This is a genomic window from Citrobacter sp. HN-141 (assembly GCF_033341895.1).
Taxonomy (GTDB): domain Bacteria; phylum Pseudomonadota; class Gammaproteobacteria; order Enterobacterales; family Enterobacteriaceae; genus Citrobacter.
The window spans coordinates 56298-171640 of record NZ_JAWPBF010000010.1 but is presented as its reverse complement, the minus strand read 5'-3'; the positions used below and the strand labels follow the sequence as shown (position 1 = coordinate 171640).

General features: G+C 51.3%; 108 protein-coding genes, 1 tRNA gene, 1 other RNA gene and 1 pseudogene (2 of these 111 cut by a window edge). 59 read left to right on the top strand and 52 right to left on the bottom strand.

Annotation, left to right across the window (positions count from 1 at the left end; genetic code table 11):
* The 3 genes in view from ubiH to RYZ59_RS14285 are tightly spaced (at most 24 nt apart) and all read right to left on the bottom strand, a layout consistent with a single transcriptional unit that may run on beyond the window.
* On the bottom strand, positions 1-642 hold the 5' portion of the coding sequence (gene ubiH, locus RYZ59_RS14295) for a 2-octaprenyl-6-methoxyphenyl hydroxylase (RefSeq protein WP_318048574.1). The gene continues 537 nt to the left of window position 1, outside the view; only the first 642 of its 1179 coding nucleotides appear in the window; the start codon lies at positions 640-642; its stop codon lies off the left edge, out of view.
* On the bottom strand, positions 639-1964 hold the full coding sequence (gene pepP, locus RYZ59_RS14290) for a Xaa-Pro aminopeptidase (protein ID WP_318048575.1): 1326 nt from the start codon (positions 1962-1964) through the stop codon (positions 639-641). The genes ubiH and pepP overlap by 4 nt, the downstream gene beginning before the upstream one ends.
* A 24-nt stretch (positions 1965-1988) precedes the next feature.
* Complete coding sequence (locus tag RYZ59_RS14285) at positions 1989-2567, bottom strand: YecA family protein (RefSeq protein WP_003026978.1); 579 nt, start codon at positions 2565-2567, stop codon at positions 1989-1991.
* A gap of 166 nt (positions 2568-2733) precedes the next feature.
* Here RYZ59_RS14285 and zapA point away from each other — a divergent pair, with 166 nt between their 5' ends.
* From zapA to RYZ59_RS14270, 3 genes are all read left to right on the top strand, one after another.
* The gene (gene zapA / locus RYZ59_RS14280; protein WP_318048576.1) at positions 2734-3063 is read left to right on the top strand and encodes a cell division protein ZapA; all 330 of its coding nucleotides are present in this window, start codon (positions 2734-2736) and stop codon (positions 3061-3063) included.
* Between the two features lie 41 nt (positions 3064-3104).
* Positions 3105-3288, top strand: a non-coding RNA gene (ssrS, locus tag RYZ59_RS14275) — 6S RNA.
* Between the two features lie 19 nt (positions 3289-3307).
* Positions 3308-3904 (top strand): 5-formyltetrahydrofolate cyclo-ligase, encoded by a 597-nt coding sequence (locus RYZ59_RS14270; protein ID WP_318048577.1) that lies wholly within the window; start codon positions 3308-3310, stop codon positions 3902-3904.
* 381 nt (positions 3905-4285) lie between these two features.
* On the opposite strand, the gene serA is transcribed toward RYZ59_RS14270, so the two are convergent.
* Together serA and rpiA are read right to left on the bottom strand one after the other, a co-directional pair.
* A complete protein-coding gene (gene serA / locus RYZ59_RS14265; RefSeq protein ID WP_137382644.1) occupies positions 4286-5518 on the bottom strand; it encodes a phosphoglycerate dehydrogenase in 1233 nt (410 codons plus the stop codon).
* A 270-nt stretch (positions 5519-5788) separates the two neighbouring features.
* Positions 5789-6448: a ribose-5-phosphate isomerase RpiA gene (gene rpiA / locus RYZ59_RS14260; protein WP_318048578.1), complete on the bottom strand. Its 660-nt coding sequence runs from the start codon at positions 6446-6448 to the stop codon at positions 5789-5791.
* 170 nt (positions 6449-6618) lie between these two features.
* On the opposite strand from rpiA, the gene argP reads away from it, so the two are divergent.
* From argP to RYZ59_RS14235, 5 genes are all read left to right on the top strand, one after another.
* Positions 6619-7512, top strand: a complete 894-nt coding sequence (argP, locus tag RYZ59_RS14255; RefSeq protein ID WP_137382643.1) for a DNA-binding transcriptional regulator ArgP — start codon at positions 6619-6621, stop codon at positions 7510-7512.
* Positions 7513-7745: 233 nt separating this feature from the next.
* Positions 7746-9890 carry a methylmalonyl-CoA mutase gene (gene scpA / locus RYZ59_RS14250; RefSeq protein WP_318048580.1) on the top strand — a complete coding sequence of 715 codons (2145 nt, stop codon included), beginning with the start codon at positions 7746-7748 and terminating at the stop codon, positions 9888-9890.
* Positions 9883-10878: a methylmalonyl Co-A mutase-associated GTPase MeaB gene (gene meaB, locus RYZ59_RS14245; RefSeq protein WP_318048581.1), complete on the top strand. Its 996-nt coding sequence runs from the start codon at positions 9883-9885 to the stop codon at positions 10876-10878. The genes scpA and meaB overlap by 8 nt, the downstream gene beginning before the upstream one ends.
* Before the next feature lie 10 nt (positions 10879-10888).
* Positions 10889-11674, top strand: coding sequence for a methylmalonyl-CoA decarboxylase (gene scpB, locus RYZ59_RS14240; protein ID WP_202037811.1), 786 nt, complete (start codon positions 10889-10891; stop codon positions 11672-11674).
* Between the two features lie 25 nt (positions 11675-11699).
* Complete coding sequence (locus tag RYZ59_RS14235; RefSeq protein WP_318048582.1) at positions 11700-13166, top strand: acetyl-CoA hydrolase/transferase family protein; 1467 nt, start codon at positions 11700-11702, stop codon at positions 13164-13166.
* On the opposite strand, the gene srsR is transcribed toward RYZ59_RS14235, so the two are convergent.
* The 7 genes from srsR to epd all read right to left on the bottom strand — a co-directional run bounded on the left by srsR (position 13163) and on the right by epd (position 20304).
* Positions 13163-14059 carry a LysR family transcriptional regulator SrsR gene (gene srsR, locus RYZ59_RS14230; RefSeq protein WP_202037809.1) on the bottom strand — a complete coding sequence of 299 codons (897 nt, stop codon included), beginning with the start codon at positions 14057-14059 and terminating at the stop codon, positions 13163-13165. The genes RYZ59_RS14235 and srsR overlap by 4 nt on opposite strands.
* 121 nt (positions 14060-14180) lie before the next feature.
* Positions 14181-14927 (bottom strand): oxidative stress defense protein, encoded by a 747-nt coding sequence (locus RYZ59_RS14225; protein WP_137382637.1) that lies wholly within the window; start codon positions 14925-14927, stop codon positions 14181-14183.
* 90 nt (positions 14928-15017) lie between these two features.
* On the bottom strand, positions 15018-15653 hold the full coding sequence (gene argO / locus RYZ59_RS14220) for an arginine exporter ArgO (protein WP_032940461.1): 636 nt from the start codon (positions 15651-15653) through the stop codon (positions 15018-15020).
* Positions 15654-15843: 190 nt separating this feature from the next.
* Positions 15844-16704 carry a small-conductance mechanosensitive channel MscS gene (locus RYZ59_RS14215; RefSeq protein ID WP_137382635.1) on the bottom strand — a complete coding sequence of 287 codons (861 nt, stop codon included), beginning with the start codon at positions 16702-16704 and terminating at the stop codon, positions 15844-15846.
* Between the two features lie 191 nt (positions 16705-16895).
* Positions 16896-17975, bottom strand: coding sequence for a class II fructose-bisphosphate aldolase (fbaA, locus tag RYZ59_RS14210; protein ID WP_135324390.1), 1080 nt, complete (start codon positions 17973-17975; stop codon positions 16896-16898).
* A 97-nt stretch (positions 17976-18072) separates the two neighbouring features.
* Entirely contained in the window at positions 18073-19236 is a 1164-nt protein-coding gene (gene pgk / locus RYZ59_RS14205) for a phosphoglycerate kinase (RefSeq protein ID WP_003027032.1), read from the bottom strand.
* A 48-nt stretch (positions 19237-19284) separates the two neighbouring features.
* Positions 19285-20304: an erythrose-4-phosphate dehydrogenase gene (epd, locus tag RYZ59_RS14200; protein ID WP_137399006.1), complete on the bottom strand. Its 1020-nt coding sequence runs from the start codon at positions 20302-20304 to the stop codon at positions 19285-19287.
* Positions 20305-20678: 374 nt separating this feature from the next.
* Between epd and RYZ59_RS14195 the strand changes: the two genes are divergently transcribed.
* From RYZ59_RS14195 to RYZ59_RS14175, 5 genes are read left to right on the top strand one after another with little or no spacing between them, the layout of a single operon-like run.
* A complete protein-coding gene (locus tag RYZ59_RS14195) occupies positions 20679-21104 on the top strand; it encodes a PPC domain-containing DNA-binding protein (RefSeq protein WP_318048585.1) in 426 nt (141 codons plus the stop codon).
* Positions 21105-21128: 24 nt separating this feature from the next.
* Positions 21129-21707, top strand: coding sequence for an ECF transporter S component (locus RYZ59_RS14190; RefSeq protein WP_137382632.1), 579 nt, complete (start codon positions 21129-21131; stop codon positions 21705-21707).
* A complete protein-coding gene (locus RYZ59_RS14185; protein ID WP_318048587.1) occupies positions 21708-22415 on the top strand; it encodes an energy-coupling factor transporter transmembrane component T in 708 nt (235 codons plus the stop codon).
* Positions 22403-23080 (top strand): energy-coupling factor ABC transporter ATP-binding protein, encoded by a 678-nt coding sequence (locus tag RYZ59_RS14180; RefSeq protein WP_318048589.1) that lies wholly within the window; start codon positions 22403-22405, stop codon positions 23078-23080. The genes RYZ59_RS14185 and RYZ59_RS14180 overlap by 13 nt, the downstream gene beginning before the upstream one ends.
* Positions 23074-23733 (top strand): ABC transporter ATP-binding protein, encoded by a 660-nt coding sequence (locus RYZ59_RS14175; protein WP_318048590.1) that lies wholly within the window; start codon positions 23074-23076, stop codon positions 23731-23733. The genes RYZ59_RS14180 and RYZ59_RS14175 overlap by 7 nt, the downstream gene beginning before the upstream one ends.
* A gap of 51 nt (positions 23734-23784) precedes the next feature.
* On the opposite strand, the gene tkt is transcribed toward RYZ59_RS14175, so the two are convergent.
* Entirely contained in the window at positions 23785-25776 is a 1992-nt protein-coding gene (gene tkt / locus RYZ59_RS14170; RefSeq protein WP_318048591.1) for a transketolase, read from the bottom strand.
* A gap of 279 nt (positions 25777-26055) precedes the next feature.
* Between tkt and RYZ59_RS14165 the strand changes: the two genes are divergently transcribed.
* Entirely contained in the window at positions 26056-26814 is a 759-nt protein-coding gene (locus tag RYZ59_RS14165) for a M48 family metallopeptidase (RefSeq protein ID WP_318048592.1), read from the top strand.
* A 95-nt stretch (positions 26815-26909) separates the two neighbouring features.
* Here RYZ59_RS14165 and speB read toward each other — a convergent pair whose 3' ends face one another.
* From speB to RYZ59_RS14145, 4 genes are all read right to left on the bottom strand, one after another.
* Positions 26910-27830: an agmatinase gene (gene speB / locus RYZ59_RS14160; protein WP_318048593.1), complete on the bottom strand. Its 921-nt coding sequence runs from the start codon at positions 27828-27830 to the stop codon at positions 26910-26912.
* A gap of 237 nt (positions 27831-28067) precedes the next feature.
* Entirely contained in the window at positions 28068-30044 is a 1977-nt protein-coding gene (gene speA / locus RYZ59_RS14155) for a biosynthetic arginine decarboxylase (RefSeq protein WP_318048595.1), read from the bottom strand.
* An 8-nt stretch (positions 30045-30052) separates the two neighbouring features.
* Positions 30053-30184, bottom strand: a complete 132-nt coding sequence (gene yqgB, locus RYZ59_RS14150) for an acid stress response protein YqgB (protein ID WP_003027062.1) — start codon at positions 30182-30184, stop codon at positions 30053-30055.
* Positions 30185-30275: 91 nt separating this feature from the next.
* A complete protein-coding gene (locus RYZ59_RS14145) occupies positions 30276-30413 on the bottom strand; it encodes a hypothetical protein (RefSeq protein ID WP_269149342.1) in 138 nt (45 codons plus the stop codon).
* 540 nt (positions 30414-30953) lie between these two features.
* On the opposite strand from RYZ59_RS14145, the gene metK reads away from it, so the two are divergent.
* From metK to ruvX, 8 genes are all read left to right on the top strand, one after another.
* The gene (gene metK / locus RYZ59_RS14140; protein ID WP_137382623.1) at positions 30954-32108 is read left to right on the top strand and encodes a methionine adenosyltransferase; all 1155 of its coding nucleotides are present in this window, start codon (positions 30954-30956) and stop codon (positions 32106-32108) included.
* A gap of 398 nt (positions 32109-32506) precedes the next feature.
* The gene (gene galP, locus RYZ59_RS14135) at positions 32507-33901 is read left to right on the top strand and encodes a galactose/proton symporter (protein WP_137382622.1); all 1395 of its coding nucleotides are present in this window, start codon (positions 32507-32509) and stop codon (positions 33899-33901) included.
* 76 nt (positions 33902-33977) lie between these two features.
* On the top strand, positions 33978-34475 hold the full coding sequence (locus RYZ59_RS14130) for a SprT family zinc-dependent metalloprotease (protein ID WP_202037798.1): 498 nt from the start codon (positions 33978-33980) through the stop codon (positions 34473-34475).
* A gap of 94 nt (positions 34476-34569) precedes the next feature.
* On the top strand, positions 34570-35277 hold the full coding sequence (gene endA, locus RYZ59_RS14125; RefSeq protein WP_202037797.1) for a deoxyribonuclease I: 708 nt from the start codon (positions 34570-34572) through the stop codon (positions 35275-35277).
* Positions 35278-35351: 74 nt separating this feature from the next.
* Positions 35352-36083 (top strand): 16S rRNA (uracil(1498)-N(3))-methyltransferase, encoded by a 732-nt coding sequence (gene rsmE / locus RYZ59_RS14120; protein WP_202037796.1) that lies wholly within the window; start codon positions 35352-35354, stop codon positions 36081-36083.
* Positions 36084-36102: 19 nt separating this feature from the next.
* Positions 36103-37050 carry a glutathione synthase gene (gene gshB / locus RYZ59_RS14115; RefSeq protein ID WP_202037795.1) on the top strand — a complete coding sequence of 316 codons (948 nt, stop codon included), beginning with the start codon at positions 36103-36105 and terminating at the stop codon, positions 37048-37050.
* A gap of 176 nt (positions 37051-37226) precedes the next feature.
* Positions 37227-37790 carry a YqgE/AlgH family protein gene (locus RYZ59_RS14110; protein WP_170974365.1) on the top strand — a complete coding sequence of 188 codons (564 nt, stop codon included), beginning with the start codon at positions 37227-37229 and terminating at the stop codon, positions 37788-37790.
* The gene (gene ruvX, locus RYZ59_RS14105) at positions 37790-38206 is read left to right on the top strand and encodes a Holliday junction resolvase RuvX (RefSeq protein WP_182269195.1); all 417 of its coding nucleotides are present in this window, start codon (positions 37790-37792) and stop codon (positions 38204-38206) included. The genes RYZ59_RS14110 and ruvX overlap by 1 nt, the downstream gene beginning before the upstream one ends.
* On the opposite strand, the gene RYZ59_RS14100 is transcribed toward ruvX, so the two are convergent.
* On the bottom strand, positions 38203-39183 hold the full coding sequence (locus RYZ59_RS14100; RefSeq protein ID WP_318048596.1) for a type IV pilus twitching motility protein PilT: 981 nt from the start codon (positions 39181-39183) through the stop codon (positions 38203-38205). The two genes, ruvX and RYZ59_RS14100, sit on opposite strands and share 4 nt — an antisense overlap.
* 17 nt (positions 39184-39200) lie before the next feature.
* On the opposite strand from RYZ59_RS14100, the gene RYZ59_RS14095 reads away from it, so the two are divergent.
* From RYZ59_RS14095 to hemW, 5 genes are read left to right on the top strand one after another with little or no spacing between them, the layout of a single operon-like run.
* Positions 39201-39905, top strand: coding sequence for a YggS family pyridoxal phosphate-dependent enzyme (locus tag RYZ59_RS14095; RefSeq protein ID WP_318048597.1), 705 nt, complete (start codon positions 39201-39203; stop codon positions 39903-39905).
* An 18-nt stretch (positions 39906-39923) separates the two neighbouring features.
* Positions 39924-40490: a YggT family protein gene (locus RYZ59_RS14090; RefSeq protein ID WP_003825417.1), complete on the top strand. Its 567-nt coding sequence runs from the start codon at positions 39924-39926 to the stop codon at positions 40488-40490.
* Complete coding sequence (gene yggU / locus RYZ59_RS14085; protein WP_003027101.1) at positions 40487-40777, top strand: DUF167 family protein YggU; 291 nt, start codon at positions 40487-40489, stop codon at positions 40775-40777. Before RYZ59_RS14090 ends, yggU begins: the two co-directional genes overlap by 4 nt.
* 7 nt (positions 40778-40784) lie before the next feature.
* Entirely contained in the window at positions 40785-41378 is a 594-nt protein-coding gene (locus RYZ59_RS14080) for an XTP/dITP diphosphatase (protein ID WP_079938668.1), read from the top strand.
* Positions 41371-42507, top strand: coding sequence for a radical SAM family heme chaperone HemW (gene hemW / locus RYZ59_RS14075; RefSeq protein WP_318048598.1), 1137 nt, complete (start codon positions 41371-41373; stop codon positions 42505-42507). The genes RYZ59_RS14080 and hemW overlap by 8 nt, the downstream gene beginning before the upstream one ends.
* A gap of 114 nt (positions 42508-42621) precedes the next feature.
* On the opposite strand, the gene ansB is transcribed toward hemW, so the two are convergent.
* The 4 genes from ansB to trmB form a co-directional block, all read right to left on the bottom strand.
* Positions 42622-43668 carry an L-asparaginase 2 gene (gene ansB / locus RYZ59_RS14070; RefSeq protein ID WP_318048600.1) on the bottom strand — a complete coding sequence of 349 codons (1047 nt, stop codon included), beginning with the start codon at positions 43666-43668 and terminating at the stop codon, positions 42622-42624.
* 189 nt (positions 43669-43857) lie between these two features.
* Positions 43858-44577 carry a DUF2884 domain-containing protein gene (locus RYZ59_RS14065; RefSeq protein ID WP_202037789.1) on the bottom strand — a complete coding sequence of 240 codons (720 nt, stop codon included), beginning with the start codon at positions 44575-44577 and terminating at the stop codon, positions 43858-43860.
* A gap of 49 nt (positions 44578-44626) precedes the next feature.
* Positions 44627-44953, bottom strand: coding sequence for a YggL family protein (locus RYZ59_RS14060; RefSeq protein WP_202037788.1), 327 nt, complete (start codon positions 44951-44953; stop codon positions 44627-44629).
* The gene (trmB, locus tag RYZ59_RS14055) at positions 44953-45672 is read right to left on the bottom strand and encodes a tRNA (guanosine(46)-N7)-methyltransferase TrmB (RefSeq protein WP_137382609.1); all 720 of its coding nucleotides are present in this window, start codon (positions 45670-45672) and stop codon (positions 44953-44955) included. Before trmB ends, RYZ59_RS14060 begins: the two co-directional genes overlap by 1 nt.
* Positions 45673-45832: 160 nt before the next feature.
* Here trmB and mutY point away from each other — a divergent pair, with 160 nt between their 5' ends.
* From mutY to RYZ59_RS14035, 4 genes are all read left to right on the top strand, one after another.
* Positions 45833-46885 (top strand): A/G-specific adenine glycosylase, encoded by a 1053-nt coding sequence (gene mutY, locus RYZ59_RS14050; protein WP_318048686.1) that lies wholly within the window; start codon positions 45833-45835, stop codon positions 46883-46885.
* Positions 46886-46913: 28 nt separating this feature from the next.
* Positions 46914-47183, top strand: a complete 270-nt coding sequence (locus RYZ59_RS14045) for an oxidative damage protection protein (protein ID WP_003027126.1) — start codon at positions 46914-46916, stop codon at positions 47181-47183.
* Positions 47184-47269: 86 nt separating this feature from the next.
* On the top strand, positions 47270-48355 hold the full coding sequence (mltC, locus tag RYZ59_RS14040) for a membrane-bound lytic murein transglycosylase MltC (protein WP_137382608.1): 1086 nt from the start codon (positions 47270-47272) through the stop codon (positions 48353-48355).
* Positions 48356-48565: 210 nt separating this feature from the next.
* Positions 48566-49822: a nucleoside permease gene (locus RYZ59_RS14035; protein WP_137382607.1), complete on the top strand. Its 1257-nt coding sequence runs from the start codon at positions 48566-48568 to the stop codon at positions 49820-49822.
* A gap of 57 nt (positions 49823-49879) precedes the next feature.
* Here RYZ59_RS14035 and RYZ59_RS14030 read toward each other — a convergent pair whose 3' ends face one another.
* Complete coding sequence (locus RYZ59_RS14030) at positions 49880-52015, bottom strand: ornithine decarboxylase (RefSeq protein ID WP_318048601.1); 2136 nt, start codon at positions 52013-52015, stop codon at positions 49880-49882.
* A gap of 457 nt (positions 52016-52472) precedes the next feature.
* Here RYZ59_RS14030 and RYZ59_RS14025 point away from each other — a divergent pair, with 457 nt between their 5' ends.
* Positions 52473-53180: a DUF554 domain-containing protein gene (locus RYZ59_RS14025; RefSeq protein WP_202037783.1), complete on the top strand. Its 708-nt coding sequence runs from the start codon at positions 52473-52475 to the stop codon at positions 53178-53180.
* Between the two features lie 105 nt (positions 53181-53285).
* Positions 53286-53361, top strand: a tRNA-Phe gene (locus RYZ59_RS14020).
* An 802-nt stretch (positions 53362-54163) separates the two neighbouring features.
* Here RYZ59_RS14020 and RYZ59_RS14015 read toward each other — a convergent pair.
* Positions 54164-55693, bottom strand: a complete 1530-nt coding sequence (locus tag RYZ59_RS14015) for a DUF4041 domain-containing protein (RefSeq protein ID WP_207292842.1) — start codon at positions 55691-55693, stop codon at positions 54164-54166.
* 376 nt (positions 55694-56069) lie between these two features.
* Between RYZ59_RS14015 and RYZ59_RS14010 the strand changes: the two genes are divergently transcribed.
* Positions 56070-57257: a tyrosine-type recombinase/integrase gene (locus RYZ59_RS14010; protein ID WP_207292841.1), complete on the top strand. Its 1188-nt coding sequence runs from the start codon at positions 56070-56072 to the stop codon at positions 57255-57257.
* Between the two features lie 42 nt (positions 57258-57299).
* Here RYZ59_RS14010 and RYZ59_RS14005 read toward each other — a convergent pair whose 3' ends face one another.
* The gene (locus tag RYZ59_RS14005) at positions 57300-59225 is read right to left on the bottom strand and encodes a DUF927 domain-containing protein (RefSeq protein WP_207292840.1); all 1926 of its coding nucleotides are present in this window, start codon (positions 59223-59225) and stop codon (positions 57300-57302) included.
* Between the two features lie 72 nt (positions 59226-59297).
* Entirely contained in the window at positions 59298-60467 is a 1170-nt protein-coding gene (locus RYZ59_RS14000) for a site-specific integrase (protein ID WP_318048603.1), read from the bottom strand.
* 546 nt (positions 60468-61013) lie between these two features.
* Here RYZ59_RS14000 and RYZ59_RS13995 point away from each other — a divergent pair.
* The 15 genes from RYZ59_RS13995 (at position 61014) to RYZ59_RS13925 (ending at position 75937) form a co-directional block, all read left to right on the top strand.
* A complete protein-coding gene (locus tag RYZ59_RS13995; protein WP_207292838.1) occupies positions 61014-61367 on the top strand; it encodes a hypothetical protein in 354 nt (117 codons plus the stop codon).
* A complete protein-coding gene (locus RYZ59_RS13990; RefSeq protein WP_017382949.1) occupies positions 61360-61791 on the top strand; it encodes a hypothetical protein in 432 nt (143 codons plus the stop codon). Before RYZ59_RS13995 ends, RYZ59_RS13990 begins: the two co-directional genes overlap by 8 nt.
* Before the next feature lie 47 nt (positions 61792-61838).
* Positions 61839-62267: a DUF2787 family protein gene (locus RYZ59_RS13985; RefSeq protein WP_026080582.1), complete on the top strand. Its 429-nt coding sequence runs from the start codon at positions 61839-61841 to the stop codon at positions 62265-62267.
* A 58-nt stretch (positions 62268-62325) separates the two neighbouring features.
* Positions 62326-62790, top strand: coding sequence for a lecithin retinol acyltransferase family protein (locus tag RYZ59_RS13980; RefSeq protein ID WP_057060184.1), 465 nt, complete (start codon positions 62326-62328; stop codon positions 62788-62790).
* The gene (locus tag RYZ59_RS13975; RefSeq protein WP_042080396.1) at positions 62769-63008 is read left to right on the top strand and encodes a DeoR family transcriptional regulator; all 240 of its coding nucleotides are present in this window, start codon (positions 62769-62771) and stop codon (positions 63006-63008) included. Before RYZ59_RS13980 ends, RYZ59_RS13975 begins: the two co-directional genes overlap by 22 nt.
* A 74-nt stretch (positions 63009-63082) precedes the next feature.
* Positions 63083-63469: a hypothetical protein gene (locus RYZ59_RS13970; RefSeq protein ID WP_245397046.1), complete on the top strand. Its 387-nt coding sequence runs from the start codon at positions 63083-63085 to the stop codon at positions 63467-63469.
* Between the two features lie 143 nt (positions 63470-63612).
* Positions 63613-64362: a DUF3944 domain-containing protein gene (locus RYZ59_RS13965; RefSeq protein WP_054625981.1), complete on the top strand. Its 750-nt coding sequence runs from the start codon at positions 63613-63615 to the stop codon at positions 64360-64362.
* A 102-nt stretch (positions 64363-64464) separates the two neighbouring features.
* Positions 64465-65178 (top strand): helix-turn-helix transcriptional regulator, encoded by a 714-nt coding sequence (locus RYZ59_RS13960; RefSeq protein ID WP_032165642.1) that lies wholly within the window; start codon positions 64465-64467, stop codon positions 65176-65178.
* Between the two features lie 58 nt (positions 65179-65236).
* Positions 65237-65548 carry a hypothetical protein gene (locus tag RYZ59_RS13955; protein WP_207292837.1) on the top strand — a complete coding sequence of 104 codons (312 nt, stop codon included), beginning with the start codon at positions 65237-65239 and terminating at the stop codon, positions 65546-65548.
* Between the two features lie 70 nt (positions 65549-65618).
* Positions 65619-67487 (top strand): DUF262 domain-containing protein, encoded by a 1869-nt coding sequence (locus RYZ59_RS13950; protein WP_318048610.1) that lies wholly within the window; start codon positions 65619-65621, stop codon positions 67485-67487.
* A 203-nt stretch (positions 67488-67690) separates the two neighbouring features.
* On the top strand, positions 67691-69247 hold the full coding sequence (locus RYZ59_RS13945; RefSeq protein ID WP_318048611.1) for a type I restriction-modification system subunit M: 1557 nt from the start codon (positions 67691-67693) through the stop codon (positions 69245-69247).
* A complete protein-coding gene (locus RYZ59_RS13940) occupies positions 69244-70389 on the top strand; it encodes a restriction endonuclease subunit S (RefSeq protein ID WP_318048613.1) in 1146 nt (381 codons plus the stop codon). Before RYZ59_RS13945 ends, RYZ59_RS13940 begins: the two co-directional genes overlap by 4 nt.
* 121 nt (positions 70390-70510) lie before the next feature.
* Entirely contained in the window at positions 70511-73627 is a 3117-nt protein-coding gene (locus tag RYZ59_RS13935; RefSeq protein WP_318048614.1) for an HsdR family type I site-specific deoxyribonuclease, read from the top strand.
* Between the two features lie 221 nt (positions 73628-73848).
* Positions 73849-74187, top strand: a complete 339-nt coding sequence (locus RYZ59_RS13930; RefSeq protein ID WP_020838577.1) for a 5-fold beta-flower protein — start codon at positions 73849-73851, stop codon at positions 74185-74187.
* 490 nt (positions 74188-74677) lie between these two features.
* Positions 74678-75937: a tyrosine-type recombinase/integrase gene (locus RYZ59_RS13925; protein WP_318048615.1), complete on the top strand. Its 1260-nt coding sequence runs from the start codon at positions 74678-74680 to the stop codon at positions 75935-75937.
* Between the two features lie 456 nt (positions 75938-76393).
* Here the strand turns inward: RYZ59_RS13925 and RYZ59_RS13920 are convergent, their stop codons facing one another.
* The 6 genes and pseudogenes from RYZ59_RS13920 to RYZ59_RS13895 all read right to left on the bottom strand — a co-directional run bounded on the left by RYZ59_RS13920 (position 76394) and on the right by RYZ59_RS13895 (position 84513).
* On the bottom strand, positions 76394-77254 hold the full coding sequence (locus RYZ59_RS13920) for an MFS transporter (protein ID WP_318048616.1): 861 nt from the start codon (positions 77252-77254) through the stop codon (positions 76394-76396).
* Positions 77255-77277: 23 nt separating this feature from the next.
* Positions 77278-77625, bottom strand: a pseudogene (tssK, locus tag RYZ59_RS13915) (type VI secretion system baseplate subunit TssK); the annotation flags it as partial.
* A gap of 23 nt (positions 77626-77648) precedes the next feature.
* A complete protein-coding gene (gene tssC / locus RYZ59_RS13910; RefSeq protein WP_318048618.1) occupies positions 77649-79178 on the bottom strand; it encodes a type VI secretion system contractile sheath large subunit in 1530 nt (509 codons plus the stop codon).
* Between the two features lie 66 nt (positions 79179-79244).
* Complete coding sequence (gene tssB / locus RYZ59_RS13905; protein ID WP_137382586.1) at positions 79245-79742, bottom strand: type VI secretion system contractile sheath small subunit; 498 nt, start codon at positions 79740-79742, stop codon at positions 79245-79247.
* 467 nt (positions 79743-80209) lie between these two features.
* The gene (gene gss / locus RYZ59_RS13900) at positions 80210-82072 is read right to left on the bottom strand and encodes a bifunctional glutathionylspermidine amidase/synthase (RefSeq protein WP_137382585.1); all 1863 of its coding nucleotides are present in this window, start codon (positions 82070-82072) and stop codon (positions 80210-80212) included.
* A gap of 152 nt (positions 82073-82224) precedes the next feature.
* Positions 82225-84513, bottom strand: a complete 2289-nt coding sequence (locus RYZ59_RS13895; protein WP_318048621.1) for an FdhF/YdeP family oxidoreductase — start codon at positions 84511-84513, stop codon at positions 82225-82227.
* A gap of 218 nt (positions 84514-84731) precedes the next feature.
* Between RYZ59_RS13895 and yghU the strand changes: the two genes are divergently transcribed.
* Positions 84732-85598: a glutathione-dependent disulfide-bond oxidoreductase gene (gene yghU, locus RYZ59_RS13890; RefSeq protein WP_137382583.1), complete on the top strand. Its 867-nt coding sequence runs from the start codon at positions 84732-84734 to the stop codon at positions 85596-85598.
* Positions 85599-85646: 48 nt separating this feature from the next.
* Here the strand turns inward: yghU and hybG are convergent, their stop codons facing one another.
* The 11 genes from hybG to yghX form a co-directional block, all read right to left on the bottom strand.
* Positions 85647-85895 carry a hydrogenase maturation factor HybG gene (gene hybG / locus RYZ59_RS13885; protein ID WP_048213216.1) on the bottom strand — a complete coding sequence of 83 codons (249 nt, stop codon included), beginning with the start codon at positions 85893-85895 and terminating at the stop codon, positions 85647-85649.
* 30 nt (positions 85896-85925) lie between these two features.
* Positions 85926-86267, bottom strand: coding sequence for a hydrogenase maturation nickel metallochaperone HypA (gene hypA, locus RYZ59_RS13880; protein ID WP_153752251.1), 342 nt, complete (start codon positions 86265-86267; stop codon positions 85926-85928).
* Positions 86260-86748, bottom strand: coding sequence for a hydrogenase-2 assembly chaperone (hybE, locus tag RYZ59_RS13875; RefSeq protein WP_271455562.1), 489 nt, complete (start codon positions 86746-86748; stop codon positions 86260-86262). The genes hypA and hybE overlap by 8 nt, the downstream gene beginning before the upstream one ends.
* Positions 86741-87235, bottom strand: coding sequence for a HyaD/HybD family hydrogenase maturation endopeptidase (locus tag RYZ59_RS13870; RefSeq protein WP_318048630.1), 495 nt, complete (start codon positions 87233-87235; stop codon positions 86741-86743). Before RYZ59_RS13870 ends, hybE begins: the two co-directional genes overlap by 8 nt.
* The gene (gene hybC, locus RYZ59_RS13865; protein ID WP_003828353.1) at positions 87235-88938 is read right to left on the bottom strand and encodes a hydrogenase 2 large subunit; all 1704 of its coding nucleotides are present in this window, start codon (positions 88936-88938) and stop codon (positions 87235-87237) included. The genes RYZ59_RS13870 and hybC overlap by 1 nt, the downstream gene beginning before the upstream one ends.
* Positions 88935-90113 carry a Ni/Fe-hydrogenase cytochrome b subunit gene (gene hybB / locus RYZ59_RS13860; protein ID WP_137382580.1) on the bottom strand — a complete coding sequence of 393 codons (1179 nt, stop codon included), beginning with the start codon at positions 90111-90113 and terminating at the stop codon, positions 88935-88937. The genes hybC and hybB overlap by 4 nt, the downstream gene beginning before the upstream one ends.
* A complete protein-coding gene (hybA, locus tag RYZ59_RS13855; RefSeq protein WP_005123143.1) occupies positions 90103-91089 on the bottom strand; it encodes a hydrogenase 2 operon protein HybA in 987 nt (328 codons plus the stop codon). The genes hybB and hybA overlap by 11 nt, the downstream gene beginning before the upstream one ends.
* A gap of 2 nt (positions 91090-91091) precedes the next feature.
* A complete protein-coding gene (hybO, locus tag RYZ59_RS13850; RefSeq protein WP_016154493.1) occupies positions 91092-92210 on the bottom strand; it encodes a hydrogenase 2 small subunit in 1119 nt (372 codons plus the stop codon).
* Positions 92211-92398: 188 nt separating this feature from the next.
* Positions 92399-92686, bottom strand: coding sequence for a DUF2623 family protein (locus tag RYZ59_RS13845; protein WP_318048631.1), 288 nt, complete (start codon positions 92684-92686; stop codon positions 92399-92401).
* A gap of 85 nt (positions 92687-92771) precedes the next feature.
* Positions 92772-94412 carry a methyl-accepting chemotaxis protein gene (locus RYZ59_RS13840; protein WP_318048632.1) on the bottom strand — a complete coding sequence of 547 codons (1641 nt, stop codon included), beginning with the start codon at positions 94410-94412 and terminating at the stop codon, positions 92772-92774.
* Between the two features lie 215 nt (positions 94413-94627).
* Complete coding sequence (gene yghX, locus RYZ59_RS13835; protein ID WP_318048634.1) at positions 94628-95515, bottom strand: YghX family hydrolase; 888 nt, start codon at positions 95513-95515, stop codon at positions 94628-94630.
* Between the two features lie 155 nt (positions 95516-95670).
* Here yghX and RYZ59_RS13830 point away from each other — a divergent pair, with 155 nt between their 5' ends.
* Entirely contained in the window at positions 95671-96711 is a 1041-nt protein-coding gene (locus tag RYZ59_RS13830) for an aldo/keto reductase (RefSeq protein ID WP_318048636.1), read from the top strand.
* A gap of 78 nt (positions 96712-96789) precedes the next feature.
* Here RYZ59_RS13830 and RYZ59_RS13825 read toward each other — a convergent pair whose 3' ends face one another.
* Positions 96790-97293, bottom strand: a complete 504-nt coding sequence (locus RYZ59_RS13825) for an ESA_00282 family adhesion-associated protein (protein WP_326929129.1) — start codon at positions 97291-97293, stop codon at positions 96790-96792.
* A gap of 102 nt (positions 97294-97395) precedes the next feature.
* On the opposite strand from RYZ59_RS13825, the gene RYZ59_RS13820 reads away from it, so the two are divergent.
* Positions 97396-97800 carry a hypothetical protein gene (locus tag RYZ59_RS13820; RefSeq protein WP_318048638.1) on the top strand — a complete coding sequence of 135 codons (405 nt, stop codon included), beginning with the start codon at positions 97396-97398 and terminating at the stop codon, positions 97798-97800.
* A gap of 1 nt (position 97801) precedes the next feature.
* Positions 97802-98209 (top strand): hypothetical protein, encoded by a 408-nt coding sequence (locus tag RYZ59_RS13815; protein ID WP_005123132.1) that lies wholly within the window; start codon positions 97802-97804, stop codon positions 98207-98209.
* A 75-nt stretch (positions 98210-98284) separates the two neighbouring features.
* Here RYZ59_RS13815 and exbD read toward each other — a convergent pair whose 3' ends face one another.
* Positions 98285-98710, bottom strand: a complete 426-nt coding sequence (exbD, locus tag RYZ59_RS13810) for a TonB system transport protein ExbD (protein WP_048213224.1) — start codon at positions 98708-98710, stop codon at positions 98285-98287.
* 6 nt (positions 98711-98716) lie between these two features.
* Positions 98717-99451: a tol-pal system-associated acyl-CoA thioesterase gene (exbB, locus tag RYZ59_RS13805; protein ID WP_137382574.1), complete on the bottom strand. Its 735-nt coding sequence runs from the start codon at positions 99449-99451 to the stop codon at positions 98717-98719.
* Between the two features lie 251 nt (positions 99452-99702).
* Here exbB and metC point away from each other — a divergent pair, with 251 nt between their 5' ends.
* Positions 99703-100890, top strand: coding sequence for a cystathionine beta-lyase (metC, locus tag RYZ59_RS13800; protein ID WP_202037747.1), 1188 nt, complete (start codon positions 99703-99705; stop codon positions 100888-100890).
* Between the two features lie 131 nt (positions 100891-101021).
* Positions 101022-101681, top strand: a complete 660-nt coding sequence (gene yghB, locus RYZ59_RS13795; RefSeq protein WP_137382572.1) for a DedA family general envelope maintenance protein YghB — start codon at positions 101022-101024, stop codon at positions 101679-101681.
* Positions 101682-101771: 90 nt separating this feature from the next.
* On the opposite strand, the gene RYZ59_RS13790 is transcribed toward yghB, so the two are convergent.
* A complete protein-coding gene (locus tag RYZ59_RS13790) occupies positions 101772-102671 on the bottom strand; it encodes an AraC family transcriptional regulator (protein WP_137382571.1) in 900 nt (299 codons plus the stop codon).
* Between the two features lie 193 nt (positions 102672-102864).
* Between RYZ59_RS13790 and yqhD the strand changes: the two genes are divergently transcribed.
* The 4 genes from yqhD to RYZ59_RS13770 all read left to right on the top strand — a co-directional run bounded on the left by yqhD (position 102865) and on the right by RYZ59_RS13770 (position 107221).
* Positions 102865-104028: an alcohol dehydrogenase gene (yqhD, locus tag RYZ59_RS13785; RefSeq protein ID WP_318048643.1), complete on the top strand. Its 1164-nt coding sequence runs from the start codon at positions 102865-102867 to the stop codon at positions 104026-104028.
* Between the two features lie 222 nt (positions 104029-104250).
* Entirely contained in the window at positions 104251-105078 is an 828-nt protein-coding gene (gene dkgA, locus RYZ59_RS13780; RefSeq protein ID WP_137382569.1) for a 2,5-didehydrogluconate reductase DkgA, read from the top strand.
* Positions 105079-105266: 188 nt separating this feature from the next.
* Positions 105267-106721: a DASS family sodium-coupled anion symporter gene (locus RYZ59_RS13775; RefSeq protein ID WP_411961692.1), complete on the top strand. Its 1455-nt coding sequence runs from the start codon at positions 105267-105269 to the stop codon at positions 106719-106721.
* Between the two features lie 44 nt (positions 106722-106765).
* Positions 106766-107221: an HIT family protein gene (locus RYZ59_RS13770; protein WP_137382567.1), complete on the top strand. Its 456-nt coding sequence runs from the start codon at positions 106766-106768 to the stop codon at positions 107219-107221.
* A gap of 103 nt (positions 107222-107324) precedes the next feature.
* On the opposite strand, the gene RYZ59_RS13765 is transcribed toward RYZ59_RS13770, so the two are convergent.
* The 5 genes from RYZ59_RS13765 to RYZ59_RS13745 all read right to left on the bottom strand — a co-directional run.
* Positions 107325-109496 carry a YgiQ family radical SAM protein gene (locus RYZ59_RS13765; protein WP_202037744.1) on the bottom strand — a complete coding sequence of 724 codons (2172 nt, stop codon included), beginning with the start codon at positions 109494-109496 and terminating at the stop codon, positions 107325-107327.
* Between the two features lie 189 nt (positions 109497-109685).
* Positions 109686-111098: a cell division protein FtsP gene (ftsP, locus tag RYZ59_RS13760; RefSeq protein WP_005123112.1), complete on the bottom strand. Its 1413-nt coding sequence runs from the start codon at positions 111096-111098 to the stop codon at positions 109686-109688.
* A gap of 71 nt (positions 111099-111169) precedes the next feature.
* Entirely contained in the window at positions 111170-111907 is a 738-nt protein-coding gene (plsC, locus tag RYZ59_RS13755; RefSeq protein ID WP_040233973.1) for a 1-acylglycerol-3-phosphate O-acyltransferase, read from the bottom strand.
* A gap of 196 nt (positions 111908-112103) precedes the next feature.
* Positions 112104-114362 carry a DNA topoisomerase IV subunit A gene (parC, locus tag RYZ59_RS13750; protein ID WP_101742476.1) on the bottom strand — a complete coding sequence of 753 codons (2259 nt, stop codon included), beginning with the start codon at positions 114360-114362 and terminating at the stop codon, positions 112104-112106.
* Positions 114363-114509: 147 nt separating this feature from the next.
* On the bottom strand, positions 114510-115343 hold the 3' portion of the coding sequence (locus RYZ59_RS13745) for a GyrI-like domain-containing protein (protein ID WP_137382564.1). Its footprint extends 33 nt past the window's final position; the window shows 834 of its 867 coding nt (coding positions 34-867); its start codon lies off the right edge, out of view; it ends in the stop codon at positions 114510-114512.

Genomic DNA, 115343 nt, shown 5'->3' with positions numbered 1-115343 from the left:
TGGCAACATAGCCAGCGGACCATGCGGCGTGAAACGCTCATAGGCACGCCCGTCGTGAGGAACGGAAGTCGTGACGTTAGCAATGACGGCCAGTTGTTCATACGGCTGTTGCAGCCAGTCAACCCCACAGGCTGTCGCCAACGCAGAGCGCGTGCCGTCTGCTGCTACCAACAGATGCCCCGTAATCGTTTCGCCATTTTCCAGTGTAACATCAACACGTTCTTGCGTGCGCGACACGCTGGCGACACGAGCGGGACTGTGCAATGTGACACCCGGCGCTTTACGCAGCAGCGCAAAAAGACGTAGCCCCACATCGTGCAGTTCTACCACCTGACCGAGCGCTGAAATAGAGTATTCCTGCGCATCCAGCGTTACGAATCCGGCATGCCCACGGTCACTGACGTGTACCGTTTTGATTGCCGTTGCGCAATCGGCAATCGCCTGCCACACGCCAATTCGCGCCAGCTGTTGGCAGGTTCCTGCCGCCAGCGCAATTGCCCGGGCGTCAAATCCCGGGTGGCGATCGGTTTCAGGTTCGCTCGCTTCTATCAGATGAACCGGCAGCGTCCCATGGCTCAGCGCTGAAATGGCCAGCGCCAGCGTCGCGCCGACCATGCCGCCACCGACGATAATCACGCTCATTGCAGTCGCGCCGCAGCCATCAGGGCTTCAATGTCTTCCGCCTTCTTGACCACACCAGCGGTCAGGTTTTCGTTACCATCTTCGGTAATAAGGATGTCATCTTCAATACGAATGCCGATACCGCGGTAAGCAGGAGGGACATCAGCATCCGGAGCGATATACAACCCAGGCTCAACCGTGAGCACCATTCCCGGCTCCAGAATACGCGAACGATCCTGACCATAAACACCGACGTCATGAACATCCAGACCCAGCCAGTGGCTGAGACCATGCATAAAGAAAGGGCGGTGCGCATTATCGGTAATCAACTGATCGACTTCACCGTGCAGGATACCAAGCTTCACCAGGCCGGTAATCATGATGCGCACCACTTCGCCAGTCACCTCCTGAATGGAGGTCCCCGGGCGATACAAACGCAGGCTGGTCTCTAACGACTCCAGCACAATGTCGTAGACTTCACGCTGGGCTGGCGTAAATTTACCGTTAACCGGGAAGGTACGCGTGATATCGCCCGCGTAGCCTTTGTATTCGCATCCAGCGTCAATCAGCACCAGGTCGCCATCACGCATTTCACTTTCGTTTTCGGTGTAATGCAGGATACAGCCGTTTGCACCGCTGCCAACGATGGTGTTATAGGATGGGTAACGCGCACCATGACGGGTGAATTCGTGGTGAATCTCCCCTTCCAGGTGGTATTCAAACATCCCCGGGCGACATTTTTCCATCGCGCGGGTATGCGCCAGGGCGGTAATTTCCCCAGCCCGGCGCATAACAGCAATCTCTTCTGGCGATTTAAACAGGCGCATCTCATGCACCATCGGACGCCAGTCGATAATTGCTGCAGGCGCGTGCAGATTTTGCCGGGAACCTTTACGCAGCTTATCCAGCGCCGTACTGACTATCTCGTCGGCCCAGGCATATTCACCCTGCGCGTGATACACCGCGTCCAGGCCATTGAGCAACAGGTGCAGCTGTTGGTTGATTTCGCTGAAGGCCAGCGCCCGGTCAACGCCAAGTTTTGCCGGGGCAGCATCCTGGCCCAGACGGCGGCCAAACCAGATCTCTGCAGTCAGGTCGCGAACCCGGTTGAACAAAACGCTGTGGTTATGAGTGTCATCACTTTTAATCAGCACCAGCACGGCTTCAGGTTCGTTAAAACCGGTGAAGTACCAGAAATCACTGCTTTGGCGGTACGGATATTCACTGTCCGCGCTGCGTGTCGCTTCGGGTGCCGCGAAAATTAGCGCGGCGCTCCCGGGCTGCATTTGCGCCAATAATGCCTGGCGACGACGCTGGAATTCTTGCTGAGATATCTCGCTCATCACACTCTCCTTTGCGTTTCGTTCTTAGTGCAGAGTCGGTTTACGGACTTCCGGTGCGGTCGGTTGCTGACGCGTGAATGTGTCATGGCACAGCAACGCGGCAACACGCACGTATTCGATGATCTCTTCGAGCGACATTTCCAGCTCTTCCTGATCTTCGTCTTCGTCATAGCCCAACTGGGCGATATTACGCAGATCATCAATCGCTTCGCCGGTTTCACCGGTCACTTTGTCGAGCTTCGGTTGTGTCACACCGAGGCCCAGCAAAAAGTGGTTTACCCAGCCAGCCAACGCATCGGCGCGATCGAACACGCTAACGTCATCGCCTTCAGGCAGATAAAGCTGAAAAAGGAAGCCATCATCTTCCAGCGCATCGCTGGTGGCAGAGTGCATTTTCAGCAGAGCCTGAGCCAGCTCGTGACCGAAAGCCAGACCTTCGTTCGTCAGGTCGTGCAACAGCGGCTGCCATGAGCTGTCATTGTTGCCACCGCAAATCATCCCGCTGATCAAACCGTGCATTTCAGCGGGGGTCAATCCGGCCCCTTGTTGGTTCAAAAACTGGCTAACTTCGTTGTAACCAGGCATTTCGTTCTGTATAGACATAAGCATTCGTCATCAAAGGGAGGATATTCATGATATGCTACCACTTTGGACCCTGGTGGACCAGAAAAGGGCTTGTATCTTGATACCAGGGTAGCTATAGTGTCGCCCCTTCGCGGACCCACGGTCTGGAGACGAAGGCAGCGCAGTCAATCAGCAGGAAGGTGGCATGTCTGCACAACCCGTCGATATCCAAATATTTGGCCGTTCACTGCGAGTGAATTGCCCGCCTGAACAAAGGGATGCGTTGAATCAGGCTGCGGAAGATCTGAATCAGCGATTGCAAGATCTGAAAGTTCGCACTAGAGTCACAAATACTGAGCAGCTGGTTTTCATCGCCGCGTTGAACATCAGCTATGAATTAACTCAGGAAAAAGCGAAGACGCGTGATTACGCGGCGAGCATGGAACAACGTATTCGGATGCTACAACAGACCATCGAACAAGCGTTGCTTGATCAGGGTCGCATAACCGAAAAAACGGGCCAAAACTTTGAATAACACTTTTCGGTTTACTGTGGTAGAGTGACCGTGAAGACAAAATTTCTCTGAGATGTTTGCAAGCGGGCCAGTCCCCTGAGCCGATATTTCATACCACAAGAATGTGGCGCTCCACGGTTGGTGAGCATGCTCGGCCCGTCCGAGAAGCCTTAAAACTGTGACGACGCATTCACCTTGAACCAAGGGTTCAAGGGTTACAGCCTGCGGCGGCATCTCGGAGATTCCCTTCTACCTGGCAACAGCCATGACACTACTTTCTGAACTTCCTTTATCCCGACAAGAAATACGTCAACTTATTCGGCAACGCCGCCGTGCATTAACGCCTGATCAACAAAGAGATTTCGGCCAGCAAGCCGCGACCCGAATGCTCAGTTTTCCCCCTGTGGTGCTCGCTCATACCGTGGCGGTATTCCTCTCGTTCGATGGCGAACTCGATACCCAGCCGCTAGTAGATCAGCTGTGGCGAGCGGGCAAGCGCGTCTATCTCCCGGTTCTTCATCCCTTCAGCACCGGTAATTTATTGTTCCTGCACTATCATCCTCATAGCGAGCTGGTCACCAATCGCTTAAAAATCCAGGAGCCACGGCTTGATGTACGCGACGTATTGCCGCTGTCACAGCTGGATGTGCTGATTACGCCGTTAGTCGCGTTTGATGAGGGTGGGCAAAGACTGGGTATGGGCGGCGGTTTTTACGATCGGACGCTACAAAACTGGCAGCAGCATCAGATCCAACCCGTAGGCTACGCGCACGATTGTCAGCGAGTGGAAAAATTGCCTGTCGAAGAGTGGGATATCCCGCTGACTGCGGTGGTGACGCCATCCAAAATTTGGGAGTGGTAGCCGTTTTTTGCCGATTGACAGCGCCGTTTTTTTGACCTAAATTCCTCGGTGAAGGGTGAGGGAGGCGAACCTCCCTCCTGCGTACTCTCTGTTAATATGCTGGGCAAGCGATGATTAACAGGATTAGCAGCATGATGACGACTCTCATCATCGTCCCTTTCCTTTTTAGAGCCCCTGCTTCGGTAGGGGCTTTCCCGTTTCAGCGCGATGCTGAGCCCCTATCGTAAATTTCTTTTAGTGCTGTACAACACGCAGCACTGCCTTTAGTTGCCAATTGCGGCAAGGCTCGAAAACAGAATGTATGCGTTACAGGAAGAGAGGCTGAGGCAGGGAAAGCAAAGGAAAGATGGGCAGGTCAACCGCCTGCCCATATAGAGGAAGTCAGTACAGCAGACGAGCGCGAATGGTTCCCGGCAGGGCTTTCATCGCCAGCAGAGCTTTCTCCGCCACATCTTCATCCGCTTCAATATCGATAACCACGTAACCGACCTGCGCGGAAGTCTGCAGATACTGCGCGGCAATGTTGACGCCCTGCTCGGCAAAAATCTGGTTCAGCGCGGTCAGTACGCCTGGGCGGTTTTCGTGAATGTGCATCAGACGACGACCTCCGTGCAGCGGCAGCGAAACTTCCGGGAAGTTAACGGCAGACAGCGTAGAGCCATTGTCGGAATACTTCGTCAGTTTACCCGCCACTTCCAGGCCGATGTTTTCCTGCGCTTCCAGCGTGGAACCACCGATATGCGGCGTCAGGATCACGTTATCAAAATCACACAGCGGCGAGGTGAACGGATCGCTGTTAGATGCAGGCTCCGTTGGGAAGACATCGATGGCCGCTCCTGCCAGATGTTTCGTTGCCAGCGCATCACACAGCGCAGGGATATCGACAACCGTTCCGCGTGCAGCGTTGATCAGCAGTGCGCCTGGTTTCATCAGCGCAATCTCATGCGCGCCCATCAGATTTTTGGTGGAGGCGTTTTCCGGCACATGGAGGCTGACTACATCGCTCATATTCAGCAGGTCGGAAAGATGCTGTACCTGCGTGGCGTTGCCCAGCGGCAGTTTATTTTCAATATCATAGAAATAAACGTGCATCCCCAGCGATTCCGCCAGAATGCCCAGCTGAGTACCAATGTGGCCGTAGCCGATGATCCCCAGTTTTTTGCCACGCGCTTCAAAAGAGCCGGTAGCCAGTTTATTCCACACGCCGCGGTGCGCTTTGGCGTTCGCTTCCGGCACGCCGCGTAGCAGGAGTAGCAGTTCGCCAATCACCAGTTCGGCAACGGAACGCGTGTTAGAGAATGGCGCGTTAAACACGGGGATCCCGCGCTTTGCCGCCGCGCTCAGATCAACCTGATTGGTACCAATGCAGAAGCAGCCAATCGCGACCAGTTTCTCTGCGGCGTCAATCACATCTTCAGTCAGATGGGTTCGGGATCGCAGGCCAATGAAGTGGGCATCACGGATGGACTCTTTCAGCTGTTCAGTGTCCAGAGCGCCTTTATGAAACTCAATGTTGGTATAACCTGCTGCACGAAGGTTTTCGAGTGCTTTTTGGTGCACACCTTCAACCAGCAGAAATTTAATCTTATCTTTCTCCAGTGATACCTTTGCCATTTCCCGACCCTGTCTTTTTTTGTTCAAACTGATGTGTTGTGTGTGGGATTTTCATCCTCCTCTTCAACATATCAAAAAATAATATTGCGGCAATATGAACGTTTGCGTCGTCATGCTGAGGAAATGTCATTCAGCGGGAATTGTCAGAGGAAAATACTGGCGATAACTTTTTCTTTGGAGGGATCGGCAGGACAATATTATAAACGTGACACAAGTCACCAAATTTGCCCTGCCAAAATTTTTTTAACGGGAGAAGACTCTCCCGTCAGATCATTTCACGATAGTTTTCACGCCGTCCGGTGTGCCAATCAGCGCCACATCGGCACCACGATTGGCGAACAGACCCACGGTTACAACGCCCGGAATCGTATTGATGGCGTTTTCCATCGCCACGGCGTCAAGGATCTCCAGGCCGTGCACATCAAGGATCACGTTACCATTGTCAGTGACCACGCCCTGACGATATTCAGGACGACCGCCCAACTTCACCAGCTGACGTGCGACTGCGCTACGCGCCATTGGGATCACTTCCACCGGCAGCGGGAAGTTGCCAAGAATATCGACTTCTTTGGACGCGTCCGCGATGCAGATAAATTTCTTCGCCACGGAAGCAATGATTTTTTCACGCGTCAGCGCTGCGCCGCCGCCTTTGATCATCTGCATATGGCCGTTGATTTCATCCGCGCCATCAACGTATACGCCGAGGCTGTCCACTTCGTTAAGATCGAATACGTGGATACCAAGGCTTTTCAGTTTTTCAGTCGAGGCGTCCGAGCTGGACACTGCGCCTTCAATCTGACCTTTCATTGTGCCCAGCGCATCAATAAAGTGTGCGGCTGTTGAACCGGTACCTACGCCCACAATGGTGCCGGGCTGTACATACTGAAGTGCCGCCCATCCTACTGCTTTTTTCAGTTCATCCTGCGTCATGATCGTTTCGCCTGTGGTGTGAATATGGTGGGAAAATTCACGCGCATTATAGAACATTGTGCAGAAAAATGTTCCCACACCCGCAAGCTGGCGGCGGATTTCGTCTTTACCCAACCTAAAATTGTGTCATAGTGCAGAACAAGCAAAAATTTCAGGAGTGCGTCAAAGCAATGAAACGTCCGGACTACAGAACACTACAAGCACTGGATGCGGTTATTCGTGAACGAGGATTTGAGCGCGCGGCGCAAAAGCTGTGCATCACGCAATCCGCGGTTTCACAGCGCATAAAACAGCTTGAGAATATGTTCGGACAACCGTTGCTGGTGCGTACCGTCCCCCCGCGCCCTACCGAACAAGGACAAAAGCTTCTGGCCCTGTTGCGCCAGGTTGAACTGCTGGAAGATGAGTGGCTGGGTGATGAACAAACCGGGTCCACGCCGCTGCTGCTCTCGCTGGCGGTGAACGCCGACAGCCTGGCAACCTGGTTGCTTCCGGCGCTGGCGCCGGTACTGGCCAATTCACCGATTCGTCTGAACCTGCAGGTTGAAGATGAAACCCGGACCCAGGAACGTCTGCGCCGAGGTGAAGTAGTGGGTGCAGTGAGTATTCAGCATCAGGCGCTGCCAAGCTGCCTGGTGGATAAGCTCGGCGCGCTCGATTATCTTTTTGTTGGCTCCAAAGCGTTTGCCGAACGCTACTTCCCAAATGGTGTTACCCGCTCCGCCCTGCTGAAAGCACCAGCGGTGGCTTTTGACCACCTCGACGATATGCATCAGGCCTTCCTGCAGCAGAACTTCGATTTGCCGCCGGGCAGCGTACCGTGCCACATCGTTAACTCGTCTGAAGCCTTCGTCCAGTTGGCGCGTCAGGGCACCACCTGCTGCATGATCCCACACTTACAGATTGAGAAAGAACTGGCAAGCGGCGAGCTTATCGACTTAACGCCGGGCCTGTTCCAGCGCCGGATGCTCTACTGGCATCGCTTTGCGCCGGAAAGCCGCATGATGCGCAACGTCACCGACGCTCTGCTGGCTTACGGTCACAACGTGCTGCGCCAGGATTAAACTGTTTATAGCCTCTGAGTGCCGGATGGCGGTGTAACGCCTTATCCGGCCTCCCCTCCTCTTACCGCTTTTTCATGTTATTCATGCCACGTCTTTGAAAGACATCACAAAATCGAACACACCATGCGGCAAAAAACGACGCCCTGTTGGCTATTTTTTGCTGGCGACAAGCTGACGGGAAAAGCTCACCGTATTCGTAAAGATTCAACTTATTGCGTAATACGGAGCAAAAAATGGCAAACGTACAGGAGTGGCAGACACTCGCCAATAAAGAACTCAGTCGCCGGGAAAAAACCGTCGAATCTCTGGAAAGACAGACGGCGGAAGGGATTGCCATCAAGCCGCTGTATACCGAGGCTGATCTCGATAATCTGGAAGTAACCGGTACTCTCCCCGGCCTGCCGCCGTATGTGCGCGGTCCGCGCGCCACCATGTATACCGCGCAGCCGTGGACCATTCGCCAGTACGCCGGTTTCTCAACTGCTAAAGAGTCGAATGCGTTTTATCGCCGCAACCTCGCTGCCGGACAAAAAGGGCTCTCCGTCGCGTTTGATCTTGCCACCCACCGTGGCTATGACTCTGATAACCCTCGTGTGGCGGGTGACGTCGGCAAAGCGGGCGTGGCGATCGATACCGTCGAAGATATGAAGGTACTGTTCGACCAGATCCCGCTGGATAAGATGTCGGTATCAATGACCATGAACGGCGCAGTGCTGCCGGTACTGGCGTTTTATATCGTCGCTGCAGAAGAACAAGGCGTAACGCCGGAACAGCTCACCGGGACCATTCAGAACGATATTCTGAAAGAATACCTGTGTCGCAACACCTACATTTATCCGCCAAAACCTTCGATGCGCATTATCGCCGACATCATCGCCTGGTGTTCTGGCAACATGCCGCGCTTTAACACCATCAGTATCAGCGGCTACCACATGGGCGAAGCTGGCGCGAACTGCGTGCAGCAGGTGGCATTTACGCTGGCTGACGGTATTGAGTACATCAAAGCTGCACTCTCTGCAGGATTGAAAATTGATGACTTTGCCCCGCGCCTGTCGTTCTTCTTCGGCATCGGCATGGATCTGTTCATGAACGTCGCCATGTTGCGCGCAGCGCGTTATTTGTGGAGCGAAGCGGTCAGCAGTTTTGGCGCGACCAACCCAAAATCTCTCGCTCTGCGAACCCACTGTCAGACATCCGGCTGGAGCCTGACCGAGCAGGACCCGTACAACAACGTCATTCGCACCACCATCGAAGCACTCGGTGCCACACTCGGCGGTACGCAGTCTTTGCATACCAACGCCTTTGATGAAGCGCTCGGTCTGCCCACTGATTTCTCCGCGCGCATTGCGCGCAATACGCAGATCATTATTCAGGAAGAATCGGAGATCTGCCGCACCGTCGATCCGCTGGCCGGATCGTATTACGTCGAGTCGCTCACCGATCACATTGTTAAACAGGCACGCACGATCATCAAACAGATCGATGAAGTCGGCGGCATGGCGAAAGCGATCGAAGCCGGGTTGCCGAAACGGATGATCGAAGAAGCCTCGGCACGTGAACAATCGCTGATCGACCAGGGCAAGCGCGTCATCGTTGGCGTGAACAAGTACAAGCTGGATAAAGAAGACGAGACGTCGGTTCTGGAGATCGACAACGTGAAGGTGCGTAACGAGCAGATTGCTTCGTTGCAGCATATCCGCGCTACGCGTGACAATGATGCCGTCCAAACTGCACTGTCAGCGCTGACCCACGCCGCACAGCACAATGAAAACCTGTTGGCCGCGGCGATTAATGCCGCCCGCGTTCGCGCCACGCTGGGTGAAATTTCCGACGCGCTGGAGGTTGCCTTTGACCGCTATCTGGTTCCCAGCCAGTGCGTTACCGGCGTGATTGCGCAAAGCTATCACCAGTCTGATAAATCCGCCGATGAGTTTGACGCTATCGTTGCGCAAACAGAACAATTCCTGGCTGAGAATGGTCGTCGCCCCCGTATTCTGATCGCCAAGATGGGTCAGGACGGCCACGATCGCGGCGCAAAAGTGATCGCCAGCGCCTACTCCGACCTCGGATTCGATGTTGATCTCAGCCCGATGTTCTCCACACCGGAAGAGATTGCCCGCCTGGCCGTAGAAAACGATGTACATGTGATTGGCGCATCATCACTGGCAGCAGGTCATAAAACGCTAATCCCGGAACTGGTCACCGCGCTCAAAAACTGGGGGCGCGAAGATATTTGCGTGGTCGCGGGAGGGGTTATCCCGCCGCAGGATTACGCCTTCCTGCACGAACGTGGCGTCGCTGCCATTTATGGCCCAGGTACGCCGATGCTCGACAGCGTCCGCGATGTGTTAACCCGCATTAGTCAACATCATGATTAACGCCGCCACGTTTGAGGATACCGTCCGGCGCCTGCGCCTGGGTGAGCGCGCCACGCTCGCGCAGGCGATGACGCTGGTCGAAAGTAGCCACCCGCGCCACCAGTCCCTGAGCACGCAATTACTGGACGCCATTATGCCGTTCACCGGTCATGCCTTACGTCTGGGTATTACCGGTACGCCGGGTGCAGGCAAAAGCACCTTTCTGGAAGCGTTCGGTATGCTGTTGATCCGCCACGGATTGCGGGTAGCAGTTATTGCAGTCGATCCCAGCAGCCCGGTTAGCGGCGGCAGTATTCTGGGTGATAAAACCAGGATGAACGAGCTGGCACGCGCAGAATCTGCGTTTATTCGCCCGGTGCCTTCCGGCGGGCATTTAGGCGGAGCCAGCCAGCGTGCGCGTGAGTTAATGCTGCTGTGCGAAGCGGCGGGCTTTGACGTGGTGATTGTGGAAACCGTCGGCGTCGGGCAGTCCGAAACCGAAGTGGCCCGAATGGTAGATTGCTTTATCTCGTTGCAGATAGCCGGTGGCGGTGACGATCTACAGGGCATCAAGAAAGGGATGATGGAGATGGCTGACCTGATCGTTGTCAACAAAGATGACGGTGATAACCGCAGCAACGTCGCCATTACCCGCCACATGTATCAATCCGCCCTGCACATTCTGCGCCGCAAGTATGACGAGTGGCAGCCGCAGGTTCTGACCTGTAGTGCGCTGGAAAAGCGTGGCATCGAGGAAATCTGGCAGACGATAACCGACTTCATAACGCGTCTTACCACCAGCGGTCGGCTGGAAAAAGTGCGCCAACAACAGGCGGTTGAGTGGATACAGAAACAGGCTGAAGAAGAAGCGCTGCATCTGCTGTTTGCCTGTACGGATTTCGACCGCTATTTCCAGCAAACGCTACAGTCCGTGAAAAACAATGATCTTTCGCCGCGCACCGGGCTGCGGCACATCAGCGAATTTATCCAGCATCATTACTTTGAATAAAGAGAATATTATGTCTTATCAATACGTCAACGTTGTCATCATCCAGAAAGTCGCGGTCATTGAATTCAACTATGCCCGCAAGCTCAATGCCCTGAGTAAAGTATTTATCGACGATCTGATACAGGCGCTGAGCGATCTCAATCGCCCGGAAATTCGCTGCATTATTCTACGCGCACCAAGCGGGGCAAAAGTGTTCTCTGCCGGGCATGACATTCATGAACTCCCAACCGGACGTCGCGATCCCCTCTCCTATGACGATCCGCTGCGTCAGATAACCCGCATGATCCAAAAATATCCGAAGCCCGTGATCTCCATGGTTGAAGGCAGCGTCTGGGGAGGGGCATTTGAAATGATCATGAGCTCCGATCTGATTATCTCCGCTGAAACGTCCACCTTTTCGATGACGCCAGTCAATCTTGGTGTGCCCTATAACCTGGTGGGCATCCACAACCTGACCCGTGACGCTGGCTTTCATATCGTGAAAGAGCTGATTTTTACCGCCTCGCCCATTACAGCACAACGTGCCATGGCCGTTGGGATACTTAACCATGTCGTCCCTGTCGACGAACTAGAAGATTTCACCTTGCAAATGGCGCACCACATCTCAGAAAAAGCGCCGCTGGCGATCGCCGTTATCAAAGAAGAGCTGCGCGTACTGGGTGAAGCACACACTATGAATTCCGACGAGTTCGAACGTATCCAGGGTATGCGTCGCGCGGTGTACGACAGCGAGGACTATCAGGAAGGGATGAATGCGTTTATGGAAAAACGTAAACCGAATTTTATCGGCCACTAATTGCGGTCAGAGAAAGGAGAGAGCCATGAAACGGATGAGCGCTGAAGAAGCGGCAGAAATTATCCAACACGATGATATGGTGGCATTTAGTGGATTCACACCAGCAGGCTCACCAAAAGCATTGCCGACAGCGCTTGCCCGACGCGCCTGCGAACAGCATCGGGCCGGGCAGCCCTTTCAGATCCGCCTGCTGACCGGAGCATCAATTGGCGCCGCCGCTGATGATGTACTATCCGCGGCGGATGCCGTTTCCTGGCGTGCGCCTTATCAAACATCACCGGGCCTGCGCGAGAAAATTAATCAGGGCCAGGTGAGGTTTGTCGATCTCCATTTGAGCGAAGTGGCGCAAATGGTTAATTACGGCTTTTTTGGTGAGATCGATGTTGCCGTCATTGAAGCCTCCGCCATCGCGCCAGATGGCCGGATTTGGCTTTCCAGCGGTATTGGCAATGCACCAACCTGGCTGCTGCGGGCAAAAAAAGTGGTAATCGAACTGAACCACTATCATAACCCGCGTGTGGCAGAGCTTGCCGACATTGTTATTCCAGGCGCACCACCACGGCGGAACAGCGTACCCATCTTTCATACCATGGATCGTGTAGGGACACAGTGCGTGCAGGTAGACCCGAAAAAGGTCGTTGCGATAGTGGATACCGAGCTGCCAGATGCCGGTGATGCGTCAGATAAAACCAATCCGGTCAGCCAGCAAATTGCCGATAACGTAGTCACTTTCCTGCTGGCAGAAATGGCGCACAAACGTATTCCACCTGAGTTTTTGCCCCTGCAGAGCGGCGTGGGCAATATCAATAACGCAGTGATGGCGCGACTGGGGGAAAACCCGGATATTCCGCCCTTTATGATGTATTCGGAGGTGCTGCAGGAATCAGTGGTGCATCTGCTGGAAACAGGGAAAGTAACCGGCGCCAGCGCCTCCAGCCTGACCATTTCCGCCCCATCGCTGCAAAAGATCTACAACAACATGGATTTCTTCAGCAGCCGGATTGTGTTGCGCCCGCAGGAGATCTCCAACAATCCGGAGATTATCCGTCGTCTGGGGGTGATTGCGCTTAATGTCGGCCTGGAGTTTGATATTTATGGCCATGCTAACTCCACGCATGTCGCGGGGGTCAATCTGATGAACGGTATTGGCGGTAGCGGCGATTTCGAACGTAACGCCTATCTGTCGATTTTTATGGCCCCGTCGATCGCCAAAGGCGGGAAAATATCCACTATTGTGCCGATGTGCAGCCATGTCGATCACAGCGAGCATAGCGTGAAAGTGATCGTCACTGAACAGGGCATTGCCGATCTGCGCGGGCTATCTCCTCTGCAACGGGCACATACCATCATCGACAACTGTGCTCATCCGCTGTACCGGGACTACCTGCACCACTATCTGGAAAAGGCGCCCGGTGGGCATATTCATCACGATCTCAGTCATGCCTTCGATCTGCATCGCAACCTTCTCGAGACCGGTTCCATGCTGGGTTAAGTTGCCGTACCGTCACGATCCTCAGCAATATGCTGCAGCATGGTGGCGGTGTAGCGATGATTTTTCAGCGAATACAGAAACTCCTGCATGTACATTGGACTGCCGGGGGCATCGAAATATTTCAACGTTGAAGGATTCACCAGTCGCCAGGCAAAATGCGGGATGACCGTCAGAAACTGGCCCCGCTCCACGGCGCTGATCTTGGCCATAAAGCTGTACGGGCGATAGATAATCGTCGGATTGATCCCACAGGGACGCATGTAAGCATCCAGCATCGCCTCAAAGTTGGCGCGATTCTGGAAGCGCATCTGCAACCAGGGCAGCTCACGCAGCAAATCCTGTGGCTGTTTTTCTTCGTAACGCCGGGATACCAGAAACCCCAGGCGTAACGGCGGTAATTCACTTACTGCCAGATTATCCAGCTCCTGCACCCGGGGAGACACACGCTGCGGCGAGATAATAAAATCAAGCTGTCGGTCGAACAGATTATCAATCACCCCATTTTCACTGAACTCGACGGCCTGGGCGCTGATACCATCGTACTTATCGCCAAGGCTAATCAGCTGGTCAAAAATAATGGTTGGATAGGTATTGTCGATGCCGATGACGATTTCCCGCGAGCGACGAGAGGCATTATGGATTTCGTTATCAATAGCAGATAGCCGCTGATAGACGGGAAATAATTTCTGATACAGCTCCTGACCGGCTTTGTTCAGACTGATGTTGTTATCTTTACGGGTAAACAGCGTATAGCCGATTTGATCTTCCAGTGCAGCAATGCTTTTGCCAAACGGCGATGCGGTCATGTGTATTTTTTCTGCCGCTCTGGCGATGTTATTCGTTTGCGCCAGCAGAATGAAATTACGCATCTTTTTCGAGATAAAAATATCCATAGTCACCTCATAAAATCACTACGGCATATCCTCATCAAGACAAAAAAAAGACTCGCGATGCGGTCGCATTTTTACAGTTGTTCACAGAAAAAACCCGGCGGATAAGCCGGGTCTGAAAAGATTACTGCGTTTTGGCAGGCGCTGCTGCTGGCTGACCCGCCGCGGGTTCGATCTGGAAGACCACATCAACCTGATCGTCAAACTGAATGACCGGCTGTTCGTAGGTTTCCTGAGCAGATGCAGCAGGTGCCGCGTCTGCCTTCATCATCCGTACCATCGGGCTCGGCTGATAATTGGAAACGTGGTAGCGCACACTGTACACCGGGCCAAGTTTGCTATTAAAGCCCGCAGCCAGCTGCTCAGCCTGATGAATGGCATCATCAATTGCGGCTTTACGCGCCTTGTCTTTGTAGGCATCTGGCTGAGCCACACCCAGCGATACCGAGCGGATCTCATTCAGACCCGCTTTCAGCGCGCCATCCAGCAGGGCGTTCAGCTTATCCAACTGACGCAGCGTAACCTCAACAGTACGTACCGCACGGTAGCCTTTCAGTACGCTTTTACCATTCTGGTAGTCGTAGTCCGGCTGTGTACGCAGATTGGCGGAGCTAATATCTTTCTTCGCTATCTGGTTTTGCTCAAGGAAGGAAAGATACTGCGCCACACGCTCGTCGGCTTGCTTTTTCGCAGATGCTGCATCCTTCGCCGCTACGTTCACTTCAATTGCCAGAGTGGCAATATCAGGTGTCGCATCGACGCTTGCCGTTCCGGAAGTCACGATGTGTGGTCCATTGGGCAATTCGTTTGCCTGTACCGATAGTGCGCTGAATCCGACTAATGCCGCCAGGGCGATGACTTTGAACTTCACTGTCGTTCCTCCATGTTACATATACCCCTAAACTCAGGGCGCATGCAGGCAAGCTTAGCCGATCTCGCCGCATTGTCCATCAGACAACACTTAGTTGAACAGCGCATGAACGTGCGCAACACCTTCTTTTGCCAGCTGAAAAGCGATAAACCACATCACTAATCCCACCAGCGTATTGATAATGCGCTGGGCTTTAGCAGTACGCAGACGCGGGGCCAGCCAGGCTGCCAGCAGTGCCAGACCAAAGAACCACAGGAACGATGCGCTGACGGTTCCCAGTGCAAACCAGCGCTTAGGTTCCACGTCCAGTTGGCCGCCGAGGCTGCCCAGGACCACAAAAGTATCCAAATAGACATGTGGGTTTAGCCAGGTCACCGCCAGCATGGTGGCGATGATTTTCCAGCGGCCCTGCTTCATCACCTCGGCACTAGCCAGCTCCAGGTTACTGCTCATCGCCGTTTTTAACGCTCCAAAGCCATACCAGAGCAAAAACGCCACCCCGCCCCAGGTCACCAGCGCCATCAACCACGGCGACTGCATCAACAAGGCACTCCCCCCAAAGATACCGGCACAGATCAGCACTAAGTCGCTGATAGCGCAAAGTAAGGCAATCATGATGTGATACTGGCGACGAATACCCTGATTCATCACAAAAGCGTTCTGCGGTCCAAGTGGAAGGATCATGGCTGCGCCAAGCGCAAGACCTTGAAAATAATAAGATATCACGTTATTTATCCCGAACTATTTCTCTTAAGCGCAGACTATAGCGCGGGAAAATCATTAGCGGAAATTGATAATATTAATCAGGGATAAGAGGAATTAATACATGGTGGGAAAATGCCGGATGGCGGATCGCGCCTTGTCCGGCCTGGAGATTTTGTCGGCCCGGTAAGCGAAAGCGCCACCGGGCACGCGATTACTCTGCCGCGCGCTCTTTCACACGCTTGAAGTTCACATCCATCTGCGGGTACGGGAAGCTGATACCGTTGGCGTCAAACTCGCGTTTAATACGCTCCAGCACATCCCAGTAGACACTTTGCAGGTCGCCGCTGTTACTCCAGACACGTACCACAAAGTTAATGGAGGAAGCCCCTAGCTCATTCAGACGCACCGTCATTTCTCGATCTTTCAGGATACGCTCGTCAGACTGGATGATATCGGTAAGGATTTTCTTCACCTGATCGATATCGGAATCGTAAGCTACACCGATAATAAATTCGTTACGGCGAACCGGTTCACGAGAGAAGTTGATGATATTCCCGGCGATGATTTTGCCGTTGGGGATCACCACAATCTTGCCATCTACGGTACGCATGGTCGTGGAGAAAATCTGCACGTTAAGTACGGTTCCGGCTACGCCGCCGAGGTCAACATACTCACTCGCACGGAACGGGCGGAACATCACCAGCAGCACACCTGCGGCAAGGTTAGACAACGAACCTTGTAATGCCAGACCAACGGCTAAACCTGCCGCACCGAGAACGGCAATCACCGAAGCCGTCTGCACCCCAACGCGCCCGAGGGCGGCAATTAGCGTGAACGCAATGATCCCATAGCGCACCAGCGCAGAGAGGAAGTCGGCTACGGTCGCATCAATCTTACGCGCCACCATCAGGCGGTTAACCGTGTTCGATACGATACGCGCCACAATCATACCGATAATAACAATGGCGATAGCCGCAACGATGTTGACGGCATAGCTCAACAGCAGTTCCTGGTTGCGGACCAGCCAGGTGCCCGCACCATTTATGCTGTCGACAACATTCAAATCTTCCATTTACTATTCCTTTTTTGCTTACCCAAACGGGAGAAATAAAGCCACCCCACCGGGGCGGGCAACCTGACAAGGGTAAACAATAAACCCAAATTTTGCCAAACAGATCACAGAATTCTCTGTAAACAGCACATTGAAATGGCAATAAAAAAGGCCCGCATTTGCGGGCCTCATGTCATGTAGAACGGCGTAAATTACAGAACGTCAACCGCGTTCAGTTCTTTGAAAGCCTGTTCCAGACGGGTGATCATGGTTGCCTGACCAGCACGCAGCCATACGCGCGGATCGTAGTATTTCTTGTTCGGCTGATCTTCGCCTTTCGGGTTGCCCAGCTGACCCTGCAGGTAAGCTTCGTTGGCTTTGTAGTAGTTCAGAACGCCTTCCCAGGTAGCCCATTGGGTATCGGTATCGATGTTCATTTTCACTACGCCGTAGCTTACGGAGTCTTTGATTTCCTGAGCAGTAGAACCGGAACCGCCGTGGAACACGAAGTTCAGGCTGTTGTGCGGCAGGTTATGTTTCTTAGAAACATAGTCCTGAGAATCACGCAGGATGGTCGGAGTCAGAACCACGTTGCCTGGCTTGTACACGCCGTGTACGTTGCCGAAGGAAGCAGCGATGGTGAAGCGCGGGCTGATTTTGCTCAGCTCAGTGAACGCGTAATCAACGTCTTCTGGTTGGGTGTACAGGGCAGAAGCGTCCATGTGGCTGTTGTCCACGCCGTCTTCTTCACCACCGGTGCAACCCAGTTCGATTTCCAGAGTCATGCCCATTTTGGACATACGCGCCAGATATTTGGAGCAGATTTCGATGTTCTCTTCCAAAGATTCTTCAGACAGGTCGATCATGTGAGAAGAGAACAGCGGTTTGCCCGTTGCTGCAAAGTGTTTTTCACCTGCGTCCAGCAGACCGTCGATCCACGGCAGCAGTTTCTTCGCGCAGTGGTCAGTGTGCAGGATAACCGGAACACCATAGTGTTCAGCCATCTGGTGAACGTGATGTGCGCCAGAGATAGCACCCAGGATTGCCGCGCCCTGAGGAACGTCGGACTTCACGCCTTTACCCGCGATGAAAGAAGCACCACCGTTGGAGAACTGAACGATTACCGGCGCTTTAACTTTTGCAGCGGTTTCCAGAACGGCGTTAATGGAGTCGGTACCAACGCAGTTAACAGCTGGCAGAGCAAAGTTGTTTTCTTTAGCTACCTGGAAAACTTTCTGAACGTCGTCGCCAGTGATGACGCCCGGTTTTACGAAATCAAAAATTTTAGACATGTTACGTAGTCCTGTATCTGTATCTTCGACCGTTGAAGAAGGTTCGCGAGCGTTTAAGCGCGCTGAAAAACAGGCGGGTCACCCCGCCTGAACTGAATTACTTCTTAGCGCGCTCTTCGAGCATCGCTACTGCTGGCAGGACTTTGCCTTCCACGAATTCGAGGAATGCGCCGCCGCCAGTAGAGATGTAGGAGATTTTGTCAGCAATACCGAACAGGTCGATTGCTGCCAGGGTGTCACCGCCGCCTGCGATAGAGAACGCTTCGCTGTCTGCGATCGCGTTAGCCACGATTTCAGTACCTTTGCGGAAGTTCGGGAATTCGAACACGCCAACCGGGCCGTTCCACAGAATGGTTTTCGCATTCTTCAGGATGTCAGCCAGCTGCTGTGCAGAAGCGTCGCCGATATCCAGAATCTGCTCGTCTTCTTTCACATCGCTAACGGATTTCAGCGTAGCCGGTGCAGTTTCAGAGAATTCAGTCGCTACGCGGACGTCGGTCGGGACCGGGATGTCGCAAGTGGTCAGCAGACGCTTAGCTTCGTCAACCAGGTCAGCTTCATACAGGGATTTACCCACGTTGTGGCCTTGAGCGGCAACGAAGGTGTTCGCGATACCACCGCCAACGATCAGCTGGTCAGCGATTTTTGACAGAGAATCCAGAACGGTCAGTTTGGTAGAAACTTTAGAACCACCAACAATGGCAACCATCGGACGAGCAGGTTCTTTCAGCGCTTTACCCAGTGCATCCAGCTCAGCTGCCAACAGCGGACCCGCACACGCTACATCAGCGAATTTACCGATACCATGAGTGGAAGCCTGTGCGCGGTGGGCCGTGCCGAAAGCGTCCATGACGAATACGTCGCACAGTGCGGCATATTTTTTGGACAGCGCTTCGTCGTCTTTCTTCTCGCCTTTGTTGAAGCGAACGTTTTCCAGAACCACCAGTTCACCGGCAGCGACTTCAACGCCGTCCAGGTAATCTTTTACCAGGCGAACCGGAGCAGACAGTTTGTCTTTCAGGTAGTTAACAACCGGCAGCAGAGAGAATTCTTCGTTGTACTCGCCTTCGGTAGGACGACCCAGGTGGGAAGTTACCATCACTTTAGCACCCTGTTTCAGGGCCAGTTCGATGGTTGGCAGGGAAGCACGGATACGCGCATCGCTGGTTACTTTCCCTTCTTTAACTGGTACGTTCAGATCCGCACGGATAAAAACACGTTTACCAGCAAGATCCAGATCGGTCATCTTAATTACAGACATGGTGAATCCTCTCGTTGATTCTTAAAGTTTTGCAAGCGCTCACGCGCCTTACCTGAAACCAATAGCAGCCATCGCTAACGTTGTGTCGAGCATACGGTTAGCAAAGCCCCATTCATTATCGCACCAGACCAGGGTCTTGATCAGGTGAGCGCCACTCACGCGCGTTTGCGTACCATCAACGATGGCGCTGTGCGGGTCGTGGTTAAAATCTACAGAGACCAACGGTAATTCCGTATAGTCAACTATACCATGAAATGCACCTTGTGCTGCTTTTTGCAGCAACTGGTTGACTTCACTGGCTTTTACCGGTTTTTTCACCGTCACGCTTAAGTCGATCGCCGTCACATTAATGGTCGGTACACGTACCGCAATCGCTTCAAAACGATCGTTAAATTGCGGAAAAATTCGTGTGATACCTGCCGCCAGTTTGGTATCAACCGGGATGATCGACTGGCTAGCCGCTCGCGTGCGACGCAGGTCGGGATGATAGGCATCAATAACCTGCTGATCGTGCATCGCGGAGTGGATCGTCGTGACGGTACCAGACTCGATGCCGTAAGCATCATCCAGCAATTTAATGACGGGAATTATACAATTCGTGGTGCAGGAGGCGTTGGAGACGATCCGGTGCTCAGCGCGCAGCTGATCCTGGTTAACGCCAAACACAACGGTTGCGTCGATGTCGGGACTACCAGGATGTGAAAAGAGCACTTTTTTAGCACCAGCGGCAATGTGCGCCTCGCCGTGTTCGCGGTTGCCGAAGACACCGGTGCAGTCCAGCACAACGTCGACGCCCAATTCACGCCACGGAAGCGCATCAAGGGTTCGCTCATGCAGAATGCGAATCGCGTCATCGCCAACGATGAGCTGGTCACGTTCCTGACGAACATCCCAGGCAAAACGCCCATGGCTGGTGTCATATTTCAACAAATGCGCCATGCCTGCGGCATCCGCCAGTTCGTTGATAGCCACCACGGTGATTTCCGCCCGACGCCCGGATTCATACAAAGCACGAACCACGTTACGTCCGATGCGACCGAAACCATTAATCGCTACGCGTACGGTCATAGGTCTCCTGCAAGGATTTCTCAGAAACGATGTGGTTGACAGAGTAATGCAGCAAACCGCTCAGGGAAACCTTACCTGTCGCAAACTGCGACTAATTGATTAATTGTCGAACATTTAATCGACTGAAACGCTTCAGCTAGAATAAGCGAAACAAGGAATAAAAGGAATGATTGTCCAGCAACAGAACACAGTTATCTGACCTGCGTCACATTTTAAGACCCTTCACGGCTAAATTTATTCCATATTCCAGAATTGCGAATAAGCGTAGCAAGATTATTTCGTTGCCGTGTCACAAATCCTGATTTATATCAGAAAGCTCCCTAACCTGCGTCTATATTATCAGCGCTACGTCCGAGTCTCGGAGTCCCTCAATAATGGCTACATTCAATCCTCAATCATCTGAAGCTCGCTTTCATGCGCTGCGTTTGTTACCCGGTCAGGAAGTCTTTTCTCAGCTACATGCTTTTGTCCAACAACACCAGTTGCAGGCGGCATGGATAGCAGGTTGTACCGGAAGCCTGACCAACGTCGCGTTACGCTACGCCGGGCGTGAAGAAACCACATTACTCACCGGTACCTGGGAAGTCATCGCCCTGAACGGCACGCTGGAACTTACTGGCGAACACCTCCATCTTGCGGTGTCCGATCCACAAGGCGCCATGCTGGGGGGCCACATGATGGCAGGCTGCACCGTGCGCACCACGCTGGAACTGGTCATTGGCGAGCTAACAAGTCTGGCATTTAGTCGTCAACCCTGCGCCGTTTCCGGTTATGACGAACTGGTTATTTCATCCCGCTAACGCTTCACTTAAAAGAGGTCTTCTATGGCGCGTCGCCAATTTTCCAGCCAGTCTCTGGTACTGATTGTCATTGCTATCGCTATCAACATGGTCGGGGGGCAGCTTATCAGTATGTTGAAATTGCCCATTTTTCTCGACTCCATTGGCACCTTAATTAGCGCGGTACTGTTAGGCCCGGTTGTGGGGATGTTGACCGGCTTGCTCACGAACCTGCTGTGGGGACTGCTGACCGATCCAATTGCAGCCGCCTTCGCTCCCGTAGCGATGGTTATCGGCCTGGTTGCTGGTTGGCTGGCGCGGGCTGGCTGGTTTCGCACCTTACCCAAAGTGGTCGTCAGCGGCGTGATCATCACCCTGGCCGTCACGCTTGTTGCCGTGCCTATCCGCACCACGTTGTTTGGTGGCGTCACCGGCAGCGGTGCTGATTTATTTGTCGCCTGGATGCATTCTGTCGGCCAGAACCTGGTTGAATCTGTTGCTATCACGGTTCTCGGCGCGAATCTGGTCGATAAAATTCTGACGGCGGTGATCGTCTGGGTACTGCTGCGTCAGCTTCCGCTACGCACGACTCGCCATTTCCCAACGATGTCTGCTGTGCGCTAAATGCACCCGTTTACGTCATTAGCGCTGTGGGCGCTCGCCGCCTGCACCACACTCCTGTTACCAGCAGGAGTACCACTTAGCCTGTACAGCACAGCAACCTTTCTCTGCTTGCTGTGTATGAAGGCGACACGACCGCGGGCGAAGTATGTCGTCTGGCTGGTGATCCCCTTCGGCCTGGGGCTGTGGCTGGTACATGGCGGATGGCTTACCGAATGGATCGGTGGGCAACCGCGCGAACCCGAGCGTTGGGCAAATGCCATTACGCTCTGGCTACGGATCCTGGCCATCGTATCCACGTCACAACTGTGGATGCAGTACGTTCCGGTCTCACGATTTATGCGCGCCCTGTTTGCTTCCCGTCTGCCGCCAGGTGTGGCCTACCTGTTTGCAGGGCCATTACTGGTCGTCGAACAGCTAAAACATCAGTTAGCGATTATTCATGAAGCCCAGCGCGCACGCGGCGTGCCGTTGGATGAGGGCTGGCACCAACGTTTACGTGCCATGCCCGCATTGATTGTGCCTCTTACCCATAATGCGCTCAACGATCTGGTTGTACGCGGTGCGGCGTTGGATATGCGGGGGTTTCGCCTGCATCGTACACGTACCACGCTGTGGGCACCGCCAGACAGCACCGTCCAGCGCCTGGCACGCTACGCCATGGTCGTACTGATGGTGGTCGAAACAGGAGTCTGGATATGGTTACGTTAGAACAGTTTTGCTATCTTCCGGCGCATGCCACACGTCCGCCCGCCCTCTTCAATTTCCACTACGCTGACCCCGGTATGGTGGCTATCTTTGGCGATAATGGCAGCGGGAAAAGTACGCTGGCACAACTGATAGCAGGCTGGTACCCCGATTTTCTTCCCGGGAAGATCGAAGGTAAAGGAACACTGCTGGGCAATCCTGTAGGACAATTGTCGCTCGTCGAACAATCATGCACCATCCAACTCGTACAACAATCACCTTATCTGCAACTGTCCGGTTGTACTTTTAGCGTTGAGGAGGAAGTGGCATTTGGCCCGGAAAACCTCTGTCTGGACGAGGCTGAAATTATGCGTCGAATTGACGCAGCCCTCACACTGACAGCATGTCAGCCACTACGTCATCGCCATCCCGGATCGCTTTCCGGCGGCGAAACCCAGCGGGTGGTGATTGCCAGTGCACTCGCCATGCTGCCGAAGATATTGATTCTCGATGAAGCGTTCAGCCGCCTGACGGCACAGGCAACTACGATGCTACTGGAGCGACTGCAGCAATGGGCACAGGAACATCAAGCATTGATTGTGTTGTTCGAGCGCAATCATTCCCCTTTCCTTAGCTACTGCCAGCAGGCGTGGCGACTGCACGACGGAGCACTCTCGCCATTATGCTAACGCTCAACCAGGTCAGCTATCGCTGGCCGAACGCCGCCGATGACTGCTTATGCACTATCTCGCTTGAACTCAGAGAAGGGGAATGGCTGGCCTTAACGGGCGATAATGGTGCCGGAAAATCCACATTGCTGCGCGTCATGGCCGGACTACTGTCCCCGTCGTCCGGCACAATCACCCTGCAGAGCCGTCCAATTGCGCAACTGAAAAACCGGGAGCGTGCTCAATCGCTCGGCGTCCTGTTTCAGGAAGCTGAAAATCAACTCTTTCACAGCAAGGTGGCAGAGGAAGTGGCTTTTGGATTGCGATTGCAGAAACGCCCTGCAACAGAAGTTGCGCAACGCACTGCAGCCGCACTGCAACTCTGCCAGTTAGAAGAGGTTGCCGATGCCCATCCACTGGATTTGCATACCGCGCAGCGCCGCATGGTCGCTGTTGCCAGTCTGGAGGCTATTGCACCCGCCATTTTGCTGCTTGATGAACCCAGCCGGGATTTTGACGCACACTGGCTGGGCGTATTCGAAAATTGGCTTGCGGTGTGTCGCGCACGAGGAACCAGCGTCGTCGCGATAAGTCATGATCCGGCGTTTACACAGCGCCACTTTTCCCGCATGGTGCGGCTTGAGTCCGGGCAACTGCACCCTGAACGGCTCTGATAAGCAAAAAAACGGGCCGCCTGAGCGACCCGTTTTCATCTGTAACCGTAATTACAGCAGTTCTTTTGCTTTCGCGACGACGTTGTCGACGGTAAAGCCGAACTCTTCAAACAGCAGTTCTGCCGGTGCAGACTCACCGAAGGTGGTCATCCCGACGATTGCGCCATTCAGACCCACGTATTTGAACCAGTAGTCAGCGATACCGGCTTCAATTGCCACACGCGCAGAGACCGCTTTTGGCAGTACGGATTCGCGGTAAGCCGCATCCTGCTTATCGAAAGCATCAGTAGACGGCATGGAGACCACGCGCGCTTTCACGCCTTCAGCAGTCAGTTTGTCCCATGCAGCCACCGCCAGCTCAACTTCAGAGCCGGTCGCGATGAAGATCAGTTCCGGCTGACCGGCACAGTCTTTCAGCACGTAGCCGCCGCGAGCGATGTTCGCCAGCTGTTCTGCAGTACGTTCCTGCTGCGCCAGGTTCTGACGGGAGAGGATCAGCGCGGTCGGGCCGTCCTGACGCTCAACACCGTATTTCCACGCCACGGCGGATTCAACCTGGTCACACGGACGCCATGTGCTCATGTTCGGGGTCACACGCAGAGAAGCAACCTGCTCTACCGGCTGGTGAGTCGGGCCATCTTCGCCCAGACCGATGGAGTCGTGGGTGTAGACCATCACCTGACGCTGTTTCATCAGCGCAGCCATACGCACCGCGTTACGGGCATATTCTACGAACATCAGGAAGGTAGAGGTGTACGGCAGGAAACCACCGTGCAGGGAGATACCGTTGGCGATAGCGGTCATACCGAATTCACGTACACCGTAATGGATGTAGTTACCGGCAGCATCTTCGTTAATCGCTTTAGAGCCAGACCAGATAGTCAGGTTTGATGGCGCCAGGTCGGCAGAGCCACCAAGGAATTCAGGCAGCAACGGACCAAATGCTTCAATCGCGTTCTGGGATGCTTTACGGCTGGCGATTTTGGACGGGTTCGCCTGCAGTTTAGCAATGAATTCGTTCGCTTTTGCGTCGAAATCAGACGGCATTTCGCCTTTCATACGACGGGTGAATTCAGCGGCTTCCTGCGGGAAGGCTTTGGCATAAGCAGCGAACTTCTCGTTCCATGCCGCTTCTTTCGCCTGACCGGCTTCTTTTGCATCCCACTGCGCGTAGATTTCAGACGGGATTTCAAACGGCGCGTATTTCCAGCCAAGCTGTTCGCGGGTCAGTGCGATCTCAGCATCGCCCAGCGGCGCACCGTGAGAGTCATGGGTGCCGGCTTTGTTCGGGGAACCGAAACCGATGATGGTTTTGCACATCAGCAGGGACGGTTTATCGGTAACCGCACGGGCTTCTTCAACGGCGCGCTTAATCGCGTCAGCATCGTGGCCATCAACGCCACGCACCACGTGCCAGCCGTAAGCTTCAAAGCGTTTGGCGGTGTCATCGGTGAACCAGCCTTCAACGTGGCCATCGATAGAGATGCCGTTGTCATCGTAGAACGCAACCAGTTTGCCCAGCTTCAGCGTACCGGCCAGGGAGCATACCTCGTGAGAGATACCTTCCATCATGCAGCCGTCGCCCATGAACGCATAGGTGAAGTGGTTAACAATGTCGTGGCCCGGACGGTTAAACTGCGCCGCCAGCGTTTTTTCAGCAATAGCCATACCCACTGCATTCGCAATACCCTGACCCAGAGGACCCGTCGTGGTTTCCACACCTGCGGTATAACCGACTTCCGGGTGTCCCGGGGTTTTGGAGTGCAGCTGACGGAAGTTCTGCAGCTCGGACATCGGCAGATCGTAGCCGGTGAGGTGCAGCAGACTATAAATCAGCATGGAGCCGTGGCCGTTGGACAGCACGAAGCGGTCACGGTCAGCCCAGGACGGGTTAGTCGGGTTGTGGTTCAGGAAATCACGCCACAGGACTTCGGCAATGTCAGCCATACCCATCGGGGCACCCGGGTGACCGGATTTGGCTTTCTGTACTGCGTCCATGCTCAGCGCACGAATAGCATTGGCAAGCTCTTTACGTGAGGACATTTTGACTCCAGATCGGATAATGAAGGCCGTGCCCTTAACGACTTGACGACAGCGCGTTTTGGGCTACGCCGGAAAAAAGTGCCAACAATGTAACCCAAGCCGCGTGTCATGTACATGGAGCATCCTTTTACTGTTTCAGAAATCTCTGGATCATGCGCGCATGTTGCGCAATCTACTCGCCCGCTTATTGTTCTTTTCTTTATACTTAGACTGAGCGTCGGTTTACCTGCAAACGACGCAATTTTTAGAATAATCCTGACTTTGTGCGGAAGAGAAAACATGAAAATTCGCGCTTTACTGCTTGCTATGAGCATGGCGACGGCATTGACCGGTTGCCAGAATATGGACTCCAATGGACTGCTTTCTTCTGGCGCAGAGGCGTTTCAGGCCTACAGCCTGAGCGATGCTCAGGTGAAAGCGCTCAGCGATCAGGCCTGTAAGGATATGGACAGCAAAGCTACCATCGCCCCGGCCAGCAGCGAATATGCGACGCGTCTTAGCAAAATCGCCACTGCGCTTGGCGACAACATTAACGGTCAGCCAGTGAACTACAAAGTCTATATGGCGAAAGATGTGAATGCCTTTGCCATGGCAAACGGCTGTATCCGTGTGTACAGCGGCCTGATGGATATGATGACTGACAACGAAGTCGAAGCGGTGATCGGCCATGAAATGGGCCACGTTGCGCTGGGTCACGTGAAAAAAGGTATGCAGGTTGCGCTAGGCACCAACGCCGTGCGTGCTGCAGCGGCATCTGCGGGCGGCATCGTCGGCAGCCTGTCGCAGTCACAACTGGGCGATCTTGGCGAGAAACTGGTGAATTCACAGTTCTCTCAACGCCAGGAATCCGAAGCGGATGATTACTCGTATGATTTGTTGCGCAAGCGCGGCATCAACCCGGCGGGTTTAGCCACCAGCTTTGAGAAACTGGCAAAACTGGAGGCAGGACGTCAAAGCTCAATGTTTGACGATCACCCGGCATCCGCAGAACGTGCGCAACATATTCGCGATCGCATGAGCGCGGACGGGATCAAATAACCGTTAATCGTGCCGGATGCGGCTTTGCCTTTCCGGCCTACAGCGGGTTGATACTTGTAGGCCGGATAAGCGCAGCGCCATCCGGCAAAAACAACTTATTCGCCTTTTTTGGCCGCCTGGATATACAGCATCTCCAGCGCTAACGTTGCCGCGGCCAGCGCGGTGATCTCTGACTGATCGTAAGCAGGCGCGACTTCTACAACGTCCATGCCGACGATATTCAGATCTTTCATACCACGTACCAGTTTGATTGCACGATCGGAAGTCAGGCCGCCGATCACCGGCGTACCGGTACCTGGGGCAAACGCAGGATCCAGACAGTCGATATCAAAGGTCAGATACACCGGCATATCACCGACAATCTGCTTAACCTGGGCGATGATGTCATCTACGCTGCGATCGTTCACCTGGCAGGCATCCAGCACGGTAAAGCCGTTGTCTTTGTCGAATTCGGTACGAATACCAATCTGCACAGAGTGATTCGGATCGATCAGACCTTCGTTCGGCGCAGTGTAGAACATGGTGCCGTGGTCGAATTCGCAGCCGTTAGCGTAGGTGTCGGTATGCGCATCAAAGTGCACCAGCGCCATTTTGCCAAAGTGCTTCGCGTGAGCACGCAGCAGCGGTAGCGTGACGAAGTGGTCACCACCAAAAGAGAGCATGCGCTTACCAGCAGCAAGCAGCTTCTCAGCATGCGCCTGCAGCTTTTCGCTCATTTCACGGGCATCGCCAAACGCATAAACCAGATCGCCGCAGTCCACGACGTTCAAACGTTCGCGCATATCGAAATTCCACGGGAAACGGTTGTGTTCCCAGGCCAGGTTAGTGGAAACCTGACGGATCGCCGCCGGACCATGACGCCCGCCCGCACGACCAGATGTTGCCATATCAAACGGTACGCCGGTGATTACCCAGTCGGCATCGCTATCGTATGGCATGAAGTTCATCGGCAGACGCAAAAAACCAAAGGCGTTAGAAACCAGGGAGTTGTCGTATTGATGACCTAAGGTGCTCATGTACTGACCTCTTATAAAATCGGTGAAAAAAAATCCCCTCCGCGTCGTTAAGCCCGACGAGGAAGGGATTGATTTACGTGACTACTTGTATGGGCGAATTATCGCCGTTAATTTGTACGGATTCAAGTGAGCGCCGTAAATGCCGCCCTCTCTACATCTGACTGCCGGATGGCGGTTGCACCTTATCCGGCCTACTTTCGTCGGTCCGGTAAGCGCAACACCAACGAACATTTACCGTTACTCGTCTTCGAGATAGGTATATCCGTACAGCCCTGCCTCAAACTCTTCGAGGAACTGTTGCTGCAACTCCGCGTCCAGATCGGTGTTTTTCACCTGATCACGGAACTGTGTCAGCAGGGTATTCGGATCAAGCTGCACGTACTGCAGCATGTCTGCCACGGTATCGCCCTCGTCAGACAACTCAACTTCGACACTACCGTCAGGGAAGACGAACACGTCAACCGCTTCGGTATCACCGAACAGGTTGTGCATGTTACCGAGGATCTCCTGATACGCCCCCACCATAAAGAAGCCCAGCATCGGCGGATTCTCCGGATCGTATTCCGGCATCGGCATGGTGGTGGCAATTCCGTCGCCGTCGACGTAGTGGTCGATAGCACCATCGGAGTCACAGGTAATGTCCAGCAGTACCGCCCGGCGTTCAGGGGCCTGGTTCAACCCTTCCAGCGGCATCACCGGGAACAGCTGATCGATACCCCACGCATCCGGCATCGACTGGAACAGAGAGAAGTTGACGTAAATCTTATCCGCCATACGCTCCTGCAGCTCGTCGATAATCGGACGATGCGCGCGGTTGCTCGGGTCGAGCTGTTTCTGCACTTCGTGACACATATTCAGATAGAGCTGTTCAGCCCATGCGCGTTCCTGCAGGCTAAAAGTACCTGAAGAGTAGCCAACGTGAATATCGTGCAGATCCATCTGGCTGTCGTGTAGCCATTCACGCAGCGAACGACGAGTTCCCGGCTCGTGCATCTCCTGCCACGTTTCCCACATACTTTGCAGGGCGCGCGGAGCATCTTCAGCCGGCGGTGTGGCTTCGGTGTGTTCGCTACGCTCAACGCCGATAATGTTCGACACCAGTACGGTATGATGTGCAGTAACAGCACGTCCAGATTCGGTGATCACCGTCGGGTGCGGCAAGCCATGTTCTTCACAGGCATCGCCAATCGCCCAGATAATATTGTTGGCGTATTCGTTCAGGCCGTAGTTCACAGAGCAGTCGGACTGCGAGCGGGTACCTTCATAGTCCACGCCCAGCCCCCCCCCCACATCGAAGCACTGGATATTGACGCCCAGTTTATGCAGTTCAACGTAGAAACGGGCTGATTCACGTACACCGGTAGCGATATCGCGAATGTTCGCCATCTGCGAACCAAGGTGGAAGTGCAGCAGTTGAATGCTGTCCAGACGACCGCGCTCGCGCAGAATTTCCACCAGTTGCAGCACCTGGTTTGCCGCCAGGCCAAACTTGGATTTCTCGCCGCCGGAAGACTGCCATTTACCGGACCCCTGGGAGGCCAGACGCGCACGAACACCGAGGCGTGGCACGACGTTCAGGCGCTCGGCTTCTTCCAGCACGATGGCGATTTCAGACATCTTCTCGATAACCAGATAGACCTTGTGGCCCATCTTCTCACCGACCAGCGCCAGGCGAATGTATTCGCGGTCTTTATAGCCGTTACACACGATCACGCTACGGGTCATCCCCGCGTGCGCCAGCACCGCCATCAGTTCCGCTTTCGAACCCGCTTCCAGACCTAACGGTTCGCCAGAGTGGATCAGCGATTCAATAACACGGCGATGCTGGTTTACTTTGATCGGGTAAACCAGGAAGTAGTCGCCGTTGTAGCCGTATGATTCACGTGCACGTTTGAACGCCGCGTTAATCGAGCGCAGACGATGCTGCAGGATCTGCGGGAAGCAAAACAGCGCAGGCAGGCGTTGCCCCTGTGCTTCACGGGCTTTTACCAGTTCGGCGAGATCGACACGCGCTTCTGGGACGTCAGGGTCCGGGCACACGCTAATGTGGCCTAATTCATTGACGTCGTAATAATTATTACCCCACCAGGCAATATTGTATGTACGCAGCATCTTGCTGGCTTCCTGGGAACTCATTGCAACCTCCTGCATGGAGCGTAGTACACCGTGTTCGCCTGCTGACGAAGGCGAACCCAAAGAAATGTCGTCAGACATAGCGAACCTCAAATTTTATTAACAAGTGTAAAACAGTTGACTACTATCGCAATCCGAAGACGCGATAACAACCCAAATACAGGCAGAATTTGCAGCAGATAGTGCTGACGCTCCGACTGTGCGACCGGTTTCTTTTTCATATCAATGTAAACACGTAACCGAACTTAATGCTGACGGTTCGGCGAAACCACGAGAAAACTCTTGTTTACCAAGAGCGCCCTTGTTCAGTTCTTAGTGGCCGTTACCGGCTCTTGAGTCCTGAGAAGCGCCGAGATGGGTATAACATCGGCAGGTATGCAAGATGCAGATTGCGGGGGACATATGTACACCAGAACGGTGCGACAGATTCAGCAGAATACAACGGTTCATTATCTCGTATCACCTCCACGGTTGCTCCTTACGGAACGAACCCACAAGCCAAAGCTAAAGTGTTAACCCGGCTGGAAGTGGCAACACGATGAAAACGTCGTGTGCTTTTTGTCTATCCTAAATAATTCGAGTTGCGGGAAGGCGGCAACGCAGAGAGTCCCCGGGAGCTTACATGAGTAAGTGACTGGGGCGAGCGAGGAGCCAACGCACATGCAACTTGAAGTATGACGGATATGAGCCGCGCGCCGCGTTTTATACCGATAACATAGTCAAAATGCAAAAGATAAATATGCACATTGCCAGCACCGTCAGGAAAAATTTCCAGTTACATTTTCAGTACAATGCGACCTCAATCAAAAAAAGCTGGAAATCAGGCGAAGAACTGTCCTAAAATAGCCGTCCAGATGTTAATCCATCTATACCGATTAACACTCAGACTGCCAGTGTCCGTCATCTGCAGACTCATGGTAGAATCTTCTACACATGGCTATTCCACTCGACAGTTTGAGCTAACCAAATTCTCCTTAGGTGAAATTAAATATGGCAAAACACCTTTTTACGTCCGAGTCCGTATCAGAAGGGCATCCTGACAAAATCGCTGACCAAATCTCTGATGCCGTGCTGGATGCAATCCTTGAGCAGGATCCGAAAGCACGCGTTGCCTGCGAAACCTACGTCAAGACCGGAATGGTTTTAGTTGGCGGTGAGATCACCACCAGCGCATGGGTTGATATCGAAGAGATCACCCGTAACACGGTTCGCGAAATTGGCTATGTGCATTCCGACATGGGCTTTGACGCCAACTCTTGTGCGGTACTGAGCGCGATTGGTAAACAGTCTCCGGACATCAACCAGGGTGTTGACCGTGCCGATCCGCTGGAACAGGGCGCAGGCGACCAGGGCCTGATGTTTGGTTATGCAACCAACGAAACCGACGTGCTGATGCCAGCACCTATTACCTATGCTCACCGTCTGGTGCAGCGTCAGGCTGAAGTGCGTAAAAACGGCACCTTATCCTGGCTGCGTCCGGATGCAAAAAGCCAGGTAACCTTCCAGTATGACGACGGCAAAATCGTCGGTATTGATGCCGTGGTTCTGTCTACTCAGCACTCTGAAGATATCGACCAGAAATCGCTGCAAGAAGCCGTTATGGAAGAGATCATCAAGCCGGTACTGCCGACCGAATGGCTGACCGCTGCGACCAAATTCTTTATCAACCCAACGGGTCGTTTTGTGATCGGCGGCCCGATGGGCGACTGCGGTCTGACCGGTCGTAAAATCATCGTTGATACCTACGGCGGCATGGCGCGTCACGGTGGCGGTGCATTCTCCGGTAAAGATCCGTCTAAAGTTGACCGTTCTGCGGCCTACGCTGCACGTTATGTGGCGAAAAATATCGTCGCTGCAGGCCTGGCAGACCGTTGTGAGATTCAGGTTTCCTACGCTATCGGTGTAGCCGAACCGACCTCTATCATGGTTGAAACCTTTGGTACCGAAAAAGTGCCTTCAGAGCAGCTGACCCTTCTGGTGCGTGAGTTCTTCGACCTGCGTCCATACGGTCTGATTCAGATGCTGGATCTACTGCACCCGATCTACAAAGAAACCGCAGCTTACGGTCACTTTGGTCGTGAACATTTCCCATGGGAAAAAACCGACAAGGCACAGTTGCTGCGCGACGCTGCCGGTCTGAAGTAATTTAAAACAGACTTAACGCTTATGAAGACCAGCCTCGCGCTGGTCTTTTTTTATACCCATTTTCTCTCCCACATCCATCACTAAATCGCGCTGATCGCTATTGTTTTAAATGAAAATGAAAGCGATTACATCACGCCACATTTCCCTCTACCTTGAATTAACATATCTTAGCCAGCACACTTTCATCACTGTTACATGACCTTTCATCATTGTCTTAAAACCAGGCGAATGACATTATTTAATCACAATAAATAATGTTAACTTTCAATGAATTAACTTATAACCCACACGAATGTCAGTGTAAGCGATTACACTAATGTGATGTGATTCGCATTTTTTTACCCCGTACTCACCTACCCTTAACATCAACAAAACTAGTTACCCAACCGGAGGGCATCATGCCTGACTATAAAAAAGCGGGGCGTTCCAACAAAGCCATGACATTCTTTGTCTGCTTCCTTGCCGCCCTGGCAGGATTACTTTTTGGCCTGGATATCGGTGTTATTGCGGGTGCTTTACCTTTCATCACCGATGAGTTCCAAATTACTGCACACACTCAGGAATGGGTGGTGAGCTCCATGATGTTTGGTGCAGCTGTCGGCGCTGTCGGTAGCGGCTGGCTCTCCTTCAAACTGGGTCGTAAAAAAAGCCTGATGATCGGCGCCATCCTGTTTGTTGCCGGTTCGCTGTTCTCCGCCGCGGCGCCAAACGTGGAAGTACTGCTGGTTTCTCGCGTACTGCTGGGTCTGGCAGTTGGCGTTGCGTCTTATACCGCGCCGCTGTACCTGTCTGAAATCGCGCCGGAAAAAATTCGCGGCAGCATGATCTCTATGTATCAGTTGATGATCACCATCGGTATTTTAGGCGCGTATCTTTCCGATACAGCGTTTAGCTACAGCGGCGCATGGCGCTGGATGCTGGGCGTGATCATCATCCCGGCGTTGTTACTGCTGGTTGGCGTTATCTTCCTGCCAGACAGCCCGCGCTGGTTCGCGGCTAAACGTCGCTTTGTCGATGCCGAACGCGTCCTGTTGCGCCTGCGTGATACCAGTGCAGAAGCTAAGCGCGAGCTGGATGAGATTCGTGAAAGCCTGCAGGTAAAACAGAGTGGCTGGGCGCTGTTTAAAGAAAACAGCAACTTCCGTCGCGCGGTGTTCCTGGGCGTACTGTTACAGGTGATGCAGCAGTTCACTGGGATGAACGTCATCATGTACTACGCGCCAAAAATCTTTGAACTGGCGGGTTATACCAATACCACTGAACAGATGTGGGGGACCGTTATTGTCGGTCTGACTAACGTGCTGGCAACCTTTATCGCCATTGGCCTGGTTGACCGTTGGGGACGTAAACCTACGCTGATCCTCGGCTTTATCGTGATGGCCGTCGGTATGGGCGTACTGGGGACAATGATGCACGTGGGTATTCACTCGGCAGCCGCTCAATACTTCGCGGTGCTGATGCTGCTGATGTTTATTGTTGGTTTCGCCATGAGCGCCGGTCCGCTGATTTGGGTACTGTGCTCTGAAATTCAGCCGCTGAAAGGCCGCGATTTCGGTATCACCTGCTCTACCGCAACCAACTGGATAGCCAACATGATTGTCGGCGCAACCTTCCTGACGATGCTGAACTCGCTGGGCAGCGCCAACACCTTCTGGGTCTACGGTGGCCTGAACGTACTGTTCATCTTCCTGACCCTGTGGCTGATTCCGGAAACCAAAAACGTCTCTTTGGAACACATCGAACGTAACCTGATGAAAGGTCGTAAACTGCGCGAAATTGGCGCACACGACTAATCACCAAAGGCTTCCTCCCCAGCGGAGGAAGCCTTCCTCTTGCAGTCCCTTCCCTGTCGCACTATCCTCTGGCGTTATGAAAACCTCCCGTCTTCCCATCGCTATCCAGCAAGCCGTTATGCGCAGCCTGCGGGAAAAACTCGCACAGGCCAATCTCAAGCTCGAGCGTAATTATCCGGAACCTAAGCTGGTGTACCAACAGCGCGGCACCGCTGCAGGCACCGCGTGGTTACAAACCTACGAAATCCGCCTCAATCCGGTACTGTTGACGGAGAATGTCGACGCATTCGTGAATGAGGTGGTTCCACATGAACTGGCACACTTGCTGGTGTGGAAGCACTTTGGCCGCGTGCCACCACATGGCAAAGAGTGGAAATGGATGATGGAAAGCGTGCTGGGCGTCCCGGCCCGACGCACGCATCAGTTTGAACTGCAATCGGTGCAGCGCAAGACCTTTACCTACCGCTGTAAGTGTCAGGAGCACCAACTGACCGTCCGTCGACATAACCGTGTTGTACGCGGTGAGGCCACCTACCGCTGCGTCCACTGCGGTGAGCCGCTGATTGCAGAATAATCTTCAGAATTATCAGGAACTTTTCTGTTCTAACTGATTGCATACAGGAACAACTTTCGCTACGTTGCGGGCTCGTTTTGACACGGAGTTCGTGATGTACCGTAATCTTTCTTTTGCAGCGGCCCTGTTAGCCGCTGCGTTTTCAGGTCCGGTTTTAGCCGAAGGCATCAACAGTTTTTCTCAGGCAAAAGCGGCAGGCGTCAAAGTTAACGCCGATGCGCCGGGCGATTTCTATTGTGGCTGTAAAATTAACTGGCAAGGCAAAAAAGGGGTCGTGGACCTCGAGTCCTGCGGCTATAAAGTACGAAAAAATGAAAACCGCGCCAGCCGAATTGAGTGGGAACACGTGGTTCCGGCATGGCAATTTGGCCATCAGCGCCAGTGCTGGCAGGACGGAGGGCGTAAAAACTGCGCCAAAGATCCGGTCTATCGCAAGATGGAAAGCGATATGCATAACCTGCAGCCGGCAGTAGGTGAAGTCAATGGCGATCGCGCAAACTTCATGTACAGCCAGTGGAACGGCGGCGAAGGCCAATATGGACAGTGCGCCATGAAAGTCGACTTCAAAGAGAAAGTTGCCGAGCCGCCAGCCCGCGCCCGTGGCGCTATTGCACGCACCTACTTTTACATGCGTGACCAGTACGACCTGACGCTCTCCCGCCAACAAACCCAGCTTTTTAACGCCTGGAATAAGCAATATCCGGTCACCGACTGGGAGTGTGAACGTGATGAACGTATTGCAAAGATACAGGGTAACCATAACCCATATGTGCAACGCGCTTGCCAGGCGCAAAAGAGCTAACCTACACTAGCGTCAATATTTTTAACCATGCCCTGGCCTTTAATAGCTCAGGGCCATGACGCGGATGTTTAACTATGCGCATTCCCCGCATTTATCACCCTGAGCCAATCACTTCCGGTAGCCAAATTTCACTGTGTGAGGATGCCGCCAATCATATTGGTCGCGTACTGCGTATGGGACCCGGCCAGGCGCTACAGCTATTTGACGGCAGCAATCAGGTATTTGACGCCGAAATCACCCATGCCAGTAAGAAAAGCGTGGACGTGAAGGTACTTAACGCCGAGCTCGACGATCGTGAATCACCGTTGCATATCCATCTTGGACAAGTCATGTCACGTGGCGAAAAAATGGAATTCACTATCCAAAAATCGATCGAACTGGGTGTAAGCCTCATTACGCCACTTTTTTCTGAGCGCTGCGGCGTTAAACTGGACAGTGAACGCCTGAACAAGAAGCTCCAGCAGTGGCAGAAAATTGCCATTGCCGCCTGCGAACAGTGCGGTCGTAACCGGGTACCTGAAATTCGCCCGGCAATGGATCTGGAAACATGGTGCGCCGAACAAGACGAAGGGTTGAAGCTGAACCTGCACCCGCGCGCCAGCGCCAGTATTAACACACTGCCGCTACCCGTAGAGCGTATCCGCTTGCTGATTGGCCCGGAAGGTGGGCTGTCGGCAGATGAAATTGCCATGACCGCACGTTATCAGTTTACTGATATCCTGTTAGGACCTCGCGTTCTGCGTACAGAGACAACTGCGCTCACCGCCATTACCGCGCTTCAGGTGCGTTTTGGCGATCTGGGCTAAGGCATAAACGGAGAAGAACATGATTAAGCTCGGCATCGTGATGGACCCCATCGCAAGCATCAACATCAAGAAAGATTCCAGCTTTGCTATGCTGCTGGAAGCACAACGTCGTGGTTATGAACTTCACTATATGGAGATGGCCGATCTTTATCTGGAAAACGGGGAAGCCCGCGCCCGTACGCGTACTCTGAGCGTCGAGCAGAACTACGACAAATGGTATGAGTTCAACAACGAACAGGATCTACCGCTGGCAGACCTGGACGTCATCCTGATGCGTAAGGACCCCCCGTTTGATACTGAGTTCATCTACGCAACCTACATTCTGGAACGTGCAGAAGAACAAGGGACGCTGATCGTTAACAAGCCGCAGAGTCTGCGTGATTGCAACGAAAAGCTGTTCACCGCCTGGTTCGCCGACCTGACACCGGAAACGCTGGTCACGCGTAACAAGGCACAGCTGAAAGCTTTCTGGCAAAAGCACAACGACATTATTCTCAAACCGCTGGACGGTATGGGCGGCGCATCTATCTTCCGCGTGAAGGAAGGCGATCCGAACCTCGGCGTGATTGCCGAAACGTTGACCGAGCACGGCACCCGCTACTGCATGGCGCAAAACTATCTGCCCGCAATTAAAGACGGCGACAAGCGTGTCCTGGTCGTCGATGGCGAACCTGTACCGTATTGCCTGGCGCGTATTCCGCAGGGTGGAGAAACCCGAGGCAACCTGGCCGCAGGTGGTCGTGGCGAACCGCGTCCATTAACCGACAGCGACTGGGAAATTGCCCGTCGCATTGGGCCAACGCTGAAAGCGAAAGGTTTGATTTTTGTCGGTCTGGATATCATTGGTGATCGCCTGACGGAAATTAACGTTACCAGCCCAACCTGTATTCGTGAAATCGAAGCGGAATTCCCGGTCTCTATTACCGGAATGCTGATGGATGCCATTGAAGCGCGTTTGCAGAAATAAATATGTTGCCGGATAGCGACGCCATCGCGTCTTATCCGGCCTGAAATTACACCCCGCAGGCCAGATTAGGCGAAGCCATCATCCGGCAATGCTATCTTCAGAGGGTGACATCTTCGAGCTTTGCCCACATACTGGGCTCTGTTGCTTTTTTGAACCAGGAAACAGAACCTCTGACAATGAATTTACAGCATCACTTTCTGATTGCCATGCCTGCTCTCCAGGATCCGATTTTCCGCCGCGCCGTGGTGTACATCTGTGAACATAATGAGAACGGTGCGATGGGGATTATCGTCAATAAACCCCTGGAAAACCTACAGATTGAAGGGATTCTGGAAAAACTGAAGATCACGCCTGAAGGACGCGATCCGTCCATCCGTCTGGATAAAGCAGTGATGCTTGGCGGCCCGTTGGCGGAAGACCGCGGATTTATTCTGCATACCCCGCCCGCCCGTTTTGCATCCAGTATCTTAATTTCCGATAACACTATCATCACGACATCCCGCGATGTTTTAGAAACCTTAGGCACCCAGGAACAACCGTCCGAAGTGCTGGTCGCATTAGGTTATTCATCCTGGGAAAAGGGTCAACTGGAACAAGAACTGTTGGATAACGCCTGGCTCACCGCCCCCGCCGATCTCAATATTTTGTTTAAAACACCGATCGCCGATCGCTGGCGCGACGCTGCAAAACTTATCGGCATAGATATTTTGACCATGCCTGGCGTGGCGGGACATGCATAATGAGCGAAACGTTACTCTCGTTTGATTTTGGAACCAAAAGCATTGGTGTGGCGATTGGTCAACGAATTACCGGCACAGCCAGACCCCTGCCTGCAATCAAAGCGCAGGACGGTACGCCGGACTGGAATTTGATTGAACGCCTGCTAAAAGAGTGGCAACCAGATGAAATCATCGTCGGCCTGCCGCTCAATATGGATGGTACTGAGCAACCCCTGACCGCACGCGCACGCAAATTTGCCAACCGCATTCATGGCCGTTTCGGTGTCACCGTGACATTGCATGACGAACGGCTAAGTACCGTCGAAGCCCGCTCCGGCCTGTTTGAACAAGGCGGTTATCGGGCGTTGAATAAAGGCAAAGTAGACTCCGCGTCAGCCGTTGTGATCCTCGAAAGCTATTTCGAACAGGGCTACTAAAGCCGCCCCTGCGCCTGTCGCTGTTGATAGCTTTGAGCAAATGTCTGCATGCCTGATTGCTGCCCGGTTTGTATCACGCCGGGTAGCTGGTGGTTCTTCCCTTCGCGGATCAGGTTGCCAACGGCGGGTGTATTAACGAGCAGTTCAAATAACGCCACCCGTCCGCCCTGCTTATCTTCCTCCAGTTTCTGTGAAAGCACTGCCCGCAGGCTATCCGCCAGTTGATTACGCACGGGATCTTTCTCTGATGCCGCAAAAGTGTCTACCAGCCGCGCAATGGCTTGTGCAGCCCCACGCGTGTGTAGCGTTGCCAGCACCAGATGCCCCGTCTCCGCCGCCGTTAACGCCAGCCGGATGGTTTCTACGTCGCGCAGCTCGCCCAGCAAAATGACGTCGGGATCTTCACGTAGCGCGCCGCGCAAGCCGGCGGCAAAAGAAGCACAGTGTGCGCCCACCTCCCGTTGTTGAATAAGACAGCGCTGGCTGGTGTAGCGATATTCAATCGGGTCTTCCAGCGTCAGAATATGCCCCCCAACATGTTGATTAAGGTGCTCCACCATCGCAGCCAATGTGGTCGACTTGCCGCTACCCGTGGCTCCCGTAACCAGAATTAACCCATTTTCACTGCGCAGCAGGTCAGGAATGAGCGCGGGTGTCTGGAGTTCGTCTAACTGAGGGCAGGCAAGCGGCAGCAATCTCAGTGCCAGCGAAACGCCCTGCTGGTGAGTGAATGCGCTGGCGCGTAGACGCCGGGAATCTGCCAGCGCAACAGCAAAATCAATTTGCCCCTGCTCACGCCACTGTACCTGCTGTTGATCATTGAGCCAGTACATCAGCAGTGTCTCTACGTCCGGCGTAGTAAATGGCGCGATTTCGACCTTTCCGCGTATGCGCCAACGCGCAGGCCATGCATTGCACAGGTGTAGATCCGACACGTTATGCTTTACACTAAGGGCCACTATTTCTTCCATATTCATATGAACATCCTCGGAAAATGAACGATATCGCGCATAACCTGGCACATGTCCGGGACAAAATCTCAGCCGCCGCGACGCGTTGCGGGCGGTCTTCAGAAGAAGTTACGTTGCTTGCAGTCAGTAAAACCAAACCTGCGAGCGCCATCGAAGAAGCCATTACCGCAGGGCAGCGAGCCTTCGGTGAAAACTATGTTCAGGAAGGCGTGGATAAGATCCGCTACTTCCAGGAAAAAGGCGTCAACGATCTGCAGTGGCACTTTATCGGCCCGCTGCAGTCCAACAAAAGTCGTCTGGTCGCCGAGCACTTTGACTGGTGCCATACGATCGACCGTCTGCGTATCGCTGCCCGTCTGAGCGAACAGCGCCCGGCGGAACTGCCGCCGCTCAATGTACTGATTCAAATTAATATCAGCGATGAGAACAGTAAGTCAGGCATTCCGCTGGCAGAGCTTGATGCATTAGCCGCTGAAGTCGCCGCACTGCCGCGCATTACCCTGCGTGGTCTGATGGCGATTCCGGCTCCAGAGTCAGATTATGTAAGGCAGTTTGAAGTTGCACAGCAAATGGCTGTAGCATTTGCCGGGTTGAAAACACGCTACCCAGATATCGACACCCTCTCACTGGGGATGTCTGATGATATGGATGCCGCCATCGCGGCGGGTAGCACGATGGTGCGCATTGGCACTGCCATTTTTGGTGCTCGTGATTACACTAAAAAATAAGGAAAACTAAGGAACACCATGAATACGTTGACCTTCCTGCTCTCAACGGTAATTGAGCTGTATACCATGGCGCTGCTACTGCGCGTGTGGATGCAATGGTCTCGCTGCGATTTTTACAACCCGTTCTCACAGTTTATTGTGAAAATCACCCAACCCATTATTGGACCATTACGCCGCATTATTCCCCCGATGGGGCCGATCGACAGCGCATCGGCATTGGTTGCGCTGGTTCTCAGCTTTATCAAAGCCATCGTGCTGTTTAAGGTGGTGACGTTCCAGCCGATCATCTGGATCGCCGCCGTGCTGATCGTACTGAAGACTATCGGATTGCTGATTTTCTGGGTGCTGCTGGTGATGGCGATTATGAGCTGGGTCAGCCAGGGCCGCAGTCCTGTAGAGTACGTGCTGATTCAACTGGCAGATCCGCTGCTGCGTCCTATCCGTCGCATACTTCCAGGCATGGGCGGGATCGATTTCTCCCCAATGATTCTGGTTCTGCTGCTCTACGTTATTAACATGGGCATCGCGGAAGTGTTACAGGCGACAGGCAACATGCTGCTGCCGGGGCTGTGGATGGCGCTATGAGTGCCGTTACACCCTGCGACGACGGTTTGGTTTTACGGCTCTATATTCAGCCTAAAGCCAGCCGTGACAGTATTGTGGGTTTACATGGCGACGAAGTTAAAGTCGCCATTACCGCCCCACCCGTAGATGGCCAGGCCAATAGCCATCTGGTGAAGTTTCTCGGCAAACAGTTCCGTGTGGCAAAAAGCCAGGTCGTCATTGAGAAGGGCGAGCTTGGACGTCACAAACAGGTTAAAATCATTCATCCGCAACAGATCCCGCCCGAAATTGCGGCGTTAACTGATTAGGTATCCCATGCAAAAAGTTGTCCTCGCGACCGGCAATGCCGGTAAAGTGCGTGAACTCGCCTCTCTTCTGAGTGATTTCGGTCTTGATGTTGTTGCCCAAACGGATCTGGGTGTTGATTCTGCAGAAGAGACCGGACTGACGTTTATTGAAAACGCTATTCTGAAGGCGCGTCATGCCGCGCAAATTACTGGCTTACCGGCCATTGCTGATGACTCAGGTCTGGCAGTAAATGCCCTTGGCGGCGCGCCGGGTATCTATTCAGCCCGCTATTCCGGCGAAGATGCGACCGATCAGCAGAACCTGGAAAAACTGCTTCACACCCTGCAGGATGTACCTGATGACAAACGCCAGGCGCAGTTCCATTGTGTGCTGGTGTATATGCGCCATGCAGACGATCCTACACCTGTTGTGTGCCACGGAAGCTGGCCGGGCGTGATTACCCGCGAACCGGCCGGAAACGGTGGTTTTGGCTACGACCCGATCTTCTTTGTGCCGTCTGAAGGGAAAACCGCGGCTGAACTAACTCGTGAAGAAAAGAGTGCGATTTCTCACCGCGGACAGGCGCTGAAGCTGTTGCTGGATGCCCTGCGTAATGGTTAAGCTTCCGCCGCTAAGTCTTTATATTCATATCCCGTGGTGCGTGCAGAAATGCCCGTACTGCGACTTCAACTCGCATGCACTAAAGGGCGAAGTCCCTCATGACGACTATGTGCAGCATCTGCTGAGCGATCTGGATACTGAGGTGGCCCACGCCCAGGGACGTGAAGTAAAGACGATTTTTATCGGTGGTGGTACGCCGAGCCTGCTTTCTGGCCCGGCGATGCAAACGCTGCTCGACGGCGTGCGCGCACGGCTGAATCTGGCGGCAGATGCAGAAATCACGATGGAGGCTAATCCCGGGACGGTGGAAGCCGATCGCTTTGTGGATTATCAACGCGCTGGCGTAAACCGTATCTCGATTGGCGTACAGAGCTTTAGCTCCGCCAAACTTGAGCGTCTGGGACGTATTCACGGGCCGGAAGAAGCCAAACGAGCAGCACACCTGGCGAGCGGTCTGGGGCTACGCAGCTTTAACCTCGACCTGATGCATGGCTTACCGGATCAGACGCTGGAAGAAGCGCTGGGCGATTTACAGCAGGCCATCGCGCTCAACCCGCCACATCTTTCCTGGTATCAACTGACTATTGAACCCAACACGCTGTTCGGATCTCGTCCTCCCGTATTACCAGACGATGACGCGCTGTGGGATATTTTTGAACAAGGTCACCGGTTGCTGACCGCTGCCGGATATCAGCAGTATGAGACCTCAGCTTATGCAAAGCCGGGCTATCAATGTCAGCACAACCTGAACTACTGGCGCTTTGGTGACTATCTTGGCATTGGCTGCGGCGCACACGGTAAAGTCACCTTCCCGGACGGGAGCATCCTGCGCACCACCAAAACGCGGCATCCACGCGGCTATATGCAAGGGCGTTATCTCGAAAGCCAGCGTGATGTTGCTGAAGCCGATAAGCCGTTCGAATTCTTTATGAATCGTTTCCGGCTGCTGGAAGCCGCGCCACGCGCTGAATTCACTCAGTACACCGGGCTTCGCGAAGAGGTTATTCGTCAACAGATTGAAGAGGCTATTGCGCAGGGCTATTTGAGCGAGTGCGATGAGTACTGGCAGATTACCCAGCACGGTAAGCTGTTTTTAAACTCACTGCTGGAACTGTTTCTGGCGGAGTAATACGCTTACGATGTAGCCGGATAAGGCCTTGAGCCGTATCCGGCAAATTGCCTGATGACGCTACGCTTATCAGGCCTACAGGGTTAGGGCGATAAGCGCAGCCATCTTCAGCCATTAATACTGATTAAACATTTCCTGAATCTGCTTAGGATCTTTGGTTTCGGTCAGCGCCAGCTGCAGCAGAACACGCGCTTTTTGCGGGTTCAGCGAGCCTGAAGCCACAAACCCGTATTTCGCATCATCCACTTCCGCATCCTGGGTAGTTGCCCCCGTCGGTACACGGGATGAACGTACGACTACCGTACCTTTATGCGCGGCAGTTGCCAGCGTATCAAAAATGGTTTTATACAGGTTGCCGTTACCGACACCCGCACTGACGATCCCGGCGTAACCGGCATCAACCAGCGCTTTTGCCGGCAGGTCAGAAGCATTCGCGTAGTTGTAAACAATCCCCACTTTCGGCAGCTCGGTCAGCTTAGAAACATCAAACGGAGTCGATGTGGTGTGCTTACGCGCAGGCGTACGCTGGTAGTCGATTTTTCCGTTATGGATATAACCCAGCGGGCCATAGTTAACGGATTTGAAGGTAGCGACATCGGTGGTATTGGTTTTGGTCACGTCGCGACCATCCATAACGGTGTCGTTCATCACCACCAGCACACCACGGTTAGCAGAGGCTTTATCTGCGGCGGTTACCACTGCGTTATACAGGTTGAATGGACCATCGGCGCTCATACCCGTAGACGGACGCATTGCGCCGACCAGTACCACCGGCTTGTTGCACTTGACGGTCAGGTCGAGGAAATAGGCGGTTTCTTCCATGGTATCCGTACCATGCGTTACCACGAAGCCGTCGGTTTTATCACACTCGGTATTAATCTTTTTCGCCAGCGTTAACCAGACTTCGTCATTCATATCCTGGGAGCCGATGTTCACCACCTGCTCGCCTTTAACAACGGCGATATCTTTCAACTGAGGTACGGCCTCAACCAGATTTTCTACGCCAACCTTGCCTGCCGTGTAGTTAGATTTTGTCGCGGAATCACCGCCGCCGGCAATCGTCCCACCGGTCGCTAAAATGGTGATGTTTGGCAGTGCAAGCGCCGCGCCGCTGAAACCCATAACCAGTGCAGCAAGTGCCGTCTTCTTGAAAAACTCCATGTTATTTCTCCAGTTACTTGAATTTGCAGCATTATGTCCATCCCACAGATGAATAATGTGACGCAATCCAATTAACCAGATTTATATCTCCATCAAATTGTCATTCTTAGAGATGGATATCAAAAAAGAAGATAAACACAAAATAAAACGGCACAGAAATGTTTCTGTGCCGTTAAAAAGAGGTGAAGATTATTTCAGAGTGCTAACCAGAGTTTTACGATCGTTTTCCAGCGTCACGACGCGGGCGCAAACATCTTTGCCAAACTGCTGGAAGTCTTGTTCCTGATTCTTCCATTCGTTCTGAATTGACGTTTGCAAACCACCCAGACTACCGAGCACGCCCTGCAGCGGATTACCACCGCCTTTGAGCACGGCTTTCGCCCCCATCTCGTTGATGCTATCCTGCAAAATGCCGCCCATCGCCTGATTGACCAGCTGTTGGCCATCAGCACGCACCTGATCGATTGCCTTATAATGGAAGGTCAGGCCATCTGTACGGTGCTCGATGATACGATTCATCTGCTCTTTCAATTGCGCATCAAGCTTGGTTAAGCGGCCGCGCATATTGCTGCTTTCACCCACTTCTTTGGCGATGATTTTATCCAGCGCCACGCGTCCTTTTTCCACGCGCGCTCTGGCTCCCTCATCAATCCATGGCAGACTGCTTCGCAATGCCGCCTGATAATCTTTTGCCTGCTCACGCTGTGCAGCATTCAGGGTGTACTGTTTGCCGTTGAAGGTGACGTTGCCAGCCGGCGTGATAACCAGATCGCCGTTTTCGCCTTTCACCTGCACCGTTTGCGGACTCAAAATCACATCGTCACGTGGGGTGACGCTGCACTGATAATCTGCATGTGCGGCCATCGCCGTGAACGTGAGGACTGCCGCCAGCAGCGTTTTGCGCATCATATCTATCCCTCAATACAAATCGGGCCGGCATTTGCCGACCCTGTGCTACTTAGTCCCACCAAACATCGAAAAGTTCGCTGGTGCGCACTTCTTCAAGTTTGTGCTCTTCCAGCCACTTACGGACAATCGCCTGATGCTCTTCGGTGCATTTGCCGATTTCCTGCAGGCAGATCAGACCTTCCCAGGCCAGATAGCCGCTGCCGTCAAAAGCCAGCTTGTTCGGCTCAATCACTTCCTCAATAAAGTCATCAACGATTTTATCGACCTGCTCGCCCGATGTACCTTCCGGGAAACGCCATGCAACCGAAAATCCGACTTCCTGGAATTCGTCGATGTGCATTTTTTTACGCAAACGACGGCTACGGTTCTTTGCCATTATTTCACCCTCTCGAACATTAAGTCCCATACGCCGTGGCCAAGACGATGACCACGTTGTTCAAATTTGGTTACCGGGCGCGATTGTGGGCGCGGTACATAATCGTTACTCTCTGACTGGTTTTTATACCCGTCAATCGAGGACATCACTTCCAGCATGTGCTCCGCATAGGCTTCCCAGTCGGTCGCCATATGGAACACGCCGCCCAGCTTCAGCTTGCTTAAGATATGCTCAGCAAACGGTACCTGAACGATACGGCGTTTATTATGACGTGCTTTATGCCACGGGTCAGGGAAAAACAGCTGAACCATAGATAAAGAATTGTCAGGAATCATTTTATGCAGGACTTCAACGGCATCATGACACATGACGCGCAGGTTCTCGACGCCCTCTTCATGGGCTGAAGCCAGACACGCGCCAACGCCCGGCGAGTGAACCTCAATGCCGAGGAAATTTTGTTCCGGGCACGCTTTCGCCATCGCTACCAGCGAAGCACCCATACCAAAACCAATTTCCAGCGTCACTGGCGCATCGCGACCAAACAGCGTTGTGAAATCCACGGGCTCTTCGCTGAACTCAACGCCCATCACCGGCCAGTAGTTTTCCAGCGCGTGTTCCTGCCCTTTCGTCAGTCGCCCCTGGCGACGAACAAAACTACGAATCCGGCGCAAAGGGCGGCCGTTTTCATCAAATTCCGGTGAAATGACGTCGTTCTTCATAAAAGTTTAGTCTGCTGTGTTTGAGTTCTGAAAACGGGCATTATCCAAAGTTAGTTGCCGGATGCAAGTAAAGGAAGAAAGTGAGCAGCGGAAAGTTCCGGTTTACACCCCGTTGCCGCTGTGCTGCAATCTTGCCCCCGGCAATAATGAAACGGTAATCATGCAAGCGTCTCAATTTTCGGCTCAGGTTTTGAGCTGGTACGACAAATACGGGCGGAAAACGCTGCCCTGGCAAATTGACAAGACGCCTTACAAAGTATGGCTCTCAGAAGTCATGCTGCAACAAACCCAGGTTGCGACCGTCATCCCTTATTATGAGCGTTTTATGGCGCGCTTCCCAACGGTAACGGATTTAGCCCATGCGCCGCTGGATGAAGTGTTGCATTTGTGGACCGGGCTGGGTTATTACGCCCGAGCACGGAATCTGCATAAAGCCGCGCAGCAGGTTGTGACGCTGCATAGCGGTATATTTCCGCAAACCTTTGATGAGGTGGCCGCCCTGCCTGGCGTCGGACGTTCAACCGCAGGCGCGATTCTTTCTCTCTCTCTGGGTCAGCATTTTCCGATTCTCGACGGTAACGTCAAACGCGTGCTGGCTCGCTGTTATGCTGTAAGCGGCTGGCCGGGTAGAAAAGAGGTCGAAAAGAAGCTGTGGGAGTTGAGCGAGCAGGTCACGCCCGCCCACGGCGTTGAGCGTTTCAACCAGGCAATGATGGATTTAGGGGCAATGGTCTGTACGCGCTCAAAACCTAAATGTTCCCTGTGTCCGTTGGAAAATGGCTGTGTGGCGACCGCCAATGCAAGCTGGGCACAATACCCCGGTAAAAAGCCCAAACAGACGTTACCCGAACGGACGGGCTATTTTTTACTGATGCAACATGATGATGAGGTGCTGCTCGCGCAGCGCCCACCCAGCGGCTTATGGGGGGGATTATACTGTTTTCCGCAGTTTGACGATGAAGATGGACTTCGTCAGTGGCTGGCGCAACGACAAATTAACGCAGATAATCTGACCCAACTTAATGCGTTTCGCCATACCTTTAGCCATTTCCATTTAGATATTGTGCCTATGTGGCTTCGCGTGTCCTCATTCACCGCATGCATGGATGAAGGCAACGCGCTCTGGTATAACTTAGCGCAACCGCCGTCAGTCGGCCTGGCGGCTCCCGTGGAGCGTTTGTTACAGCAATTACGCGCCGGTACGCAGATTTAACGTATCGGTCGATAGAGAGGATTTTTTTATGAGCAGAACAATTTTTTGCACTTTCCTGCAACGCGAAGCCGAAGGCCAGGATTTTCAGCTGTACCCGGGCGACCTGGGAAAACGCATTTATAACGAGATTTCTAAAGAAGCGTGGGCGCAGTGGCAGCATAAACAAACCATGCTGATTAACGAGAAAAAACTCAATATGATGAACGTCGAGCACCGCAAACTGCTGGAGCAGGAAATGATCAACTTCCTGTTTGAAGGCAAAGATGTGCATATTGAAGGCTATACACCAGAGTCATAAGAACCGTTGCCGGATGGCGCTGCGCTTATCCGGCCTACGATTTAATCTGGTCCTTGCAAATAACAAACACAACATGCACTCCCGGAATGATGAAAAAATTTCTCGCGCTTGCCGTTATTGCGCCGTTGCTCATCTCCTGTTCCAGTTCGACCAAGAAAGGCGATTCCTATAATGAAGCCTGGGTCAAGGATACCAACGGTTTTGATATTCTGATGGGGCAGTTTGCCCATAACATTGAGAATCTGTGGGGATTTAAGGAAGTGCTGATTGCGGGTCCGAAGGACTACGTGAAGTATACCGATCAGTATCAAACCCGCAGCCATATCAACTTCGATGACGGTACAATCACCGTCGAGACCATTGCCGGGACAGACCCCGCCGGACACCTGCGTCGGGCGATCATCAAGACATTGCTGATGGGCGATGATCCGGGTTCTATCGATCTCTATTCCGATGTCGATGACATCAAAATTTCCAAAGAACCGTTCCTATACGGGCAGGTGGTGGATAACACCGGCCAACCGATTCGCTGGGAGGGACGTGCCACCAACTTCGCCAACTACCTGCTGCAAACGCGACTGAAGAGCCGCAGCAACGGCCTGCGCATTATCTATAGCGTGACCATTAATCTGGTGCCAAACCACCTTGATAAGCGTGCGCATAAGTACGTTGGTATGGTGCGTCAGGCATCACGGAAGTATGGCGTTGATGAGTCGCTGATTCTGGCTATCATGCAGACCGAATCCTCTTTTAACCCCTATGCGGTCAGCCATGCCGATGCACTGGGACTCATGCAGGTAGTACAACATAGCGCCGGGAAAGATGTGTTCCGTTCTCAGGGGCGCTCAGGTACCCCAAGCCGCAGCTTCCTGTTCGACCCGGCCAGCAACATTGATACGGGGACGGCCTATCTGGCGATGCTCAACAACGTCTATCTGGGCGGTATTGATAATCCAACCTCGCGTCGCTATGCGGTCATCACCGCCTATAACGGCGGCGCGGGAAGCGTGCTACGCGTTTTCTCTAACGATAAAATTCAGGCCGCAAATATTATCAATAGCATGTCACCAGGGGACGTTTACCAAACGCTGACCACACGACATCCCTCTGCAGAATCACGTCGCTATCTTTACAAGGTCAATTCCGCACAGAAAACCTATCGACGTCGATAATCCCCTCCTCCTCTGCCCGCTCATTCCCGCAGCAGAGGAGGGAAAAGTGTTAACTCAGTCACTATTTTGCTTTGCAATTAGAAATTGTTTGCAAATATTTGTCACAGCTAACAAAAAAAGAGTGTCTCTCATTGATAGAATCACATCATATTGCAACGGCAAATGTGCCTTTTAAAACATCCATCCGCATTACGGTGTGAGGAAATTAACATGAATCTTAAGCTGCAGCTGAAAGTTCTCTCGTTTCTGCAGTTCTGCCTGTGGGGGAGTTGGCTGACAACCCTCGGCTCCTATATGTTTGTCACCCTTAAATTTGACGGTGCTTCCATCGGCGCAGTGTATAGCTCGCTGGGGATTGCCGCCGTGTTTATGCCGACCCTGTTAGGGATCGTGGCAGACAAATGGATCAGTGCGAAATGGGTTTATGCGCTTTGCCACCTGGTCGGTGCAGGAACGCTGTTCGCCGCAGCCGAAGTGACTACGCCTGGGGCCATGTTCTTTGTGATTTTGCTTAACTCGCTGGCCTATATGCCAACGCTCGGGTTAATCAACACCATCTCTTACTATCGCCTGCAGTCTGCCGGGATGGATATTGTCACCGACTTCCCGCCAATCCGCATCTGGGGCACCATCGGCTTTATTCTGGCCATGTGGGCGGTTAGCTTCTCTGGCTTTGAACTGAGCCACATGCAGCTTTATATCGGCGCAACGTTATCCGTCGTATTGGTCCTGTTCACCCTGACGCTGCCGCATATTCCAGTTGCTAACCAGCAGAAAAACCAGAGCTGGACATCAATGCTCGGTCTGGATGCTTTCGCACTGTTTAAAAACAAACGTATGGCGATTTTCTTCATCTTCTCAATGATGCTGGGCGCAGAGCTGCAGATTACCAATATGTTCGGTAATACCTTCCTGCACAGCTTCGATAACAACCCGCTGTTCTCTGGTAGCTTTATCGTTGAGCACGCGTCGGTGATGATGTCGATTTCCCAGATCTCTGAAACCCTGTTTATCCTGACCATTCCGTTCTTCTTAAGCCGTTACGGTATCAAGAACGTTATGCTTATCAGTATTGTGGCGTGGATGCTGCGCTTCGGCCTGTTTGCCTACGGCGATCCAACGCCGTTCGGTACCGTGCTGCTGGTTCTGTCGATGATTGTTTACGGTTGCGCCTTCGACTTCTTCAACATCTCGGGCTCCGTGTTTGTAGAGAAAGAGGTACGTCCTGAAATCCGCGCCAGTGCACAGGGTATGTTCCTGATGATGACCAACGGTTTCGGTTGTATTCTGGGTGGCCTGGTTAGCGGTAAAGTGGTTGAGTACTACACGCTGAATGGTATCACTGACTGGCAGACAGTGTGGCTGATCTTCGCTGGCTACTCACTGGTTCTGGCCTTCGCTTTCGTGGCACTGTTTAAATATAAACACGTACGCGTTCCGACTGGCACGCAGACTATCGCACATTAATCTTTATTGATGAAAGAAGGTCACCTAATGGTGACCTTCTTTTTGGCCAGATGGCGCTTACTTCACAACATAACCATACAGGCGCTTAATACCGTCCGCATCAGTCTCACTGTAAACACCCTGCAGCTCCGGCGAAAAGCCCGGCAGCAGGTTCACGCCCTCTTCCAGCGCCAGAAAATAACGCTGTACCGCCCCGCCCCATACTTCACCAGGCACCACGCACAGCACACCTGGAGGATAAGGCAACGCTCCCTCAGCGGCTATACGGCCTTCCGCATCGCAAATGCGAACCAGTTCAACATCACCACGAATAAAAGCGCTGTTGGCATCCTGCGGGTTCATCGCCACGGCAGGCAGGCTCGCCTGACGGAACATGGCCTTTTGCAGATCCTTCACATCAAAGCTGACGTACAGTGAATGCATCTCCTGACACAGCTCACGCAACGTGTAGTCCCGGTAGCGTACCGGATACTTATTGAAGATTGTCGGCAACACGTCAGCCAGCGGCGTGTCATCTTCAATATGCTGTTCAAACTGCGCCAACATCGCCACCAGTTGTGCCATTTTTTCTGCGCTTTCTGCCGGAGTGAGCAGGAACAGAATCGAGTTCAGATCGCATTTCTCCGGCACGATGCCATTTTCACGCAGGTAGTGCGCCAGGATCGTTGCCGGGATACCGAACGCCGTGTATTTCCCGGTTTGTGCATCAATGCCGGGGGTGGTTAGCAGCAACTTGCAGGGATCGACAAAATACTGGTCACGCGCATAACCGGAAAAGCCATGCCATTTTTCGCCAGGTTCAAAGCTAAAGAAGCGACGCTCGCTGGCAATCACCGCCGTTGCATAGGTTTCCCACGGTTTACCATCAACCAACGGGGGAATAAACGGCTGAACCATCTTACAGCGGGTAAGTATCGCTTTACGGGCCTCAATTCCCAGCGCCACGCACTCCGCCCATAACCGACGACCGCTCTCGCCTTCATGGATTTTGGCATTAACATCCAGCGCCGCAAACAGCGGATAAAACGGGCTGGTGGAAGCATGCAGCATAAACGCGTTGTTCAGGCGCTTATGCGGGCAGAAACGCGCCTGACCACGAATATGGTTATCTTTTTTGTGGATCTGCGAGGTTTGCGAGAATCCGGCCTGCTGTTTATGCACCGACTGGGTGACAAAGATCCCCGGATCGTTAGCATTAAGCTCCAGCAGCAGCGGCGAGCCATCGGCCATCATCGGGATAAACTGTTCGTAGCCAACCCACGCGGAATCAAACAGGATGTAATCACACAGACTACCGATCTTGTCGATCACCTGCCGGGCGTTGTAGATCGTGCCGTCATAAGTGCCGAGTTGAATGATCGCCAGACGGAACGGACGCGGCTGGTCAGCCTTTTGCGGTGCGACTTCACGGATCTGCTGGCGCAGATACGCCTCATCAAAGCAGTGTTCATCAATGCCGCCAATAAAGCCAAACGGATTACGCGCCGCTTCCAGATAGACCGGCGTAGCGCCCGCCTGGATCAGCGCGCCGTGGTGGTTCGACTTATGGTTGTTACGGTCAAACAGCACCAGATCGCCGCGCGTCAGCAGCGCATTAGTTACCACTTTATTGGCCGCAGAGGTCCCATTCAGCACAAAGTAGGTTTTATCCGCGTGGAAAACTTTCGCGGCAAATTTCTGCGCATGTTTTGCCGAGCCTTCATGAATCAGCAGATCGCCGAGCTTAACGTCAGCGTTGCACATGTCCGCACGAAACAGGTTCTCGCCAAAGAATTCATAGAAATGACGACCCGCAGGGTGCTTCTTAAAAAACTCGCCATGCTGGTGTCCCGGACAGGCAAAGGTGCTGTTCCCCATTTCAACATACTGCGTCAGCGTGTCATAGAATGGCGGCAGCAGATCTTCCTCATAGCGACAGGCGGCAGACTCCAGCTCCAGCCAGTCCTGCGCATTGCCGCAGATAACCGCCTCAACGTCGGCGGGTATATCCACGTTGGTCTCTGAAAATATAAACACCGGTATGTGAAACCCGGTGCGTTTCAGCAAAGCCAGGATCCCGCTGCGGCTGTCCGCAACGGTAATGACGACTGCCGCGACGTCAGTAAAATCGGTACTGTCCAGCTTCACCACCTTGCGATGAGTAGACAGACGAGAAACCAGTTCACCACTGGCGGCAATATTCATTGATTTCATAAGCGCAAAAACCCGTATCGGGAGAATCAAAAGTCCCGGGCAAAGCCGCATTGCTAAGCCCCACGAAATGACAGGTCAAACTGGTCACCAGCCCCGACCGCCAGACATCAGTAAAAGCAGATAGCCTCTGATTTTACTGTTATCCTGCAGTGAGCGTGCGCTGCCGTCACCGCATGGTGAGAGAATAAAGAGATGTCGCAGGAAGGGGCAAACGTCGCGCAGAAAGGTGATGTAAGGGTAATAATAACATCCCAGGCAGCCCCATTAAGACAGGAGAAAATTCGCGCAATCATGGCAGCTTTCACTATCAGGCGCAAGATAAAATCCAGTGCATAGACCTCACAGATAAACAAGCATTTCGTCTGCCATTCGCGGCATAATAATGCAATCTGAAAACATAATTTACCCAGAGAATTGCCTTTAGCATCAAGACGATAATGGGTATGCAGGAGCAAACGTGGTAATTGGACCCTTTATTAATGCTGGTGCCATTTTATTTGGTGGTGTTCTCGGCGCACTACTCAGCCAGCATTTACCAGAACGCATTCGTGCCTCCATGACCTCCATATTCGGACTGTGCTCTTTGGGGATTGGTATTTTGCTGGTTATCAAATGCGCTAACCTACCGGTGATGGTTCTGGCTACGTTGGTCGGTGCATTAATTGGCGAGTTCTGTTATCTGGAAAAAGGGATCAATACCGCGGTCGCCAAAGCGCAGCAGCTTTTCACCCGGTCGGATGCCAACACCACGCACGAATCCTTCATCCAGAGCTATGTGGCCATCATCGTGCTGTTTTGCGCCAGCGGGACCGGGATCTTCGGGGCGATCCATGAAGGGATGACCGGCGATCCTAATATTTTAATCGCGAAGTCATTTCTCGATTTCTTCACCGCTATTATCTTCGCCTGCTCGCTAGGGATCGCCGTGTCTGCCATTTTCATACCGATGCTGGCAATCCAGTTGACGCTCGCCACCTGCGCGGCTCTGATTTTACCGCTGACAACCCCAGCCATGATGGCCGATTTCAGCGCGGTAGGCGGACTGCTGTTGCTGGCGACGGGTCTACGTATTTGCGGAATCAAAATGTTTGCGGTGGTGAATATGCTTCCCGCCCTGCTACTGGCAATGCCGCTTTCTGCAGCATGGACAGCATTTTTTGCCTGAGAATGCGTGCAATACCAGCAATGTGGTGATAGATTGTGCAGTCTGCATTGATTTGAAGAAATTTCGTTGACGAAACGAAGTGAATCGGGTTTAATGCGCCTCGTTGCCCGGATAGCTCAGTCGGTAGAGCAGGGGATTGAAAATCCCCGTGTCCTTGGTTCGATTCCGAGTCCGGGCACCAATATTCATAAGGCCTCGCTGCAAAGCGGGGCTTTTTCCTTTTCTGGCTACGGTAGATTTCTGGTCGTTGCAACACGTTATTTGTTTGCTGGATTTCTCGCCATTTTCGCAGATGTTCGTTACTTTTAGACACCTCAACACCCTCTGATGTGCCTCTTCCTTACCCCACTGCTACGGTCTTTCTACGGTCCTCTACGGTTCCTTTCTCTAAGATTATTCATAATGAAGCAGAGAATACGGGGGAAATGGGGGATTCCATGATTTACTTTATTTAACAACAAATTACCTGTCCCTCCCCCCGGGGGAAGACCGGGGAGACTCCTCTTCAGGTAAGGGGGAAAAGCTCAGCGTCATCAACTCCCCTTGTCAGTCGGGTGTTTCCACCATCTACTCCACCTGTAATATTCCTGTTTTTCCCCTTATGATTCTTCGCATCAGCAAAATCCCCCGCTTTCCACGTCATAGTAGGCTGATTTACCAGTAGAAGGATAATTGAGTTAAACATATTGGACTGCTAAATTTGAGTGTCCACTCTGAGCGATGAGCCGACATTGACCTTAGCTCATACTTGAACCGTTCTCTGGATATTCTATATAAGCGAATGGTTTGGTTAAACTGGATGCTTATATTCAAAAGAAGAAATAACGTGAGCGCGATGCAGCTGCTGGCTCGATGAGACTTGAAATCATCAGATTTAATCAGAGTTATTATATAAATGCTATATATAACCGCATAAACTAAATTACCTAGACAAACTCGCCGAAACGGGTTTGCCTAGCCTTTAATATGAATTTAAAAATCCTTTAAGCCATTTCCGGGAACAATTCTCCAACCTTATCCTCTACTGTATCTGCAATTGATTTTGCTTTGTCTTTTTCATTCAAAATAGAGAGCGTACTACGATATTCAGGAGCAAGTGCATACTCTGTAAATGACGCATCAAAACCAAGTGATTTAACCTTACTCTCAATATCTGATAGTTTAATCTTAAAGAATTCCTTTCGATTGTTAACCATATTTATTCGGTGCGAAGAAAATTCATTATGCAAGCTAGTTTCAAGTGCTGGAGCATCATCAGAGTAAATCAAAGCATGGATATCAAATTTAAATGGCACTGATGCAGAACCCAGTTCATTAACACGCTCTTCAGGTTCAAGTCGTCTTGTTAAACCAATTTTATAGACATTCTCTCCAAACGCTCCAATATTAGAAATTACATAGACATGGCCGCTTCGGGTTAACTGAGCCTGAGATTTAGCGCGTTCAGACAAGGCCCTTGCCTCTTCAACCTGAAGTTCGAGATCAGCAATTTTGGCTTCGATACGGGATTTTTCTTCAGCATTTGCCTTTTCAAGCTCTTTTCTTGCTCTTTCCATTGCCTTCTGGAAGTCTTTCTCTGCCTTTTGCTCATCGCGAATAGCTTTCTCATATTCACGCTGTGCTTTCTCTTCCTCTCGTTGCAACTCACGTTCTTCTCTAAGAATATCTTTCTCATCCTGAATTTTAAGTTCTTTTTCGTGGCAAAGCAGTAATTCTTCCAGCCGCAAATTCAGATAATCATAAGTGATACTTATATTCATTGATTGTCCAAATTTATTGAGTGCATCAAAAGCGCTTTCAATACGTTTTTTTAGTTGTTCAACATTTCCTGCCTTGATTTTTCCTATTGCGGCGTCACACTCGCTATTGAATGCTCTGACTAGCAATTTCACATAACGCTTGATCATTTTTTTACCTTCCGACTTACTACCATTCACCTCCCAGCTGGTATTAAAGTCACAAGCAGCATCTTGTCGAATTAGACTTTTCTGCCTTTCTTTATTGTAACTAATGGCTTCCTGGAAAGCTTTGGAATCATGATAGTCGAAACGCGGTTTATACATACCATAATCAATCATATCAACAGAATCACTAACTTCTGCTAATTTTGCAGAGAGATCCAACAGGAGCTGGCGTTTCTCATTATACGATTTTTTTAAGTCGGTTAGCTCTTGCTCCTGAGACACAATGAGCTCTCTCGCTATTTTTTCACGCCTCTGTATATCTGCATATTTATCTTTAACCTCTTTATCTATCGCCTGGCGTTTTTCATTCACTTCACTATCTATTTCAGTACGCTTGTCTTTCACTTCTTTATCAATAGCATTGCGGCTGGACTTTTCTTCATCATCCATAGCCTTTTTCATTTTTCGTGCTTCTTCTTCAAGATCAACAATCTTGCTATAACGTAAAAGATCGATTGTATGTTTTTTCTTCAATAAAATATGCATCGTAATCATAATCACGAATAAAACAACAAGAATACCTACCGCTATCGCTAGTCCCAAGACCATTTAAAAAATCCTTTCCCATTATAAAAGTAAGGAAATAGTACCAAATGTTGCCATGACTATCATGGTGTCATGTTCATGTATTCTATCCTGAAAACACTAAGTACAACGAATAGGCAATGCTACTGGTCCTTATGGCATGTAATTGTACCCGGCTGAAACACATATTATTTCTGTGAACTCTTCCCTAACGGCAATCTTTCCCCTTAAGACCAGAATCAGACCGTAAAACCTGCTCTTTCTGCATTTCTCGTCTTCATTCATCTCATGTGGCACCTGTATTCCCTTTGCCACACCAGAAAATCAACTCAGCCATTAACAGCGCCGTGCCGGGGATGGGTCAACCCTGACGTTCTTTACACCAGTCACAGGAGCTAATATGTCCAGTCCGAAACGTTTCCGTTTTACCAGTCAGCTCATTAAATCCCTTCCCCCAAACTCATCAGACTCACGCAGTACCGATGCCGAATACAGCGATACCGAGATTTCGGGTCTGAAGTGTCTGGTCAGCAAAGGTGAAGGACGTAAAAAATTCTTGCTCCGCTACCTCTATCATGGACGAAAACGCGCCATCGCCATTGGCCACTGGCCTGAGGTCGATGTCACCTTAGCACGCAAGATTGCCATAGAGCATAAACGCTCGCTTGCCACCGGGACTGACCCTAAGCAGGAACGTGAAAACAAGAGACAAGAGATGACATTTGATGAACTCTTTAACCAGCATTATCTGGTTTGGGCAAAATCCGCGAAACGTAGTTGGGGCAAGGATGTTCAGCGCTACCGGGATCATATCCGCCCCGCCATTGGTCAGATGCTGCTGAGCGATATCACACCCAGCGCCGTTCTTCGGCTTCAGCAAACGCTAAGTATGTCACTGTCAGCAGCCACCTGTAACCGTGTCATCGTACTCATTAAAGCGGTGTTTACCTGGGCCGGGAGACAAAGCCTTACCTCTGTTCATCCGGCAAGGGTGGTACAGCTTCTCAGGGAAAACAACACCCGGCAACGCTATTTCACCGAGGACGAAATTCGTCGTATTTTCCTCTCCGCCGATAAAGATATCAGCCCCGTCGCTGCCCGCTATGTCAAACTGTTGCTGCTCACCGGGCTTCGGCGCGATGAACTACGTCTGGCAAAGTGGGAACACCTTGACCCGGTAAAACGCACCTTATGGCTACCCCAAACCAAGAATGGCTATGGGCGGATTGTTCATCTTAACTCACTGGCACTGGACGTTATCAGAACACTGCCAACGCAGCGGGGAAATCCATGGTTGTTTATCGGCAAAAAGCAGGGAATGCCGCTGAATAATCCGGTTAAAGCCTTTCAACGGATCGTTCGTCGGGCGGGCATTTTTGACAAAAAGGTGTGTATTCATACCTGTCGCCATTCGGTTGCCGCACTGATCGTTTCCTACGGTGGAACACTGTATGACGTTCAGTCTCAGCTGGGGCATCGCAGCAGTCAGTCATCACAACGGTATGCGCATCTTCATCCTCAGCGCTTACAGAACACCAGCCAGCTACTGGCGGAAAGGATAACAGCTCAGCTACCGTCCTTGCGATAACAGAGAAGCAGAGGCAAATGCCCCTGCTTTTTTTGCATACCATCAGAACTCGGCTGAAATATTACAGTGGAGAAACGATCGTTTTATCTGGTAGAAAACGCCTTCAACATCACTGTTCTGAACACGTTTTTTGTAATGCCCTTTACTTTCCGGCTCAAGATAATTTTTGGCAGAAAGGAGCTTAGCTACCTCTGCGGATTTACGGTTATGTCGCCTGCACCAGTCGTCAAATACAGGCGCAAAAATCATCAAATCCTGAGTTTTAGGATGTGTATACCCCCAGTGATTGCTGGGTATATAGGCCTCTTTATCCTGTAGCGGTACAAAATGCGCGGCCTGTCGTTTGATAAGTTCCAGTTGAATGGCGCTTAATGCTTCTTTAACCGGGTTGTACTGGTTCAGTCCATCATCCAGCCAGCGGCGAACCGCGCTCATCACCGAATCGTTAATCATTTGCGGTTCAAATGGCAGGATGCCCCACTCCGCAGCCATACCGCCAGCAACAAGGCAAATAGCAAAGCGTTTTAACGCCCGGTGCTGAATATCGGAAAGAACATATCCGTCTGACTGCAGATCCTCCGCGAGCATCTTGCAACATTCTTCCGTCGTCTCCTTTATCTGTTCGGATAATTCACTGTATGACATCAAGCTACCATCATCATTCTGCTGCGACAAAAAGCAGGCAATGAAGGCTTTCCCCGCCGTACCATACTGTTCCGCCAGTTCAGCTTTGAGGATATCAGCGCGGCGACGTACCTCTCCGACGGGTTCACCTTCTTTTGCAGCGTCTTCCGGCAGAATATTCAGGCTGATAGCCCGATGTTCCTGCCCTCCCTGAAGCTGTTCATTGCGGGAAGCCAGCTTTTCCGGTATAGACATTTCGCCGGAGGACAGAATGAACGTCTTCCACAATACGGGTTTTCTTCCTGTGAGCGACTTATCCAGGCGATTTTTTGAGCGACCCGAGGTCATGTTATACAACAATGATGAGAATTTTCGATCATTGTAAGCGCCCATTTCATCAATACAGGCAACTAACCCAGAAAACTCACTGAGGTTGATTTCCAGTGCATTATCTGTTGTATTCCATCGCAGAATAGCGACGTCCGGATGACTACCGGGCTCACCGCCATGGGCATGTACAGACATTCCCACCTGAAGAACTACCGTTTTCCCCGTTGTCGAACCACCATAAAAATGAAACAACGCCACATCCATCCCGGCCATCCCAAGTAGCATTGATGCAAACGAGCTGCTGAGCGCAAACAACTGGGGCCATCCGTAAACATTCTCTTCAATAAGCGTTTTCCATTCTGCTAACGACCCTGACATGCGAATGCCTGAAAAAACCGATTTATGAGTAACAAGGTAATCAAAACCGGAGATCCCCCTGGCAACCGGCATATCACCATGCAAAAAGGCAGCTTCTCCTTCGACCATACCCATAGACTCTGCCACCAGATACATTGGCAGCGCCATCTTCATGCACGCATGAATGAATTTCTCAAAGTAAGCCCGGGCATGGACAGATGTCGTTACACCAAAGCCTCTGGACGCCAGAGCGGCAATGACCTGTTCCGGGTTTCTTGCAAGCTCATCCAGCGATACTGACGCCACGACATTTTCCCCGATGTAATTAATGGTCATCAGGTCAACACTCATGTTGTGCTGTTTGTTTTTAGAGCAGCATCTGGCGCAGGGGATGATGGGTGTAGAACTGATATGTACAACCTTTTTCCCTCTGGCGAAAAAGCTACCCGAGCTACCGTTATAGTAGCCCGCAGGAAGTCCAGCAGTACTTCCGCTCTGTGACGGCTCATCTTCATCCAGTTCAATTTCTATTGCTTTGTCCAGGATTTCTACCGCACGCGCCTCATTCAGCGACTTTTTCGCAAGGAACTGACTAAGTGACAGATCGATATCAGTCTCAATACCATCTGCCAGTTTGGTTAATTTATCGCCACTCATGACTGTTTCCTTAAATACAATATGAACAGCAGGCGTAAGCCAGAACGCATCAGCCTGCTGCGATGGTTCTGTTTACGAATTAACAACGCCCATTGCCTGATTGACGACAGCGTGATATCGCTCCGGACTGGAATGAACATAGATCTCAGTGACTTTAATCGTACTGTGGCCCAGCAGCTCCTTGACCATGTGGATATCCGCGCCACTTTCGACAAGGATTGTCGCAAAAGAATGGCGCAACTCATGGATGGTATAGGACGGGATACCCGCTGTTTCACAAAGTGTTTTTTGTAGGCGACGGGGTTCTGCAACCGGATTATCCGTGTTTTGTCCAGGGAAAACCCAACCGCTATCCCCCAGGAACTGACGCGCTTCGGTCAGCAGCACAAAGGCTTTATCACACACCGGAACATGACGCTGCCTGCCGTTCTTGGTCTGTCTGAGCGTAATGACCTTACGTGACCATTCCACATCCTCCAGACGAAGGTGACGAGTTTCCCCCAGTCGAAGCCCGGTTAAGCCCAGAAACATCAGCAGCATGACCGCTGCACTATCGGGTTCCTTGTGGTGTTTTTGCTCGCAGGCCTTAAACCAGCGCTGAAATTCCTCATGGCTCATCGCCCTGCGACGGGACGTGGTTTCCGGCAGCATCCGGATAAACTCAGTGGGTAACGTCGTCACCAGCTTCATTCTGCGACCATAACCAAAAATGGCTTTCAGCAGAGCCAGATGACGATTACGTGTGGCTGGTTTCAGATTGCTCAGGCCATTGAGATAACGCCCGATAACGCCCTCATCGATATCATGAATCTTAAAATGCCCAAGAAGGGGAAGCAGATAGTTACGGATTTTTGAACGATCGGTATCGGCAGAACGCTTTCCACCAGCGTCCAGAACATCATGTTCGAAGCGATCCAGCAGACCACTGAACAGCAAATTATGCGAAACGAACAGGTTAGCACCACGTAGCTGGTACTCTGCCCGCATATCTGCAATTAGTTTTTGTGCTGCTGACCGCGCCTGCGTGATGGTAAGTGCCGGATAATCACCCAGACGGCGATATACGTTACTCCCGCCACAACTGAAACGGGCGGCAAACATGACCTTGCCTCGTTTACTGACCAGCGCCTTAAAACCCGTAGTTCTGCTGTCGCTCAGTTCACGACTTTTGCCCTTCTGAATGCATTCAGCCTGAACGCTCTGAATAAGGGACTGGCTTATAGGTTGTGTTGTACAGGACACAGCGTCCTCCATGTATGCGGGAACGGTTAAACGCTGTGCATACGCAAGGGTGCTGCAAATCAAGAGAAGGGTTGTAAATACTACTTTGACAATGTGTTGCATAGCCCGAATCCACGCGAAAAATTAAACAAAAGGATCAGAGATCCCGTTGAATTTCGTGTGTTAATCCACTGGATTCACCAGCAGATACCATTGGCGCCATAAGACGCTTGTGGTCCCGTAATTTCTTACAGGTTCGAGCAGGGCACTGATAAAACGCCCCGAAACAACACATCACTGTGAAGGCTCAGAACAGCGAAAGATGGCAGGATATAACCTGCATACATCATTGACCGCTGTACCAGTCAACGACTCACCTGATGGTTCATCGGAGTAGCCGCGCTGGACTCCTTAATGCTTACTGGCCATGAACAGACCTGCACTGAAGGCGGGATAAATGTAACTGGAAAAAATCCACGATGTCAAAACCTTTTTCCATACTTCGCCGTAACACGCCACAAAACAGGCACATATTATCCATTTGAAATCAATCAAATGGAGATAATCATGTTCAAACTCACTACCCCCACCAGTCTTCCCCTTCTCAACCTGCCCGCCTCCGCGCTGGAAGCCCTCAGCAATGAAATCCTCGGCCCCGTCGATGATATCGACCTGTTTACCGATTTCTGGAACGAAACGGGAACCCTGCTCTGGCATCTCAACCACGATGACACCCTCCCCGAAGACCCGCTGCTGGCAGTGGCACTGGCTAACCCGGAATACGTCACCGCACTTGATGATGGCTGGTATCTGCTTCTCGGTATCGTCTGTGATAACGGACAGGGTATCTATCTGGTATTCCCAGAAACGACCATTATCACTCAACTCCAGAACCTGATTGAGGCGCTGAACCATGAGTAAGAAAAAAATCGCTACCGAAGCCGCCGTCATCGAAAGCTATACCGTGTTCTACAGCGGGGAAGCAGAGAAAATCAGCCCCCATAGCAAGGGACTGCTGACGTATGAGCTGGGTAAAGAGGGTGAAACCGGAAGCCTTGCCCTGCGCTTAACCGCCAATGGCGAAGGAGGCCTGTTCTCCCGTGAATGGGTAGCGCTTGATGCGATTCACGCCATTCTGGAACAGCAGCAGGACAGCTTTCCGTCCCGTGTATTTCGCCCACTGTTTGGTCAAGGCAGCACCAATAACGCAGGTTTTCTTGCTGCCGTGCTCAGAAGTCCGGATATCTGCCTTATCGAAGCGGACAGCAGCAGACTCTTTATGCACCGCTGCTATGCCGACTGGCAGCACCGTCTGACGCAGCTTGCCGCAATCAGCCAGGACTAATCCCCCGCTTTTTCTGTGTTCCATACCCCTTAAAAAGGAAATTCACTATGTCATCACCCGCTATATTGCAGGGCGGCTATGTGCTGCCGCTCTCCCGGTCGTTCACCCAACTGCTTCTGGGTATCGTTGCGCAAAAACCGCCTCATCGTCACCCCATCACCGGATTAACCATTAACTTCCGTGACCCTGAATACTCACCGGAAAAGGGCGGCTGGCATCCGGTCGAAATACGCCTCATCCCTGCCGGAGAAGACTGGCAGCTCGATTACGTCACCGATTTTCACTATGCAGGGCATCCATGGCCTGAGCTTGAAAAAGATGTCGATGTGAGCTGGACGCAACAATACACGTGGCTTTCCCGTTGTGGCGATATCTCTCATGTCGACGCCCGTGAGTTCTGGTCGCTATGGGAAAGTAACTTTATGGCTTACCACGATATGGGGGTTTTCACGGTCCGTACGTTGTGGGAAAGCTGAGTATTCACCCGGTTTCCCACGCATCCCCCCTCTCCCCCGTAGTAAGGAACTGAATGTTATGTACCGGCTTCTGCTGCTGAACTTCGTGGATTCATTTATCGATAACTGCATTCTGTCCTGCGTCGATGAACCGGCTTACGGTGGTATCGTGCAGTGCGAACTGCTTTTTGGCCTTGCCGCACACAGCGGTATCTATGTGGGTAATGGCGACATTGTTCATCTTGACGGCGACGGCATTGTTATCCGAAGTAATGCTCGTGAGTTTCTTGACCGGCTCGATGGCTGGAACTCCGCTATCTCTGTGTATACCGACTGTATGGATTTGACACCACGGGGTTGTGCGCGGGCCGCTGAACGGGCAAAGGCGGCAGTGGGTCAGCGCTATCCTTATAGCCTGCTCGACTTTAACTGCCACCGGTTTACTGCCCGCTGCGTTACCGGCGATTCGTGCCCTGATATCTGGCTTGCCAGACATCTCGATTCTTTTCAGAAAGGGGACCGATGGCGCGTATGGCAACGATGAAAGCCAGCCGTTGCAGGCAACGTGTCACCGGACAGGGAGAACGGCTCATCCGGCTGACCATGGTGCTGTTTTACGGTCAGACAATATCTGTTCGCTACATCATCCGGCAGTTTGACGTCTCTCCCCGCACAGCAAGACGGGACCTCGCTCAACTGGCCTTTGTGCTGGAATCCGCTGGCCCTCACCGCTGGCGACTGGCTCCCTCGCTGAAACCCTGACTTTTTTCTCTGCCGGACATCTCCTGACCACCCCGTATGGCAGGCTGTCTCCGCTTTTCAATCCATAAGGGAACATGATGAAAACTTTAAAACTGTTAACCGCCGCAATTCTGCTTTCCGCCTTCAGCCACAGCGCGTTCGCCGACGAGCAGGCTGACGCTCAGATGATTACCAATTCGACCTTCTGCGCGATGTACTCCACCCGCCTGACCCAGACCAGCGACAGCGGCCTTCAGTTAAAAGGCGTCAATCTCAATGCCCGCATCAACGGACCGGTATTCAACAGGGTACTTCAGGTGATGAACAAGACCTATGGCAGAACCTGGCTCGAATCAAATGCCCGTAACGGCAGCATGACCGCCATGCAACTTTCGCAGTCGGAGCTGCTCTATAACCCGGAATATGCCCGGCAGTGCGATGCTTTTGCGGATAAAGTGGAAAAGGAATGGCGCGGAAAGTAATCCCGACGCGTTATACCTCCATCCGGTGAACAGAAACCTGCTTTCGGGCAGGTTTTTTTTTACTTTTTCTTGATCAGCCGGACACATCCTGTCCGGGGGGAGTAATTAAACTGTCAGGTCCAATATCTGCAATGAGGTGAAATATGGCTACCTACCGACACGACCCCGACCTTGAGTTTCTGCGCCACTGCCATCGTGACGATCTGGATTTACTGGTTTCTGTGCTTATCTACGATCCGAAAGACGGACTGGCACGCATCACGGAAACGCTGACTTACGATCCTCAGTATAAAAAACACAAGCCCAACCACCCGCGCTACTGGGATGCCATTGCCGCCGAGGTTCAGACGTTTGGGGCGAACAGCTTTGCCACGCTGCTCCGCTGGGGTAAAGGGGTGCTGTACCGGGAAATTCTTACCGATGCCTGCGATAAAATGAAGGTGAACTACAACAACAAATCCAGTGTTGAAACCATTGAAATGAATCTGCTGATGAAGATCCTGGAGAAAAGCCTTGAGAAGATGACGCCCGATCAGCTAAAGACCGTGGCGGAAGAATTGCAGACAGGCTACAGCAACCCCACGCCGGAGTTGCTGACCATGGCAATCCAGGCGGGGATAAAAACATCCGGGTTTGCGGCCTACCAGATGGCACTTGTTGTCACAAATGGTGTGGCGAAAGCCCTGTTAGGCAGAGGGCTGACCGTTGCAGGAAATGCCATGCTGACGCGTACCATGGGCGCTTTTGCCGGTCCCGTGGGCTGGGTGCTCAGTTCTCTCTGGCTGCTGATTGATTTAGCCGGTCCCGCATACCGGGTGACGCTACCATCCTGCATTTTTATTGCCTACATGCGCCAGAAGCATCTTTATTCACCTGAGAATACTGACGTTTAGCACTTACATTTAAGGTATTCAGACTTTAAAAAACTTCAGAGGGCGGACAAATCCTGTCCGCTACTGCTGGCATCATTTCCCGGCTAAATTCGGAAATGATGTATGACGCTGATAACACAAGAAAACGAACATGACAGACTGGCAACCCGCCTTTCCATCATCCTGAGCCGTTTGTTTCAGGGTGAAAAGCTGCATATCGGGACGCTGGCAGAAGAATTTGGAGTGACGACGCGAACGCTGCGACGGGATTTCAACGTCCGTCTGACCTACCTTGATATTGAACAGAGCAACGGCGTGTATCAGCTTGCCTCACATTACTTTCGTCGCCGCACGGAACGGGATATGAAGATACTGGCGAGGTTGCTGCATCTTGACCGTCTGTTACCCGCGATGGATGCCAAACTACTGAGCCTGATGCTTGACGGGGAACGTCCCTCGCCATACAGGATTATGCTACCGGAGCCGCGCCAGAAACCCACCCTTTTCGGTGATTTCAGCAGACTGACGCTCGCCATACTTAACCAGACCCAGGTGCGTATCAGAACCGACGAAAACGTCAGCCATACCGTTCATCCCTACCGTCTGCTTTGCAGCCATGCGGAGTGGTTTCTTGCCGGATGTACGTCATCGGGCGTGTTCGTTATTTCCCTGTCCCGAATCAGGCTGGTTGAGGTATTACCGGATACAACGTTTGAGATCGATAACACACTCATTTCGCTGATTGAACAGTCTGACTTTATGGAAGCCTTACCCCACATGAACATTATTCATCAGATAATGCATTACGGGAGTAAACAGACGAATAATCGTAATTAAAATCACAACATATTATTAGTGATGATTAAATCACATTAACATGATAAGTGAGAAAGTTATGATTATCGATAAAGAATACGCACTTGTAGATGCAACAGCAAGACTTAACACTGACCTGAGGGATTATGAATATGAAATAAACAACGCCGCCATCATAACATTTGGCAATGACCTCATTGAGGTAATCGTATATCAGTTCAGCTTTGTCATCAGCATCAGGGCAGAGGGTGAAAAAATAAAGCACGGCCTACTTGTTAACTTCGGTAAAAATATAGCAAGACAGGTTTCATCACTTTGTACATCCGCAATGCGAGTCTACCCGAATGAAAAACACAAACCGAGCCGTCAGCTTTTCCATTGCATAAATTAGTTTGTACAAAGACTGTACTACCGACACGCAATAAATTAAAATAGGCCAGCTAATATAACATATGAGGTTTATGATGGCTGGCCAGTATGAAAAAGCAATAACGATAAAACAAGCGATAGATTCAATTAATTTACGCCACTATCTTCTGCCTGCAATTCAGAGGAAGTTCGTCTGGAGCAGCAGTCAAATATGTTTGCTGTTTGATTCCATCATGCGAGACTACCCGATAAACTCTTTCATGATGTGGGATATCCGTAGTGCCAGTATTAAAAACGATTACAAATTCTATGAATTCCTGAAAGAATACTGTCAGCGATTTAATGAAGAAAACCCCTGCGTAGCAACAAATGCTGGATTTCATGATTTCAAGGCGGTGATTGATGGTCAGCAGCGTCTCACATCATTATATATTGGATTGTGTGGAACGTATGCGTATAAACAGCCCCGGATGTGGTGGCCTTCGGCACAGGATGATCGCATCCTGCCACCCAGAAAGCTTTACGTCGATTTAACAGCGCCACTTAAGTCAGACGACGAACTCATGATGAAGTACAACTTCAGGTTCCTCACCGAGAAGCAATACGCTGATTCACTTACAGACAACAAACATCACTGGTTCTGCCTGCACGAAATATTCAAATACGAGCAACATGATTCTCCGGATGATATTTTATTTAACGTTGTCGAACCAGAACTCGAAAAAAGAGGACTCATTTCCAGTGAATTTTCCAGAAAAACATTACTGAGACTTTATACCAAGATAAGAACTGAAAATCTTATCCACTACTTCAATGAAAGCAGTCAGGACATTGATCATGTGCTGGATGTTTTCATCCGCACGAACAGCGGGGGGACAAAACTTGAGTTCTCCGACTTACTGATGTCAATAGCGGTAGCGCACTGGCAGGGGGATTTCAGAAGAGAACTGGATGAACTGACAAAAAATATTTATCAGAACAACGAGATGGGGTTTTATATTGAAAGAGACTGGTTCTTAAAAACCAGCCTGATGCTTATTGACTCTGACGTCCGGTTCAAAGTAAAAAACTTCACTTCAGAGGAGGTCGGTAAGATACAACAGCAATGGTCTGAAATAAAATCCTGTATCAAGGAGTCTTTTATTCTTATCAGGCGATTCGGCATCAATCCACAGTCTTTGATATCTAAAAATGCAGTCATTCCTGTGGTCTACTGGCTTTACAAAAAGCAAAACAGTGGACATCTATTATATACAACGATTAATCTCCTGAATAAAAACCACAATGAACGCTCAGTAATTAGCCAGTGGTTTTACATGGTACTTCTGAAAGGGATCTTTGGAAGCCAGGCCGATGCGCTACTCACGAGTATCAGAGATGTAATGAAGAATAGTCTTTCAGATATTCATTTTCCTCTTGAGAAGATTATTGACAGATATAAAGGCTCGAATAAAGACCTTAGATTTGACGACGAATACATCGAAAGCCTTCTCAATATCAGATATGGCGAAGGTCGTTGCCGCGCACTATTGCATCTTCTGTTCCCTGAAATGAATCCGACCGAGGTGTTTCATATTGATCACCTTCACCCAAGAAATCATTTTTCAAAGAAATATCTTGAAAAATTAGATTATGTTGCGAATACACCAGAAAACCTCAGCTTTTATGAAAATCCGGAGCACTGGGACACCATACCTAATCTTCATTTACTGAATCACTCTCAGAATATAAGTAAACAGGATACATCCCTGAAACAATGGCTATCTCATTCATCAAACAACTATACGCCATCAATGTTGTTAGTTTCAGATGAAAATATTGAGTTCAGTCGCTTCCCGGAATTCTACAATGAGCGAAGAAACGCCCTGAAGCAAAGACTGCTGAATCGGGTATTTCTTACAACAAAAATAGATTCATCACCATCCACAATGGATACGGATGAAGAAATTCTCACCGACTGAACGTTCAGCCCCGATAGTATTGGGGCTTCAGTGTTTATCATCAGCGCAACGTTTCTACTGGCCTGGCTGAAAGAGCATTGGCTACACAACCGGGCAAACGAACTCTCAGTGCAACGTATGACATACAAAGCCTGTCATCAATATGAAATTGCGATAAAATCGGACCAATAACAGTACTTAAGAATCATACAACAGGATACAAAATGACAAGCCTTCAGCAGCGTGCAGAGCTACACCGTCAAATCTGGGCCATTGCCAATGATGTCAGAGGCTCCGTAGATGGGTGGGATTTTAAACAGTATGTACTCGGTGCACTTTTCTACCGCTTCATCAGTGAGAATTTTTCCAGCTACATGGAAGCAGGGGATGAGAGCATACATTATGCAGCACTTGATGACAGCATCATTACCGGTGACATCAAAGACGATGCCATCAGGACTAAAGGCTATTTCATCTACCCGAGCCAGCTGTTCTGCAACGTTGCCGCTAAAGCGAACACCAACGACAGGCTGAATGCTGATTTAAACAGTATCTTCGTCGCTATTGAAAGCTCTGCCTACGGCTATCCGTCCGAGGCTGACATCAAAGGCCTGTTCGCCGATTTCGATACGACCAGCAATCGTCTGGGTAACACAGTTAAAGACAAAAACAGCCGTCTTGCCGCCGTTCTGAAAGGCGTTGAAGGGCTGAAGCTGGGGAATTTTAACGAGCATCAGATTGACCTGTTTGGTGATGCCTATGAATTCCTTATTTCTAACTATGCGGCGAATGCAGGTAAGTCTGGCGGGGAGTTCTTCACTCCACAGCACGTCTCTAAGCTGATTGCGCAACTGGCAATGCACGGGCAGACCCACGTCAATAAAATCTACGACCCGGCTGCAGGCTCTGGCTCTCTTCTGCTTCAGGCCAAAAAGCATTTTGATAACCATATCATTGAAGAAGGTTTTTATGGTCAGGAGATAAATCATACAACCTTTAACCTGGCGCGTATGAACATGTTCCTGCACAACATCAACTACGACAAATTTGATATCAGACTGGGGAATACCCTGACTGAGCCTCACTTTGGCGATGAAAAACCGTTTGATGCGATTGTCTCTAACCCGCCGTACTCGGTTAAGTGGATTGGCAGTGACGACCCGACCCTGATTAACGATGAGCGTTTTGCTCCGGCTGGCGTGCTGGCCCCGAAATCAAAAGCGGACTTTGCGTTTGTACTTCATGCGCTGAACTACCTGTCTGCTAAGGGGCGTGCAGCAATAGTTTGCTTCCCCGGTATTTTCTACCGTGGCGGTGCAGAGCAGAAAATCCGCCAGTACCTGGTCGACAACAACTATGTTGAAACGGTGATTTCACTCGCGCCAAACCTGTTCTTCGGCACCACCATTGCCGTTAACATTCTGGTGCTGTCTAAACATAAAACTGACACCAGTGTTCAGTTTATTGACGCCAGTGGGTTGTTTAAGAAAGAAACCAATAACAATATCCTGACTGATAATCATATCGAAAAGATTATGCAGGTCTTTGCCAGCAAAGCGGATATTGACCACCTCGCTAAAACTATCCCTCATGAAACAGTTGCCGCCAATAACTATAACCTGTCAGTCAGCAGCTACGTCGAAGCCATGAATACCCGAGAAATAATTGATATCTCCGAACTGAATACTGAACTGAAAATCACCGTCGGCAAAATCGATCAGTTACGTAAGGATATCGACTCAATTGTGGCAGAAATTGAAGGTGACGAGGTGCAGGGATGAGTGAGTTGAGCTATCTGGAAAATCTACTTAATGGGGTTGAGGTGAAATGGCTGGCTCTTGAAAACGCGGCAGAGCTTAAGCGAGGTAAGAGGTTGGTCAGAAGCCAACTTGAGTTGGAGGGGGAATTTGCTGTTTATCAAAACAGTATGACTCCCTTAGGCTATTATCATCAACACAACACAAACCCTGATACCACTTTTGTTATTTGCGCAGGTGCAGCAGGTGAGATAGGTTACAGCTCTAGTCCATTTTGGGCTGCTGATGACGTGTATTATGTGGCCTCCACCAACCTCTTAAATAGCAAATTTTTGTATCATTACTTACTCACACAAAAAAATAAAATTTCATCTCAGGTTCGTAAAGCCAGCATCCCTCGCTTATCTAAAACATCCTTAGATAGAATATTCGTCCCGATCCCCTGCCCAAACATCCCAGAAAAGTCCCTTGCTATCCAGTCTGAAATCGTCCGGATTCTGGATAAATTTACTGCGCTTACAGCTGAGCTTACAGCTGAGCTTACAGCTGAGCTTACCCTGCGAAAAAAACAGTACAACTACTATCGCGACCAGTTATTGAGTTTTAAAGAGGGTGAGGTTGAGTGGAAGACTTTGGGGGAAGTGGCTGTTATAGGAACAGGTAACCATGATACGCAAGATGCTATAGAACATGGCAAATATATTTTTTATGCACGTGGACGTGAGCCATTAAAGTTAAATGTATTTGATTTTGATGAAACAGCAATCATTACGGCTGGAGATGGTGCCGGGGTGGGAAAGGTATTTCATTACGCTAAAGGTAAATATGCTTTGCATCAGAGAGCATATCGTATTGTCCCAAATGCATTTATGAATCCGCGATTTGTATATCACTATATAACAGCATATTTTTTTACCTATATTCAAAAAGCATCAGTAAGTTCATCGGTTACCTCACTTCGTCGACCAATGTTTTTAAAATTCCCAATACCTGTACCACCTTCAGAAGAACAAGCTCGCATTGTCGAAATACTCGATAAATTCGACACCCTGACCAACTCCATCACTGAAGGTCTCCCGCGTGAAATCGAGTTGCGCCAGAAACAATACGAATACTACCGTGATTTACTTTTCAGTTTCCCGAAACCTGAAACTGTCAGTAATTAATTGACCATTGCTACCGATCGGGCCACCTTAACACCCGGTCAGTATATAGACTATTTTTTACGCGCCGGAAGTCACCATCCCCCCCCTTCCGGCCCTTGCCAGACGGCACAAAGGATGCGCTATGACTCATCAAACACACACTATTGCTGAATCCAATAACTTTATCGTCCTTGATAAATTCACCAAAGTTATGGATACCGGTGACAGCTACCAGAGCGAGTTGGACCTTGAGCGGGAGCTGATTCAGGACCTTCTTAATCAGGGCTATGAGTTTATCTCCGTTAAGTCACCGACTGCGATGCTGGCGAATGTGCGGGACCAGCTTCAGCGTCTTAATGGTGTGGTGTTTAACGAAAGTGAATGGCGGCGTTTCGCAGAGCAGTATCTCGACAGCCCCAGTGACAGCAGCCTGGACAAAACCCGTAAAATCCATATCGACTATATCTGTGATTTCACGTTTGATGACGGTCGTCTGGAAAACATCTATCTGATAGATAAAAAGAACCTGCTGCGCAATAAGGTGCAGGTCATTCAGCAGTTTGAGCAGACTGGCTCACACGCTAACCGTTATGATGTTACGATTCTGGTCAACGGCCTGCCACTAGTGCAAATCGAACTCAAAAAGCGCGGCGTGGCGATTCGTGAAGCCTTTAACCAGATACACCGTTACAGCAAGGAAAGCTTTAACAGCGATAACTCCCTGTTTAAATATCTGCAACTCTTCGTGATTTCCAACGGGACTGATACCCGGTACTTTGCCAGTACCACTAAACGGGATAAAAATAGCTTTGATTTCACCATGAACTGGGCGAAATCGGATAACACTCTGATTAAGGACCTGAAGGACTTTACCGCCACTTTCTTCCAGAAGCATACTCTGCTGAATGTTCTGTTTAATTACAGCGTGTTTGACAGCAGCCAGACGCTGCTCGTCATGCGCCCCTATCAGATTGCCGCCACTGAGCGAATCCTCTGGAAAATTAACAGCTCATTTAAAGCGAAGAACTGGTCAAAACCAGAAAGCGGCGGGTTTATCTGGCATACCACTGGGTCAGGTAAAACCCTGACCAGCTTTAAGGCCGCACGACTGGCAACCGAGCTGGACTTTATTGATAAAGTCTTCTTCGTGGTCGACAGGAAAGACCTCGATTACCAGACCATGAAGGAGTATCAGCGCTTCTCTCCGGACAGTGTCAATGGTTCGGATAATACAGCAGGCCTCAGAAGAAACCTGGATAAGGACGATAACAAAATTATCGTCACAACCATTCAGAAACTCAATAACCTGATGAAAGCCGAAGCTGACCTGCCCGTCTATCAGCAGCAGGTGGTGTTTATCTTTGATGAGTGTCACCGCAGCCAGTTTGGTGAGGCCCAGAAAAACCTCAAAAAGAAATTCAGACGCTTTTATCAGTTTGGTTTTACCGGCACGCCTATTTTCCCGGAAAATGCACTGGGGGCAGAAACCACCGCCAGCGTCTTCGGGCGTGAATTACATTCTTACGTAATTACTGATGCGATTCGTGATGAAAAAGTGCTGAAGTTTAAGGTGGACTATAACGATGTCCGCCCACAGTTTAAGTCCCTTGAAACGGAAACAGACGAGAAAAAACTCAGCGCGGCTGAAAACCAGCAGGCCTTTCTGCACCCACTGCGTATCCAGGAAATAACGCAATACATTCTCAATAACTTCCGCCAGAAAACGCATCGTACCTTCCCGGGAGCAAAAGGCTTCAATGCCATGTTAGCAGTGAGCAGCGTGGACGCGGCAAAAGCTTATTACACGACATTTAAAATGCTACAGGAAGAAGCTGAGAAGAAATCTGGCAGCTATAAACGTCTTCGTGTGGCAACCATCTTTTCTTTTGCTGCTAATGAAGAGCAAAGCGCCATTGGTGATATTACCGACGAAAGTTTTGATACCAGTGCAATGAACAGCAGCGCGAAGGAATTCCTGGATTCAGCCATTGATGACTATAACAACCACTTTAAAACCAATTTCAGCACCGACAGTAACGGTTTCCAGAACTACTACCGCGATTTAGCTCAACGAGTGAAAAATCAGGATATTGACCTTCTCATCGTGGTGGGAATGTTCTTGACTGGCTTTGATGCTCCGACTCTCAATACTCTGTTCGTTGACAAAAACCTGCGTTATCACGGTCTGATGCAGGCATTCTCACGCACCAACCGTATCTATGATGCAACCAAAACCTTCGGCAATATCGTGACTTTCAGGGACCTGGAGCGTCCGACCATTGATGCCATCACACTTTTCGGCGACAAAAACACCAAGAATGTGGTGCTGGAAAAAAGCTACGAAGAGTACATGCAGGGCTTTACCGATGCGGCAACCGGTGAGGCTAAACGAGGTTTTATGGCTGTTGTTTCGGAGCTGGAGCAGCGCTTCCCTGACCCTGCCAGTATAGACAGTGAAAAAGAGAAAAAAGCCTTCGTCAAACTGTTTGGTGAATATCTGCGGGCAGAAAACATCCTGCAAAACTACGATGAATTTGCCACGCTGAAAGCCCTGCAGAAGGTTGATATTAGTGACCCGGAAGCGGTAGAAACCTTTAAAGCAGAGCACTATGTGGATGATGAAAAATTTGCTGAATTACAAACCATTCGTCTTCCGGCAGAACGTAAAGTTCAGGACTATCGCTCAGCATACAATGATATCCGGGACTGGCAGCGACGCGAAAAAGCAGCAAACGACAGGGATACATCAACCACAGACTGGGATGACGTGGTGTTTGAAATTGACCTGCTTAAGTCGCAAGAGATTAACCTGGACTACATCCTTGGTCTGATTTTCGACCACAATCGTCAGAAAAAAGGTAAAGAAGCCCTGACTGAAGAGGTCAGACGCTTAATCCGCTCAAGTCTGGGCAACCGTGCCAAAGAAGGTCTGATTGTTGACTTTATTCAGCAAACTAACCTTGATGACATGCCGGACAAGGCCAGTATCATTGATGCATTCTTTACCTATGCTCAGCGTGAACAGCAACGGGAAGCAGAGGCGTTGATTAAGGAAGAAAATCTCAATGAAGAGGCTGCAAGGCGCTATATCCGCACATCACTAAAACGGGAGTATGCCACCGAAAATGGGACGGAGCTAAATGAGACGCTACCAAAGCTCAGTCCGCTGAATCCTCAGTACAAAACGAAAAAGCAGACTGTATTCCAGAAAATTGGGGCATTTATCGAAAAATTTAAAGGGGTTGGAGGACACCTCTAGATGTCAGATAAAAGAACAATGCGCTACCGTAATTTATAGGTAAGATTGTATCTTTTCACCTGCATCAGACCTGTTATGATCGATGAGGCGCTGGTTAATGTTAATGCTAACTGGATGAGTTTTAATCGCTGATTCAGACAATTAGCGTCCAGAACTTACAGAAACCAGTGCTTGATTTTGGATGGTAAAGTGCTGAACGGACGTATCACAGGAGAATGCTTATGAGCGTAACTATAAAAGACGATCGACTCCGTACCATCGCTACCTTTGACGGTAAAACCCTGAAAGACGACCGACTCAGGACCATCGCAACGTTTGACGGTAAAACCCTGAAAGACGACCGGCTCAGAACCATCTCAACTTTTGACGGTAAAACCCTGAAAGACGACCGACTCCGCACCATCGCTACCTTTGATGGCAAGACCCTGAAAGACGATCGACTCCGCACCATCGCAACATTTGATGGTAAAACACTTAAAGACGATCGACTCAGAACCATCGCGACAGTTAATGGTAATGTCAGTATTGTTGTTTTGGCGTTTGCTGCTCGGCTATTTTAGGGCTAAGAGCCTATCTCAACAGAGATTAATACTTTACCCAAAAGATATAATATCAGTATCTAAAAGCCTGCACCGTCTGATTTTTAGTCATTGAATCGCGAGAACGGGAGATAATTTCTCTTCTATGGGTATAGGCTCATAATGGTAGGATTCTGGTAGCTTCGAAACGCCGTATTTAAGCAATACTTAAGTCATGAAGAACCAAACTTAAACATTTTTCTCAAGGTAAACCAGTAAAAAACTGTTAGTGCTGATGGATCGTTTGGGCTCTTTTAAAGGGATTGAAAATCCCCGTGTCCTTGGTTCGATTCCGAGTCCGGGCACCACTATTTTTGTTTTGGGATGTCTCTATACGTCCGGAAACATATAAAAATCAGTAGTTTGATAAGAATCTGGAGTACCGCAAGGTACTGCCAGATTTTTTGACATCCGTAGTTTTTGGGGGCTTAATTGGGGGCCTGCCGGTTTGATAAACTACGGAGCCCCCACCATGCCTCTGACTGATACCGCCACCCGCCACGCCAGACCTCTCGACAAACCATACAAACTCAGCGACGCGCAAGGTTTATATCTGCTGATTAAACCCAACGGTTCCAAACTCTGGCATCTTAAGTACCGCTTTGGCGGAAAAGAGAAAAAGCTGGCATTTGGCGCTTACCCGACCGTCTCGCTGGCAACGGCCCGTAAACTGCGCCAGGAAGCCCGTACGATACTGAGCACAGGTGCCGATCCCGGTGTAAAGAAACAGCAGGACAAGCAGGCAAGAAAAAACGGCAATACCTTCGAGACCGTCTCCCGTCAGTGGGTAGCCGCAAATATTCGCTGGAGTGAGGCACACGCCACCAGAGTTCTGCGCTCACTGGAGCTACACATTTTCCCGCTCATCGGCAATGCCCTTGTGACTGACCTGAAAACTGCTGATCTGTTGCTCCCGCTACGGATGGCAGAGAAAAAAGGTTGTCTGGAAACCGCAGCACGAATACAGCAACGTACGACGGTCATCATGCGTTACGCCGTACAGGAAGGATTGATTACAAGCAATCCGGCCAATGACCTCTGCGGCGCTCTCACCCCACCACCGAAAAATCATTACCCTGCCCTGCCGCTGGAAAAATTACCTGAACTGCTGGAAAGAATAGAGAGCTATTCAGGCAGACTGCTGACAAAGCTGGCGGTACAGCTTAATTTGCTGATTTTTATTCGCTCCAGTGAATTACGTTTTGCCCGCTGGTCGGAGATCGACCTGGATAATGCGATGTGGACACTTCCTGCAAATCGGGAACCCATCACAGGTGTGCGTTACTCAGAACGCGGTGCAAAAATGAAAACGCCGCATCTTGTGCCGCTGTCAAAACAGGCGGTAACGGTACTGAAGCAGCTAAAACTGTTATCCGGCAACGGGGAATTACTCTTTCCCGGCGATCACGATGCCCGTAAGCCAATGAGTGAGAATACTATCAACAAGGCGCTGCGTACGATGGGTTATGACACACAGGTGGACATCTGCGGACATGGATTCCGTACGATAGCGTGTAGCGCGTTGATTGAATCAGGTCGCTGGTCAAAAGATGCTGTGGAGCGGCAGATGAGCCATCAGGAGCGTAATCACGTTCGCGCCGCGTATATTCACAAAGCGGAACACCTCGACGAACGGACCCAGATGATGCAATGGTGGTCGGATTATCTTGATACCTGCCGGCATCAATTCATCCCGGCTTATCGCTTTGAGAAGTCGATTAAGATTGCCTGATCTAGGCTAATGCACCGGCTTCTGATCAAACTGAGGGCTAAGGCGAAGTGCGACAAAGCGAGCACTGAACCTCCCTGATAAAACAGCGGGATTTATCACCATCGTAATTCTCCGTGCTTCAGGGAAAATCTATCTGGCGGGCCGTGCTTGTATAGCTTTTTAATAGATGGGAGCAGCAGAAATTAAAAAGTGGCGTGAGGTGAGTAAATTACATTTTGTAGAAAAGGCTAATTCGTGTCACCTAAACCCACCTGCTTGGTTCCCACCAAGAGGGAACCAAGCAGGTCAGGGGAAAATGAATAAGTTATGTAGTCCCTGCAAGCAAAAGGACGCGCACGCCTTGCCAGTACGATTTTAACTGGTAGGGCTTCTTTCCTATCTATCAATTCATTTTAGCTATTATAGGACCACAAATGAAGAACGAGTCGCATTATAACAATCACAAGACTTAGTTTTTCAATCCCTAGATAACATCTCCATTGCCTCCTCTGGTTTTGCGGAAAGAAACCCTCTGACTCCTTTATTAGATAAAATCGCCAGCATACCGGCAAAGGACAGCATAGCGAGAACAAAAAATATATTGTAAACGCCTAATACATCCATCAAACATCCAAATACTATCATCGCTACCGGCATATTAATCATTGCAAAAAACATAAGATTTGATAAAACTCTTGTCCTTAGCTCTTTAGGTAAGTTAACCATTAACAATGAGTCAACAGTTACATTTATCCAATTTCTAGACAAGCCAATAATAAACTGGCCTATGAATAACATCATAACGTTATGATAGATACTCACTAATAATAAAGACAGGAAAAATAGAGCTGATGAAATATATACTATACGCTTACTATCAAAAAATCTTTTTACATAAGGAAGGCATACTGATCCAAATATAACCCCCCCGCCCATGCTTGTTGTCAAAAAACCAACAAAAACAGGAGGCAACCCATTTATCTCTTTAATTATATATGGAAATGCCAATGTCATTGGCGCAAAAGCAATACCTATAATAATACTGTACATAAAAAAACCTGAAACGACTGGATTTTTTATTGTATATTTAAATCCATCTTTAACATCATTCAACCATGTCGAAATATGAATGCTAGGATTTTCATTTTGTGTTGAGTAGCGTATCAACATGCAAAGAAAAAATGCAACAGACAGACATGTTGAAAGAAATAAGAAAGAATTAGCCACTCCAAAAAATGTAACCATTGAACCGCCTAACGCGCCCCCAAGGATAGACATGACAGAATTTATTCTATGTGTGATATTTATAGCATCAGGAATATCACGCTCTGAAACCAAGTGAGGAAGAATACCAATAGAACCCCTGATGAAAGATTGCCGCCATTAGCTGAAAGCAGCGGTAACGCCAGCACGATATCAACGCTGCTGTAACCAGTAAGATGCGATAAATCACACGCCGGAGGCAGGTTATCTGAAATTCCTGTATCCACTAACGTACCGTCAGGAAAGCGCACAACCAGATTAACGGGGTTCAAACGGGAAACCGTTAGCGCACTTTCATCAAACTCCGCGCTGATGACGCCCCATGGTGATGAAAGTGACATATGAGCAACAACGTCAGCTACATAGGCATCCCAACGTGTCTGTTGCTGAAACTGCTGGGGAGCCAGAAAGGCCCCCTCGCTCCATAACGGACGATAGATCTTCATCGCACCTCCTGTGCGCTGCGTCGTTAAGATTTCGACTTAGGCATTTGTGAAACTAACGACAAGCTGACGTCCATACCTTCAACCTGGAAATGCGGAATGGCATACAGGCGCACACGGAAGAAACCGGGGTTATCCTCAATATCCTCCACCACGACACGCCCATCACGCAGCGGGTGTGATGCCTGCAAGTCATCGCCAGGATCGGTCATTTCGGTTACCAGACTGCGCAACCAGTTATTAAGTTCAAGCTCAAGCAAGCGGCGATCTTTGGTCGTCCCAATATTTTCTCGCTGCAGTATTTTCAGGTAATGAGCGATACGAGAAAGCAGGAAGATATACGGCAAACGAGAGTTAATCCGACTGTTAGCCGTCGCTTCCGGGGTATCAAACTGCGCCGGTTTCTGAGCCGAATTAGCAGAGAAGAAGCAGGCGTAATCACGATTCTTATAATAAGAAAGCGGAATAAAGCCAAGATTGGCGAATTCAAACTCCCGGGTTTCCGGAATCATCACCTCAGACGGAATCTTCACCTGATTACCCGTACCCAGATCGTACAAATGGATAGGCAAATCTTTAACTGCGCCGCCCGCCTGTGGCCCACGGATCTGGACGCACCAGCCATTCTTGATAAAACTTTTCACCATGTTCACAGCGAAAGAGAAAGATGCGCTGGTCCACAGGTATTTTTCGTGATCCGGCCCCTTCACCTCTTCAACATAGTTGAAGCTACGTACCGGCACGGTATCAGGACCATACGGCAGACGCCCCAGTACACGCGGCATAGTCAGCCCGATATAGCGTGAATCGTCGCTATCACGAAATGCTTTCCACTTAATGTATTCAGCACGTTCGAAGTAATCATTGATGTCTTTTATGGCCGCAACTTCTTCCATATTTTCTTTCAGGAAAAATGTCGGGCCAACGGAACCAATGAACGGCATATGACAGGCTGCCGACACGCCAGAAATATTGCGCAGCAATGCAATATCCTGCGGGCTGTTATCAAATTCGTACGCTGAAATCATTGCCGCAATGGGTTCGCCGCCAGGCTGATCATATTCTTCAATATAAACATGACGGTATAACCCGCTCTGGATAAGCTCCGGCGCGTCGTCAAAATCATCACGTAACGCATCCTTGCTGATATCCATCATTTCTACCCGGACATTTCGACGGAAGTCGATGCCGGTGATCATCGAATGTAAACCGCGCCAGAGCGATTCTTGCTTCTGAAACTCAGCACGATGCATGACTTCATTTACCTGATCGCTAATCTGCTTATCGAGGCGCGCAATTTGTTCATCAAGCAGCGTTTTATCCAGGCGCTCTACTGGCTGTGCGGCGTCCGCCAGACATGAAACCAGAACCTGAATAGCTGCGGTCACGCGTTCAGCCGGAGCGGCATCAGAAAGCGCTTCATCGCTCTGCCACGCATCTACATTTTTTAATGCCGAAACCGGGGAAAGATTAATTTTGTCAAAGAGGGATTGATAAACGCTACATTCACTGGTCGTAGTGGCCGCGACTGAAGAGGTATGTTCCTGAACAGACATCAACATATTCCTTATTATGATCCTTTACTATTCCTGCCAATTAAGCGGAGGAAACCCTGTATAGCGTTAAATCTCTTCTGGCATCATGGTTGCCAGTTCATCACGCAGTTCCTGACTCAGGGCTGGATCCTTAAGGATGGTTTCCAGCTCGCGACGAAAAGCAGCGTTATCAAGTAAGTTAGATTTCAGGTCACGAAGTAAGTTACGCATAGCCAACAGAGCGCGTAATTGTGGGATATTTCTGGCTACCTGCTCGGGCTCAAAATCGCGGATATTTTTAAAGGTAAGATTAATATCGTCTTTTCTACCATCACCAGCCAACGTATTTTTAACACTCAGATTAACGACTGGTGAGAACTTAGCTAACACATCGTTGAAATTATTCTTATTAATATCAACCTTTTCGCGTTCCGATAGCGGTCGTTGTTCTCTACCATTACTGAAATCACCCACGGTCAAAAGTTTTAACGGCAATTCAACCTTTTTCTGAACGCCTCCGGTGTGTAAATCTAACTTGATATTAACGCGTGCCGTCGGCACTTCATTCTGAAAACTGTCACCCATACATCCCTCTCAGACCGGCGATTCCTGCCGATATTCTGCATTTCCTAACGGAGCATTTTCCAATCGCTCAACGAGTTTCATACAACGTCATTTCTGTGGGCAGTCAACAACGACTGTTAATGACAATTAATGATTATAATTAGTGTGGCGATGTAATCCGATATATTCTCTAATAGAAAACATGATCAATATCACCAATCAATCAAATAATACATCAGTATTATTTATTTAAAAGAGAGATCAAGAAGCCCTTTATCTAATACAAACAACAGGAATTAATTAACGTTAAATGCATTCACTGAATAAATATATTTTTATTTTGAAATATTACCAAGGGGAATGCTTGCCATTATATGTATAGGCCACGTCATTTATTAAAACATAATTAAAATCAATTTAACTATAAATAAAGAAAGCCGAAGATATACTTCGGCTTTTCGCACCTCATTCCGGAGCACGCAGAAAGATTACGCTTCCTTCACCACAATCAACGGCTCGATATCGCTCTCTTTTTTAATCACCAGCGACTCGTCACCGCGCAGGCAGGTCCCGCCGTAGTTACCACCTACGGTGAAGGTACAGACCTGAATATATTTACCAGCAACCTTTGGCAGACACCAAAGTTGCTGATAAATGTTCTTCTGCTCGGCAAACTTACCGCTGGTTTTATCCAGCAACTCTTCCTGATGACTTACCAGATCGATGTTGCTGCCACAACGTCCTGCAATAGGTTTCACCGCATAACCCGTTTTCGCCAGCTCATCATTCACTGTGAAATCCGTATCAAGCAGATAGCGATGATGAGGGAATAGCTGCCACAGAATCGGTAGAATCGCTTTGTTCCCAGGAATCACTGTCCACAGTGGTTCAAATACCAATACTTCCGGGCGCAGCAACACGTCTATCAAGCGCACTTCCTGCTGGGTATGTCCGGTACGAATCGGCACCGCGGCGTACTCCGTTTCGCTGACCTCTCGCACCTGCTCAATCGCGGTTTCCCATGCCCAGGTTTTCCAGACACAGTTCACCAGACGACCATCACCGTCAATCAACTGACCGGCGTCATCCCAACGTAGCTCATCGAGGCCACGCAGAATTTTGCTGTCAAACCCGGCCTGACGCAGCGCCTGCTGCATAAACTGCGCGTGATAGTTTTCCTCGATATCCTTATCCTGCATGATGTGGACAAACGGACGTGCGCGGCTGTGCTTCCAGGCCCCCGCCAGTTCGTTGATCAACCCTTCAGCCGGGTTGTGTCCCTGCCCTGTGTAGCCACGCTCGGCCCATCTTTCGAGGATCAGACCGGCTTCGGTATGGCAGGATGCGGAATCGGCGTTGTACTCGTACACTTTCAACCCACGCTCATCCATACAGAAATCCATACGCCCCGTAATCATGTGATGCCGACGCCGCTGCCAGGAAAGACGCAGGCGTGGCCAGAGGATTTTCGGGATATCAAACAGCGCCAGCAGATTATCGTCTTTTAGCACTTTGTCGGTTGCGTGCAGATACATCAGGTGCAGCTCGTTGGTCGCTTTAATCAGCTCCTGCTCTGCACTTTCGGTAATCGTGAAGTACTGATGCGGATCCTGATTAATCACATGACCGTTCGCCAGCACGTAAGCTTTTTGCAGCGGGTCCTGCTCATCGAGCCACTTACCGTCAAACTGCCCGTTATCTTCCAGTCGTGCGCCGCCAATTTTTAGGGAGTCATTGGCGATCTCCGGCTGCGGCAGGCTGTGGCGAGTGTCGTCAGTCTGGATCATCCAGCCAAGGATGGTGGTGTCATCAAAAGTGTCACGCAGCGTGTAACAGCCATTTTCCACTACCATTTCCAGCTCGCGTGTCCACTGCTGCCCAGGGGGCAGCGGCGTATGGATCACGTTCTGCTCGGCAATACGGATTTTGTTTTCCAGCAATTGGGTGACGACCGCCACATGGCCGGTGTCTTTAAATTCGCCGCCTTTCTGCCAGATAAGCAGAGCACCTGCAACCGGCGCACGAGGCGAACCATTCGGGAATGCCTGTAACGGCAGGATGTTGTCATTCACCACTTCACGCAGGAAGCGCAAGGAGAAGATCTCCCAGGCCATGCCCACATCGGTGAAGACCATGCCATAGTTGAGGAAGAGAAAACGGCGTGCAAATTCTACGCACTGCCATTTGTGGCCCATATATTCGTCGTCGATATAGCTACGAAAAGCAGCATCATCGTCGTAGTCCCGTGGGTCGAGGGAGCTGTAATCTGAAGAGTAGATTGCTACGCCGCCTGGGGCGTAGCCCAATAATGTCCCGAATGGGGCATCCTGACTGGTCGTTCCTTTGCTCATGCACCTTACCTCAAAACAATACAGCCTGAGCAGGTTGGCGTGAATTTTTCGCTCTGATTGCCTGCTCTGCGACACTAACCGGACAGAGGTCGACCTATCATACACCTCAACGCAGCGGCTGGCGCTCAGAGGCGAAAAATTCACAGCAGGAACTACGCCTTCTTCAACGTCACCGGTACGCTTTTATACGCCGGAGTTAAGCTTTCAGTGTCTACCGCATCCAGTGACAACAACACATTCGCTTCCGGCAGATAAGCACCAATTGAGCCCGCGGCCATGTTGTAAATCACTACCGTTAACCCGTACATCACGCGATCGGCACAGGGCAGCCCGTTATCGTCCAGCGCCTGAACGTTGACCACATCCCCCTGACTCAGGCCGCGAGCCACTGCTTCAGTGGCACTCAAAAACACCACGTCGCGCCGACCGGTAATGCCACGATAGCGGTCGTTCATGCCATAGATAGTGGTGTTGTATTGATCGTGACTGCGCAACGTCGCCAGAACCAGCGCATCCGCAGGTTGGTTTTCCCGCACCACGGCCCGTTGGCGGCTGACGATAAAGTTGGCTTTGCCATTCTCCGTACGCCATTCACGGCGTGAGGCTGGTGTATCCATACGAAATCCGCCTGGCTCGGCAATTCGTGCGTTGTAGTTGTGGAATGCCGGAATCACGGCTTCAATGGCGTCACGGATCAACGCGTAGTCCCCGGTTAATGCTTCCCAGTTTACCGGCGAAAGCGGCAGCGTGGCGCGTGCCATTGCCGCCACAATTGCCGGTTCAGACTTTAACCATCGCGAAGCGGGTTTCAGCCCACCACAGGAAGCGTGGACCATCGACATTGAATCCTCGACGGTCACCGACTGAATGCCTGTCGCTTGCAGATCGCGTTCCGTTCTGCCCAATGCGGGTAGCAGATAGTTATGTTTAGCCAACAGCAAATGCGATCGATTGAGCTTGGTTGCGATATGGACCTGCATATCCAGCTTTTTCATCGCGGCGAAGGTACGCTGTGGTTGCGGCATAGCCACCGCCAGGTTTCCCCCCATGCAGATAAGCGCTTTCGCCTCTCCCCGCTCGATGGCCCGAATGCTCTCCACGCTGGAGCGGCCATGTTTGCGCGGAACGCGGATAGAAAAATGCTTCTCAAGGCGTTGCAGGAAGTCTTCGGACGCCGCTTCGTTGATCCCCACAGAACGATCGCCCTGCACGTTAGAATGACCACGCAGCGGGCAGATCCCCGCGCCCTGCTTGCCGATATTGCCTTTCAGCAACAGCAGATTGATCAATTGCTGAACGTTCTCAGTACCGTTTTTATGCTGGGTGATCCCCAGGCCGTAGCAGATGATAGTTGCGCGGGACTTGCTGTAACTGTGCGCCAGGTCTTCCATCTGGCTGCGCGTCAGGCCGGAGTCCACTTCCAGCGCCGCCCAGCTACACTGGCGTAGATCGTCATACAGCGCCGAATAGCCTTCGGTATGCTCATCGATAAAGGCATGATCGAGACAAGGTTGTCTGTTCAACAAGATCCGCGCTTCATCCATTTCGATCAGCGCCTTCATGATGCCTTTAAGCAATGAGGCATCACCGCCCATTTTGACCTGGTAGTAGTCGCTGCTGAGTTCCGTTGCCTGGCCGGTGAACATCTCTTTCGGACTCTGCGGGAAGCTAAAGCGCTCAAGCCCTCGTTCGGTCAGCGGATTGATGGAGATAATCTTAGCCCCGCGTCTGGCAACATCGCGCAGCGTGGTGAGCATGCGCGGATGGTTCGTGCCAGGGTTGTGCCCAATACAAATCACCAGATCGCAATGGTCAAAATCATTGAGCTCAACGGTTCCTTTCCCAAGGCCAATGGCCTGTGTTAACCCTGCGCTGGTAGGACCGTGGCACATGTTTGAGCAATCAGGGAAGTTGCTGCTGCCGTATTCACGGGCAAAAAGTTGGTACAGGAACGCAGCCTCGTTGGACGTTCTGCCTGAGGTATAAAACTCAACCTGTTGTGCTGAATCATAGCTGCGCAGACGCTCGCCGATTTCCTGAAACGCGATATCCCAATCCACCGCCTGCCAGGTGTCTGATGCGGCATCGTATTTCATTGGATGCGTCAGACGACCGATATTTTCCAGCTCATAGTCGCTGTAGTGCCAGAGCGTGGAAACCGGGTGACGGCTGAAAAATTCCGGTGACGCTTTCTTGCGGGTTGTCTCCCAGGAGACCGCCTTAACGCCGTTTTCGCACAGCTCCATTGGCGCACGATGCCCGGGGTCCGGCCACGCGCAGCCCGGACAATCGAACCCTTTCACCTGGTTCATTTTGAACATCGCGATAATGTCGCGAGCAACAGCTTTTTGCGAAAACACCGAAGCAGTGACGGCTTTTACCGCGCCCCACCCACCTGCCGGGCCCTGATAACCGCTAACTCCTGGAACACCATTTTTCATTGTTACTGCTTACTGACCGCCAATTATTGATGGTGAGTACGGTAGCAATTTCCGTCTAATATTGATTTCCTCTTCATGGAGTACAGCCTGGGTACAATGAACGGATTAGTTTTATCTTCCCCTTTCAGCATAAAGCGACATAAAGTCCCAATCTGTTAAATTGAGTTCTACCTAGCTGCTACACTGCTTCAACACAACCACTCAGAAGGCAGGTCAACATGTCAGACAACACTTATCAGCCCGCGAAAGTCTGGACGTGGGAAAAATCAAACGGCGGTGCATTCGCCAATATCAACCGCCCGGTTTCCGGTGCAACGCACGAGAAAACGCTACCGGTCGGCAAACATCCGTTGCAGCTGTACTCGCTGGGTACGCCAAATGGTCAGAAAGTGACGATTATGCTGGAAGAGTTGCTGGCGCAGGGCGTCAAGGGGGCGGAATACGATGCCTGGATCATTCGCATTGGCGATGGCGATCAGTTCTCCAGCGGCTTTGTTGAAGTGAATCCAAACTCTAAGATCCCAGCGCTGCGCGACCATTCACAAAACCCGCCGGTACGTGTATTTGAATCTGGTTCGATCCTGCTCTATCTGGCGGAAAAATATGGTTACTTCCTGCCGCAGGATTTGGCGAAACGCACCGAAACGCTGAACTGGTTGTTCTGGCTACAGGGTGCGGCTCCCTTCCTCGGTGGTGGTTTCGGCCACTTCTACAACTATGCGCCGGTTAAAATTGAGTACGCAATCAATCGCTTCACCATGGAAGCCAAGCGTTTACTCGACGTGCTGGATAAGCAACTTGCACATCATCAGTTTGTGGCGGGAGATGAGTACACCATTGCCGATATGGCGGTCTGGCCGTGGTTTGGCAATGTGGTATTGGGGAATGTCTATGATGCGGCAGAATTCCTTGATGCGGGTAGCTACAAGCACGTTCAGCGTTGGGCAAAAGAGATTGCAGCACGTCCGGCAGTTAAGCGTGGTCGCATTGTAAACCGCACTAACGGACCGTTGAATGAGCAGCTTCATGAACGCCATGATGCCAGCGACTTCGATACCAATACCGAAGATAAACGTCAGGGTTAACGCAAAATGCCGGATGGCGACGCCGGGGCGTCGCCATCCGGCATAAAATCACGCGCTGGTAACGTCATACTCCATGCGGCGAAGTGCATCCAACGTGAATTTAGCTTCATCTTCATCAATGATGCTCATGGCGAACCCTACGTGCACCAGCACCCATTGCCCGACCAGTTCGGCAGGCTCGCCTTCACATATCAGGGCAATATTAACATCACGCTTGATGCCGCACACTTCAACCTGCGCAAGCTGGTGAATATCTTCACCAACGGCCAGAACCTGACCAGGGACTCCAATACACATATCTGACTCCGCCCCATAGCAACCTATGGGCTATTCGACTTCAATACTTTTCACTTTCAGTGAATCGCCAGCATCCACCCGCAGACGATCGCCCTGACAGAGAGGACACTGTGCATCATGCTGAGTGATCTCTACGACCTGACTGCAATCCCAGCACCACGCCTGGGCGGGTTTGTAATCAATATGCAGTTCACAACCCTGCGCCAGCGTACCCTGACAGACGATGTCGAAACTGAAACGGACGGCACTCTCCTCAACGCAGGAGAGTGCGCCAATTTCCAGCCAAACGCCGGTTACGCGTTTAACACCGTGCTGCTCTGCCTGCTGTTGAATAATCTCAACCGCGCTCTGACAAAGAGACAGCTCATGCATTTTCGCAGTTCCGCCGGCCCAACAGCAGCGCACGACGTCCCATCTGCGGCGCATTCGGGTCACTTACCGGTAGCGATAACACCATCCGCGCGCAATCGTCAGTCAGACGCACACCTTCCTGTGCCGACAGACTATGCGAAAGCGGCGACATCAGCGAGCAGGAGAGGTATTGCGATACACCATCCAGTTCACCCACGGTAAAGGTCATCTCGCCATACGGCAGACGCAACCCGATTTTTTCGCTGACTTTACGCACGGGCCAGATCTGATCCGGCCCGGGGAAAATCAGTGCGCTGAGCATCCAGGGCGTGATAACGCATCCCGTCCACTGCCCTTCAAACAGCGTAAAATCAGAGACATACACCGGCATATTCGGATGCAGGAAAGAAAGATCGTGCATCGAACGTCGGGAAACCTCTTCAAACGCAGCCTGAATTTGCTGCTTCGGGGCTGTCTGAAAGCCTAAGAACTCCTCAGACATGTGCCTTCTCCCGTGGAATAGCTTCAACGCCAGACTCGCGCAGCGCAGCAAGAACCTGCTCAAGCGCAGGTTCAATCATCGCTTCAACCGTTGGCGTTAGCCCGATATGCGGCTCCAGCGATTCCGGAATAACACCGACTAAGGTCAGCTTTTTCGGAAACTCGCCGGTAAAACGCAGGGCCGACAATACGTCGGCCAGGCCAAGCTGGTGCGGTGAGATTTTGTTGGTAAACAGCGCCGGGATCTCTTCATCCCGCAGGACCATCATCGTTCCTGGCGTGTTTTTCTTCGACACAATGGCGTCAGCAATGATCAGATGATCTCTGTTCGCCATATCGCCGAGAAGCTCCATCCCAGCCGTACCACCGTCCAGAACATCAACATAGTCTGGCAGGATGTACCGTTGCTCTAATGCCTCAACGATACGTACCCCGATGGCTTCGTCGGTCAGCAAAATATTTCCGACCCCTAAGACTAATATCCGCATTACAGAACCTTAACTGAGACCACTTCGTTCCCGTCAACGTCCACCACATGCACTGCACATGACATACAAGGGTCGAAGGAGTGAATGGTACGAACCACTTCCAGCGGTTTGTTTGGATCGGCAATCGGCGTACCGACCAGCGAGCGCTCATACGGACCCACTTCATCATTAAAGTTACGTGGGCCGGAGTTCCAGGTTGACGGAACAACCGCCTGGTAGTTGCTAATAATGCCGTCTTTAATCACCATCCAGTGAGAAAGCATACCGCGCGGCGCTTCAAGGAAACCCACACCTTTGAATTCGCCTGTTGCCGGGATATCCGGTTTCACGAAGGTGGTGTGGTCGCCTTTACCGATGTTCACGATCAGCGCGTTGTACTGATCCTGCAGAACATTCTGCAGTTCACAGCAGTGAACGGTACGACCAATGATACGGCCCAGCGTAGAGTGCAGCTGCGACACTTCGATAGTTTTACCGGTCAGCTTGGTGTAAATCGCGATGATTTCATTCAGCTTGGCATGAGTTGACTCGCGTTTAGCTGCAAGTTTACACAGCATGTTGGCCAGCGGACCCACTTCAACCGTTTTACCGTAGAAGGTCGGCGCTTTAACCCAGGAGTATTTGCCGTCGTCTGACCAACCGGTGTAATCAGGAACCGTTGTGCCTTCCCACGGTGCCTGCGGCGCTTCGTCTTTGTACCACGCGTGTTTCGCACTCTCCTGAATCCCTTTAATCAGGTACTCATCTGAATGAGAAGTGATCGGACGATAGGTCGACAGATCAGCATCGGTGATATAACCGCCCGGGAACAGGAAGCTACCGTTTTTACCGTCAGTCGGGAATTCCGGCGCGCTCAGGTAGTTAACCGCACCCTGACCACGTTCCAGCCACTCAGGATAGAACGCAGCAATAACCGCGGTATCCACCTTGTAAACCTGCTCAACAAAGTCGCTCAGCTTATCGATGAAGGACTTGATGTACATCAGACGTTCAAGGTTCAGTACGCCAAGACCGTCAAGGTTAATGGGGTTCGCAACCCCACCAACGGCCAGGTTCTGAATGTGCGGTGTTTTACCGCCCAACAGCGCCACAACGCGGTTAGCATCACGCTGGCATTCCAACGCCTGCAGGTAGTGTGCAACCGCAATCAGGTTCACTTCCGGCGGCAACTGCATTGCCGGGTGACCCCAGCAGCCGTTGGCAAAAATACCTAACTGACCGCTGGCAACAAGGTCTTTGATCTTGTTCTGTACCTTGGTGAACTCTTCAGCGCTGTTCAGATGCCAGGAGGACACGCCGTTCAGCATCGCCGAGGCCTTCGCCGGATCGGCTTTCAGCGCAGAGGTGATATCCACCCAGTCCAGCGCAGACAGCTGGTAGAAGTGCACGATATGGTCATGCGTGGTGTGCGCAGCAAGAATGATGTTACGGATGTACTGTGCGTTCACCGGAACATCAATATTCAGCGCGCTTTCAGCTGCACGAACAGAAGAGATAGCGTGAGTTGTGGTGCAAACACCACAAATACGCTGAACAATCATCCAGGCATCGCGCGGATCGCGATTTTTCACGATCTCTTCCATGCCGCGCCACATGGTACCGGAAGCCCATGCTTTAGATACCACGCCATTTTCGATTTCGCAGTCGATGCGTAAATGACCCTCAATACGGGTTACCGGATCAATAGTAATTCTCTGGCTCATGCTTTGCTCGCCTCATGACGATTTTGATCGTTTTGTTTTAAAGGAGGAAGTATCGGCAGTAGACGAATGAGTACGATGTATGCACAAATCTCAATAGCCACAAAACCAATAGAAATCAACAGTTCTTCCCAGGTCGGGAAGTAGTGGTAGCCACCACCAGGATTGAATGCCACCAGCGAATAGGACAGACGCCATGTTGCACAACCCAGCAATGCGCTCAACGCGGACAGATACAGCATACGCGAGTCATTGCGCAGCTTCGTGACACGCAGCACTACCAGCGGGAAGACCATCAGCACGACTTCAATCCAGAACATCACGGAGTAAAGATCGCCTGCAAACGCATACGACAGCTTGTCGCGGTAGATCAACTCGCCAAAGCGCAGGACCACGAAAATCGCCAGCAATATGCTGATGGTATTCGTCAGCTTGATGAACAGACTTTTCTCGTCCGGACCGTTACCTTTCAGACCCGCTTGTACCAGTGAGCCTTCAAAAATGACGATCGAGAAGCCCATTATAAAGGCGGTTAATACGGAGAAAAGTGGCAGCATTTCATAAGCTTGCCATAGCGGATGTACTTTATAGCCCGCAGAAATCATCAATGAACCCATTGAAGACTGGTGCATGGTCGGCAGCAGCGCGCCGAGAGCGATAATAAAGAACATCACTTTATTCAAACGCTTGAGCGATACTTTCCAGCCCAGACGTTCGAACAAGGCCGGAGCAAATTCCAGCGCCATGATACCGATATAGATGGTCATACAGACCGCCGTTTCAAACAGTACCGAGTTCACGTTGAAGTGACCCGGAATGTAGAAATACGGCAGGTTCCAGTAACGACCGACGTCAATGGTGATCGACAAACCACCCAGCGAGTAACCAAACAGGCTCGCCAGCAGCGCCGGACGTACCAGCGGATGGTATTGTCCTCTGTTGAAAACATACACCGCCCACGCCAGCGCCCAACCACCACACGCGAAACCGGTACCGATCAACAGGTCAAACGCGATCCATACGCCCCACGGGAAACCGCCGTTCAGATCGGAAACTGACCCCAATCCGAAGACCAGACGTTTTACGATCAGGAGCATACACAGGACGATTAACGGCCCAAAAATAATGACCGGTTTGCTGATTATTCTTCCGCCCAGCGGTTTAGGATCATGACTCATGATCGTCTCCTCCATCGTGATGGTCGTTTTTCGTATTACGACGAACCAGCACGGTTAAGCCCGCCAGCGCTGCCAGGGGTAAAATCATGCCCTTATACAGGGAATGTTGAACATGTTCGGAACGCGCACCGGTTGAAAGGTCATCCAGTTTTGGCAGATCCAAATCCTCGTAAGGAACACCCGTCAGCACCATAACCTGCGTACCACCGCCTTCCTTTTCACCGTACAGGTGCGGATAGTACTTCGGTACCGTATGCAAATAGGTATCACCAGCGTTCACTGTCTGACGCGGATAGTGGTATTCGCTGCCAGGCTTCAGCGCGAGACGTTTTTTCGCCTCAGCCATCAGCTCTTCACGCGTACCAAAAATCACGGCACCGGCAGGACACACTTCAACACACCCCGGTAAACCGCCTTTGTCCAGACGTTCAACGCCTTTCTGGTTACACAGTTCACATTTATGAAGTGCGCCAAACGGGTTGTTGTAGTCGTATTTAGGCACGTTGTACGGGCAGGCAACCATGCAATAGCGGCAGCCAGTACAGACATCTTTGTCATAGTGGACAATGCCGGTTTTCGGGTCTTTCTTCAGCGCGGAAACCGGGCAAACGGAGACGCAGTTCGGATCGACACAGTGCATACACTGTTTCTTAATGTACGCGTAGCCATTCTCTTCCTGGTCTTTGTTAACACCTGTTCCGCTACGCCACACCTGGATGATGTTGTTGGTGTACGGTGACAGTTTGTCGTTGTTCGACCAGGTCTGCTCGCCTTCCGGGTTACGCGCCGGGAAGTTGATATCCTGACACTTGGTGACGCAGGCCTGGCAGCCTACGCACAGCGTCGAATCATAGAGCATCCCAAGTGAACCTGGGATCGGCGGACGGTTTTCTGCAGCCGCATGACTGATGGACGGCGCAGCGCCCAACAGCAATGCCCCGCTGGAGGCTGCTTTAATAAAGTTACGTCTGTTCACGGTTATTCTCCCCGTGAGTCAGCGTTATCTTTCTTCTGCTGACGCCCCAGTTCACGTACCGCCATCACGCTGACGCCGGCAACCAGTCCTACTACGCCGCCAAGCAGCCCAATAGCCCCAGCTGAAATGTTGCCGCCTTCTTTCATGTTGACATCAGGCTTCTCTGAACGCGGGGTTTGGTTTTCCACATGGGCGAGTTGGTGAATGCCTTTATGGAAACCGACGCCTTCTTCGTTACAGCCGTAGCAAGGGTGGCCGATCGCCACCGGCCACACGCCGCCAACGTCGCAGAATTGCAATGTTGAGCAGTTGCCGTACGTTTCTGGCCCTTTACAGCCCAGATGATAGAGGCACCAACCTTCACGGTGGCCTTCATCGCCGAACTCTTTAGCAAAACGACCGGCATCAAAGTGCGGGCGACGTTCGCAGTGTTCGTGAATCAAACGACCGTAGGCAAATGTCGGACGGTTTTTAGTATCCAGCTTCGGCGGCTTACCGTAAGTGATGATATGCGCGACCGTGGCGAGGAAGTTATGCGGGTTAGGCGGACAGCCTGGGATGTTGATGATGGTTTTGCCTGGCAGAACTTCTTGCAAGCCGACTGCGCCCGTTGGGTTCACGCCAGCGGCAGCGACACCACCCCATGCGGCACAAGAGCCGATAGCGATGATAGCTGCTGCACCTTCGGCCGCTCTGCGGATGTGATCCACAATTGGCTCACCGGCAACCATGCAGTAAATACCATTATCTTTTAGTGGTATAGAACCATCTACCACCAGAACATATTGCCCTTTGTACTTCTCCAGAGCGTTATGTTTGTTCTCTTCGACCTGGTGGCCAAAGGCGGCAGAGAGTACCTCATGGTATTCCAGAGAGATGGTCTCCAGAACGAGGTTTTCCACTGTAGGGTGTGTCGCACGAAGCAGCGATTCAGTACAACCCGTACACTCCTGAGCACCAATCCAGATAACCGGTGGGCGCTGAGGACGAGAAACTGATTCGGCCATTTCTGCGGCGGCTTTGCTACTGAGCCCCATGGTAGCGGCCAGTGCTGCACAAAGCTTCATGAAATCACGGCGATTGATGCCGTTCGAATTGATGAGAGAATTATCTCCAGTCATTTTATTGTTATTCCGTTGCGAAGACCTGGCTTTTATTTTGCACCATTCGCATGTTGCTTATTGCGATCGGCGCGCCATTACCACACTTTTTATATGGTTATGTGCATTATAATACTTCGGCGGAGCAACAAAACGAAGGCGTAGGTCAATAGTGTAATTAATTAAAGCAAGATAATACCCCTTTTGGATCAAGCTTCGAGCCGATAGCCGGCCATGAAAAACCGAATTGTTGTACTCGACTGGTTCTCTTTGAAGAAATCCATCACCATCTCTTTATCCAGCCCGTAACGGCGCGTCAGGATCCCCGCTTCCCATGCGCTGAGCTGTCGGTCGCCCGTTTTTTCAAACATTCGATGTGAAAAACCCAGAACAAAACCGCGTTTATAATCTGAACAAAAATTCGCCACTGTACGAGCACTGTCCGCACTTGAGGCGTTCAATCCGGCCATCAGGCCCTTACCAAAATGGTTGTCCATGCATAACCTCCAATCGCTATATAACAAATTATATAGCGATTTTTTAAGCAAAGGCCAGAGGTATCACGCACTTTTTTGTGCCAGATTAAAAGGACACCCACTCGTCCGTTTTAGGTGCTGCAGAGGTTCTGCTTTCTGCGGAAGGGGAAGCAGTATTTGTCGATGCATATTGCACATCGTTAGCTGAAAGCCGGAATTGCTGTACAGAGCGTTGCAGCTCTTCCGTTTGCCGTTCCAGCGCTACTGCCGCAGCGGAGACTTGTTCTACTAACGCGGCATTCTGTTGCGTCACGCTGTCCATCTGAGTGATCGCAACGCTGACCTGCGAGATGCCTTTATTCTGCTCTTCAGAAGCAGAGGCAATTTGTTTCATGATAACGGTCACTTCGGTCGCGCCGCGCAGAATCGCTTCCATCGTTAACCCGGTCTCTTTGACCAGTCGCGCCCCCTGATCGACACGACGCGACGATTCACCGATTAATGTCTCAATCTCTTTTGCCGCGCCGGCGCTACGGCTGGCGAGATTGCGTACTTCCCCCGCTACCACGGCAAAACCACGTCCCTGTTCACCAGCCCTGGCCGCTTCAACGGCGGCGTTAAGCGCCAGAATGTTGGTCTGGAAAGCAATGCTATTAATGACGGAGGTAATTTCTGCGATCTGTTTAGAACTGGCTGCAATACCGTCCATGGTGTCGACCACTTCAGAAACCAACTTGCTTCCTTTACCTGCCGTTTCTGTTGCGGTATCGGCAAGCTGGCTGGCCTCACGCGCATTTTCGGCGTTAAGTTTTACCGTTGCGGTCAGCTCTTCCATGCTGGCAGCCGTCTCTTCCAGCGCCGCCGCCTGCTCTTCAGTACGGGAAGAGAGATCGTTGTTGCCGGTAGAAATTTCCGTAGCGCCTCGCCAGATGTTGTCACTGCCTGAACGAATCGTACTTACGGCTTCACGCAGGCTGTCCTGCATTGCGCACAATAAAGGAACCAGTTGGCCGACACAGTTCCGGCCGAATTCTTCAATCGGATGGCTGAGATCGCCCTGGGCAATCTGGCGGAACTGCTGGCGAATACGGCCGAGAGGTTTCACCATCATGGTAACGAGGTAACGATCGGTGAAGAAAAGGAGGGCGATCCCGAGGATAACGGCAGTAATAATCAGTGTCCGAATGATCGACGTTTTACCGTCTACCATAATACGCGTCGCGTCCAGTCGCATGCCGGCGGCGGCATTAAACCGTTCAGCGCTGGCACCAAATTCACGGCTCAGTGCGGGCGTAATCGTGCTGGCATGTTCCGAAAACGCCGTCAGCGAGCCCTGCTGCGCCAGCTGCATTTGCGGTATCACGCCTTTATCCAGTAAAGCTTGCCACTTGGCCAGCACTGCTGCTGAAATTTCCGGGTCCATCGGACCGGGAGACAATGTTTTCATCTCCTGGAGCTTTTGGCTCAGATTATCCAGCGATTGCTGGGCAGGTGTGAAATCAGGCGTTCCACCACCAATTTTGACATCCACTGCGCGGCTCAGGCGCGTCACAAAGCGAAAGTACTGATCGTTCCCCTGGCTCAGCACCGTCATCTGTTTGACGAGATGGCGGTCAATATCATTCCCTTCTGATATTTTTGATAAAGCATGAAGACTGAATAAACCCACGCCCGACCAGAGCAGGCAAAAAAGTCCAAGTATTGCCAGCATGACAATACGAATAGTGAAGTTTTTCAGCAAATACATAATAATTTCCTTGCCATTGATGAGGAATTCGCCATCAGGCGATACTTTCCCTTGTTATCGGCAGGCAATGGAGAAGATATAATACGTTCTTTATTTTTTTACTTTTTTAAGTCTATCTATTATCCCTGCGGGTCATATCAATATGAATGTTAATGAAATTAGGTAGCATTATTATTCAGATAATTAACCTAAAGCTGTAAATAATGCGTTGTTTTTCATAACAAATATTTATCAAACCAGGCAAGAGTGCGTTCCCAGGCTAAATCAGCAGCTGCTTTATCATAACGGGGTGTCGAATCGTTATGAAAACCATGATTAACACCGGGATAGATATATGCTTGATAGATTTTCTTATTCGCTTTGAGTGCAGCTTCATAAGCGGGCCAGCCTTCATTAATTCGAGTGTCTAGTTCTGCATAGTGTAATAATAAAGGCGCATTAATTTTAGGGACATCGGAAGCCGGTACCTGACGCCCATAAAAGGGCACCGCACATGCCAGTTCAGGGAAAGCAACAGCCGCGGCATTCGCCACCCCGCCGCCGTAGCAAAATCCGGTGATCCCCACCTTTCCCGTCGTCATCGAATAACGCTGCATAAACTCAATAGCGGCAAAAAAATCATTCATCAGCTTAACGGGATCAACCTGCTGCTGTAATTCCCGGCCTTTATCATCATTGCCGGGATAACCACCCAGTGAACTTAATCCATCGGGGGCCAGCGCAATATAACCGGCCTTCGCCACCCGTCGTGCAACATCCTCAATATACGGATTCAAACCGCGATTCTCATGTACCACAACCACTGCCGGAACCTTCCCCGTCGCCTTCGCGGGTTTCACCAGATAACCTCGCACATCACCATGCCCATCAGGCGATGGATAGGTAATGTATTCTGCCAGAATATCGGGATCGGTAAATTCTACCTGCGTTGCCAGAGCATAATTCGGTTTCAGCAAATTGAATAGCGCCAGTGCCGTCATGCCCCCTACCGCATATTTCGCCGCCAGATTCAGAAACGCTCGTTTAGATATTTTGCCATGGGCGTAATAGTCATAGTAATCGAGCAACTCCTGCGGAAAGTCTTTAGCAGTCAAACGCAGCATGGTCGCACTCCTGAATGATGTTTTTTTAAGCAAAGCACAGTGGTCTGTTTTTGCCCAGTTTTTCATCCCAATGTGACCTGGTGAACGGGATATTCACCACGAACCCGCTAGAATAGAAACGTTGTTTTGAAATTCACCTGCACTAAGGAGATCTCATGGCCTGGTTTGCCAATCCTGAACGTTATGAGCAAATGCTCTATCGCTACTGTGGTCGCAGCGGTTTGCGCTTGCCCGCGCTGTCGCTGGGGTTATGGCACAGTTTTGGACACGTTCACGCTCTGGATTCACAACGAGCACTGCTGCGAAAAGCATTTGATTTAGGGATCACGCATTTTGATTTAGCCAATAACTACGGGCCGCCTCCGGGCAGTGCTGAAGAGAATTTTGGTCGCTTACTGCGCGAGGATTTTGCACAATATCGTGATGAATTGATCATCTCGACCAAAGCGGGTTACGACATGTGGCCGGGGCCGTACGGTTCTGGCGGCTCACGCAAGTATCTGCTAGCCAGCCTCGACCAGAGCCTTAAGCGTATGGGTATCGACTACGTCGATATCTTCTATTCGCACCGCGTTGACGAAAATACGCCAATGGAAGAAACCGCCTCGGCGCTGGCCCATGCCGTGCAAAGTGGCAAAGCGCTGTATGTCGGCATCTCATCTTATTCGCCAGAGCGCACGCAGAAGATGGCCGAACTGCTGCGGGAATGGAAAATTCCGCTGCTTATCCACCAGCCATCCTACAACCTGCTTAACCGCTGGGTAGACAGCAGCGGCTTGCTGGATACGCTGGAATCCAACGGGATGGGCTGTATTGCTTTCACCCCGTTAGCGCAGGGGTTGCTGACAGGGAAATACCTCAACGGCATTCCTGATGGTTCCCGCATGCAGCGTGAAGGGAAAAAAGTCCGTGGACTGACGGAAAATATGCTGACGGAAGCCAATCTTAACAGTCTGCGTTTGCTCAATGAGATGGCTCAACAGCGTGGGCAGTCGATGGCGCAAATGGCGTTAAGCTGGTTACTAAAAGATAACCGGGTCACATCGGTATTAATTGGCGCCAGCCGACCTGAGCAGTTAGAAGAGAACGTTCAGGCACTGGCAAACCTGACATTCAGCACCGAAGAACTGGCACAGATCGATAAACATGTCGCGGACGGCAAGCTCAATCTGTGGCAAGCCTCATCAGACAAGTAACGATCTGACCATGACGCCGGGTGTAGTCCTGCCCGGCCTTAATGGCCCGCTGATGAGAGCGGGCAAGTCAATCTCGCCTCACACCTCGTCCTCTTTAATCAACGGACGCTGGTATTCCGGCCACACCAGCGCGACAAGTGCAGGATAGGCTTCTAGGCTGAACTCCCTGAAGCACTGTCGCAAGTTAAGCACATCCAGATCGGCGTGCGGGACTTTCTCCCCGCTGAGGCAGCGCTTTTTGATATTGTCGTAATACTTATAAACCGCAGAGTTAAGATCGCTACAGCGCCGCTGTGCGTCAAAGAGCCCGGGCGTTTCATTCAGCTCCACCATCGTCATCCGCTTGACTGTAGAGTGGATAAAATCGATATATTCGTGATTGACTCGCCAATACCATACCGGAGTAATCGAATTCATCAGGGCAGAAAAATGATCTTCTCCCTCTTCTTTACTTAGCAGTTCCGGCTGGTGCTGTGCGTTAACATCTTCGGCATAACGGTTTTTATTTGCACTACGCATTAGCAAAAGTACCCCGCAGGTAAGCAATAGCAGGGTAATAACAGAATAAAATATACTGTTCATAGCAGGCTCCATTTTTTTTGATTTTAAAATTACCCCATGCTATTGTCAACGCGGCCTACCTTATTAAAAAATCATATTATTGGCAGCAAAGGATATTTCAACATGCTTCCCGAGCATCTTGTTCCCTCTCGTTTTCATTTATCCGCAACCCCGAACAATACCAGCACCACAGAAAATAGTGAAAATTTGACTCAGGGAAAGATAACGCTAAGTGATTACGAATCAGAAATTTTGATTAGTTCTGCAGCTACCGGCCAGTCCCGGAATATATTATTTGAAGAGTGCGATCGTCATTTAAAAGAGCGTCTTTTCCGCGCCGCAAAAATCGAGTCATTTACTCGCCTGCTCAATTCATTACAGGCGGAAGGCGACATTAACGCCCAGGAATTAAGTAAAATTTTGGCCAAAAAAACAGCCATGATAAATGAACAAGGCAACAAAATTTGGCTTAATTTAATTACTCGCGAAACCAACGATCCTATTTTTTATTCTCTGGAAGAGAAATAAAATGAAAGATGTTGAAGATAATAATGTTTATTTGGCTTTAGATAACCATAAAAGTGATGAGTTTGTCTTAAAACAAAATCTGTCTGTGTTGATAGCCAATAAAAACGCAACGCTGGAAAGCCTTGCTCAAGAGATGGTTTCTATACCCGCCGCGCTGGTGCGAATGAAATGGCAAAATCGTCATGAAATCTACGCACTGCAAGCCAAAGAAGAGATTTACGGTGCCACTATCGAGGCCATCATCGCTCAGCAACCAGAATTGCGGGACAAAATCATGGCCCGCCTGGAAAGCACTTACCAGCATCTGCTTGCGCGTGAAACCGCCACACTGCGCCTGACCCGTAAGCTATCCGAAGGGAACTACGAGCCCACAAAAATCACGACGGTGGCGTTGGACGAGAACAGATAAGGCAAAAGACTTGCAGGGGAGTGATATCAGGAGAAGCTTGCCGGGTAAGGTCGCACCTGTACCCGGCAACAAGGATTATTTGGCTTTCACGGTCTCTTCACCGACCAAACCAATCTTCAGGTAGCCCGCCTGATGCAACGTATCCATAACCTTCATCATGGTTTCGTAGTCGACGGTTTTATCTGCCCGGAAGAAGATGGTGGTGTCTTTCTTGCCTTCCGTTAGCGCGTTTAGCTCGTTAATCATCGTCTCATCGGTGACCTGATCGTTACCAATAAACATGGTGTTATCGGCTTTTACTGACAGGTAAACCGGTTTTTCCGGACGCGGTTGCGGCGTACTGGTGGATGCAGGGAGATTCACCTTCACATCCACGGTTGCCAGCGGTGCTGCCACCATAAAGATGATCAACAATACCAGCATGACGTCGATAAACGGCGTCACGTTGATGTCATGCATTTCACCGTTATCGTCCAGGTTTTCATTAAAGCTCATTGCCATGGAACATTATCCTACACGTAATTTCTGCGCAGCACGTACCGGGTGTGCAGACGCGCTTGCACTCAGGTCCAGGTCACGACTTTGCAGCAACAGCACCTGCGCCGCGACATCGCCCAGCATCGCTTTATAGCTGCCAATCTGACGAGCAAAAATGTTGTAGATAACAACAGCAGGGATTGCCGCGACCAGACCGATCGCGGTCGCTAACAAGGCTTCTGCAATACCTGGAGCAACAACAGCCAGGTTGGTGGTTTGGGTTTGTGCGATACCGATGAAGCTATTCATGATGCCCCATACTGTACCAAACAACCCGACAAATGGAGAGATAGCCCCGATGGTTGCCAGGTATCCATTACCCCGACCCATCTGACGGCCAACGGCGGCAACGCGACGTTCCAGACGGAAACCGGTACGCTCTTTGATCCCTTCGTTATCATCACTGCCTGCTGACAGTTCCAGTTCATTCTGCGCTTCATTAATCAGCAGAGAACCCAGGCTTTTAGCATCGAATCCAGCGGCAATCTCACTTGCCATTTCTAAAGAGCGGGCATCTGCCAGCATTTGCTGTTCGCGCTTAAGACGGCGCTTCTGCGTAAAGAACTCAAGGCTCTTACTAAAGAAGATAGCCCAGGTGACCACTGACGCCAAAATCAGCCCAATCATCACGCACTTAACCACGATATCGGCGTGCTGATACATACCCCAGACGGAAAGGTCCGTCTGCATCAAATTATTACCCACTCTGTATCTCCAGAACGCAAATCACAAAATCTGAGCGTAATCATATCAAAACGACGTCGAATTGATAGTCGTTCTCATTACTATTTACATAGTGCCGCACCTTTGGTTTCTTTTCCTTGCGCTCACGCAGTAAAAAAGTCACCAGAAATCGATTTGAGAATATTTTGTACTTTATGACTATTCTGCAGGACGCGGCAGATGAGATTCATGCTAGTTTAGACATCCAGACGTATAAAAACAGGTAATACAACATGGCAGATAAGCAGCTTGAGACCAAACTCGTTCACGCCGGGCGTAGTAAAAAATACACGCTGGGTTCGGTAAATAGCGTGATCCAGCGCGCGTCTTCACTGGTATTCGACACCGTTGAGGCGAAAAAACAGGCGACGCATAACCGCGCAAACGGTGCCCTTTTCTATGGACGCCGCGGCACGCTGACGCATTTCTCACTGCAGGAAGCGATGTGTGAACTGGAAGGCGGCGCGGGCTGCGCCCTGTTCCCCTGCGGTGCAGCAGCCGTTGCCAACACCATCCTTGCCTTTGTTGAACAAGGCGATCATGTGCTGATGACCAACACCGCCTATGAACCCAGCCAGGATTTCTGCACTAAGGTGCTGGGCAAGCTTGGCGTGACAACCGGCTGGTTCGATCCGCTGGTCGGCGCGGATATTGTGAAGCATATACAGCCGAACACTAAAGTCGTTTTTCTGGAATCTCCAGGTTCTGTCACCATGGAAGTTCATGATGTTCCAGCCATTGTTGCCGCAGTCAGAAGCGTAGTGCCTGACGCGATCATCATGATTGATAACACCTGGGCTGCGGGCGTGTTGTTCAACGCGCTGGATTTCGGTATCGATATCTCAATTCAGGCAGGGACGAAATATCTGATTGGTCATTCTGACGGCATGGTTGGGACAGCGGTATCCAATGCCCGTTGCTGGGATCAACTGCGTGAAAACGCCTATCTGATGGGACAAATGCTGGATGCTGATACCGCCTATATGACCAGCCGCGGATTGCGGACGTTAAGCGTTCGCCTGCGCCAACACCATGAAAGCAGTTTAAAAGTCGCCGAATGGCTGGCTGACCATCCGCAGGTTGCCCGCGTGAATCACCCGGCGCTTCCCGGCAGCAAGGGACACGAGTTCTGGAAACGCGACTTTACCGGTAGCAGCGGTCTGTTCTCATTTGTTCTGAATAAGAAGCTAAATAATGAAGAGCTGTCTGCGTATCTGGATCACTTCAGCCTGTTCAGCATGGCCTATTCCTGGGGCGGTTTTGAATCACTGATTCTGGCTAACCAACCGGAACATATCGCGGCAATCCGTCCGCAAGGCAAAGTGGACTTCAGCGGAACGCTCATCCGTTTACACATCGGTTTAGAGAATGTTGACGATCTGATTGCCGATTTAGCCGCAGGATTTACCCGAATCGAGTAACATTGCCGCAGATGGACATATATGCAGACACTTCTGGTGGAAAAGTCTGCAATTGTTGCGTCCGGGATCAAGGCATCCCGGACAATTCAGGAGTACAATCCACCTATAAACGCTGTTCCACAGGAAAGTCCATGGTAGTCATTCAAGATATTATCTCCGCGCTCTGGCAACACGATTTTGCCGCGCTGGCGGACCCACACGTCGTGAGCGTGGTGTACTTTGTGATGTTCGCCACGCTGTTTTTAGAAAATGGCCTACTGCCCGCTTCCTTTTTGCCCGGTGACAGCCTGCTATTACTGGCAGGAGCGCTGATCGCTCAGGACGTGATGAGTTTTTTACCTACCATAGCGATTCTGACTGCCGCTGCCAGCCTCGGTTGCTGGCTGAGCTACATTCAGGGGCGCTGGCTGGGTAATACGCGAACAGTGAAAGGCTGGCTGGCACAATTACCTGAAAAATATCATCAGCGTGCGACCTGTATGTTTGACCAACACGGGTTGATGGCGCTGCTCGCCGGACGTTTCCTGGCGTTTGTTCGCACCCTGCTGCCAACCATGGCGGGGATTTCAGGGCTGCCTAACCGTCGCTTCCAGTTTTTTAACTGGCTGAGCGGTCTGCTGTGGGTCACTGTGGTCACCAGTTTCGGCTATGCGCTCAGCATGATCCCGTTTGTTAAACGTCACGAAGATCAGGTAATGACCTTTTTAATGATCCTGCCCATCGCCCTGCTAACCGCAGGTCTGCTGGGAACGCTGTTTGTGGTGATTAAAAAAAAATACTGTAGCGCCTGAGCTGCGTCCGTAGGCCGGGTAAACCCCGGCATTTCGCCTTACAGTGCACGGCTTTAAGGCCTACGGTGAACCAGTCTGACCGACAAGAGATCAACTCCCCTGCATCATCCGAATTCTGGCTGCATCTTCCCCTGGCGTGACGCCAAAGTAACGTTTGAACTCCCGACTAAACTGCGATGCACTCTCATAACCCACACGCATGGCCGCCGCACTGGCTTTCATCCCGTCATGAATCATCATCATCCGCGCTTTATGCAATCGATAGCTCTTCAGATACTGCAACGGTGAAGTACTGGTCACCGATTTAAAATTATGATGGAACGCCGACACGCTCATGTTCGCTTCAGCTGCCAGCTGTTCTACATTAAGGTTTTCGGTGTACTTGGTTTCAATTCGCTTCAGCACACGGCTTATCAAACTGAAATGTGTCTGGCGACTGACCAGCGCCAGCAAGGCTCCGCCACGCGGCCCGGTCAGCACATGGTAGAGGATCTCACGAATAATCTGTTTTCCCAAAATACGTGCATCCAATGGCCGCTCCATCACATCCAGCAGGCGTTCCGCAGCACAGAGAATTTCATCGGATAGCGTCGCCGAATTGATCCCGCTTGCCGCCATTGCGGGTTGAAACAACTCATCCTCACCAATATCCATCAGCAATTCCTGCAACTGCAGGATATCGACGTTCAGGCGGATACCAGCCAACGGAACGTCCGGTGTCGCATAAGTTTCACATTCAAAGGGTAAAGGTACTGTGAGCAGTAAGTATTCGTTGGCATCATAGCGAAAGACACGCTCGTTGATATAACCAATTTTATATCCTGAAAAGAGAAATATAATGCCAGGCTGATACATCACGGGCGTGCGCACCCCGGGTTCAGAGCCGTACAGTAAGCGAATATCAGGCAGCAGATCATTCAATTTATTTTCATTATTTTTCAGCTGCTTAATTTTATCTGTCAGCAGGAGACAGATCTCATCACGGTTCATAGGGCACCACTTCATCATTGATTTGCAACCTTGATATAGTGCGCACTTTTATCCATTTTCTCCAGTAGTCTGTAGAAATGGGCAAGACATCGGCAGAAATGAGCATTGAGAGGAACGCGTCTGACGACCACAATGTTCACCATCAGGCAGACACTCGCCTACCCTCTTTTTTACCCACACAAGGTAACGAGCAATGAACAACTTTAATCTCCATACCCCAACCCGCATTCTGTTTGGTAAAGGCGCGATTGCAGAACTGCGCGACCAAATCCCGCAGGATGCTCGCGTACTGATTACCTACGGCGGTGGTAGCGTGAAAAAAACAGGCGTTCTGGCACACGTTCAGGACGCACTGAAAGGTCTGGATGTGCTCGAATTTGGCGGTATTGAGCCGAACCCATCCTATGAAACGCTGATGAACGCGGTAAAAATCGTGCGTGATGAGAAGGTGACATTCCTGCTGGCGGTAGGCGGCGGTTCGGTGCTGGATGGCACAAAATTCATCGCCGCAGCGGCACATTATGCAGACGGCGTTGACCCGTGGCGCATTCTGGAAACACGCGGTAACGACGTACAAAGCGCCGTCCCAATGGGCTCGGTACTGACCCTGCCAGCAACCGGCTCTGAATCTAACTCTGGTGCGGTAATTTCGCGTAAAACGACTGGCGACAAACTGGCCTTCATGACCCCGTTTGTCCAGCCGGTATTTGCTGTACTCGATCCGGTTTACACCTATACCCTGCCGCCGCGTCAGGTTGCCAACGGCGTGGTAGATGCTTTTGTTCATACCGTAGAACAATACGTGACTTATCCGGTAGACGGGAAAATTCAGGATCGCTTCGCCGAAGGCATTCTGCTGACGCTGATAGAAGACGGTCCGAAAGCGCTGCAGGAACCGGAAAACTACAATGTGCGTGCGAACGTCATGTGGGCAGCCACTCAGGCACTGAACGGTCTGATCGGCGCAGGCGTACCGCAGGACTGGGCAACCCATATGCTGGGTCACGAACTGACGGCAATGCACGGACTTGACCACGCTCAGACGCTGGCAATCGTCCTGCCTGCATTGTGGAATGAAAAACGCGATACCAAGCGTGCCAAACTGCTGCAATACGCAGAGCGCATCTGGAATATCACCGAAGGCTCCGAAGACCAGCGCATTGATGCCGCGATTGCCGCCACCCGTCAGTTCTTCGAACAAATGGGTGTACCGACTCGCCTGTCTGACTACGGTCTGGATGGCAGCTCCATCCCGGCACTGCTGGAAAAACTGGAAGCGCATGGCGGTACGAAACTGGGCGAACATCAGGACATTACGCTGGACGTCAGCCGCCGGATTTACGAAGCTGCCCGCTAAGGTTTTTTGACCTCTGACTTTCGTTTTTGGCTATTTATACCAGGCTTAAGTCACATAAACCTCACCGGGGCTTGCTCCGGTGTACTCAATTTACACCCAATCATTCAGATGCATCGAGGCGGCAATTGAGTGAATCCCCGGGAGCGTACATAAGTCCGTGACCAGGGTAAACGCAAGCAGCCAACCAAGAGGCAGCCTGAAGGATTAAGTGTGGGGGGAATTATGACCGGTCCAACCATTATCAAGCTACAGGATGGTAACGTCATGCCGCAACTGGGCCTGGGGGTCTGGAAGGCAAGCAACGAAGAAGTCATCACCGCCATTCATAAAGCGCTGGAAGTAGGGTATCGCTCAATTGATACCGCTGCGGCGTACAAAAACGAAGAAGGAGTCGGCAAAGCAATACGCGATGCTGGCGTACCGCGCGAAGAGTTATTCATTACCACCAAGTTGTGGAATGATGACCAGAAACGCCCGCGGGAAGCGTTGCTCGAAAGCATGGAGAAACTCCAGCTCGATTACCTCGATCTCTACCTGATGCACTGGCCAGTCCCGGCGATCGATCACTACGTTGAAGCGTGGGAAAACATGATCGACCTGCAAAAAGAGGGGCTGATTAAGAGCATCGGCGTGTGCAACTTTCAGATCAATCATCTCCAGCGCCTGATGGATGAAACCGGCGTACCTCCGGTGATTAACCAGATAGAACTTCACCCGCTTATGCAGCAACGCCAGCTTCACGCCTGGAACGCAACGCATAAAATCCAGACCGAATCCTGGAGCCCGCTGGCGCAAGGCGGTAAAGATGTATTTGATCAAAAGATCATCCGTGACCTCGCTGAAAAATATGGCAAATCACCGGCGCAGGTCGTCATTCGCTGGCATCTGGATAGCGGCCTGGTGGTTATCCCGAAATCCGTCACCCCTGCCCGCATTGCCGAGAACTTCAACGTCTGGGACTTCCGCCTGGACAAAGATGAACTCGGTGAAATCGCAAAACTCGATCAAGGTAAACGCCTGGGTCCTGACCCGGATCAGTTCGGCGGTTAATCTCTCCTCTCCAGCCCGGCATTGCCGTCGGGCTTTTCCCTTGCCGAAATATTAAGAAACAATAAACGCACAACTATAGATGTATTTATGGCACATCCACGTGCAGCATTACGCAATATAACTTACTAATTATTCAGCAATAATATTGATCTCATGAATACATCACAAATATCTATAGGTGCGTGACCATGGCGGAAAAAACACAGCAAGGCGTCAAATGGTTCCCATTGATTCTTATACTATTTATTTCTGCCGGGCTCTGGCAGCTTACCCCACCCAGTGGGTTAAGTGCGCCAGCCAGGCATTCAGCCATTATCTTCGTTGCTACCATTGCTTCTATCGTGGCAAAAGTTCTGCCTATTGGCGCAGTCGGCATTATCGGTATTACCGTTTTTGCCCTCGCTTATGCTGCCGGGGATAAAACCGCCAGCGGCGCCATTACCACTGCACTGAGCGAACTGAACAGTTCGCTAATCTGGCTGATTGTCGTCGCCTTTATGATTGCCCGCGGGTTTATCAAAACCGGCCTCGGTCGACGTATTGCACTGCAGATGATCCGCCTGCTCGGCAAGCGCACGCTGGGACTCGCCTACGGACTGGCGTTTGCGGATCTGATACTTTCCCCCGCAATGCCAAGCAATACGGCACGCTGCGGCGGCGTCATCTATCCGATTGCCGACTCTCTGGCGCGCAGTTTCCATTCGAACCCGGAAGATGAATCCCGCAGTAAGATCGGCACCTTTCTTATCACCTGTATTGGCAACGTCAACGACGTCACCGCCGCGCTCTTTATGACCGGCTATACCGGCAACCTGTTGGCAGTGAAACTGGCAGCCAACGCGGGGGTCACGCTCACCTGGGGCAGTTGGTTTATGGCGGCGCTGCTGCCTTGCCTGGTTTCCTTACTGCTGGTTCCATTACTGGTCTACTGGATTGTGCGCCCGGAAATTAAACACACGCCGGATGCCCCGAATCTGGCGCGTAAAGAGCTGGCGGAAATGGGCCGTATGTCACGCGGTGAATGGCTGATGCTGGCTACCGTCGGTGTCCTGCTGGTGCTGTGGATTTTTGGTGATACGCTGGGCGTCGACGCCACCACCGCCTCATTTGTTGGTTTATCCATCTTGCTGCTCAGTGGCGTTCTAAGCTGGGAAGATGTCAAAAGCGAGAAAGGTGCGTGGGATACGTTGATCTGGTTTGCCGCACTATTGATGATGGCGAACCAGTTGAAAAAACTGGGCTTTACCACCTGGTTTGGCAACCTGATTGGCGATAGCCTGAGCAGTACCATGCATGGGACCAGTTGGGTGGTTGTCCTGCTGCTGCTCAACGCCGCGTACTTTTATACTCACTACTTTTTTGCCAGCGGTAATGCGCAGATTGCGGCGCTGTACGCCGTTTTCCTCGGCGTCGGTCTGCATCTGAATATCCCCGCAGCGCCTACGGCGTTGATGCTGGCCTTCACCAGTAGCCTGTACTGTTCCCTCACTCAGTACACCCACGCTCGCGTCCCGATTCTGTTTGGTGCCGGGTACGTTCCAACGGGCGTCTGGTGGCGCACAGGATTCATCATCAGCCTGTTTAATCAAGCCGTCTTTATCACCGTAGGGCTGATGTGGTGGAAGATGCTGGGTCTGTACTAAACTGACTGCGTCCTGACGAAACGTCTTATCTACGGAGAAAAGGAATGACCTGTATTTTCTGTCAAATTGTTGAAGGTAAAGCGCCCTGCCATAAAGTCTGGGAAGACGAGCACCACCTGGCCTTTCTGTCGATTTTCCCGAACACCGACGGTTTTACCGTGGTGATCCCGAAAAAGCACTACCCCAGCTATGCATTTGATATGCCGCCGCAGGCACTGGCAGACCTGATGCTGGCGACCCAAAAGGTGGCGAAAAAACTGGATAACGCTTTCCCGGACGTCAGCCGTACAGGGATGTTTTTCGAAGGGTTTGGCGTGGATCATGTGCACAGTAAGCTCAGCCCTATGCATGGCACAGGTGATTTGACGCACTGGAAACCAATTGAGTCCCGGCAGACTAAATTTTTCGAGCAGTATGAAGGGTACCTGTCGTCACATGACCACGAACGGGCTGACGATGAAAAACTGGCCGCATTAGCGGCCAGAATTCGCGAAGCATAAATACGGAGCACGTCTGCCGGATGGCGGTGCAAGCACCTTATCCGGCCTACAAAACTGTGCAGTTCGTAGGCCTGGTCCACACTTCACCACCAGGTAAGACCGTTTAACGTCCCGCAACCTTACCGCGTTTTTTATTCGCCGCAGGTGTCTGACGCTGGTGCGCGACCGGCGTATGCTTGGTCAGAGCCGGGCGGGTGTGGCGGTTCTGGCGACGTGCTTCACGCATCTCTTCCAGCGTCGGGGCCGGAACCAGACATTCGCGACGACCGCCAATCAGATGCTTTTTCCCCATATCTTCCAGCGCCTGACGGATTAACGGCCAGTTAGCAGGATCATGGTAACGCAGCAGCGCTTTATGCAGACGGCGCTGTTTATCACCTCTTGGCACCACCACATCTTCACTCTTATAACCAATTTTGCCCAACGGGTTTTTCCCGGTGTAATACATGGTTGTAGAGTTTGCCAGCGGTGATGGGTAGAAGTTCTGCACTTGATCCAAACGGAAACGACGCTGTTTCAGCCACAGAGCCAGATTCACCATATCCTCATCACGCGTACCCGGGTGCGCAGAGATAAAATAGGGGATCAGGTACTGCTCTTTACCGGCCTGTTTAGAGTAGGTATCAAACAACTCTTTAAAGCGGTCGTAGCTGCCCATCCCCGGCTTCATCATCTTCGACAATGGGCCTTCTTCGGTATGCTCTGGCGCAATCTTCAGATAGCCGCCAACGTGGTGGGTCGCCAGCTCTTTGATATAGCGTGGGTCTTCAACCGCGATGTCATAACGCACGCCCGAAGCGATGAGGATCTTTTTAATGCCTTTCAAATCACGTGCACGGCGATAGAGGTTAATCGTCGGTTCGTGGTTGGTGTCCATGTGCGGACAGATATCCGGGTAGACGCATGACAAACGGCGGCAGGTCTGCTCCGCGCGCGGTGACTTGCAGCGCAGCATATACATGTTTGCCGTTGGACCACCGAGATCGGAAATCACGCCGGTAAAGCCCGGAACGGTATCGCGAATGGCTTCGATCTCATTGATGATCGAATCTTCAGAACGGCTCTGGATAATGCGCCCTTCGTGCTCGGTGATCGAACAGAACGAACAACCACCAAAACAGCCACGCATGATATTGATCGAAAAACGGATCATCTCATAGGCGGGAATACGGCTGCTACCGTATGCCGGATGCGGTACACGCTTGTACGGCAGTGCAAAGACGCTGTCCATTTCTTCAGTCGACAACGGGATCGCTGGCGGGTTAACCCAAATATAGCGATCGCCATGCTTTTGCATCAGCGCTCGTGCGCAGCCTGGGTTCGTTTCGTGGTGCAGAATACGCGACGCATGGGCGTACAGTACTTTGTCGCTCTTCACTTTCTCGAAAGACGGCAACAGTACGTAGGTTTTTTCCCACGGCTTCGGACGCGGCGGCTGTACGGTTACCGCTTTCGCTTCTTGTTTTTTCGGTGCCACCGGTTTGTTGTCAGCACACGGCAAGTCTTCGCCATACGGATGGGGGATGGGGTCAATTTTTCCTGGCATATCCAGACGCGTGGAATCCACCCCGCTCCAGCCCGGCAGCGCTTCTTTGACCATAATCGCGGTATTCCGCACGTCGCGGATCTGATCAATGGTTTCGCCCATCGCCAGACGGTGTGCGACTTCCACCAATGGGCGTTCGCCGTTGCCAAACATCAGCATGTCAGCTTTTGAATCCACCAGCACGGAACGACGCACGGTATCTGACCAGTAATCGTAATGTGCAGTACGGCGCAGGCTGGCTTCAATACCGCCGAGAATAACCGGCACATCTTTCCAGGCTTCTTTACAGCGCTGGGTATAAACCAGCGTCGCGCGGTCCGGGCGTTTACCCGCCACGTTGTCCGGCGTATAGGCATCGTCATGGCGCAGTCGGCGATCGGCGGTATAACGATTGATCATCGAATCCATGTTGCCGGCGGTTACGCCGAAGAACAGATTCGGTTTGCCCAGACGCATAAAGTCATCTTTGCTGTTCCACTCCGGCTGGGCGATGATCCCCACGCGAAAGCCCTGCGCTTCCAGCATGCGACCGCAAATAGCCATGCCGAAGCTCGGGTGATCGACGTACGCATCGCCGGTAACCAGAATGATGTCGCAGCTATCCCAGCCAAGTTGATCCATTTCGTCGCGTGACATCGGCAAAAATGGTGCCGGCCCAAAGCAGGCGGCCCAGTACTGCGGCCAGGAGAAAAGGTCTCTGTCCGGTTGGATCAGGGATATTGCGCTCATAATGCTTCCAAAAAAATGGTAAAAAAATAATCAAAGGCCGGGGATTATACGCTGGATCAACAAGGGAAATGAAGGAGTATTGTAAGGATGTTAAATTTCATCTCTGCTGGTGCTACGCTGACCGTGCCTGTGCTTTCGCACGGCCCAGGCCGGGTTAGGCGAAACCGCCACCCGGCACAGGAATATCCGTTACGGAGCCGGATTCACCAGCATCTGGCCAATAGAACCACGGTCTGCCATTTCCAGCGTCTGGCTGTTGAAGTAGAACGGGAAATGCGCCCAGGAAGGCTGTCCATAATAGACCAGCAACTCCACTTGCCCATCAACCCAAACGGTATCTTTCCAGCCACGGTCTTCCGGGAACGGCATCGCGCCATTCACATTACGGATCAGGAACGAAACACCTTCAATATGGAACGACTGCGGCATATCTGCGCGCACGGTCCAGCGCTCCCAGGAGCCCTGCTGCGCCGTGATATCCATGCGATTGACATCCCACAGTTGGCCATTGATTCCGGGATCGTCATCAAGGCTAATATCACGGCTGCGAATCGGCGAACCGCTCAAAATTTCGGTGGGTAACAGACGCATTGGCAGGCTATCCGTTACCAGCGGCAGAAGCCCGGTTGGTCGCAGAGTCAGTACCAGCGTGGAGATCAGGATACTGGAAGGTTCAAAGAAACCACGGATCCTGTCAACAATACTGGCCGCCTCGCCGCAGGTAATCGAAACCTCATCACCGTTGGTCATATCAACCAGAATCTCACGTCGCTCACCTGGCGCCAGCGAAAGCTGCTTCACCGAAACCGGCGCGGGTAAAAACCCCTGATCGCCTGAGATAACATGCAGCGCACGACCATCGCTCATTTTCAGCAGATAACGACGCGAGTTTGAGGCATTCAGCAAACGTAAACGCACCCAGCCACGGGACACTTCGACATACGGACTTTGCGCCCCGTTGACCAGAAGAGTATCCCCCACAAACCCCCCGCTGCCCGGCTCGCTATATTCTGGCGTACCGAAGTTATCCAGGCGCTTATCCTGAATAATGACTGGAAAATCATCCACGCCATAGTGGTTAGGGATCGGCAGTGATTTACTCACTTCATCTTCAACCAGCCACATCCCGGCAAGGCCGTTATAGACCTGCTGGGCAGTGCGATTTGGCGTATTGGCGTGATACCACAAGGTCGCAGCGCTCTGGCGGATCGGCAGCACGGGCGCCCAGTCCGCATTAGGCGACATCATACGCGCCGGCCCCCCCATAAGAGGACCTGGCACCTGTAATCCGGCAACGGTCATTGAGACATTTTCTGTCAGACGGTTGCTGTAGATAAGCTTGACGTCATCGCCTTTCCAGACGCGGATTGTCGGCCCCAGGTAGCGCCCGTTAACACCCCAGACAGGTGCGCGCGTGCCAGGCGTAAACGACCAGTGCGCGCGTTGCAGCGTCATAAATAGCGGCTGTCCCCGACGGGACTCCAGCAGGGGGGGGACAGGTAGCGGTTGTTGCTGACCGGCAGCATTAGCCTTCAGCGGAACAGCACCTGCACACAATGCGATCCCCGATGCCTGAATGAACTGACGCCGACTGAATGACATATAAGCTCCATGAAAAACTGGCGATTAACACGCAGGAAATCATTTCCTGTAACAAACCCGAAATGAGCGAATTAAACCTTACCGGCAGCTTCCCGCTCAGCAACTTCTTTATCGAGTTCTGCGATTTTTTGTTCCATCAGCGTGCGGCAATGCGCTGCCAGTTCACGAACCTGATCTTTACCAAAATGACTGATATCCACTGGCGGCAGCATCTCTACAATCGCCAGCCCATTATTCAGCCGGTTCAATTTGATCTTATTAGAAGTCGTTGAAACGCAAACAGGGATAACCGGGACACCTGCAGCAATTGCCGCATGGAACGCACCTGTTTTAAACGGCAGCAGACCACGGCCACGGCTACGCGTTCCTTCAGGGAACATCCAGATAGAGATACGACGCTTTTTAAAGTGGTTCACAACCGCCGCAATGGTGCTGTGCGCTTTGGCGCGGTTATTTCTGTCGATCAACAGATTACCGGTGAGCCAGTACAGCTGTCCGAAGAAAGGGATCCACAACAGGCTTTTTTTACCTACTGTGACCGTCGGCGGCTGAACGATATTCGCTGCGGTAACCATGTCATAGTTATTCTGGTGGTTACAAATATAGATAGCATTACCATAGTTCTTGGCGTCAGGCGGCATGCGACACTCGACCTTCAGGCCATACAGGGGAGCCAGGCGACCAAACATATGGCCGAACGTCGCAACGTGTTTTGGATTTCTTGGGCTGAACAGACAGTATATGCAACCGAAAATACAGACCAAAATGCAGTAAATAACAGTAATAATTAAACGAAAAATATATAGCATAACAACCTCTAAAGGCCTAAGAGCCCGGCATTCTACGTCACCTGATTCCGGATACTGCATCAGGTTAGGGCATTGTTAAGAGCGGCTCTCTGGAAAAGCGTATTGTTAATCGCAACGCACGAATAAACAACGGTTTCACGGGAATTTTTAAAACAAGCTCTCCCTGTGCGAAAACAGGGAGAGCCAGACGCTGGCGTTATTCTTCGCTGTCGCCGTGACTGGCGCGTCGAGGCGAGTCAATCTCAACACGGTCGATGCGTTGCAGACCGCGCATGAGCGTACCGCGACGACCACGCTCGCCGGTTACCTTCTGTAGCTCTTCAGGACGCAGTTTAATTTTGCGTTTCCCGACGTGGATAGTCAGCGTGCTTTGCGGCGGCAGCACGTAGAGTTGTGCCAGACCATCTTCGCCTTTCGCCGCTTCCGCAGAAGGAATATTGATTATCTTGTTCCCTTTGCCTTTCGACAACTGCGGCAAATCGCTCACCGGGAACATCAACATGCGACCCGCATGGGTAATAGCCAGCAGCATATCGGTTTCATCTTCAATCACCACCGGCGGCATAACATGCGCGTTTTCCGGCAGCGTAATCAATGCCTTGCCCGCACGGTTACGCGCGACGAGGTCATTGAAGGTGCAGACAAAACCGTAACCGGCATCAGATGCCATCAGCAGTTTCTGATCGTCGCCTTCCATCAGCATATGCTCAACCGTCGCGCCCGGTGGCAGCGTGAGTTTACCGGTCAACGGTTCCCCCTGCCCCCGTGCCGACGGCAGCGTAATTGGGTCGATAGCATAGCTACGCCCGGTTGAGTCAACGAATACGACCGGCTGGTTGCTCTTCCCTTTCACCGCCGATTTAAAGCTATCACCCGCTTTATAGCTTAAGCCAGGAGCATCGATATCGTGGCCTTTCGCACTTCGCACCCAGCCACTCTGGGACAGCACAATGGTCACCGGCTCAGACGGTAACATGTCGTGCTCGCTCATCGCCTTCGCTTCTTCACGCTCCCGCAATGGAGAACGGCGATCGTCACCATAGGCATCCGCATCCGCCTGCAGTTCTTTCTTCAGCAGGTTACTCATTTTGCGTTCAGAGGCCAGAATGCCCTGCAGTTGATCGCGCTCTTTAGCCAGTTCGTCCTGCTCACCACGGATTTTCATCTCTTCCAGTTTGGCAAGGTGACGTAATTTCAGCTCAAGAATGGCTTCCGCCTGAGTTTCTGAAATACCAAACCGCGACATCAGCTCGGGTTTAGGTTCATCTTCATGACGAATAATTTCAATGACTTCGTCAATGTTGAGGAACGCTATCAGCAAACCTTCAAGAATGTGCAGGCGTTTGAGTACTTTCTCCAGGCGATAGTTCAGGCGGCGGCGCACGGTATCGCGACGGAACGTCAGCCACTCGGTGAGGATCTCCAGTAGGTTTTTAACTGCCGGACGACCGTCGAGGCCAATCATGTTCAGGTTAATGCGATAGCTTTTTTCCAGATCGGTAGTGGCAAACAGATGGTTCATCACCTGTTCCATATCCACGCGATTCGACCGCGGGACAATCACCAGACGAGTCGGGTTTTCGTGATCCGATTCATCGCGCAGGTCGTCTACCATTGGCAGCTTTTTATTGCGCATTTGAGCCGCGATCTGCTCCAGTACTTTTGCCCCAGAAACCTGATGCGGCAGCGCGGAAATCACTACCGCGCCATCTTCTTTCGTCCATACCGCACGCATGCGAACAGAGCCGCGTCCGTTTTCGTAAATCTTACGAATCTCCGCACGCGAGGTAATGATCTCTGCTTCGGTCGGATAATCCGGCCCCTGTACGATATCCAGCAGCTGATCCAGCGTCGTTTTCGGCTGTTCAATCAGCGTAATTGCCGCTTTGGCCACTTCACGCAGGTTATGCGGTGGAATATCCGTCGCCATACCCACGGCAATCCCGGTCGTGCCGTTCAGCAGGATATTCGGCAGACGCGCAGGCAGCATTTTCGGCTCCTGCATGGTGCCGTCGAAGTTTGGCACCCAATCCGATGTTCCCTGACCGAGTTCACCCAGCAGGACTTCTGCATATTTCGACAGGCGGGATTCCGTGTAACGCATCGCGGCGAAGGATTTCGGATCGTCTGGCGCCCCCCAGTTCCCCTGCCCGTCAACCAGCGGATAACGGTAAGAGAAGGGCTGGGCCATCAGCACCATCGCTTCATAGCAGGCACTGTCGCCGTGCGGATGGTATTTACCCAATACGTCACCGACGGTACGGGCGGATTTTTTAAACTTGGCGCTGGCGTTCAGCCCCAGTTCGGACATCGCGTAAACGATGCGACGCTGAACAGGTTTCAGACCATCACCAATAAACGGTAACGCCCTGTCCATGATGACGTACATGGAGTAGTTCAGATAGGCGTTTTCCGTGAATTCATGCAGCGCAAGGCGCTCTGCCATATCGCTCATTAATCGTGGTTCCTCAACTTATACCCGTCTATTGAAGGGCAATATTGCCGCAGATACTACCCTATCTGGCGTGTTGAGTCACAAAGTTCAGTGGATTTGGCGACGCAGAAATAACAATGCATCGCCAGGAATTGATTGTGAACAACGCTATACCAACGGCAAATAAATATCCGTGAGTAACTCGTGTTCGGCAACCTCATGCACGAAATTGAGATACTGGAAATAGACCGGGAAATCACGCAATGTTTCACCGCTACCCGGTAACCATTCCCGGAAAAGAAACCACACGCTGTCAGAAAGCGTGTCCAACGCCCCCTCGTGGCGCACTACCGCACAGCGTCCGGCAGGAATCTCACTGTTCACGACGCCAAACGCATTTTCGGGGACCGCCTGGCTGACGCTACCGCAAATATCAAAACGAAACTCTGCCGGCGGCGTGCTCTGTGGGTCATGCCAGGCAATGCCAAATGTCTGGCTGCCAGCAACCGGTGACAAGCCCGTCGTGCGTCGCCATTCGATAAACTTTGCGGCGCTGGCGTTAACCAAATCCGGATGGCCCCGATGCGTTAACATCGCCACCTGAATACGAGGGACATCGACAATTTTTACGTCCATTACGTGCTGCTCCTGAAATACCTGCTTAGGAATACGCTGGTGCCAGTCCAGCCAGTCCGGGGTTTGCCGGAACTGGCGAGGGCTTTTACCAAACGCAGTTTTGAAAGCACGTGTGAACGACTCCGGATTCTGAAACCCGGCATCCAGCGCAATATCAATGACTTTATCCTGCGGGTTAAACGCCAGTCGCCATGAAGCACGGCGCAGACGAAGCCACTGGATATAGCGATAAAGCGGTTGGCCACTCCAGGCAGTAAACTGCCGATGAAAATGAAATGGCGAACTGTGCGCCATTCGGCTTAACGCCTCAAGTGTAAGGGGCTCATCCAGATGACGCTCAATGTGTTCACAAACACACCGCAATCG

Excerpts from the sequence above, each read along its gene's own strand:
- pepP (WP_318048575.1), bottom strand. The coding sequence starts at position 1,964 with ATGAGCGAGATATCTCAGCAAGAATTCCAGCGTCGTCGCCAGGCATTA.
- RYZ59_RS14285 (WP_003026978.1), bottom strand. The coding sequence starts at position 2,567 with ATGTCTATACAGAACGAAATGCCTGGTTACAACGAAGTTAGCCAGTTT.
- zapA (WP_318048576.1), top strand. The coding sequence starts at position 2,734 with ATGTCTGCACAACCCGTCGATATCCAAATATTTGGCCGTTCACTGCGA.
- RYZ59_RS14270 (WP_318048577.1), top strand. The coding sequence starts at position 3,308 with ATGACACTACTTTCTGAACTTCCTTTATCCCGACAAGAAATACGTCAA.
- serA (WP_137382644.1), bottom strand. The coding sequence starts at position 5,518 with ATGGCAAAGGTATCACTGGAGAAAGATAAGATTAAATTTCTGCTGGTT.
- rpiA (WP_318048578.1), bottom strand. The coding sequence starts at position 6,448 with ATGACGCAGGATGAACTGAAAAAAGCAGTAGGATGGGCGGCACTTCAG.
- argP (WP_137382643.1), top strand. The coding sequence starts at position 6,619 with ATGAAACGTCCGGACTACAGAACACTACAAGCACTGGATGCGGTTATT.
- scpA (WP_318048580.1), top strand. The coding sequence starts at position 7,746 with ATGGCAAACGTACAGGAGTGGCAGACACTCGCCAATAAAGAACTCAGT.
- meaB (WP_318048581.1), top strand. The coding sequence starts at position 9,883 with ATGATTAACGCCGCCACGTTTGAGGATACCGTCCGGCGCCTGCGCCTG.
- scpB (WP_202037811.1), top strand. The coding sequence starts at position 10,889 with ATGTCTTATCAATACGTCAACGTTGTCATCATCCAGAAAGTCGCGGTC.
- RYZ59_RS14235 (WP_318048582.1), top strand. The coding sequence starts at position 11,700 with ATGAAACGGATGAGCGCTGAAGAAGCGGCAGAAATTATCCAACACGAT.
- srsR (WP_202037809.1), bottom strand. The coding sequence starts at position 14,059 with ATGGATATTTTTATCTCGAAAAAGATGCGTAATTTCATTCTGCTGGCG.
- RYZ59_RS14215 (WP_137382635.1), bottom strand. The coding sequence starts at position 16,704 with ATGGAAGATTTGAATGTTGTCGACAGCATAAATGGTGCGGGCACCTGG.
- fbaA (WP_135324390.1), bottom strand. The coding sequence starts at position 17,975 with ATGTCTAAAATTTTTGATTTCGTAAAACCGGGCGTCATCACTGGCGAC.
- pgk (WP_003027032.1), bottom strand. The coding sequence starts at position 19,236 with ATGTCTGTAATTAAGATGACCGATCTGGATCTTGCTGGTAAACGTGTT.
- epd (WP_137399006.1), bottom strand. The coding sequence starts at position 20,304 with ATGACCGTACGCGTAGCGATTAATGGTTTCGGTCGCATCGGACGTAAC.
- RYZ59_RS14195 (WP_318048585.1), top strand. The coding sequence starts at position 20,679 with ATGGCTACATTCAATCCTCAATCATCTGAAGCTCGCTTTCATGCGCTG.
- RYZ59_RS14190 (WP_137382632.1), top strand. The coding sequence starts at position 21,129 with ATGGCGCGTCGCCAATTTTCCAGCCAGTCTCTGGTACTGATTGTCATT.
- RYZ59_RS14185 (WP_318048587.1), top strand. The coding sequence starts at position 21,708 with ATGCACCCGTTTACGTCATTAGCGCTGTGGGCGCTCGCCGCCTGCACC.
- RYZ59_RS14180 (WP_318048589.1), top strand. The coding sequence starts at position 22,403 with ATGGTTACGTTAGAACAGTTTTGCTATCTTCCGGCGCATGCCACACGT.
- RYZ59_RS14175 (WP_318048590.1), top strand. The coding sequence starts at position 23,074 with ATGCTAACGCTCAACCAGGTCAGCTATCGCTGGCCGAACGCCGCCGAT.
- tkt (WP_318048591.1), bottom strand. The coding sequence starts at position 25,776 with ATGTCCTCACGTAAAGAGCTTGCCAATGCTATTCGTGCGCTGAGCATG.
- RYZ59_RS14165 (WP_318048592.1), top strand. The coding sequence starts at position 26,056 with ATGAAAATTCGCGCTTTACTGCTTGCTATGAGCATGGCGACGGCATTG.
- speB (WP_318048593.1), bottom strand. The coding sequence starts at position 27,830 with ATGAGCACCTTAGGTCATCAATACGACAACTCCCTGGTTTCTAACGCC.
- speA (WP_318048595.1), bottom strand. The coding sequence starts at position 30,044 with ATGTCTGACGACATTTCTTTGGGTTCGCCTTCGTCAGCAGGCGAACAC.
- yqgB (WP_003027062.1), bottom strand. The coding sequence starts at position 30,184 with ATGAAAAAGAAACCGGTCGCACAGTCGGAGCGTCAGCACTATCTGCTG.
- RYZ59_RS14145 (WP_269149342.1), bottom strand. The coding sequence starts at position 30,413 with ATGAACCGTTGTATTCTGCTGAATCTGTCGCACCGTTCTGGTGTACAT.
- metK (WP_137382623.1), top strand. The coding sequence starts at position 30,954 with ATGGCAAAACACCTTTTTACGTCCGAGTCCGTATCAGAAGGGCATCCT.
- galP (WP_137382622.1), top strand. The coding sequence starts at position 32,507 with ATGCCTGACTATAAAAAAGCGGGGCGTTCCAACAAAGCCATGACATTC.
- RYZ59_RS14130 (WP_202037798.1), top strand. The coding sequence starts at position 33,978 with ATGAAAACCTCCCGTCTTCCCATCGCTATCCAGCAAGCCGTTATGCGC.
- endA (WP_202037797.1), top strand. The coding sequence starts at position 34,570 with ATGTACCGTAATCTTTCTTTTGCAGCGGCCCTGTTAGCCGCTGCGTTT.
- rsmE (WP_202037796.1), top strand. The coding sequence starts at position 35,352 with ATGCGCATTCCCCGCATTTATCACCCTGAGCCAATCACTTCCGGTAGC.
- gshB (WP_202037795.1), top strand. The coding sequence starts at position 36,103 with ATGATTAAGCTCGGCATCGTGATGGACCCCATCGCAAGCATCAACATC.
- RYZ59_RS14110 (WP_170974365.1), top strand. The coding sequence starts at position 37,227 with ATGAATTTACAGCATCACTTTCTGATTGCCATGCCTGCTCTCCAGGAT.
- ruvX (WP_182269195.1), top strand. The coding sequence starts at position 37,790 with ATGAGCGAAACGTTACTCTCGTTTGATTTTGGAACCAAAAGCATTGGT.
- RYZ59_RS14100 (WP_318048596.1), bottom strand. The coding sequence starts at position 39,183 with ATGAATATGGAAGAAATAGTGGCCCTTAGTGTAAAGCATAACGTGTCG.
- RYZ59_RS14095 (WP_318048597.1), top strand. The coding sequence starts at position 39,201 with ATGAACGATATCGCGCATAACCTGGCACATGTCCGGGACAAAATCTCA.
- RYZ59_RS14090 (WP_003825417.1), top strand. The coding sequence starts at position 39,924 with ATGAATACGTTGACCTTCCTGCTCTCAACGGTAATTGAGCTGTATACC.
- yggU (WP_003027101.1), top strand. The coding sequence starts at position 40,487 with ATGAGTGCCGTTACACCCTGCGACGACGGTTTGGTTTTACGGCTCTAT.
- RYZ59_RS14080 (WP_079938668.1), top strand. The coding sequence starts at position 40,785 with ATGCAAAAAGTTGTCCTCGCGACCGGCAATGCCGGTAAAGTGCGTGAA.
- hemW (WP_318048598.1), top strand. The coding sequence starts at position 41,371 with ATGGTTAAGCTTCCGCCGCTAAGTCTTTATATTCATATCCCGTGGTGC.
- ansB (WP_318048600.1), bottom strand. The coding sequence starts at position 43,668 with ATGGAGTTTTTCAAGAAGACGGCACTTGCTGCACTGGTTATGGGTTTC.
- RYZ59_RS14065 (WP_202037789.1), bottom strand. The coding sequence starts at position 44,577 with ATGATGCGCAAAACGCTGCTGGCGGCAGTCCTCACGTTCACGGCGATG.
- RYZ59_RS14060 (WP_202037788.1), bottom strand. The coding sequence starts at position 44,953 with ATGGCAAAGAACCGTAGCCGTCGTTTGCGTAAAAAAATGCACATCGAC.
- trmB (WP_137382609.1), bottom strand. The coding sequence starts at position 45,672 with ATGAAGAACGACGTCATTTCACCGGAATTTGATGAAAACGGCCGCCCT.
- mutY (WP_318048686.1), top strand. The coding sequence starts at position 45,833 with ATGCAAGCGTCTCAATTTTCGGCTCAGGTTTTGAGCTGGTACGACAAA.
- RYZ59_RS14045 (WP_003027126.1), top strand. The coding sequence starts at position 46,914 with ATGAGCAGAACAATTTTTTGCACTTTCCTGCAACGCGAAGCCGAAGGC.
- mltC (WP_137382608.1), top strand. The coding sequence starts at position 47,270 with ATGATGAAAAAATTTCTCGCGCTTGCCGTTATTGCGCCGTTGCTCATC.
- RYZ59_RS14035 (WP_137382607.1), top strand. The coding sequence starts at position 48,566 with ATGAATCTTAAGCTGCAGCTGAAAGTTCTCTCGTTTCTGCAGTTCTGC.
- RYZ59_RS14030 (WP_318048601.1), bottom strand. The coding sequence starts at position 52,015 with ATGAAATCAATGAATATTGCCGCCAGTGGTGAACTGGTTTCTCGTCTG.
- RYZ59_RS14015 (WP_207292842.1), bottom strand. The coding sequence starts at position 55,693 with ATGGTCTTGGGACTAGCGATAGCGGTAGGTATTCTTGTTGTTTTATTC.
- RYZ59_RS14010 (WP_207292841.1), top strand. The coding sequence starts at position 56,070 with ATGTCCAGTCCGAAACGTTTCCGTTTTACCAGTCAGCTCATTAAATCC.
- RYZ59_RS14005 (WP_207292840.1), bottom strand. The coding sequence starts at position 59,225 with ATGAGTGGCGATAAATTAACCAAACTGGCAGATGGTATTGAGACTGAT.
- RYZ59_RS13995 (WP_207292838.1), top strand. The coding sequence starts at position 61,014 with ATGTTCAAACTCACTACCCCCACCAGTCTTCCCCTTCTCAACCTGCCC.
- RYZ59_RS13990 (WP_017382949.1), top strand. The coding sequence starts at position 61,360 with ATGAGTAAGAAAAAAATCGCTACCGAAGCCGCCGTCATCGAAAGCTAT.
- RYZ59_RS13985 (WP_026080582.1), top strand. The coding sequence starts at position 61,839 with ATGTCATCACCCGCTATATTGCAGGGCGGCTATGTGCTGCCGCTCTCC.
- RYZ59_RS13980 (WP_057060184.1), top strand. The coding sequence starts at position 62,326 with ATGTACCGGCTTCTGCTGCTGAACTTCGTGGATTCATTTATCGATAAC.
- RYZ59_RS13975 (WP_042080396.1), top strand. The coding sequence starts at position 62,769 with ATGGCGCGTATGGCAACGATGAAAGCCAGCCGTTGCAGGCAACGTGTC.
- RYZ59_RS13970 (WP_245397046.1), top strand. The coding sequence starts at position 63,083 with ATGATGAAAACTTTAAAACTGTTAACCGCCGCAATTCTGCTTTCCGCC.
- RYZ59_RS13965 (WP_054625981.1), top strand. The coding sequence starts at position 63,613 with ATGGCTACCTACCGACACGACCCCGACCTTGAGTTTCTGCGCCACTGC.
- RYZ59_RS13960 (WP_032165642.1), top strand. The coding sequence starts at position 64,465 with ATGACGCTGATAACACAAGAAAACGAACATGACAGACTGGCAACCCGC.
- RYZ59_RS13955 (WP_207292837.1), top strand. The coding sequence starts at position 65,237 with ATGATTATCGATAAAGAATACGCACTTGTAGATGCAACAGCAAGACTT.
- RYZ59_RS13950 (WP_318048610.1), top strand. The coding sequence starts at position 65,619 with ATGATGGCTGGCCAGTATGAAAAAGCAATAACGATAAAACAAGCGATA.
- RYZ59_RS13945 (WP_318048611.1), top strand. The coding sequence starts at position 67,691 with ATGACAAGCCTTCAGCAGCGTGCAGAGCTACACCGTCAAATCTGGGCC.
- RYZ59_RS13940 (WP_318048613.1), top strand. The coding sequence starts at position 69,244 with ATGAGTGAGTTGAGCTATCTGGAAAATCTACTTAATGGGGTTGAGGTG.
- RYZ59_RS13935 (WP_318048614.1), top strand. The coding sequence starts at position 70,511 with ATGACTCATCAAACACACACTATTGCTGAATCCAATAACTTTATCGTC.
- RYZ59_RS13930 (WP_020838577.1), top strand. The coding sequence starts at position 73,849 with ATGAGCGTAACTATAAAAGACGATCGACTCCGTACCATCGCTACCTTT.
- RYZ59_RS13925 (WP_318048615.1), top strand. The coding sequence starts at position 74,678 with ATGCCTCTGACTGATACCGCCACCCGCCACGCCAGACCTCTCGACAAA.
- tssC (WP_318048618.1), bottom strand. The coding sequence starts at position 79,178 with ATGTCTGTTCAGGAACATACCTCTTCAGTCGCGGCCACTACGACCAGT.
- tssB (WP_137382586.1), bottom strand. The coding sequence starts at position 79,742 with ATGGGTGACAGTTTTCAGAATGAAGTGCCGACGGCACGCGTTAATATC.
- gss (WP_137382585.1), bottom strand. The coding sequence starts at position 82,072 with ATGAGCAAAGGAACGACCAGTCAGGATGCCCCATTCGGGACATTATTG.
- RYZ59_RS13895 (WP_318048621.1), bottom strand. The coding sequence starts at position 84,513 with ATGAAAAATGGTGTTCCAGGAGTTAGCGGTTATCAGGGCCCGGCAGGT.
- yghU (WP_137382583.1), top strand. The coding sequence starts at position 84,732 with ATGTCAGACAACACTTATCAGCCCGCGAAAGTCTGGACGTGGGAAAAA.
- hybG (WP_048213216.1), bottom strand. The coding sequence starts at position 85,895 with ATGTGTATTGGAGTCCCTGGTCAGGTTCTGGCCGTTGGTGAAGATATT.
- hypA (WP_153752251.1), bottom strand. The coding sequence starts at position 86,267 with ATGCATGAGCTGTCTCTTTGTCAGAGCGCGGTTGAGATTATTCAACAG.
- hybE (WP_271455562.1), bottom strand. The coding sequence starts at position 86,748 with ATGTCTGAGGAGTTCTTAGGCTTTCAGACAGCCCCGAAGCAGCAAATT.
- RYZ59_RS13870 (WP_318048630.1), bottom strand. The coding sequence starts at position 87,235 with ATGCGGATATTAGTCTTAGGGGTCGGAAATATTTTGCTGACCGACGAA.
- hybC (WP_003828353.1), bottom strand. The coding sequence starts at position 88,938 with ATGAGCCAGAGAATTACTATTGATCCGGTAACCCGTATTGAGGGTCAT.
- hybB (WP_137382580.1), bottom strand. The coding sequence starts at position 90,113 with ATGAGTCATGATCCTAAACCGCTGGGCGGAAGAATAATCAGCAAACCG.
- hybO (WP_016154493.1), bottom strand. The coding sequence starts at position 92,210 with ATGACTGGAGATAATTCTCTCATCAATTCGAACGGCATCAATCGCCGT.
- RYZ59_RS13845 (WP_318048631.1), bottom strand. The coding sequence starts at position 92,686 with ATGGACAACCATTTTGGTAAGGGCCTGATGGCCGGATTGAACGCCTCA.
- RYZ59_RS13840 (WP_318048632.1), bottom strand. The coding sequence starts at position 94,412 with ATGTATTTGCTGAAAAACTTCACTATTCGTATTGTCATGCTGGCAATA.
- yghX (WP_318048634.1), bottom strand. The coding sequence starts at position 95,515 with ATGCTGCGTTTGACTGCTAAAGACTTTCCGCAGGAGTTGCTCGATTAC.
- RYZ59_RS13830 (WP_318048636.1), top strand. The coding sequence starts at position 95,671 with ATGGCCTGGTTTGCCAATCCTGAACGTTATGAGCAAATGCTCTATCGC.
- RYZ59_RS13825 (WP_326929129.1), bottom strand. The coding sequence starts at position 97,293 with ATGAACAGTATATTTTATTCTGTTATTACCCTGCTATTGCTTACCTGC.
- RYZ59_RS13820 (WP_318048638.1), top strand. The coding sequence starts at position 97,396 with ATGCTTCCCGAGCATCTTGTTCCCTCTCGTTTTCATTTATCCGCAACC.
- RYZ59_RS13815 (WP_005123132.1), top strand. The coding sequence starts at position 97,802 with ATGAAAGATGTTGAAGATAATAATGTTTATTTGGCTTTAGATAACCAT.
- exbD (WP_048213224.1), bottom strand. The coding sequence starts at position 98,710 with ATGGCAATGAGCTTTAATGAAAACCTGGACGATAACGGTGAAATGCAT.
- metC (WP_202037747.1), top strand. The coding sequence starts at position 99,703 with ATGGCAGATAAGCAGCTTGAGACCAAACTCGTTCACGCCGGGCGTAGT.
- yghB (WP_137382572.1), top strand. The coding sequence starts at position 101,022 with ATGGTAGTCATTCAAGATATTATCTCCGCGCTCTGGCAACACGATTTT.
- RYZ59_RS13790 (WP_137382571.1), bottom strand. The coding sequence starts at position 102,671 with ATGAACCGTGATGAGATCTGTCTCCTGCTGACAGATAAAATTAAGCAG.
- yqhD (WP_318048643.1), top strand. The coding sequence starts at position 102,865 with ATGAACAACTTTAATCTCCATACCCCAACCCGCATTCTGTTTGGTAAA.
- dkgA (WP_137382569.1), top strand. The coding sequence starts at position 104,251 with ATGACCGGTCCAACCATTATCAAGCTACAGGATGGTAACGTCATGCCG.
- RYZ59_RS13775 (WP_411961692.1), top strand. The coding sequence starts at position 105,267 with ATGGCGGAAAAAACACAGCAAGGCGTCAAATGGTTCCCATTGATTCTT.
- RYZ59_RS13770 (WP_137382567.1), top strand. The coding sequence starts at position 106,766 with ATGACCTGTATTTTCTGTCAAATTGTTGAAGGTAAAGCGCCCTGCCAT.
- RYZ59_RS13765 (WP_202037744.1), bottom strand. The coding sequence starts at position 109,496 with ATGAGCGCAATATCCCTGATCCAACCGGACAGAGACCTTTTCTCCTGG.
- ftsP (WP_005123112.1), bottom strand. The coding sequence starts at position 111,098 with ATGTCATTCAGTCGGCGTCAGTTCATTCAGGCATCGGGGATCGCATTG.
- plsC (WP_040233973.1), bottom strand. The coding sequence starts at position 111,907 with ATGCTATATATTTTTCGTTTAATTATTACTGTTATTTACTGCATTTTG.
- parC (WP_101742476.1), bottom strand. The coding sequence starts at position 114,362 with ATGAGCGATATGGCAGAGCGCCTTGCGCTGCATGAATTCACGGAAAAC.